Raw genomic sequence first — 115,343 nt, 5'->3', positions numbered from 1 at the left:
ATGTACGCGCTATGCCGTCCTCACCGATCGTCAACGGACCGGAGAAGAAGGCCACCAGTTCCTCGGTCGGCGGCGGGCTTTCCATCCGCATCTCGGAGGCAGCGTCGCCGCCGGACCGGATCTCGCCCCGTGCTCCGGTCTGGCCATCGATCAGCCGACCGTAGATGTCGCGCAACTCCATGCCGAGGCGTCGCTGGCCGAAGAAATGCCGGGAGGCGTCCGGTGGCTCGAAACCGGTCAGGTTCAGGATCCCCTGATCGACTGCGGCGATTGTGGCGAAGGCTGTCTCACCCGGTGCGACGCCTTCGACCCTGAGCACCACATCGAGGGCTGCGCGCGGGGCCGCGGCATCGGGGACGTCAAAATGTGCCAAGAGTTTTGCCGGGCCCGGATCGACCTGCGCATGGACAAGCCCAAGGGAACGGGTCGGGTTGCGTCCCCGGTCCGCGTCCATCGGCTGGATCAACGTGGCCGTGACATAGGCTCCCGCGCCCCAGGCGTCCGTGACAGGCAGGGACACGATAGTTTCCCCTTCCGGCAGTTCCAGTGCCTGCATGTCGATCAACCTGTTGGAGGCAACGGTCACGAGTGCCTTGCCTGCCTCACGCGGGACAATGCGGAGTTGTGCCGTCTCGCCCGGGCGATAGGCCACCTTGTCCAGTGAAACTTCCAGCAAGTCGGGGGAAGCGGAGGCGTCGGCAGGAGCGTACCATCCGGCGTAGAAGTCGGTTGAGCTGGCGGCGTATGGGCCGTCGATCCGCTCTACAACCAGTTCATACTGACCCCAGTCCACCGGAGCGGAGAGCGGGCTCGGGCCCGTGCCGAGGGAAAGCTCGCCGGTCGCAATGCGCTCGCGCCGGGTGACCGGCTCCCAGTCCCAACTGCCGTAGTTGGAATACCACTGGTAGCGCGTCTCCACACGGTTCATCGTCCACTTCACCCGCATCGGGGTGGCGGCGCCCTCGGGGCCTATCCCCGCAATCTGGAAGCTGGCTTCCGTACCTTCCGGAACCACGCCGTCGAACATCGGCCTGATCCCGATGAGCGGGTCCGAGGGGGCCATGGCACGGGTCAGTCGGCGTTCGACCGGACGCCCGGAGCCTTCGGACACGCGGGTTGTCACGCGCAGTTCAAGTGGCCGGGCCGGATCGGGCACCTCCGGCAGGTCGAGGTCGATTTGCGCCAGGCCTTTGTCATCGGTGCGGCTGGTATCAATGGCCGCGAACCGCGGATCGAAGGGCTCGTCGTGACGGCCGAAACGATAGCCGGGCCAATCCGCCAGCCCCTCCGCCGCGCGCAACAGGACCTCTCCCTCGACGGGAAGGTCGCCGCCCGGCGCACCAAAGAGATATCGCGCCGTGATATCGAGCGTCGGCGTGTCGCCGAGGCGGATGGGTGCGTCGGCAAGGGCAAGGTCCACGTCGATCCGTTCGGGCAGGAAATCCTCCACCAGCAGCGAACGGGTCGCCAGCGCCGGGGCGTCCGGATCGGCATGTACAGCCAGTTTCCATGTGCCGCGCGGGACGGACCCGCCGACGGGCATCGCAAAGACGTGGCCACCGGCCCGGTCATCCGCGCTGGTATGGCGGGAATACTCGACGCCGTCAGGCCGGGTCAGGATAGCGGTAAGCGGCAGCCCGGGAATTGCGGTGGCGGTCCCGTCACGCGCCAGGGCCGTGGCGTGGATGACCTCGCCGGCTCGATAGGCGCCACGGTCTGTCGCGAGGAAGACATCGACCGGGCCGGCGGCAGGCCGCCCTTCCACACCCCGGTCGGACAGGTCGAACGCCGGGTCGGTCAGGGCCAGGAAACCCATGTCGTCCTCCCCCATTGTCGCCGTCACCAACGCAGGTGCGGACCCGCCCCGTCCCAGTGTCAGCCCGGGTGCGAAGGCGGCATAGCCCCGCGCATCGGTTGTCGCGGTATCGAGGACGCGGTTGGAGCGGGAGATTAGCGCGACTTCCAGCCCTTCCAACGGCGCGGCAGAACCCAGGCTGCGGGCAAAGACATGCAGGCCATCGGCGCCGCTCATGCTCGCCAGCCCGATGTCGGAGATGACGAACCACTGGGTCGCGGAGGGCACGTCATAAGGGTCGGCACCGTGGATGCGCGCTTGCAGGGCATAGAGCCCGGCCGGCAGTTCGGCGATTGCATCCTGCATCGGCAACAGGGTCGTGACGTCGCGGTTCAGCGTCGGCTCCATGCTTCCGGTGCCGCTCCAGACTTCTTCGGCTGTGCTGTTCTTGAACTGTTGTTCTTCCCAGTGGGAAAGCGGGCGTCCGAACAGGTCCTGCTGGATCATGGAGACCACGCTGCGATCCGAGATCCGGGAAAGTGTCAGGTCCACTTCGGAGAGGTTTACCGTGACGATCGGAAGCGCGGCGTCCGGTGTTCTGGGCAACACGTAGGCGCGACCCGGGAAACGCACGGCGGGCGCGCGGTCCCGCACGTAGAGCGCGAGCGGCACGTCCTTCACCATCCCTTCGCCGGAGGCTGCGGGCAGGCCGGCCCGGAAGGTCACCTGATAGCGGCGCCCATGTTCGACCCCGTCGATGCAGAGATCGGAACCGGAGGCGTCGACCGCAAAGCTCTGTCCGGGCAACTGGACATAGGGCTCGAAGTCGATTCCCTCGGCGAGTTTTTCGGAAAAGGTCACGCAGATCCGGGGCACGGCGGTCTCGCTGTCGACGCGATGCTCGGTGATGCGGAAACCGTATTTGCCGATGGCGTCGGAGAGCATGCCGGCGATCTCCGGCGTCGGTCCGAGTTGATTGGCCAGCCGGAGTGCGGAGAGCATGTCGCGCCCGCGCCGGGCATCCTCCAGCGCGCGGGCCATCAGGGTCAATGCCCGGGCCTGCGCCGGCGGGTCGACCGCACGCAGGTAGGCGTTGATCGCGGCGGGCAGGGCGCGGGCGCGCAAGTTACGGGTCTGGCTGCCGTTCTCGCCTTCGGCAAGGAGCGCCGAATCCGCATAGTCGAGCCAGCTGCCGGATGTGTCGGCAAGGACAATCACGGCACCAATCCATCGCAGGGCCACGGCGTGATCGCCGCGGGAACGTGCCTCGGTGCCACCGCGCGTCAAATCCTCCAGCGACCAACCACCGGCAAGGTGACGGCGCGGCAGGTCCTCGGCCTCCTTGCGGGCCTGTTCGAGGTCGCTCGGCCGCAGGAAATCCAACTCCCCGGCGCGGATCGCCGCACGCTGCATCACTTCTGGCGGTGTACGCAAAACCAACGCGGAAAGGGCACCCTCGTAGGGCTCGCGCCGGGTCATCTCCTGTTTCGGAAAACAACTGTTGGAACGGGTATTGAAGGTGAAGGCACCGCAGGACGGATCTGTCAGGCAGGCGGTTTTGCAGGCCTCGTAGGTGGTGTCGAAGATCGACCTGAGATCGGCGCCGAAGAAATCCGTGTCGCGCTCCACGACGAGCCTGCGTTCGGGGACTGAGCCATCCTGCGGCTGGGCGCTTGCCGAAAGGGAGATGGCAAGGGGCAGACCAAAGGCGAGCAAGCGGAACAATACACGACGCATCAAAATACTCCGTCAATCAATCGACCCCTCCAAGGTGCCATGCCGGCCCCCTTCAGCGCAACGATTCCCCGGTCTTTGGCGGACCTTGGTTAAACGTCTGTTCACCAAGTGGCGGCATGTTGAGCGCGAAGGGACGCCAGCTTGTCCCGCCCCGCGGGGAGTGCCGATAGAGATGAACCTAACCGACAAGCTTGCCGCTGAACGCCGCGCGCGACTCGCTGCCGAACGCCTGCTGGAGCTCAAGAGCAGGGAGCTGTTCGAGGCGAACCGAAAGCTGTCGCAACATGCCTTGAAACTCACCGATCAGATCGTGGAGCAACGCGAGGAGGTTCGCGTGGTCCGCCACGAGGCGGAGACACTGAAGACAACCAACGCCCGCACGCGACAGGAACTGGCAGCCGCGGAACGGCAAGTGGAGATTGTAGAGCGAAGGTTGTGGGATTCAGTCGAAACGATCACCGACGGGTTCGCGGTTTTTGACCGGCAGGAGAAACTGATTGCCGCCAACACCGCCTGGCTGTCGCTGTTCGACTACTCGGACCTGATTCAACCCGGCACCGGCTACCTCGACGTGCTGCGCCTTGCGGCGGAGGAGGGGATTTTCGACCTTGGTAACGCAGCGCCGAGTGCGTGGATTGCCAGCATGCTTGACCGTTGGGATCAGGAGCCGATCCCGGACATGACAGTGCAACTCTGGAACGGTCAATACTACCGGTTTCATGATCGCCGCTCCCGCGATGGCGACATGGTGTGCCTTGCGGTCGATATCTCCGACATGATGGCCCGGGAGGAGGAGTTGCGTCAGGCCAGTTATCGGGCCGAGGCCGCAAATCGCGCAAAATCGGCGTTCCTCGCCAACATGAGCCACGAAGTGCGCACCCCGATGAACGGCGTGGTCGCGATGACCGACCTGTTGCTGGAGGGGACGCAGGAGCCGGAGCAGCGGTTGTACCTGAAGACGATCCGAAGCTCGGGCGAGGCGTTGCTGGCGATCATCAACGACGTGCTCGATTTCTCCAGGCTGGAAGCGGAGCAAATGGCGTTGCGCCCGGAACCTTTCGATTTGGAGCTGATGCTGCACGAGGTGTTGACCCTCGTGGCGCCGATGGTCCGCGACAAGGGGCTGGAGCTGCATGTGGACTACGACCTGTTTCTGCCGACGAAACTGGTCGGTGACCCCGGCCGGTTGCGGCAGGTGCTGACAAACCTGATCGGCAACGCTGTGAAGTTCACGTTCGACGGCTATGTGCTGATCCGCATCACCGGGCTCGAATTGGAGGATAGCGACTGGAAGGTGCACGTGAACGTGGAGGACACGGGCATCGGCATCGCCAACGACGTGCAGGAGCATATCTTCGACAAGTTCGCCCAGGTCGAGCAAGGGAAGAACCGCAGTTTCGAGGGGTCTGGCCTCGGTTTGGCCATCAGCCGCGAAATCGTCGAGCTCATGGGGGGGGAGATCTGGGTTGAGTCGGAAATGGGGCGGGGTGCCTGTTTCGGATTCTCCGTAACGCTTCCCTGTGCGGAGAATGAGCGACCGTCCCTGCGGGAGCTCGTGCCAAAGCAGGTTCGCGCGATGATGGTCGGCGGTGGCGATCTGGACAAGGACATCCTGTCCAAGCAGCTTCGCCAACTCGGGTTGGATGTGCGCTGCGTTCTGAACGGACATGATGCGCTTCGGGAGATCGCAGCAGACCCGTCGCCGCAAATCCTGTTGATCGACGAGAGCTTGCCGGACATCACCGGCACGGAGTTGGCGAATGACCTGCGCAGCCAGGGTCTGGTGTCCGCGACGGTCCTGCTCTGCGCCGATGCAAGGCAGGCGGCCGCCACGGATGCCCGCACCTTTGTGGACGCGACCCTGGCCCGTCCCATACTTCGCAGCGATTTGCTCAGAACCCTGGCCGATCTCGCGCGGGAGCATCCTGCGGCTGCCGTGGCCGGTATGCGGCAGCGGACGTCCCTGCCCGACGCCGGGCCGGATCTCTCTCCGGAGAATGCCCGGTCCCGTCCGGTCGCGACCAACACGTCGCCGGATCAGGCGATCCCCGGGCTCTCTGGGGCGTGCCCACAGAGCACCATCCATCCGGAGCCGGCGGTGATACCGCACACGCCGGAGAGCGCGCCAGCCGCCAAGGTGGGCGACCGCTCTGGAGAACAGAATGCTCCACAGGTGCAAGCCCCCGGCGGGATTCTGTCGTTCGCCTCGCGCCGAGCACACCCTGTTCCTCTATTGGCGTCAGGCCCGGATGATGCTGCGCCCTCGGTACGTGCTTCAGGTGCACTACCGGTCCCACGCCAGATGCGAGTGCTGGCCGCGGAAGACAACCGGACCAACCAGTTCGTGTTCGGCAAAATCGTCAAGGCATTGGATATTGAACTTTTGTTCGTTTCGAACGGGCGCGAGGCAGTGGAAACCTACCGCAGCTTCCAACCGGACCTGATATTCATGGATATTTCCATGCCGGAAATGGATGGCAAGCAGGCGACCGCCGCCATCCGTGCACAGAACGTCCGGGGAGGTCGCGTTCCGATCGTCGCGATGACAGCCCACGCGATGTCGGGGGACAAGGAGGAGATCCTCGCAGCGGGACTTGACCTCTACCTGTCAAAGCCACTCCGCAAGGAGGACATTCTGGATATGATCCTGACCCATTGTCCAAGGGATTGCAGGCCACCCGTAATAGGGATTGCGTCTGCCGTTGAATGACAGCTTCGGAACTGCAGTGATGGCCTGCGAAGAGCCCGGATGGCCGCAAGCGCATCTGGCGAACGAACCCGGAGAGCGGCACAATAGACGTGGTCTGCAGCCCATCGAGTGGCCCGCCCACGACCGGAGAAAAGCCAGCCCGGTCGGCCAGTACGAGGCGCGGCAGCGGGACGGATCAGTTCGAAACGAGCTTGCATCCGTTTCGCGGTGAACACCCCACAGTGCCGCTTGCCCGGCGCTGGTTGCGAATCCGTCACCACTCGATGATTGCAGCAGTCGGTGAGCCCGAAATCGCCTGAACCGCAGCCCGGGCGGTGGCTCAGGCCGCCGCAGCCTCGCTGCGCAGGAACACAGGCCGGTCCGGCTCCGAACGGCTTGCATCCCAGGCATAGCCACCGGCTGTGAAATCCCGCAGGCCGTCCGGGTCGCTCACCCGATTCTGAACCACGAACCGCGCCATGGCACCCCGCGCCTTTTTCGCCCAGAAACTGACGATCTTCGGTCCGCCGGGACGGTCCTCAAGGAAGGTGGGGGTGATCACGCGGAGCTTGAGCGCTCGCTGATCCACGGCCCCGAAATACTCCTGGCTTGCACAGTTGACGAGCGTCCGGGTGCCAACCTCTTCAGCGGTCTCGTTCAAGGACTTCGACAGGCGGTCGCCCCAGAAGTCGTAGAGCGTTGCGCCACGCCGTGTCTTCAGTCGACTCCCCATTTCCAGACGATAGGCCTGAATATCGTCAAGTGGTCGCAGCACGCCGTAGAGACCGGAGAGTATCCGGAGGTGACGCTGCGCATACGCCAGTTCCTCGGCATCGAGCGTTCTTGCCTCCAGGCCGGCATAGGTATCGCCGGCAAAGGCAAATGCGGCGGGGCGGGTCACTGGCGGATCGGGCGTTTCGGCGAAGGCGGCAAACCGCTGACGGTTGAGCTTGGCGAGGTCGGCACTGATCCCCATGAGGGCCTGCAACTTCGGTCCAGAGAGCCGCCGCGCGGTAACCGCGAGCCGGTTCGCTTCCTCCAGCAAATCGGGTTGCGTGGTGGGAAGGTCCCCGGTCTCCGACCAGTCGAGACGCTTGGCGGGCGAAATGACGACGAGCATGTGTTTTCCCTTCCCTTAGGCCGTCAGGACGCTTCCGCGAGCACGTCAAGAAAGGCCGGGCCGAACCGTTCCACCTTTTGCGCCCCCATGCCCGGAATCCGGGCCATGTCCTCAAGCGAGGCCGGGCGACGCTCGGCAATATGGCGCAAGGTGGCGTGTGCGCAACTCAGATATCGCTCGATTCCGTCGGGTCCACGGGCAAGGTCGACCTGGATCGCCTGCAACCGATCAAACAATGCGCCGCCCGCCCTTCCGGCCAGCGCACGGCGCGCCGGGTGCATGGTCGCGGGGCCGGCGCCGGTGATAACCTCAAGGAAAGTCGCGCCGTATCGTTCCAGCTTGGTGGCGCCGACACCGCCGATACGGGCCATCTCGTCGAGATCCTCGGGGCGGGTTTCTGCCATTTCGATCAAGGTGCGATCCGTGAATACGACATAGGCCGGCACGCCGGCGGCTTCGGCCAGTGCACGGCGCTTCGCCTTGAGCGCAGAGAGCAACGGTGCATCTTCTTCATTCACCAACGCCTTGACGGTCGGCCGATCCTTGGCGCGCGCAACACTGTCACGGCGAAGCGTGATGGAGGCTTCTCCACGCAGGATGGGCCGCGCCGCCTCGGTCATTCGCAGTGCGCCATGTCGTTCCGGATCGGGCCTGACAAGGTCGTGACCCATCATCTGGCGAAAGACGGCCTGCCATTGACGCTTGTCGTATTCCTTTCCGACACCATACGTCGGCAAGGTGTCATGATTGCGCTGGCGGATCTTGTCGGTGTCGTTTCCAAGCAGGATGTCGGTCAGGTGCCCGGTGCCGAAATACTCGCCTGTCCGCAGGATTGCGGACAGCGCCTTTCGCACGGCGGTCGTGGCGTCGAAGACATCCGGCGGGTTGTCGCACAGGTCACAATGGCCGCAGGGTTCCGCGTCTTCGCCGAAGTACTTCAGCAAATCCTGCCGCCGGCATGCGAGCGCCTCGGCGAGGCCAAGCAGGGCGTTGAGCCGACCATGATCCGCAGCCTTACGGTCCGGCGGCGCAAGGCCTTCGTCGATCTGGGCTCGGCGCAGGCGGATATCGTCGGCGCCGAACAGGGTCAGCGTTTCGGCCGGCGCACCATCACGCCCGGCGCGGCCAATTTCCTGGTAGTAGGCCTCGATGGATTTGGGCAGGTCCGCATGGGCAACCCAGCGGATATCCGGTTTGTCGACGCCCATTCCAAACGCGACGGTGGCAACGACAATGAGGCCGTCCTCGGTTTGGAAGCGATGCTCCACATCCCGACGTTCTTCGGCCTCCATGCCACCGTGGTAGTGGCACGCGAGGTGCCCGGCCTGGCGCAGCGCCTGGGCCAGCGACTCGGTTTTCGCACGGGTTCCGCAATAGACAATGCCGGAGCGGCCCTTGCGTGCGGCGGCAAAGTTCAGGATCTGGTTTCGCGGCGAGTTCTTGGCCTCGAAGGCGAGGTGCAGGTTTGGCCGATCGAACCCGTGCAGGAAAATCCGCGGCGGCGTTCCGTCAAACAGGCGCGTGACGATCTCCGCCCGCGTTTCTTCGTCGGCAGTGGCGGTGAAGGCGGCAAGCGGCACGTTCAGCGCGTGGCGCAACTCCCCGATGCGCAGGTAGTCGGGGCGGAAATCGTGACCCCATTGCGAGACGCAATGTGCCTCGTCCACGGCGATGAGGGACACGCCCGCCCTGCGCAGCATGTTGACGGCCGCGCCGGAGGCCAGTCGCTCGGGCGCCATGTAGAGCAGTTTCAACCCGCCATTCGACAGCGCGTCGAACACGGCGTCTGTTTCCTCGGTCGTATTTCCCGATGTCAGCGCGCCCGCCGCAACCCCTGCTTCCCGCAATCCCCGGACCTGATCACGCATCAGCGCGATGAGCGGCGAGATCACCACGGTCAAACCTTCCCGGCAAAGCGCCGGAAGCTGGAAACACAGCGACTTCCCGCCACCCGTGGGCATGATAGCGAGGGTGTTTTGCCCTGCCGTGACGGCGTCCACGATCTCCGCCTGTCCGGGGCGAAAGTCGTCAAAGCCAAAGACTTGCGACAGGAGGTCGGAAGGGTTGGGGGCGGCCATTGCCGGACCTGTTGGTGTTGTTTCAGCTGCTCGTTGTTACCTGCAGCATCCCACAGCGGGAATCGGTGAACAAGACCGCATCCGTGGATGCAACTGTCAGTAGAACGAGCGCGCGAGGCTCGGCAGGATGATATCGCGGGCCGCGATCAGGATGACAAACGCCACCAGCGGAGCGAGGTCCAATGGGCGGGTGTCGGGCAGGATGCGCCGGATCGGCTGGTACACCGGTTCCAGCAGCTTGGTCAGGCCGTCCCAGATGCCGCGCACCATCGGTTGGTTGTAGTTCAGAACGTTGAAGTTCAGCAGCCAGCTCATGATGATGTGGGCGATCATGATGAAGAAACAGACGCTGAGAATCAGGTCGACAATTTGAAGGATCGCGAACATCGGTTTTTTGGCTCCGGGCTTTGGTGCGCAAGGATGTAAGGCCGGGCGCCGTGCGGCGCAACCATGTGCCGCAATGTTCTTATTGACGCGAACGTAAACATTCGGTTGAGGGGGCGTGAAAGGACGCCGCCGATGTACCCCATTTTTCGCCTGGTCAAGGAACTTTTCCGCCACCGCAAGGCCGAACCGCTCCCGCTGACGGGGACGCATGTCGCAACACATGTTTGCTGGCCTTGGGACATCGATATCTGGATGGAGTTGAACAACGGCCGGACGCTGACGCTCTACGATCTCGGCCGGGTCGTCCTGTTCCAGCGGATCGGCGCGGTTCCAATCATGAAGGCAAACAGGTGGGGCGGCACGGTTGCCGGGTCCTCCATGCGGTATCGCAAGCGGGTCCGGATGTTCGACCGCTACGAGTTGCGCAGCCGGTTGATCGGCTGGGACGACAAGTTCTTCTACGCCGAGCAGGCGATGTGGCGGCAGGGTGAATGCACGTCGCACGGGCTTCTGCGCATGGCGATCACCGATCGCGACGGGCTCGTGCGGACGGAAAAGGTCGCCGCTGCGATTCGTCATTCTGGTGAAAGCCCGCCCCTTCCCGATTGGGTGCTCACGTGGATCGACGCTGAAGCGCACCGCCCGTGGCCGCCGATGCAGGACAATGCTTTGCCAGCCACGATTGCGGCCTGAAGGCAAAGCGGGTAGGCCGTTTGGGCACTTGCCGACGGAGCCTCCATGTCCCACGCCCCAATCGATCCCGTTGACCTGACAGCCGAACTGATCCGCTGCCCCTCCGTGACGCCGGAAGAAGGCGGCGCGCTCGTGTTGCTCGAAGCATTGCTTTCGGGCGCGGGCTTCGAATGTGCGCGGGTGGATCGGAATGGTACCCCGAACCTCTTTGCGCGCTGGGGGGCGAAAGGGCACGAGAATAGCTTTGGCTTCAACGGGCACACCGACGTCGTGCCAGTGGGGCACGAGGCAAACTGGAGCGTTGCGCCGTTCGGAGCAGAGCGGAAGGACGGGTTTCTTTGGGGCCGGGGCGCCACGGACATGAAATCCGGTGTCGCGGCCTTCGTGGCGGCAGCGGTGGACTTCGTGCGCAGGACTCCGCCGGATGGCGCGATCCTCCTGACCATCACCGGGGACGAGGAGGGCGACGCGACCGACGGCACCGTGGCGCTGCTCGACTGGATGGTGGACGATGGTGAGGCCATGTCCGTTTGCCTCGTCGGCGAGCCGACCTGCCCGGACCGGATGGGCGAGATGATGAAGATCGGGCGACGCGGGTCGATCTCGGCCTGGTTCACCGCGCGAGGCGAACAGGGACACGTTGCCTACCCGCACCGAGCAAGAAATCCGGTTCATGCCATCGCGCAGCTTGGCGCGCGCCTGTCGGCACACAAGCTGGACGCCGGGACGGACCATTTTGACCCGTCGACACTCGCGCTGACCACGATCGACGTGGGCAATGGCGCGACAAATGTCATTCCCGCCGAAGCACGTATGACCGTCAACATCCGGTTCAACGACCTCCACAGCGGTGCATCGCTCACCGAATGGCTGCGCACGGAAGCCAGTGCCGTCGCGGAGGCCACGGGCGTCGACATCGGCATGGAGGTCAAGGTCTCCGGTGAGAGTTTCCTGACCCCGCCGGGGCCATTGTCGGCGCTAGTGGCCGAGGCCGTTGAGGCGGAGACCGGCGTGCGGCCGGGCCTGTCTACGTCGGGTGGGACGTCCGACGCGCGCTTCGTCAAGGATCACTGCCCGGTTGTGGAGTTCGGCCTCGTCGGGAAAACCATGCACCAGGTGGACGAGCGGGTGGAGATCGCACAGATCGGTCAGCTCAAGGCGGTGTATTCCCGGATCCTCGCCGGGTATTTCGCCGGATGAGGCAGCGTCAGCTGATCGTGATGCTGAAGGAGCCACACCCCGGGCGGGTAAAGACACGGCTCGGGCGGGAGATCGGCATGGTCCCGGCGGCCTGGTGGTTCCGGCGCCAGGCAATGTCGCTGATCCGCCGGCTGGAGGACCCACGCTGGCGTCTGGCCCTTGCGGTGTCACCGGATGTTACAGTGATCACGTCGCGGATCTGGCCCGGGCATTTGCCGCGAATCGCACAGGGCAAGGGAGATCTCGGCGCGCGAATGGTTCGGTTGCTGCGGCAGGCGCCGCCCGGGCCGGTAATGATCATCGGTGCGGATATTCCCGGGATCACCCGCTCGCACATCGCGTCCGGGTTTCAGGCGCTTGACGCGGGCGACGGTGTGATCGGACCGGCACCGGACGGGGGCTACTGGATGATCGGGCTGAAGCGCACCCGAAGCGTGCCTTCGGGCGTTCTTGACGGCGTGCGATGGTCTTCGCCCCATGCCATGGCGGATACGATCGCGCGGCTGCGCGGCTTGCGGCTGGCGCGGGCGGCCACCTTGCAGGATGTCGACACTGCCGCGGACCTTGCTGCGCTCAGGTAAAGACGCCCGGAACCGCCCGCAGCTCCCCTGCATGCAATCCTGACCGGCTCAGAATCGGAGGATTCAGGAACTTGGTGGTCGCGGGATGGGCGGGGTCGAGCACGCCAAGCTTGACCAGGATCGCGGCGATGGCGGCATCTGCGGCCCGTGTGCCGCCGTCTTCGATCTTCAGCGCAACACCGAGACCCTGCTCGGGCAGGATCGCAACGAAAAAGGCCTCTGCCCCGGTCTTGATCGCGGCGGCACCGCCCATGGCACGCATGAGCTCGGTGCAGGCGCGACCCTCGCCCGCGACAAGGTCGGGATGGGCCACCATTGCCTGCACAAGCCGGGCCTGTGCCGTTTGCCGGGCGCCCTGACCTTCGCGCGCGGCAGCGAAGCTGGCCATGGCGCGGGCGATGCCAACGAGCGAACAGGCGTGGTTTGGGGCAGAGCAGCCATCGATACCGAATCCCGGCGACGTCTCTGCTGTCACTTCTTCGAACGCGGCAAGAACCGCACGTTGAACCGGGTGATCTGGCGCAATGTAGTCCGGGCCGGTGCGGAGATGCTTGCCAAGTGTCAGGAAGCCGGTGTGCTTTCCGGAGCAGTTGTTGTGCACCTGGCAGGGGCCGTCTCCGGTGCAGAGCGTGTGTTTGTGGGCCTCCGGATCGGCGGGGTCTTGCGAGCCGCAGCGCAGGTCTTCGTCACCGAATCCAAGATCGGCCAGCCAGGCATTGACTCGATCGGTGTGGATCGCTGCGCCGTTGTGGCTGGCACAGGCCAGCGCGAGCTGTTCGGTCGTCAGTCCAAAGGCATCCGCAGCGCCGCTTTCGATCAACGGCAGGGCCTGGATCATCTTGGCAGAGGAGCGTGGCAGGACAATCTTGCCCGCGTCGCCCCAGGCTTCGACGATGCCTCCGGAGGCGTCGCAGACCACGGCATGTCCGCGATGCACCGATTCGCGGATCGGTCCGCGCCAGAGTTCCACCATTTCGCTTGCGGTCATGTTCTCGCTACTCCCCGGCAAATTTCCGCCGGAAGGGGTTCACCCGGCCGGCACAGTTGCGTTACCATGTGCCGCAGCAGGTTGAAATCCGATCCGCTTTTTGGAGAGTCCGACAACGGGCCGCAAGCGGCTAACATGAGGCAGAGGCAGCTGGAGGCTGTGACACGAATGACCCCTTGGATCAAAGCTGGCATTGTGACCGGTTCCATTCTCTTCGCCGGAGCGCCCCTCGTGGCACAAGACGCCGACGAGGCGTCAAGCAACCGGGTGGCCGCAAAGACCGACTGGAGCGTGTTTGTCGAGGATAACCCGACAGAATGCTGGGGCGTGTCATCGCCCAAGGAAACGGTGAACACCCGCGACGGCAAGCCGGTCTCGGTGACGCGTGGGGATATACTCCTGTTCGTGACCTTCCGCCCCGGCGCCGGCGCTGCGGGAGAGGTGTCCTTCACGGGCGGCTATCCCTTCGCTGGCGGGTCGACGGTGACCGTGGAAGTCGGCACCAACAAGTTCGAGCTTTTCACGGAGGGTGAGTGGGCCTGGCCCGCCTCCGCCGATGATGACGCGAAGCTGGTGACGGCCCTGAAGCGCGGCGCGGAAGCCACGTTGATCGCCCGATCGACCCGCGGCACACAGACAGCGGACACGTTCTCGCTCATGGGATTTACCGCCGCCATGGAAGAAGCCGAGAAACGCTGCGCGCGCTAGAGCGGCAGGGCGATCATGCGCCGTATCCTTGCCGACACGGTCGCAATGATCACGTTCACGACCTTCTTCGGCGCTTGTTCCGAGCTGTTTATAGTCGGGATGACACCGTTGCAGGTGCTCGCAACCCGCGCTGGCGCCATCCCCGCCAACCTGGTGACGTCCCGCCCCTATGGCCTCTATCGTGACGCGGTCATGCGCTTCAGCGGCGCGTTGGGCATGCGTGGAATCCCGGGGCGGCTGGCACGATTCTGTGTCGATACCCTGGCATTCGCCTCCTTCAAGATGCCTGTCTATGTTGTCCTGCTGAGGATGGCCGGAGCAAGCTGGTCGGAGGTTGGCGTGGCCGTCGTCAGTGCGATCGTGTTGACGATGGCGTTGGGCCGGGTTTTCGGGATGTACCTCGATCTGGTGCGCACCGTGATGGGAGTGCCGGCCCTTGAGCGTCCGGGGCTTGCGGCGAGGGAGGATCCCTAGGGCCGCCCGTCCGGGTTCGGATCCATGAGGAGGCAAGCGGCCCGAGCGGTGGTTGCGGCTCCGTGGGCTTGGAAAACGGCGCAGGGGTATGTATATCGGGGCCTCAACCCCGAAGGATACGACTATGACCGCCAGCGCGCCCATCACGCAGGACGTTGTGACCATTTCCCGCAAGCTGCCCGAAGCCGACCGGATCAATCTCGTCGGGCTTACCCGTGCGCAATTGCGAGAGACCTTGATCGATGCCGGCACGCCCGAAAAGAAGGCAAAGATGCGCGTCGACCAGATCTGGCAGTGGATCTATCAGAAAGGTGTGCGCAGCTTCGAGGAGATGACGAACCTCGGGAAGGCATACCGGGCGGAGCTTTCGGAACGGTTCGTGATCGAGGTGCCCGAAGTGGTGTCCCGGCAGGTTAGCGTCGACGGAACGCGCAAGTACCTGTTGCGGATCGCCGGAGGGCACGAGGTCGAGATGGTCTACATCCCGGAAGAGGGCCGCGGCACGCTGTGCATTTCCAGCCAGGTTGGCTGCACGCTGACCTGCTCCTTCTGCCACACCGGCACGCAACGGTTGGTACGCAACCTTACAGCGGGCGAGATTGTCGGACAGGTCATGTTGGCCCGTGACGATCTGGGTGAATGGCCCGAACCCGGGCGGCATCCGAAGGACGAGACGCGACTGCTGTCCAACGTCGTGTTGATGGGCATGGGTGAACCGCTCTACAATTTCGATGCGGTGCGGGATGCGATGCAGATCGTGATGGATGGCGAGGGCATCAGCCTGAGCCGCCGCCGGATCACGCTTTCGACCAGCGGGATCGTGTCCGAGATCGCCAAGACCGCCGAAGAGATCGGCTGCCTTCTGGCGATCAGCTTCCACGCGACGACCGATGACGTGCGCGACAAGCTGGTGCCGATCAACAAGAAGTGGAACATCGAGGCGCTGCTGTCCGCGTTGCGGGACTATCCCCGGCTGTCGAATTCCGAGCGGATCACGTTTGAATACGTGATGTTGAAGGACGTGAATGACAGTGACGAGGATGCACGGAGGCTGGTGAAGCTGATCGCGGGCATTCCGGCGAAGATCAACCTGATCCCGTTCAACGAATGGCCCGGGTCGCCCTATGAACGTTCCGACTGGGACCGGATCGAGAGCTTCGCGGATATTATCTACAAGGCTGGATACGCCAGCCCGATCCGCACGCCACGCGGCGAGGATATCATGGCGGCTTGCGGACAGCTCAAATCCGCGACCGAACGCGCCCGCAAGAGCCGTGCCCAGGTCGCGGCCGAGGCCGGGTTGGGCGGCTGACCGTGCCGAGCTCGCGGCGCAAGGCGCTGGGGCTCGTTGCTGGCGGGGCGATCATGGCCGGCACCGTCTCGGGTCTCTTGCGGCGACGCGGCGACGGGATGGATATCGCGCCGCATCCCCGGGTGCCTGGGTTCTACTCGCTCAAGGCCGGCAACGTGACGGGCCGGTTGCCGGACCCTTTCTTCGGCCTTGAGGATGCGACCGAACCGCCCCCGGGGGATCTCGCGCGATTGTTTCAGCCGCTCGACGAGGGCGCAGTGCCGGTTGCTTCTTTCTCCGACTACAATTGCCCCTATTGCCGCGCGGTGTCGCGCCTGCTGCAATCCGAGGCTTCGTCAGGCGGGATCGACATCACCTGGCACGAACTGCCCCTGCTGGGACCGGGCTCCGTGGAGGGAGCCCGCGCGGCGCTTGCTGCCCGTTTGCAGGGGCGCTACCTGGCCATGCACACACGGTTGATGTCCAGCCGCTTCCAACCCAATGCGGCCTACCTTCGTGAAATCTCCAGCGAACTGGGACTCGATGCCGACCGGCTCCTGTCGGACATGTACGGCGCCTCCGTTCAGAACGCGCTCGCCGAAAGTGCGGGCTTGGCTCAGCTCTTTGGGATCCATGGCACGCCAGCGCTGGTCGTGGGGCGGGTTCTCGTGTTGGGCAATCTCCGTCAATCGGATCTTCGCGCGCTGGTGGCGCGCGAAGCTCAGTCCCCGGCGAGGGGCTGACCTCGTGGCCCGAAGGCTGTCCGTGAAGGGAATCTGACCCGACCAAACAGAGAACGCCGCCCAATCGGACGGCGTTCCCGATGGAGGACTTTCCGGCGCAGACGTCTACGCTTCTTCACCATCAGAGGAGAAGGCCAGCGCGAGCGCGGACACCCCGTCAAAGAGCAGTTCCACACCGAGCAGGATGCCGAGCGAGGTCGCAGCAGAGAGCGGGAAATTGGCGAAGATCATCACGCCGAGCACGATGGAGGCGATGCCGGACAACAGCACCATCCAGAAGAAGCGCTTGTCGGCGAGGCTGAACGAGAGGATCGCCTTGAATACACCGCCGGCGAGAAACATCGCGGCAACGACGGTGGTGAGTGCGACCATGCCCTGTAGCGGCTTGCCGAGGATCATGATCCCGAGCACGACCGAGAGCAGCCCGAGCAGGATCGACCAGATCTTGGCGCCGGTGCCCTGGGCGCGGAACCCGGCGAAGACCTGAATGGCGCCCATGATGATGAACATCCAGGCGGCAATGACAGTGGCTGCAATCGAGGCGGCGAAGGGATTTGCAAGAGCGAACACGCCCCCGACGATGGCGACGAGCGCCATGAGAACCCAAAGGATGCGGTTGGTCACGAGATCTATCCTTGATCATTTGCAAAAAATGCGTCTGCCAACCGAACTTAGGGAGTCCGAAGGGTTTTTCTATCCCCTATCAGGAAGTCGGATCGCTTTTTTGCAGTGTCTGTCCGGATCGGGGTGTCCCCGAATGACCGAAGGCGCCCACATTCCGCAATTCCGGACCGTTGAGCCCGGGAGCGCGTGGGTAAGCCTAACGGCGACCTCCCGACTACTCGTGCAAAGGTCGCGCCATCTCTTGCAGTCCCGGGTCCCACGGTCTGTTCTGCGGCCCGAAGGAGCGAACAACATTCTTCCGGCCTGCCTTGCGGGCGGCACAGGATTGGCTCTCCCCGGCATCGTGGCCTCGCTATCGTCCCGGTACGACTCCGCGTTTGACGCCAACGCCTTCCCACGCATCGATGGCCGCCACCGCTTCTTCGGCAGTCTCCACAATCTTGAAGAGGTCGAGATCCTCCGGGCTGATCGTGCCCACCTCTGCCAGCGCCTCGAAGTCGATGACCCGCTCCCAGAACGCGCGTCCAAAGAGCAGAAACGGTACCTGGCGCATCCGCCCGGTCTGGACCAGCGTCAGTGCTTCGAAAAGCTCGTCCATGGTACCAAAGCCGCCGGGGAAGATCGCAATGGCGGCGGCTCGCATCAGGAAGTGCATCTTCCGGATACCGAAGTAGTGGAAGTTGAAGCAGAGCTCAGGCGTGACATAGGCATTGGGCGCCTGCTCGTGCGGCAAAACGATATTGAGACCGATGGACTTGCCGCCGGCATCCGCCGCGCCGCGGTTGCCGGCCTCCATCACGCCGGGTCCGCCGCCGGTGACGATGATGTTCTCCCGTCCGTTGCTCTGCGCGATCGAACGCTCTGTCATGATCCGGGCGAAGCTGCGCGCTTCTTCGTAGTAGGTGCTCATGGCGGCCATCTCCGGCGTGTCGGCCTCGTGGGCCTCCTCCGGTGGCTTGATGCGGGCACCGCCGAACAGGACGATGGTGGACTCAACGCCCTGCTCTGACATCATGATCTCGGGCTTCAGCAATTCCAGTTGCAGCCGGACCGGGCGCAACTGGTCACGTAGCAGGAACTCCTGATCGTCATACGCGAGGCGGTATGCCGGGGAGCTGGTCTGCGGTGTGTCAGGCACCTCGGAGCATGTGCGAATATCTTCGTGGGCATCTCGGAAGGAGCGGTTGGAGGGATCGTCTTTCATCGGGCGTCCACCTGTGGTTTGACGGTCTTCCGACGCTAGACCGCCTCGCGCGGAGAGGGAAGCCAAATGCACACGGACAGTTGGAAAGAGCGGATCGACACGGCCGCAGAGCGCATCGCGGGGCATGTGTTGCGGACGCCGGTGATCCGGACCCGTGCATTCGGGTTGGCACAGCCGTTGGAGGTGAAGCTGGAGCAGATGCAGCACACTGGCAGCTTCAAGGCGCGCGGCGCCTTCAACACATTGCTGTCGCAGCCCGTTCCCACGGCGGGGCTCGTGGCTGCCTCTGGCGGAAATCATGGCGCGGCGGTGGCCTATGCGGCCGGGCGGCTCGGGCATCGGGCGCGGATCTACGTGCCGGAAATGGCCGGGGAGGCCAAGATCGCGCTGATCCAGCGGACGGGGGCCGACCTTGTTGTCGTGCCCGGTGCCTATTCCAACGCGATGGAGGCGGCACGTGCCTGGGAAGCGGAAACAGGTGCGATGCAGGTACACGCCTATGATGCGACGGCGACGGTCGAAGGGCAGGGCACCTTGCTCCGCGAATGGGAAGCGCAGGGGCTGGAGGCCGACACGGTTCTGATTGCCGTCGGCGGTGGTGGCCTAATTGCGGGGGCGATCGCCTGGTTGCAGGGGGCGCGGCGGGTTGTCGCCGTGGAATCGGAGGGCTGTGCGACCCTTGCCACCGCGCTGCGGTCCGGTCCGGAGGCGGAGATCGACGTCAGCGGGATCGCCGCAAACGCCCTCGGGGCCAGAAAGATCGGACGTATCTGCTACGACCTTGCGCGTGAGCATGACATCGCGACCCTGACGGTGCCGGACGATGCCATCAGGGATGCGCGCCGGCTGCTCTGGCAGGACCTGCGCCAACTGGTCGAGCCTGCCGGTGCGACGGCGCTCGCGGCACTGACCAGCGGCGCCTACGTGCCCGAACCGGGGGAGCGCCTTGCCGTGCTGGTCTGCGGTGCGAACCCGGCGCCCGATCCGTTGGGCTGAATGGGCCTGTCACCGGTCTCTCGCCGGTGGCTTTGCAAACGGCATTTCCGGTCGCGCCGGGCACATGCGTTGATACCGCCGACAGGGTTGAGCGGAATCGCATTTCGCAGGCGTATCAAAGGACCTGAACGGCGGTGCTTGGCCTTGGGCGTTCCGCGAATGGCCGCGCTCGGTGCGTTGCAATGTGTCCAATATCTGCTAGACGCGCCCGAGACGTCACGAAAGGGAATGCCACACCATGTCGATCCAACAGCTCGAAGCCGCCATCGAAGCCGCCTGGGAGATCCGCGACACGATCAATCCCCACACCGGTGGAGAGACGCTGGAAGCGATCGAGGACACGCTCAACGCGCTCGACACCGGCGGATTGCGTGTTGCCGAAAAGCGCGAGGACGGCTCCTGGCATGTGAACCAATGGGCCAAGAAGGCTGTGCTGCTGGGCTTCCGGGTCAAGAACATGGAGCAGCAGGACGGTGGCCCGCAGGGTGGCCATTGGTGGGACAAGGTTGACAGCAAGTTCAAGGGCTGGGGCGACAATGAATGGGGCGCCGCGGGCTTCCGTGCCGTGCCGAACTGTATCGTTCGCAAATCCGCCTTCATCGCGCCGAACGTTGTGTTGATGCCGTCCTTCGTGAACCTTGGCGCTTATGTCGACGAAGGCACCATGGTCGATACCTGGGCCACCGTCGGCTCCTGCGCGCAGATCGGCAAGAACGTGCACCTGTCCGGCGGTGTCGGCATTGGCGGTGTCCTGGAGCCCATGCAAGCCGGCCCGACCATCATCGAGGACAATTGCTTCATCGGCGCCCGTTCCGAGGTCGTCGAGGGCTGCATTGTCCGCGAAGGTTCGGTTCTGGGCATGGGGGTCTTTATCGGCAAGTCCACCAAGATCGTCGACCGGGACACCGGCGAAGTCACCTATGGCGAGGTGCCGCCCTACTCGGTTGTCGTTTCCGGCTCGATGCCTTCGAAGAACGGAATCAACCTCTATTGCGCGGTGATCGTGAAGCGTGTGGATGCGCAGACGCGTTCCAAAACCGGAATCAACGAGTTGCTGCGCGACTGATAGCGGGCCCTTAAGGGAAAGAACCTGCAGGCCGGAGGCGCAGGGTCCTGCGCCCCTGAGGCCTGCGCTTCAGGCGCATCCGGCAGGCGCAGAGGTCCACGATACCTGCCCAACGGGCCCCACCGATTCCCACAGGTCTTTGGCGCAGACTGTTTGCGCGCCAGATCGCATTCATCCATGCCGCCTCGCCGCCATCGGATCAAAGCTGCACTTCGGGCTGCGCGGATTTCGTGCGGCCTTGTTCGCGGACATCAATGAATGTGGTGTTGATCCGGCACGGATTGGGCGAAAGGGCGCAATTGTTTCCGAATGGTGGCCAACTGGTGGTCGACCGCAGGAAATGCCCACATTCACCCGCCCCATCGCCCATATTCCGGCGAAATTTACCGGCATTTTCAAGAATATGTTGGTATCCGAAGTCCCCATGCTCGGTTTCAGAGCAATGCAGGCCCTGATGGATCTGCGAGCCGCCGCCGGGCGGCAATCCGGAGAGGCGCTGAAGGGCATCTCGGACCATGTTCCTCCGGCCGATCGCCAGGGTGGCGCCGACCGCCAGGCCATCGCCCGGGTCATCCTGCGGCAGGGTTGTCGGCTGGAACGGCGGGAAGACGCACGGCTTCCGGATGCGCTTCTTCTCGCCGCGTCGCAGCCGGAAACGAACGCGGCAGCATTTACCTGCGCCACTGCGATCCTGCTGGCCGACCGCATTCAGATGGGTCTCGGGCAGGATAACCTGTCACGCCATTGGGAGGCTTTCCGCGACACATATGCCATGCTTCCCCGCCACGACCGAGCCGCGATATTCCAGGGCTACCTGGTTGCGTCGGACCTCGGAAGGGTGCGGATCGAGGCGGATGCGAGCGAACTTCCCCGCCTTTCGGAAGAACTCGAACCGCTACTCAAGGATCTGCGGTCACTTGCGGCAGAGCAGGAACCCGAGCTTTCGGTGGCTGTTGCGGCGCGTCTAGGTGGCGTTGACGCAACTCTCGCGCGCCCACATCTGCGGGCGCTGCTGGCCGGGACCGGGCAGCAGGCATTGACCGGGGACAGCCTGCTCTTTGCGCCGCTGCTATCGCTGGCAGCGGGGTCGGACAACGTCGCTCGCGCTGCCGCGGCGGTCCTGCTGGCGGAGGCCTTGTCCACTTCCGATGGAGAGGGCTGGTTTGCAATCACGCTCTGGCCGGAAAGGATCCGCGACTGGCTTGCGCTTCCGCCACGCGACGGGCGGGCGATCCTCGCCGGGTTGAGGTACCTCTATGAGTCCGATCCGGCGTGGGTTCCGGTGCCTGAACGCCTGGTGAGCCCGCGCCACGCCAGCTCCGAGCCGCTGTTGCCGGTGCTTGACGACAGCTATGGCCAGTCCCGCCCCGGCGACCGATTGGGGTGAGGGCTTGGCAGCGGTGGGCGGAACGCCTATGCCGGCGGCATGAGCAAGAAAACCGAAACATCAAAGAAGAAACGCCCGCAGCAGGTCTATACGCTGCTGGTTGAGGTTGGCCGCCACGATGGCGATGGCCTGCCCGAAGGCTCCACGGGCGCCGGGCTGATGTGCTACGCGTCCGGCGTGGACGAGGCTGAAGCCGTGCGGGAAACCGTTGCGATCCTGAAGCAGGCCGAACTGGCGCCGCTGGATGTGACCGGCTACGGCACGCTGGAGGAACGTCTCGAAGACGGTCACGAGGTCACGGACGAAGAACGCGACCTCATGCGGCGGGCGCTTGAAGAAAACTCCGTCATCGTTGCGCAGATGAATCCATTCTTTGACTAAATCATGGCGATACCATTGATACACAGGTGAAATTTCCCGCGGCTGCCTCCGCGGTGCCTCATTCCTGCCTTGCGTTTACGAAAAGCTAACGATGCGCATCCTATACGAGGCAGACATGACTTCCCTGATCGCTCTAAAGGCATCCGCCGCCAGTGTGACACTTCTTGCCGGCGTGTTTGCATTCGGCATCAAGTACGGCTCCGACGTGATGCCGGAACAGCATGAGGCCTTTGTTCTTGCGTTGGGAGATTCCTTCCTGACGATCATCGGCCAGAACCCCAATGACTATCCGCAGCAGGTCATGACTGCGCAGTCCGAACTGGATGTGCCGCCGCCAACGCAGGCCGCCGCGACGGCGGAGGCTGGACCTCGCGTGGTTCGATTCAAGGGGCAGATCGGCTACGGTGCCAATCCCGAACTGCACAAGGCCACGTTCGGCACGCCGGAAGCCCGTCGCAAGACGGTTCGCATCGCCGACTGATCGCCCCACATGCCGGAGTTGGTGCGCAGCAACGGCTTGCCCGAATGCCGAAAATGATGCCTAAAGACCCAAGCGCGGGGACTTCATGGCATGACATCAGCGGCCCATCGGAAACGCATCTGGGGTTGGTTCTTCTTTGACTGGGCGAGCCAGCCGTACAATACGCTTCTGCTCACCTTTATCTTCGCGCCCTACATCAAGGAACTGTTCAGCGATGGTGCCGCCGCGCAGGCGGCATGGGGGTACACGGTGGGCGCCGCCGGCGTGGTGATCGCGCTGCTGGCGCCGTTTCTCGGCGCCATGGCCGACAAGGGCGGGCACCGAATTGCCTGGATTCGCGTGTTTTCCGTGCTTTACGTGTTGGGCGCGGGCGGCGTCTGGCTGGCCGATCCCGGCGGGTTCGACCTCACTCTCGTGCTGGTCCTCTTCGCGATGGGGATCGTCGGGATGGAATTTGCCACGATCTTCACCAATTCGATGCTGCCGGATCTTGGCGGACCGGACGAAATCGGCGGCATTTCCGGCAGTGGCTGGGCCTTCGGCTACGTGGGCGGTCTGGTCGCGCTGGTGATCATGCTGTTCTTCTTCGCAGAGAGTGCCGAGGGCACGACGCTGCTTGGTCTCACGCCCGCGCTGGGCCTGGATCCCGATGCCCGGGAGGGCACCCGCTTCGTCGGTCCGTTCACCGCGCTCTGGTACATCGTGTTCATGGTGCCCTTCTTTCTCTGGGTTAAGGAACCACGTGGACATGCGGGCGAACCGCTGCTGAACGCCGTCCGCGATGCCTGGCCGGAACTGCGTGGTACGCTGAAGTCGCTGCCCCGGACCCCGTCGCTCTTCGCATTCCTTGCGTCCTCCATGTTCTATCGCGACGCCCTGAACGGGCTCTACGTCTTCGGAGGTCTCTACGCAGCGGGCGTCCTGGGTTGGGGGGTCATCGACACGGGCATTTTTGGCATCATTGCGGTCGTCTCGGCGGCTCTCTTCGCCTGGATCGGCGGCAAGGCGGACAATCGTTTTGGACCCAAGCCGGTGATCCTGTTCTGTGTGCTGGTGCTGACGGCGATCTGTTGCGCGGTGATCTTCGTCTCGCGCAGTTCGGTGCTCGGGATTCCCGTCCAGCCAGACTCGTCTTTGCCGGATCTCACCTTCTACGTGATGGGTGCCGCGATCGGTGCCGCCGGCGGAGCGTTGCAATCGGCGAGCCGGACCATGATGTGCCGACAAAGTGATCCCGAACGCACGACGCAGGCCTTCGGGCTCTATGCCCTTGCGGGCAAAGCAACTTCTTTCCTCGCACCGCTCTCCATCGGTCTCGTGACGGACCTCACCAATAGCCAACAGGCCGGTATCGCCCCGCTGATTCTCCTTTTTTTGTTGGGAATTGTGTTGTTAAACTGGGTGAAACCCGAACGGGAGAGAGCAGTATGTCCATCACCAGAACGATCCTCGCCGCCGGCTTGATCGGCCTCCTGGCCCTGCCGGTGTCTGCCCAGCAGAAAGCCAACAAGCTGTTCGGGGCCAAGAGCAATGCGTCGGCGCACAAGGCGCAACCCATCGGGTTCTACTCCAAGGGCTGCGCGGCCGGGAATGTGCAGTTGCCGGAAACCGGGCCGACCTGGCAGGCGATGCGCCTGTCGCGGAACCGGAACTGGGGCCAGCCGGTGATGATCGACTTCATCAAGGACCTTTCCGCCTATGCCGCGAGTATTGGTTGGAAGGGCCTCTATATCGGCGACATCTCGCAACCGCGCGGTGGGCCGATGACTTCTGGCCACCAATCGCACCAGATCGGGCTCGACGCGGACATCTGGATGCGCCCGGCAACCAACCTGCGGCTCAGCCGGTCGCAACGGGAGTCGATCAGCTCGATCAACGTTCGGGCGGAGAGCCAGAAGAGCGTGAACGGCAACTGGACGGCCGCCCACGCAGCGATCCTGAAGCGTGCCGCCAAGGATCCTCGTGTGGACCGGATCTTTGTCACGCCACCGGTCAAGATCGAGTTCTGCAAGAGCGCGAAGAAGAGCGATCGCAAGTGGTTGCAGAAGATCCGACCGATCTACGGCCACAACTACCATTTCCACGTCCGCCTGAAATGTCCGAAGGGGGCCAGCGGCTGCGTCACCCAGAAACCCAGCGTGAAGGAGCTTTCGAAGGGGGGCACTGGGTGCGATTCCACGCTGCAATGGTGGGTCACGGACTACCTGAACCCTCCCAAGACCACGAAACCGGCCAAGCCTGCGCCCAAGAAACGCAATGCGCGTGATTTCACCATGGCGGATCTTCCGAACCAATGCGGCGCGGTTCTGGCCTCGCGCTGAGCGCGCTGGCCGGGCTGGCTGCCGTTGTTGCAGTCGCCGGTGCAGCCGGCCTGTCGGCGCGGACAATCGCGCCGCCGGGGGTGAGTGCCGTGGCATGGTCCGGGACCGGGTCGTCGTTCGGCGGCTGGTCGGGGATCGACGTTTCGGCCGATGGTCGCCATTTCTGGGCCGTCAGTGACAGGGCGCGGGTGACCCATGGCATCCTCTTTCGCCAGGACGGTGCGCTCCATGCGCTTCGTGTCGGGCGGATTCGGACCCTTGATCATAAGCCGGACCGGCGCCCCGGGGTTTCGATCAATGATGCCGAGGGTGTCTCCCTCGGTGCTGATGGCAGCCTGCATGTCTCCTACGAAGGCTACCAGCGGGTCCGCCGCCACGAAAACTGGCGCGCCGCTCCCGAGAGGCTTCCCGAAGCTCCTGCCTTTCGGAGCATGCACCGTAACAAGGGGTTGGAGGCGCTTGCCGTCGATCCGCAAGGCAGGATCTTGACACTGCCCGAGTATCCGAACCGAAACGGTGTCTTTCCCGTCTGGCGCTTCGAGCACGGTGAATGGCGCCGGCCCTTTGCGCTGCAACAGGATGGCTCCTGGAAGGCCGTGGGCGCCGACTTCGGACCAGACGGGCGTTTCTACCTGCTTGAACGCCAGTTTGTCGGCGTCGGGTTCCGGTCTCAGATCCGCCGCTTTGATCTCGACGGGGCAGAGCCAGTCAAACGCGGCCGGGTTTTGTATCGCAGTCCGCTGGGCCGGCACGGCAACCTTGAGGGGATGGGAATCTGGCAGGACGGGGACGGACATATGCGGGCCGTCATGGTGTCCGACGACAATTTCAGCGCCATGCAGCGCACCGAGGTTGTCGAGGTGATCCTCCCGCACTGACTTGCCAGCCGCATCGGAAGCCTGTATTCGACGAACCTCCCCATTCGGGGCAAGTCGCCGCAACCTTGTCAAAACGGGCACCCTGACATGACACGTAAATACCTTCCCGGCATCCTTGCCATGGCCGCCGTCGTGGTGGCGTCCAATATCCTTGTGCAGCACCTGTTGGGCCAATGGCTCACATGGGGCGCACTGACCTATCCTTTTGCCTTCCTGGTCACCGACCTGATGAACCGCATCTATGGCGCCGGGCCTGCCCGGCGCGTGGTGTTCTTCGGCTTCGTTGTCGGCGTGATCTGCTCGCTCATCGGCAGCCAGATTCATGGCGAGTTCGGTCCGCTGGTGACGCTGCGCGTGGCACTCGGGTCAGGCGCGGCCTTCCTCGCCGCGCAACTCGTGGACGTGGCGATTTTCGACCGCCTGCGGGAAGGGCGCTGGTGGCGGGCGCCGTTGGCCTCCACGCTCGTAGGCTCGACGCTGGATACTGCAATCTTCTTCACCATCGCCTTCTCCGCCACGTTGAACGCGGTGGAACCGGGCAACATGCCGGTCTGGGCGCAGGAGGTTCTGCCGTTGCTGGGAACGGGTCCGGAGGCACCGCTCTGGGTTTCGCTCGCGGTGGCGGACTGGGCCGTGAAGCTGTCGCTTGCGCTGCTTGCACTGCTGCCGTTCCGCATGGTCGTGCGGCGCATTCTGGCCAAACCTGCCGAAATTCATTGACAGACATCGGTTCTGTGTCACTCTGATCGCAACTGAAACAAGCGAAAGGAGGTGATCCAGTGTCGAGAGTCATGCTGGAGAAAGGTGTCGGGATTATCGGGAGAGCGCGCCGTTGAGGCAGCCCTCGAGGTATGCTTCCTGAAGGGCTTATGGGCCCAGGACACCTCACCTCCATGATACTCGGAGAGCCGCCCCGGACAGGGGCGGCTCTTTCCGTTTCGGGATGCGCCTGTGCGACATGCCTGCGCCATCCCGCAATGCCGCTATCGGGTCTGGCCCCCGGCCATCCCTTCGGCCTATTCAGGGGCGAAGGGAGTCTGTCGCATGTTGCGGGTCAATGACGAGATCACCATCGAGGATTGGGAGCTGACGGAACAGTTCAGCCGGTCCTCCGGCCCGGGTGGGCAGAACGTCAACAAGGTCTCCACCGCGGTGGAACTGCGGTTCGAAGCCGAACGCAGCCCAAACCTCCCCGGACATGTGAAGGCACGATTGAAGCGGCTCGCCGGTCGTCGCTGGACGTCGGAGGGCGCGCTGATCCTGCGGGTCGAGGACACGCGGAGCCAGGCCCGAAACCGCGAGATCGCGCGCGAGCGTCTCGTTGAACTGATCGAGAAAGCGTTGCATCGGCCAAAACGTCGGATTGCAACCCGCCCGACGCTCGGTTCGAAGAAACGGCGCATGGACGCAAAGAGCCGGCGTGGCGAGGTGAAGGCCATGCGTGGGCGCGTCAGGGACGAGGATTGAGCGAAATGGAATCTCTGGAGCAGAGGCGCCAGCGCCTCATGGGGCCGAATGTCCCCACGTTTTATCGCACTCCGCTTCACATTGTGCGGGGCGAGGGGGTCTGGCTCTGGGATGTGGACGGCCGGCGATATCTCGATTGCTACAACAACGTTCCGCATGTCGGCCATTGCCATCCGGCCGTGGTGGAGGCGATTGCGCGTCAGGCATCGCAGTTGAACACGCACACGCGCTACCTGCACGAACGCGTTCTCGACTATATCGAGCGGCTCTGCGCCAAATTCGACCACGACCTGAGCCAGGCCATCATGGTCTGCACCGGGTCGGAAGCCAACGACATCGCCCTGCGAATGGCGGAGGCCGTGACCGGCAAGACCGGGCTGATCGCGACGGACAACACCTACCACGGCAATACCAAGTTCGTGAGCCAGCTATCGACACGGCGCCCCCCGATTGGCGGCTACCCGGGAAACGTGCGCCTCGTGCCAGCGCCCGATTCCCTGCGTCCTGTTGGGGGCGATTTAGGGTCGCAGGCTACGGTTTTTGCTGAGAATGTCGCCCGCGCCATCGAGGAACTGGAAGCATCCGGTCATGGTTTTGCCGGCTTCATGCTGTGTCCGGCCTTCGCGAACGAAGGGCTGCCCTGTCTCGAACCCGGCTTCCTGGACCCGACGGTCGAAGTGGTCAGAAAGGCCGGTGGGCTTGTTCTGTGCGACGAGGTGCAGCCCGGGTTCGGGCGACTTGGCGATGCCTGGTGGGGCCACGAGATCCTCGGGTTCCGTCCTGATGTCGTGACGCTCGGCAAGCCGATGGCGAATGGCCACCCCGTCGCCGCTGTCGTCACCCGCCCCGATGTCATGGCCGCGTTCCGCGAGGCGTTCGGCTACTTCAACACGTTTGGAGGCAATCCTGTTTCTGCCGCCGCCTGTCTGGCGACGCTGGATGTGATCGAGACCGAAGGTCTGGTGGAGAACGCGCGGGACGTCGGTGTCTACACATTGGCGCGTTTGCAGGACCTGTCACATCCGCGTATCGGAGAGACCCGGGGGCACGGCTTGTTTTTTGGCATGGAGTTCGTTGCGGAGGACGGCGTAGCACCCGCCACGGATTTCGCCGAAGCCGTCGTGGAAGGCATGCGCGACCGTGGCATTCTGCTCAACCGCATCGGGCGGAAGATGAACATCCTGAAGATGCGCCCGCCGATGCCCTTCAGCCGGTCGGACGGGGACCTCGCGGTGGAGGCCCTCGGCGAGGTTTTGGCGAGGATGCCGCAATGACCGAAGAAGACGCCATAGAGATTGCGCGTGAAGCGGCGGAAGCTTGGGGCGGTTGCGACGACGCGCCCCGCCTTGTCGGGTTTCGCGAGAATGTTGTTCTTGAGGTCCGTCTGCGGTCCGGGTGTCGCGCGGCCCTGCGTCTTCACCGTCCAGGCTACCAGAGCCACGCGGCCATCGAAGGGGAGTTGCGGTGGACCCAGGCCCTGTCGGAGGCTGGTTTTTCGTGCCCGCGCCCGCTGGCGACCTGCAACGGTGCCCTGACGCACCGGGCCGACGATCGTGTGGTGTCGGTCATCGAGTGGCTGGACGCCACCCCAATCCTGGACGTGCCGTCTGTTGGTCGTGAAATGGTGTACCGGCGACTGGGGCGATGCCTCGGAGATTTGCACAACCTGTCGGATCGGCTGGGGGGGGAGCGTTTCGGCCGGCCCAGTTGGGATCGGGACGCGTTTCTTGGCGCCGCGCCGCTTTGGGGACCCTTTGCCGCGAACCCGTCGCTGAGTGGCGCCGAACGCCGGTTTCTGCAAGTGGCCGAGGACACGGCCGGCACCGAGCTGGTGGCGTTGGCAGAGCCGGACATCGGATTGATCCATGCCGATGCCTTGCAGGAAAATGTCCTCGACGACGGCCAGACACTCTGGCTGATCGATTTCGACGATTGTGGCTGGGGTTACCGCGGTTACGATCTCGGGGTTGCGTTGGTCCAACATGCGGCATCGCCTGATTTGCCAACGCTCTCGCGGGCCTTGCTGGAAGGCTATGCGGCTGTCCGCCCCGGGTTCCCCAAAAAGTCGCTTCCCCTGTTCATGATGCTGCGCGGTTTCGCATCCGCCGGCTGGATCGTTCCACGTGCGCCGGCGGGGGATCCGCGGCAGCGCAGCTATGCCGAACGGGCCCTTCGATTGGCGGAGATCTATCTTGGCCGCTCGGCGCCCTGATCAGACGACGACCTCCATCGGTGTCTGCGCGCCAACCCGAAAGACACGTTTGTAGCGCTCGACCTCTTCCGGTGGCCCCATGGACTTGTTGGGATTGTCCGACAGTTTGACGGTCGGTCGCCCGTTCGCCTTGACCGCTTTGCACACGAGCGAAAATGGCGCCAGGCCATCATCGGGGACCAGCCCCCGGAAATCGTTGGTGAGCAGGGTCCCCCAGCCGAAACTGGGGCGAACGCGGCCGGAAAACTGCTTGTGAAGCTCCAGGATCTTGTCCTCGTCAAGGCCGTCGGAAAAGATGACCAGCTTCTTTCGGGGATCTTCACCGCGTGACTTCCACCAGGCGATAGCGGTTTCGGCGCCCGTCGCCGGATCGCCGCTGTCGATGCGGATACCGGTCCAACCGGCCAGCCAGTCCGGCGCACGTTCCAGAAAGCCCTCAGTCCCGTAGGTGTCGGGAAGAATGATCCGGAGGTTGCCGTCGTGTTCCTCCTGCCAATCGGCCAGAACCTGATAGGGCGCCTGCGCCAGGTCTTCGTCCGTGTCGGCCAATGCGGCGTACACCATAGGCAGTTCATGCGCATTCGTACCGATGGCCTCGACCTCCCGCCGCATGGCGATCAGGCAATTCGAAGTGCCGACGAAGCTCTCTCCCAATCCCTCGATCATCGCCTGCACACACCAATCCTGCCACAGAAAGGAATGGCGGCGCCGGGTGCCGAAGTCGGCGATACGCAGGTCGGGCAGCGCCCGCAGGCGTTCCAGTTTCTCCCAGAGCTTTGTCATCGCGCGGGCATAAAGCACCTGAATCTCGAAGCGCTCCATGCGGTCGAGCACCGCCCGTCCACGCAGTTCCATCAGGACAGTCAGGGCCGGGATTTCCCAGAGCATCACCTCTGGCCATGACCCTTCGAAGGTCAGCTCATACTGGCCATCGCGTTTTTCGAGATGGTATGCCGGCAGCCGGACGCCCTCGAACCATTCCATGAAATCGGAGCGGAACATCTGGCGTTTGCCATAGAAGGTGTTGCCACGCAGCCAGGTGCTTTCACCCCGTGTCAGCGAAAGCGACCGGATATGATCGAGATGTTCACGTAGCTCGCCCTCGTCGATCAGATCGGCGAGGCGGATTTCACTGGAGCGGTTGATCAGCGAAAAGGTGACGCGTGCATCCGGCTTGTTGTGAAAGACGGACTGACACATCAGAAGCTTGTAGAAATCCGTATCGATCAGGGACCGGACGATCGGATCGATCTTCCATTTGTGGTTCCAGACACGCGTGGCGATATCGACCATGCTCGGTCTCCGTGAGGTGGACGACCTTCAGGGTATCGGTCCAATGCGCCAATTGAAAGAGCGCTGTCAGCCGATCCCGGCCAGGTTCACGACGGGTTCCTGCATCTCCGACCCGGTGAAACGATCCTTCCTGTACCGTCGCAGGGCGCCAACGATGTCCTTTTTGCGAAACGGTTTCGTGATCACGCCATCCATCCCGGCCGCAAGACACATTTCACGATCTTCGGGAAGCGCATTCGCCGTCAGCGCTGCAATCGGCGTAGGGCCAAGGTGCAACTCGGCCTCGCGCGACCGGATCCGTCGGGTTGCCTCCAGCCCGTCGAGGATCGGCATGTGTACATCCATCAGGACAAGGTCGATCTCGTGCAGATCAAAGAGCGAGACAGCATCCCGACCGTTGACCGCAAAGATCGGATCGACGTTCAGTTGCGACAGCATCCGTTCGAGAATGAGGGTGTTGGTGCGATTGTCTTCGGCGACGAGCACGCGCAGGCCGCGGAACTCATCCTCTTCCTGCACGAGGGGCGGTGGATCCTGCGGCGGATTTTCCTGTTGGCCAATCGGTTGGGACAGATTGACGACGAAGGTCGACCCCTTGCCAGGAAAGGAAGAAACATCGATCTCGCCACCCATCGCCCGGGTCAACAGCCTGGAGATGGCAAGGCCCAGCCCGGTGCCTCCAAAACGCCCGGCCACGGTTGAGTCCGCCTGCTGGAAGCTCACGAATATGTCCTCGAGCCGATCCGCCGGGATTCCGACTCCGGTATCGTTGACTGAGATCATCAGATGGCAGGTTGAGCGCTCCAGTTTGACCGCAACCTCGACGTCGATTGACCCAGTTTCGGTGAATTTGATCGCATTGCCAAGCAGGTTCAGCAGGATCTGGCGTAGCCGGGCAGCATCGCCCGTGAGGCACGGCGGCAGGCTCGCTGGCAGCACAAGGTTCAGCGCAAGATCCTTGGACTTGGCCAGGGCCGCAACCATTTCCACCGCGCTGCGAATGCAATCGGCGGGTGAATAGGGGTCGCTCGTGATCTGGAGCTTGCCGGATTCCAGCTTGGAAAAGTCCAGAATGTCATTGACGATATCCAGCAGCGCCTCTCCGGAGGAGGTGATCGTCCGCAGCAGGCAAAGCTGGTTCTCATCGAGGTCGGTGTCGAGCAGGAGGTCCACTGTCCCGATGACACCATTCATCGGGGTTCGGATCTCGTGGCTCATGGTAGCAAGAAACTGGTGGCGCAGTTGCACCTCCCACTCGGCCTTCTGGCGCGCTTCGGCCAGTGCCCTCTCGCGCTCCTTGGCGACACCGATGTTGCGCTCGACACTGACGAAATTCACGACCTGGCCGCAATTGTCCAGAACGGGCGTCAGGCTGACCTCCATCCAGATCGGGGTCCCCTTCCGGTCGTGGCTGACAATCTCCGTTCTGTAGGAACTGCCTCTTCGGCGGGCGGCCTCAATCTCCCTGATGGTTTGCGGGCATGTCTCGGGGCCGTTCAGGAACGTGACATGCTGGCCGACTGCGGCTTTCGACGTATAGCCCGTTGTCGCCGAAAACGCCCGGTTCACCCAGGTGATCATACCGTCGGGCGTCGTGATGATCACGGCATCGTTTGCTTGCTCCGCGACCATGGCAAGTTGCTTCGTTGTCTGTCGGGATTCCTCAAGCGCCTGGTTGACATGGGCGAGGTCGCGGGCGCGTCGAAGCGTTTCCAATTGCATCGCTTCCCGGCGAAGCCGAGTCTTGTGGACAGGGCGAACAACAAGCCACACGACATAGATCAGCAGCAATGCGGCCACGGCATCGTAGGTGACCTCGTTCAGTTCCCCATTGGCGCTCAGCCAAGCCTGATAGATCATCATCAGAACCGCGAGGCCATAAATCAGCAATCGCACGAGAGCGGCATTTCGATGAACCCCGTACAGGAGTGCGGCATCCATAAGTGCGGCGATACAGATCGCACCGGCAAGGGATCGCGCGTCCTGGCCGCCGCTGGACACAACGACCGCCATGACGACACAGATGGTCAGTGCCTGGATCCCGCCTGTCAGTGTCGTGATACCTTGTGCCAGGGGATAGCTCGGACCGAGGTGTTGTCGTTGCCCGTAGCGCCGCAGCACGAGGCAATCGAGAGTCTCTCCCAGAAATACGACGATGGCCGTCAGGACGGTGGTCCTCAGATCGGACATCGCGAGGACAAGTGGGAACAGGACGGCGACGAGAAGTTGGCGGGTCCAGAAGTGGCGGGAGCGTCCCCGGCAATAGGACAGAAACCGCCCCTCGGCGGTGCGGCTCGCCTGGTACTCCCTGAGTTGGCGATCGGCCTCGACCGTCCTGGACTTCATGCTGCTCCCGACAGGCCGGCATCGGCCCTTTCCTTTCGGGCAGACGACACCAGAAAAAACTTCCTGATTGGTTAACGCCCTATTTCACGGGCTGCCGATCAGCTTCACCCCGGCGTCCTTCATGCCGTCGAGCGAGGTCGTCAGGGATCCGTCAAGGTCGATGGCGCGGCTGGCAGCAAGGTCGACCGTTACATCGAACCCGAGCCTTGCGGCATCGACGGCCGAGTAATTCACGCAGAAATCCGTCGCCAGCCCGACAAGCCGAACCGCGGTGACCCCATGGGTTTTAAGGTATCCTTCGAGCCCGGTCGGTGTCGTATGGTCATTCTCGAAAAAGGCCGAATAGCTGTCGATCCCCCTGCGATAGCCCTTGCGGATCACCATGTGTGCGGCATCGACGTCCAAATCGGGGTGAAAGGCCGCGCCCTCCGATCCTTGAACGCAATGGTCAGGCCAGAGGACCTGTGGGCCGTAGGGCATTTCCGCCATTTCGAAGGGCGCCTTGCCGTCGTGCTGCGACGCGAAAGAGGCATGATCGGCCGGGTGCCAATCCTGTGTCAGAACCCGGACGGGATACCTGTCGAGCATCCCGTTGATGAGCGGCACGATCGTATCGCCATCGGGGACGGCAAGTGCGCCGCCCGGGCAGAAGTCGTTCTGGACATCGATCACGATCAGGGCTTCGGTCATGGCGCACCTCCTGCTGCAATGGCTAGGCAAGAGGAACCGTGGCGTCAATGCGGGGCTTGTGAAGGTCGGGTGAACTGCCCTAGTGACAGCACATGCTGACAGTTGCCGCCCTGTATCACTTCACCCGTTTCGACAACCCCTCCACCATTCGCACACCGCTTCTGGCATTGTGCGAAGAACAGGGCGTGAGGGGGAGCCTTCTGCTGGCCCGCGAGGGGATCAACGGCACCATCGCCGGAACCGCGGAGGGGATTGCCAGGGTGCTGTCCCATATTCGGGCGCTTCCCGGCTGCGCGGACCTGGAGTGGAAGGAGAGCGGTGCAGCGGAGATGCCCTTCGGTCGCATGAAGGTGCGTCTCAAGCAAGAGATTGTCACCATGGGGCAGCCTCAGGTCGATCCAACAGCGTCCGTGGGGCGCTATGTCGATGCGGAGGAGTGGAATGCGCTGATCTCGGCGCCCGATGTTGCGGTGATCGACACCCGAAATGACTATGAGGTCGCCATTGGCACGTTCGAGGGCGCCGTCGATCCGGGCATCCGGAGTTTCCGGGATTTTCCGGACTGGTGGGAAGCCAATCGCGACCGCTTTCACAACAAGAAGATCGCAATGTTCTGCACCGGCGGAATCCGTTGCGAGAAGTCGACGAACTACCTGTTGGGGCTGGGCGAGGCGGAGGTGTTCCATCTGAAGGGTGGCATCCTGAAGTACCTCGAGGAGGTTCCCGAAGCCGAGAGCCTCTGGAATGGCGAGTGCTTCGTCTTTGACCAGCGCGTTGCGCTGAAGCACGGCCTGGAGCCGGGGACACATGCCATGTGCCATGCTTGTCGGCGGCCCGTCTCGCCGGAAGACATGCGGGCGGAAAGCTACGAGGAAGGTGTGAGTTGCCTTGCCTGTATTGGCGAGTTTTCCGATCAGGACCGTCAGAGGTTCCGGGAACGCCAGCGGCAGGTGAAACTGGCGCGCGACCGTGGCGAACGGCACCTCGGCGCGGAGGGGTAAAATCCACACCAAGGGTGCCCGCCAGCCGTGGATGAGCTCGGCGGTCTTCGCTGCGTGGTCGAGCGTCAGCATCGGCATGTGGCCGGTGTTTTAGACGCAGCTTGGGGTGTAGACACGACCGGAATCCATGGGTCGACAGACCCGGCGCTAGCGCCTGTTCCAGGCGCCCGAAAGGTGTCGCGGATCGCCCCCGGCCAGGAGCCAGAACATGCGAAGCGCGCGGTAGAGCCGAATGCGGCACAGCGTGAAAAACGCACGCCAGCGGTTCTCAAGGCTGGAAACCCGTTGCGTGGTCAGGATACGCGGAAGGGCTGCCAAGATGGACACCGGCATTGCCAGCGCCTTCAGCAGGAACCCGAGCCGACCGGTGGCACTCCTGCGGGCTTCTTCGAAATCATGCCCCATCTGGCGGTCCCATTTCGCGCGGAGTTGGGCGAAGGTTACCCGCGCCGGATGGACGACCAGCATCTCCGGAACGAAGGCAAAGTGATACCCCGCGCGGACTGCCCTGCGCCCCCAGTCGCGATCTTCCGCGATCTCCAGCCCGCCAAACGGACCGACGGCGTCGAAGACGTCTGACCGCATCGCGAGGTTGCAGGTCACGGTGAAGCCCATGTCCCGTATGTAGCGTTCAACCTGAAACCCGAAGATGGCTTCGTAGGCCTCGATCGCGGTCATGTTGCGGGGATCGGAAACGCCGACCTGCACCTCCCCCCCGAGCAAATGCCTGTCCGGCGCCCGCAGCCCGGCATCCACCGCCGCAAGCCAGCCCGGTGAAGGAATGCAATCGGCGTCGGTGAAGGCGAGAATGGTTCCACTGGCGGCGCGTGCACCGAGGCTGCGTGCCGGGCCGGGGCCGGGGGTGGGCTCGCGCAAAAGACGGACGGACGGGAAGCGGCGGCAGACCTCTTCCGGATCGGTGATGGATCCATTGTCCACGACGATGATCTCATCGGCGGTTCTATTGCCGCCGACCAGCGCTTCGAGGCAGCGTGCAAGGTCTTCCAGCTGGTTCAAGTGCGCTATGATCACGCTGATCTTGGGCGTCGGGTCAGGAGAATCCATCGCGCCATTCCTCCCGCCTGTCGTGGATCTCCTTCCAGGTGGCAGCCTTCGTTTTCAAGCTGTCCCTGCCGGTCAGCCGGGCCGCGATCCGCAGCCCCGCCTGCCGGGACCAGGGCCAGCCACGCAGCAACACGGCCGCAATCGGCTGCTGCCATTTCGGAAAATGGCGCGTGATCAACTCCTGCTTGGCCTTGAGCAGCCGCACCATCTTGTCCGACCGGACGGCCTCGGATGCGCCGCCGAGGTGCACGATTTCTGCAGCCGGGGTAAACCGTGGTCGGGCGCCCAGTTGCTTTCGGGCACGCAGACACAGATCGGTTTCCTCGCCATACATGAAGAAGGCCGTGTCGAAACCGCCGAGCACCTCCCAATCCTCCCTGCGGATCAGGAAGAATGACCCTTGCGCGATATCGATCTCGCGCTCGCTGTCCCGCTTCCAGCCGCCATAGTGTTCCGAATTGAAGATCGCGCTCCCCCGGAACAGCGAATTCAGGCCAATTGCGCCGCATGCCAGTGTCCAGAGGCTCATCCGGCGAAAACAAGACCCGGGATTGAGCCGGCCATCCGAAAAGGTCGTCCGACCGGTCCAGATGCGCGCATCGGGCGTGCTGTCGGCAAAGGCGACGAGCCGGTCCACCGCATTGTGCCGCGTTACCGTATCGGGGTTCAGCAGCAGCAGATACTCGCCGCGCGCCTCATGCGCCGCGACATTGTTTGCTGCGGCGAAACCGAGGTTGTGGCTTTTGGCAAGGAGCCGGAGCCAAGGGAAAGCCTCCGCAATCGCCTCTGCCGAACCATCGGTCGAGGCATTGTCCACGACGATGATCTCGTGGGGCAGACGGGTTTCCGACTGGACCGATCGCAACGCGGCGAGTGTTTCCTCCCGCGTGTTGTAGCTGATCACCAGTATGGAAACTCTCGGATCCAATGTGCCCCATCCGCTTTTGCGCCGCTTCCGGTGCCCGGTGCGACAGCTTCAATTGGCGCCTACATCATCTGCGCCCGCCGGCGCAAGCGCGGCACCGCCTTGACCGCGTGGCGCTATCCCGCCAGAAAAGTGCGATAATCCTGCGTCGGCAAATGGGCTGGCGCTCCCGCACAGGCCCTCTCATGCTGCGTTCCGCCCTGCTGATCTTCTCCGGAAACGGGGTGAATGCCGCGATGGTGCTGGTCCGCACGATCCTGATCGCGCGGCTGGTCAGTGTCGAGGATTTCGGCATTGCAGCAACTCTCGTGATGGGCATGGCGCTGGTTGAGATGTTGACCACGGTCGGCGTTCATCAACTCCTGATCCAGAACAAGGATGGCGAAGACCCCGAGTTGCAGGCCGGGTTACAGGCGTTCCACGTCATCCGGTCCTTTGTGGCGGCGCTCCTGCTGCTCCTGATTGCGGCGCCTTTTGCACGGTTCATGGGCATTCCGGAAGCGACCGGGTCATTTCGCCTGCTCGCCCTGTGCCAGGTGATCCTCGCGTTCGTGCATTTCGACTACCAGCGCATGAGCCGGAGCATGCGGTACGGTCCCATGGCGATCATTTTCGCGCTGCCGAACATCCTGTCCGTGGTGTCGATCCTGCCCTTCTACTGGCTTTTCGGCGACTACCGGGTGATGGTCTTCTGCATGATGACGGGGTTCACGGTGACGGCCGTCGCCTCACACATCCTCGCTGACCGTCCCTACAGGCTGCGGTTCGATCCGGGCATCTTCCGGCGCTGCATCGACTTCGGTCTGCCAATCATGGCGACGGGCGTGCTCACCTACGCAGTGTTCTATGGCGAGCGCATGATTGTCGGACGGGCGCTGGGCATGGAGACACTGGCCGTCTTCTCGCTCGCCTTTTCGCTGACCCAGGCGCCTGCACTGCTTGTGGAGCGCAGCATGCTGCCGCTCTTCTTGCCGCAACTCGGTGCCGTCCAGTCCGAGAAGGATCGTTTTCAGTCCGTCGCGGATGCCGTCCTGAAGGTTCACCTGCTCGGAGCCGGAGTGCTGGTGGCGGTGTTCGTCGTGTTCGCGCCTCTCGTCACGCTCTTCTTCGGCGAAAAATACGGTGAGATCACGCCGCTTCTGTTGGGGCTCAGTGTCGTGCAGGGATTGCGGCTGGTTCGGTACGGGATCTCGGTCGTGTGCCTTGGAAAGGCGGATTCCGTAAACGGCATGCTGTCCAGCCTCGCACGGATCTCGGTGTTGCCGCTGACTTGGCTCGTCGCGGTCACGAGCGGCGATCTGCGGGCGATCATCTGGCTTGCCGTGTTCGCAGAAGGTTTTGGAATCGCGGTTGGGGCGGTGGCCATGTGGCGTCGGAGCGGCGTCGCTGCGTCTGGGCTCCTGCGTCCCGCGATCTCTGCCTTGCCACTGATTGCACTGGCGCTGGTTGGGGCGGTTGCCGGGATCGCCCTTCCCGGCGTCCCCGACGGGCTTGATGCGGCGCTGCTTGCTGTCCCGGCGTTGCTCCTCGTGGTCGCGGCCACGGGGTCGTCGCTGGCAGTCGTGAGATCCCTACGGGGCCACAACACCGGTTGATGCAAGGCGGGCAGGGGTGATTCCGGCGCAACACCGGCCCCGATGCTGCAGTGCGGCGCCATGTCTCGGTGCTGCGGTGGAGGTTAGCGCTCACACGCGACGAAGTGCCCACGCAACAGACTTGCGCGAAAGGACCTTGCTTGCGTAACTCCTGCAAAGATCTGAGGGAGAGAGACACATGGGCTATTCCGACATCTATGCTGCCTGGCAAGCCGACCCGGAGGCATTCTGGATGGAAGCGGCCGAGGCAGTCGATTGGTTCCAGAAACCGTCCAAGGCGTTGTTCGACGAGAAGGCACCGCTGTACGAGTGGTTCTCCGACGCCCTGGTCAACACCTGCTACAACGCCGTTGACCGGCATGTTGAAGCCGGCCGTGGCGACAATCTCGCCATCATGCATGAAAGCCCGATCACCCACTCGACCAAGGGGATCACCTATCGCGAGCTTCGCGACCGTGTGGCCAGCCTCGCCGGCGCGCTCAAGATGCGCGGCGTGGAAAAGGGCGACCGGGTCATCATCTACATGCCGATGGTGCCGGAGGCCGTGGAAGCCATGTTGGCCTGTGCCCGGATCGGTGCGGTGCATTCCGTTGTCTTTGGCGGATTTGCCGCGAACGAACTGGCGGTCCGGATCGACGACGCCAAGCCCACGGCGATCATCGCGGCGTCCTGTGGTCTCGAACCGGGGCGCGTGGTGCACTACAAACCGCTTCTCGACGAAGCCATCGACATGGCGGATCACAAGCCCGATTTCTGCGTCGTGTTCCAGCGCGAGCAAGAAGTTGCGAAGCTGATCGAGGGGCGGGACTTCGAATGGCATTCCTTCCAATACGGTGTGAAGCCGGTGGATTGCCTTCCGGTCGAGGGCAATCACCCCGCCTACATCCTCTACACATCCGGCACCACGGGGCAGCCGAAGGGTGTCGTGCGGTCTACTGCAGGTCACCTGGTGGCGCTGACCTGGTCGATGGAGAATATCTACAACGTCGGACCAGGTGAGCGTTTTTGGGCAGCGTCGGATGTCGGCTGGGTCGTGGGCCATTCCTACATCTGCTACGGGCCGCTTCTGGCTGGTGCGGAGACACTGGTGTTCGAGGGCAAGCCGATCGGTACGCCGCATGCCGGCGTTTTCTGGAAGATCATCCAGAACCATCGGGTAAAGAGCTTCTTCACCGCGCCCACCGCGCTGCGCGCCATCAAGAGGGAAGATCCGAAAGGCGAGTGGATCAAGCGTTACAAACTTCACGACCTGCAAGCATTGTTCCTTGCCGGCGAACGTGCCGATCCGGACACGGTGAAATGGGCGCAGGAGCATCTGGGCGTGCCGGTCGTGGACCATTGGTGGCAGACCGAGACCGGCTGGGCCATCGCCGCCAACCCGATCGGTGTGGAGGAACTGCCGACCAAGCTGGGATCGCCCTCGGTGCCGATGCCCGGCTACGAGGTTCATATCCTTGACGAAGGCGGCCACGAGGTCGAAGGACCCGGCACCATGGGGGCCATCGCGATCAAGTTGCCCCTGCCCCCGGGGACGCTGCAAACCCTTTGGAATGCCGAGGATCGCTTCAAGAAGTCCTATCTGGAGCATTTTCCAGGCTACTACGAGACCGGCGATGCGGGCTACAAGGACGAGGACGGCTATCTCTATATCATGTCGCGCACCGATGACGTCATCAACGTCGCCGGTCACCGGCTCTCGACCGGCGCCATGGAAGAAGTGCTCGCCGAGCATCCCGATGTCGCGGAATGCGCGGTGATTGGTGTGGCCGACGCGCTCAAGGGGCAGATGCCCTTTGGCTTCCTCTGCTTGAATGCCAGCCATGAACGCTCCCCGGAAGAAGTGATCACCGAATGCGTCGGCATGGTGCGTCGGGAGATCGGCCCGGTTGCCGCCTTCAAGCTGGCCTGCGTCGTCGATCGTTTGCCCAAGACCCGCTCGGGCAAGATCCTGCGTGGAACCATGCAGAAGATCGCCGATGGCGAGGCCTACAAGATGCCCGCGACGATCGACGACCCGGCGATCCTTGACGAGATCACCGGCGCGCTCAAGGCGATGGGCTACGCGAAGGCGGCCGGCTGAACCCTCGGGCCCAAGCTTTCTGACGGGAGCCGCCCGGCCATGTGTCGGGCGGCTTTTTTGTGTCGCAAACTCCCTTGATGTGCTTTTCGGAAGGGCGCATGTCTGGTCAAATTCCACGTCAGGTCCGGGAATGCCAGTGAACCAGGACTCCACAAAGAACCCCAAGCTGCCCGATTCGCGGGCAGCCCTGCGGGAGCGGTTACAGCTACTTCGCGACTACTTGGCCGAATTGGGGACGGCAGATCTCGATCCGGCCTCGGCGCTCCGGCACCGGGAAGCGCGCCGAGTACTGGCAGAAGTCCTTGACGAATTGGGTTCGGATGCCCCCGCTGAAACCATTGCGCCACAGGCCGTGCCGTCCCGGGACATTGCCGTGGCCATCATGCGGGACGTCGGCCGCGTCTGGGCGGACGCCGCACGTCGGCGCGGCATGGAACTGCGCACGGATATCGGCCAGCACCTGCCTGATCGTGTACATGCTGTGCCGGAGGTTCTTTTGCCGATGGTTGGCAGAATGCTGCGCGACGCACTGTCGGTCGCCGATACGGCCGTGCTGTTGCAGATCCGCGGCAATCGGAAGGGAGAACTGGAGATTGTGGTTCGGGGCGGGGCGGCCGGACACCCCGACCTGTCCGAATCCAGTTCGATCGAAAGCGCCGACCCAAAGGTTCCCGCCATCGGGGAGGCAAGCGATCTGGGTCGCGGGGCCCCAGGGAGCGCCTACGGGGTTCGGCTTGTGTTGCGGGCAAATTCGGGTGGGCCGACAGGAGACCCTGGAAAGGCGGGAACCGCGCCGGCGCGCGGCCAGGATGACCAGGCGCAGGTTTCGGGGAAACGGGTCCTGCTCGTCGGTCCGGAAGGACCGCACCGGAAAACCGTCAAGCACATGCTGGGCCACCTCGGACTGGAGGTGTTTTGCTCGATCAGCGGGGCGGCAGCGCCGTCGCGCCTAAGGATCGGGTCGTTTGACGGCGTTGTCATCGACACCGACCTTGACGATATCGAACCGGGCGATTTGCTGGCGCGGCTCCGCTCGCAGGATGGTCCGTCGGAACACTTGCCTCTTCTTGCGATCACGGCGTTGGAAGGCGAGCGTCGGGACGCCCTTCTGCACGCGGGCGCCGATGATGTGATGTCCAAGCCGCTGCCCGGAATAGCGCAATTCGAGGCCCGGCTTAAGCAGTTGCTGATGTCGCCCGCCCATCGGGTGGCCGCCGAGGCGACCGTCCCGACCCGGTCCGATCCTCGCTCGCTCGGGATTGCGCCGTCGGCGCTCGACGATCTGCTGGATATGACCGGCCCCGACCGGCGGCAGGAGCTGCTGGAAGGGCTGCTGGCGGATCTTGGTGATGTTGCCGCCGGGCTCGCCCGGACGGAAACCTCCGGTGACCCGCAGGACGCACGGGAGCACAGCCATGTGCTGATCTCGCTGTCAGGCGCCGTGGGAGCCACGACGGTGCTTGTGCGCGCCCGGCAACTCAACGCCCTGGCCCATGAAGGAAATCGAGCGGCAATGCTCACGCTGACGCGGCAACTGCGGTCCGACGTCGACGGCCTGCTCGGCCATATCCGGCGTGCTGCGGAGCGTTCGGTGCATGGCGTGGGCAACTAGCGGAACCTGCACCGACGCTGGCGCCGGACGGGTTTGCCTTTCTTGGGTCGGCATCTTGCTCGTCTGTCCACGACCGATCTGCGTCACCCTGCCGAACCGCGACCCACAGAGGGGTGCAGTGGTTTCTGAAAAAGGCCGCTCCTCTGTGAGCGGCCTTCTTGTTCGCAGGGTTTGAGATTGTCGCTCAAAGCGTATCGTAGACCGGGAACCGTTCGCACAGCGCCGTCGCTTCGGCCTTGACCTTCGCTTCGACCGCGTCGTTTCCTTCCTCGCCGTTGGCGGCAAGCCCATCGACGACGTCGACGATCATGCGGCCGACGGCCCGGAACTCCTCTTCACCGAAACCGCGGGTGGTGCCTGCCGGTGTGCCGAGCCGTACGCCAGAGGTCACGGTCGGCTTCTCCGGATCGAAGGGGATGCCGTTCTTGTTGCACGTGATATGGGCACGGCCGAGCGCCTTCTCTGTCGCGTTGCCCTTCACGCCCTTGGGACGCAGGTCGACAAGCATCAGGTGCGTGTCCGTGCCGCCGGTCACGATATCCAGCCCGCCCTTCATCAGCTCGTCCGCCAGCGCAACGGCGTTGGCGCGTACCTGTTTCTGGTAGGCCTTGAACTCGGGGCGCAACGCCTCGGCAAAGGCGACGGCCTTGGCGGCGATCACGTGCATCAGCGGGCCACCCTGGATTCCGGGGAAGATCGCGGAGTTCACCTTCTTGGCGATGGCTGCATCGTTTGTCAGGATCATGCCGCCACGCGGGCCACGAAGGGTTTTGTGCGTCGTGGTGGTGGCCACGTTGGCATGGGGGAAGGGCGAGGGGTGCTCGCCCGCGGCCACGAGGCCCGCGAAATGGGCCATGTCCACCATCAGGTAGGCGCCCACGCTGTCGGCGATCTCACGGAATTTCGCAAAGTCGATCTGGCGCGGGATGGCCGAGCCGCCAGCGATGATCAGCTTGGGCTGGTGCTCGGTCGCAAGCTGCTGAACCTGATCGTAGTCGATCAGGTTGTCCTGCTGACGTACGCCGTATTGCACCGCATTGAACCACTTTCCGGATTGGTTCGGGGGCGCGCCGTGGGTCAGGTGTCCGCCGGAGGCGAGGTTCATCCCGAGGATCGTGTCACCCGGCTTGATCAGCGCGGTGAATGCCCCCTGGTTGGCCTGGCTGCCGGAATTGGGCTGCACATTGGCGAAGTCGCACCCGAAAAGCTCCTTTGCGCGGTCGATTGCGAGGTTCTCCGCGATGTCGACGAACTGGCAGCCACCGTAGTAGCGGCGCCCCGGGTAGCCCTCGGCATACTTGTTGGTCATAACCGAGCCCTGGGCTTCCATAACCGCGCGGCTGACGATGTTCTCAGATGCGATCAACTCGATCTCGTCGCGCTGGCGGCCAAGCTCGAGGCCGATCGCCTTGGCAATCTCGGGATCGCGGGAGGCAAGCGCCTCGGTGAAGAAGCCAGAGTCACGAGTCATGTGCGAAATCCTTCCTCTGCGGCAGCGCCGCGTTGTTCCGTTGCTGGGCATGTAACGCATGTGACGGTGGGGAAAAAGGCCGGGAAACGGCTGGAAAGGCGTCATACGCGTCAATATGCGAGACTTGCGTTTCCGATGAAGGCTTGGGATGACGGTTGGGAAACGCTCGACCCCTGAGGGACTCATGAAAAACATCGCCTTTCTGGCCAGCCGGGCAGAGATTGCACAGGCGGCCCGCGATGCATTGGCCGAGCAATACGGCAACCACGATCCCGAAAATGCTGACCTGGTGGTGGCGCTGGGGGGCGATGGGTTCATGTTGCAGACACTGCACGACACCCAGCATCTGAATACCCCAGTCTATGGCATGAACTGCGGCACGGTCGGCTTCCTGATGAACGAGTTTCACGTGGAAGGCCTGCCGGAACGGCTCGACGTCGCGGAGGAAGAGGTTATCAGCCCGCTGTCGATGCGGGCGATTGCCGCCGATGGCTCGGTCCATGATGCGCTCGCGATCAACGAGGTGTCGCTGTTGCGGGCCGGTCCGCAGGTGGCAAAGCTGCGCATCACCGTGGACGGACGGGTGCGGATGGATGAATTGGTGGCCGACGGCGCGCTCGTCAGCACGCCTGCCGGGTCCACCGCCTACAACTACTCGGCCCATGGGCCGATCGTCCCGGTCGGCTCGGAGGTCTTGGCACTGACCGCCATGTCTGCCTTCCGGCCGCGCCGCTGGCGGGGCGCGTTGCTGCCGAGCACGGCGGAGGTTCGTTTTGACGTGCTCCAGCCGGAGAAACGTCCTGTCATGGCCGAAGCCGACAGCCGATCCGCGGTGAAGAACGTGCTTTCCGTGATCGTTCGCAGTGCGCCGGATATCCGGCACAGGATCCTCTTCGATCCGGGGCATGGGCTGGAAGAGCGGTTGATCCAGGAACAGTTCGTCTGATCCCACGCGGCGCGCGCCCTTGCATACCTTTCGCGGCGGGAACACACTGCCGGAAAGGAGAGCCCCATGCCTGATACTTCATTGATCGACGCGGCGCGCGCGGTGCGCGACAACGCTCATGCACCCTATTCCCGGTTCAAGGTCGGTGCGGCCATACGCACGGCCTCCGGCACCGTCTTCACAGGGTGCAACGTGGAGAACGTGGCCTATCCGGAAGGCACTTGTGCCGAGGCAGGGGCGATCGCGGCGATGGCAGCCGCTGGAGAGCGGAAAATCGTCGAAGTGGCGGTGATCGCCGACAGCCCGGCGCCGGTCCCGCCATGCGGTGGCTGCCGGCAGAAGCTGAAAGAGTTCGCTGATGCCTCGGTTGCCGTGACGATGGCCACCACCGAGGGCAAGACGCTGACCATGAGTGTCGGCGAGTTGCTGCCCGGCGCGTTCGGCGCCGAGCACATGGAATAGGCCCGGCTATGGACGCCAAGGCCATTCTCGCCAAGTTCCGCCGCGGTGAAACACCCACCGCACGTGAAGCTGCATGGTTCGGTTCCGCCATCGGGTCGGGCGACGTAACGGACGCCCAGGTCGGCGCCTTCGCAATGGGGGTTTGCCGCGCGCCCTTGTCGGAGGATGCACGCGTGGCCCTGACGCTCGCAATGCGCGACAGTGGCAACGTGATGGCGTGGGACATGCCCGGTCCGGTTGTCGACAAGCACTCGACCGGAGGAGTCGGTGACTGCGTATCCCTGCCGCTGGCCGCAGCGCTGGCGGCGTGCGGGGCCTATGTGCCGATGATCTCGGGACGTGGGCTCGGGCATACGGGCGGGACGCTGGATAAGCTGGAGTCGGTCCCCGGCTACACTGCCATCGTTGCGCAGGACCGCTTGCGCGAGATCGTGAACGATGTGGGCTGTGCTATCGTTGGCGCGAGTGCCGACATCGCGCCGTCGGACAAGCGGCTCTATGCCATTCGGGACGTGACCGGCACCGTCGAGAGTATCGACCTGATCACGGCCTCGATCCTGTCAAAGAAACTCGCTGCCGGGTTGGAGGCTCTGATCCTCGACGTGAAATGTGGCTCCGGCGCCTTCATGAAGGATGCTGCCAGCGCGCGCGCCCTCGGGGATTCGCTGGTGACCACGGCAAACGGTGCCGGTTGCCGGACCGGGGCGCTGATCACCGACATGGATCAGCCGTTGATCGAGACCGCCGGCAATGCGCTGGAGGTCGCGACCTCCATGCAGACGCTGACTTGTGAGGCGATCTCAAACCCATTGTGGCAACTGACGGTGGAGCTTGGTGGGGCGCTGTTGGCGCTCTGTGGGATTGCAGGGTCACCCGGCGACGGGGAGGGCCGGATTGAGACGGCGATGCGGTCGGGGCAAGCCGCCGAACGATTCGAGCGTATGATCGCGGCGTTGGGCGGTCCGGCGGATTTCGTTGGCAGCTGGCGGCGCTACCTGCCGGTCGCCCCGGTGGTGCAGGATGTTTTCCCCGCGCGGCCGGGGGTCGTGGCCAGCGTGAACACGGAAATGGTCGGGACTGCGGTTGTCCACCTTGGAGGCGGGCGGCTGCGCGAGAGCGATGCGCTGGACCTTTCCGTCGGGTTCGACACGCTCGCCGGGATCGGTGAGAGCGTCTCTGACCAGCGGCCACTAGCCCGGGTCCACGCGGCCAGCGAGGATGCCGCAGAGGCCGCCGCGGCGGAAATTCGCGCCGCCTATTCGGTCACGGAAGCCGGCGCGACGCCGGCGAAACTCGTGCAAGAGAGGATTGGCCTATGACCCGTGCTTTTCTCGTCGTCATGGATTCCGTGGGCTGCGGCGGTGCCCCGGATGCAGGCGAGTTCTTCAACGACGGCACACCGGATACAGGGGCCAACACGCTTGTCCATATTGCGCAAGCCTGCGCCGAAGGCCGGGCCGAGGAAGGGCGCAGCGGGCCGCTGAAGCTGCCGACGCTCGACAGTCTCGGGCTCGGCGCCGCGATCCGCATCGCATCCGGCGAGGATGCGCCGGGGTTGGGCGTGGCCCCGCAAGGTGTCTTTGGCGCGGCGACGGAGAGCTCGCAAGGCAAGGATACCCCGTCTGGCCACTGGGAGCTTGCAGGGGTGCCGGTGCCGTGGAACTGGCATTATTTCCCGAAAGCCGTCCCGAGTTTTCCCGACGCGCTGAGCCGTGCCGCGGCAGAGGCTGCCGGGACCGGCGGGATCCTTGGCAATTGCCATGCCTCCGGCACACAGATCATTGCCGACCTCGGCGCGGAGCATATCCGGACCGGCTGGCCGATCTGCTATACATCCGCCGACAGCGTTTTCCAGATTGCCGCCCACGAAGAGCATTTCGGGGAGCAGCGGCTACAGACGCTGTGCAAGGATCTTGCCCCGCGCCTCCATGAGATGAAGGTCGGCAGGGTGATCGCGCGCCCCTTCATCGGATCCCCCGAAACGGGTTTCACACGCACGACCAATCGGCACGACTACGCTATCGCGCCGCCAAGCCCGACGCTCTGCGACTGGGTGCAGGCCGCCGGACGGCGCGTGCAGGCCGTCGGCAAGATCGGGGATATCTTCTCCATGCAGGGCATCGACGAGGTCCGCACAGGGCCGGACGAACGCTTGATGGAGCACCTGTTCGATTTCGTGGACGAGGCGCCGGACGGCAGCCTTACCTTTGCTAATTTCGTGGAGTTCGACAGCCTCTTCGGCCATCGCCGCGATGTCTCGGGATATGCCCGGGCGCTGGAGTGGTTCGACGGTTGCATCGCCCGTCTGCTCGACCTATTGCGCCCCGGCGATCTGCTGCTGCTGACGGCGGATCATGGCAATGACCCGACCTGGGTCGGAACCGACCATACCCGCGAGCGCGTTCCCGTCCTGTGTGCCGGTGTGCCGCCGCGCGACCTTGGCAACGTGGCCTTTGCAGATGTCGCCGCGAGCGTTGCCGCTCACCTGCAAGTTCCCGCGCATGGGCCGGGGCGGAGTTTCCTCTGATGAAGTCACTACCCAAGATCGAGTTGCACACCCACCTTGAGGGCTGTGCCCCACCGGCCTTTGTCCGGGATCTGGCGAAGGAGAAGGGTGTCGACCTGTCGGGCATATTCGATGAGCACGGCGGTTACGCCTACACGGGCTTCGTCGATTTCCTGCGCGTCTACGAAGCGGCGACGTCCGTTCTGAGGTCGCCGGAAGACTATGCCCGCCTGACCCGCACGATCCTGGCGGAGATGGCCGCGCATGGGGTGATCTATGCGGAGACCTTTGTGTCGCCGGACTTCTGTGGCGGCGGTGACCTTGCCGCCTGGCGGGAATACCTGCACGCGATCACCGAGGCTGCCGCACAGGCGGAAGCCCAGGACGGGATCATCCTGAAGGGCATCGTCACACCGATCCGCCATTTCGGACCGGAACGGTCAAAGGCGCCGGCGGTCTGCGCTGCGGAGACGGTGGGCGACTGGGTTGTCGGGCTTGGTATGGGCGGCGACGAAGGAAACGGCCACCCGCGCGATTTCGCCTGGGCCTTCGACTGTGCCCGGGAAGCCGGCCTGCGCCTGACCAACCATGCCGGTGAGTTTCGCGGACCGGACAGTGTACGGGAGAGCATCGAGGACCTTGGCGTAGAACGCATCGGCCATGGCGTGCGATCGATCGAGGATCCCGCGCTCGTCGAGTTGCTGGCAGAGAAGGGGATCGTTCTGGAGGTCTGCCCAGGCTCCAATGTCGCACTCGGCGTGTACCCTTCCTGGGCCGATCACCCCATCGCCCGATTGCGCGATGCCGGGGTAAAGGTCACTGTCTCCACCGATGACCCGCCATTCTTCCACACCACGATGACGCATGAATATGACCGGCTTGCCGACACGTTCGGCTGGTCGGAGGACGACTTTGCCGCGCTCAACCGGGTTGCGGCGGAGGCGGCGTTTTGCGATTCCGACACCCGAGACGCCCTGCTGAAGAGATTGGAGCCTGCCGATGTATGACCACCTGACTGTCGTCGACCACCCGTTGGTGCAGCACAAGCTGACGATCATGCGGGACAAGGGCACCTCGACCCACAAGTTTCGTCAACTCCTGCGGGAAATCTCCCAGCTGATCGCCTACGAGGTGACGCGCGAACTGGATCTGGAGGAGGTCGAGATAGAGACACCCCTTCAGCCCATGCCGGCCCCCAAGCTGGCGGGCAAGAAAATGGCGCTGATATCTATCCTGCGGGCGGGCAATGGTCTGCTTGATGGTATTCTGGAGCTGATCCCCGGTGCACGCGTCGGGTTCGTCGGGCTCTACCGGGACCCGGAAACACTCGAACCCGTCCAGTACTACTTCAAGGTCCCCGAGGAAATGCAGGACCGGCTCGTCATCGTTGTCGACCCGATGCTGGCCACCGGAAACTCGTCGGCAGCGGCCATCGATCTGCTCAAGCAGGCGGGTGCGACCAATATCCGCTTCCTCTGCCTGTTGGCCGCACCGGAGGGCGTTGCCCGGATGAAGGAAGCCCATCCAGACGTTCCGATCGTCACCGCGGCGCTTGACAGTCACCTGAACGACCATGGGTATATCGTGCCCGGGCTCGGGGATGCAGGTGACCGGATGTTCGGGACGAAGTAGCGGCCGCGCGCGAATCGGGACCTGTGGCAGCGCAAAAAACGAATCGCCTTGTCCAGAAATGTCTTTACTCGATTCGGGCGTTCCTGCATCCTCCGGCCCAATATCTTGTAGGGAATGCCATGAAGATCCGGGTCATCTCGGTGGCTCTGCTGGCGACTGTCATCGCCGCAGGGACTGCGCAGGCGAAGTCCATCCGCACGGTCGGGGCGCCGGTGAACACCCCACCTTCCAGCTTTGCCGGGTCTCAGTTTGTCGACAATGCCGGGTGTGTCTATGTGCGCGGCGGCATCGGTGGCAACGTGACCTGGGTGCCGCGCGTGACCCGCGATCGCAAGCCGGTCTGCGGGCAAACGCCGACCTTTCGCGCGGCAACCGCAGTTGAAACTGCCCCCACGCCAGCGCCGGTTGTGATCGTGCCTGCGCCCGCACGATCGACGACCTCTGGCACGTCGCGGCAGAGGACGGCGGCCCAGCCGGCGACGACATCAACCGTGAAGCGGGTCGTGCCACAATCGACCGGTCCGAAGGTTTACGCGATGCCGAAGCCGCCAGCGGGGTTCAAATACGCCTTTGAGGACGGGCGGCTGAATCCCAACCGGGGTGAACGGACTGCCACCGGTCGCGCGGCGATGAACCGGATCTGGACGCAGGAGGTCCCGCGTCGGCTGGTCGATCCGAAATCACCAGTGCATGTTGCGGTCATGCCGAACTCCTATCGTGTCTCCACCAAGTCGCGCAGCGCAGCCAAGGCGCAGAAGCAGGACGCCGCCGGACAGATCTACGTTCAGGTCGGCAGCTACGCGCGGAGCGCTAACGCGAAAACGGCCGCGACGCAGGTGCACCGGCTTGGATTTCCGGTCCGTGCGATGAATGTGAAACGTGGCGGGGAGACCCTGCAAATTGTACTTGCGGGGCCGTTCGAAAGCGAGGCAGAGAGCCACCGGGCTCTCCGCAAGGCGCGCAAGTCGGGGTTCGACGATGCGTTCCTGAGGAAGTAATCAACAAGAAGAAGAGCGAGAACCCGAAGCAGGTCTCATCCAGGCTACCGCCCCGATCGGTCACACCGGTCGGGGCGGCGCCGTTTTGGGGGCGTCACCGCCCGCAGATTCCCTGGAGTGCCACCCAGTTCCCGTCATCGAGCACGGTCTGGGCATCGCCGCCGCGCATCGGGTCGGCCTCGATCAATCCCAGGGTGCTCTCGCCCGTGACATCGCGCGCATAGGCATAGGGTGTCGAGGTGACGCGCGCACTGGCGAAGCGTTCCAGCAGGGCGGATTCAGAGACCGGAGCCGGGGCGGTTGCCGCAAGCGTCTCCGCGTAGGCCTTGATCGTATCGTCGGGCAGGTGTCCCGTGGTCAGCAGCCGGAGCGTATCCAGCGGACCCGCAGCCTCCAGCAGCGACTGAAGCGGATCGCGTTCCGCGGCCCGCTGGGACTCGGCCAGAATATAGCCGGCAACAACGTCGGGGCTTTCATGGTCCTCCACCAGCGAGCGGTCGAGCAGCATGAGGCCGCCGGGCAGAGAGACCGTATCGGCCACTCCGGCGGGGAGGATCAGCAAGCCTCCCTTCCCGGGCGCCAGTAGCCGTGCGTGCAGACGAGCCAGCGCTGTGTCGCCGCGCGGCGAGCGACAGGGACTTCCGGAAACCCGGCCGATGGCCCGGAAAAGCTCTGTACCGATCTCTGTCCGGGTGGGTTCAGGCACAACCGACAGGGTATGCCGAACAAGGGCGCCGGGCAGCCAAAAGACTGCTGCGGAAACCAGTGCGACCAGCGCCCCGGACAGAAGTAGGAGACGCAACCGCCCTCTCCGGGGGCGCGACTTCAGGATGGCATTGCGCACGGTGTCGATGGCGTCGACCATGGTCTCGTCATCGATCTCAAGCGTTTCAGTGCCTTCAGCGGAGGGCGTGTAGATGGCTGGAGTCTCGGTCCGGTTGATCCTCACCGCGGCCGCGAGCGACCAGTGGCTCAGGGCTTTTCCGGTCTTGTCGGAGATCACGAGCGAAGTATCGCCAAAGGATACGATGACGTCGCGGCGCTGCTCGTCCGGAGACGGGCGCCAGACGCCCGGGCATTCCAGCCGGGAAAACTGTTTCAGCGCGGTCATGGGCTGCTCCGCCTCGTTTCAGCAAGGATAGTCCAGCTTCCGCACGGGAACAATTGCGGGAATCGCGTGCAGACCCGGCCCGGTTCTGTCGCAATTCCGAGAGGGAGTTGTCCGAAGGGTGCGAAATCCGCGTCGAAACTGGAAACACAACAGCTCCATGTGTCTTATTGTTCCCAAATTCGGGACATTGCCTCAATTAAGTCTCCTTTTGCCCGAATTCCGGTCCGTTCGTTACGTCTTGGTTAACCATGAAGCCGGGAAAGCCCGGTTGGGACAGGGAACGAACCGATGCTGGACTGGATAGCCGAGGCCGTAGGGATGCGTGACAGCCGTGAAGACACCGGACCGCAGCCTCTGGCGCCGGAATGTGGGCTTGTTGCTGGCACCCTCGTCGCAACCACGACCGGCTGGCGGCCGGTCGAGGCGCTTTGCGTCGGCGACGAGGTCCTGACCTTCGACGACGGTGTGCAGGTTGTGAAGGGTGTGACGCGCCGCCTCTATCCGATGAACCAGAAGGCGCGTGCTTCGGTGCGTCCGCTGCTGTCCGTTCCCGCCGGAATGATCGGAAACCGCCGCCCCCTGCTGACGCTGGCAGGTCAGGCGCTGGTGATCGAAAGCGACCTTGCAGAGGAGTTGCTCGGCGATCCCTTTGCACCCGTGCAGGCGATGCGGCTCGATGGAGCCCAGGGTGTGCGGCGTGTGCTTCCTGAGGAGGCCGTCGTCGTGGTCACACTTGGCTTCGAGCAGGACCAGGTGATCTTCATCGAAGGAAACGCGCTAGCGATTTGTGAAGCCGCCGAGATCGCCATGCCGGCAACCGTGGAAGAGGCGATGTGGGCAGAGCCGAATACGCGCTACCCAGTGCTCTCTGCCGAAGATGCCAATTCGGTGGTCGCGGGGCTGGACTTCGCTGACAGCTCCTTTGCGCAGACCCATACCGGGACTCGACCCGCCCATTTGTCCTGAGCCGGGGCCTGATCCCCAACAAATGAAAGCGCGCCGATCCGGCGCGCCTTGCTTGTTTTGTAATGGCTGAAGATCAGGCCGCGTCAGCCGAAGCCTTTGGGCCGAAACGGCCATAGAAGCTCTGCCCCTTGTCGCCCATCTCCTTTAGCAGCGCAGGTGTCGCGAACCGCTCGCCATAGGTCTCGGCCAGTTTGGCAGTGCGTTCGGCCGCGTAGGGCGTGCCGAGGATATCAAGCCAGCTGAACGGGCCGCCCGACCACGGTGCGAAGCCCCAGCCGAGGATGGCACCGACGTCGCCTTCGCGAATGTCTTCCAGCACACCTTCCTCAAGCGCGCGGACGGCTTCCAGCGTCTGGACGAAGAGCAGGCGGTGCTGCACCTCGATCAGGTCCGGTTGCTCGTCGGCCACCGGGAACTTCTCGGCTAACCCCGTCCAAAGGCCGGTCCGCTTGCCCTTCTCGTCGTACTCGTAGAAGCCGGCGTTGGACTTGCGGCCAAGGCGCCCTTCGTCGAACAGCCAGAACAGCACGTCATCGGCGCCACTCTCCGGATAGGCATCGCCCATCGCCGCCTTCGTTGCCTTCGCGATCTTCACTCCAAGATCCACGGAGGTTTCATCGGTGAGTTGCAACGGCCCGAGCGGCATGCCGACAAGTTTCGCCGCATTTTCGATCAACGCGGGCTCGACGCCTTCGGCCACCATCCGGATCCCCTCGTTGATGTAGGGAATGATGCAGCGGTTGGCGTAGAAGAACCGCTCGTCATTGACCACGATCGGCGTCTTGCGGATCTGGCGCACGTAGTCGAGCGACTTGGCCACCGCGCGGTCGCCTGTTTCGGCCCCTTTGATGATCTCCACCAGCAGCATCTTCTCTACCGGAGAGAAGAAGTGGATGCCGATGAACTGCTCTGGGCGCTGGCTGGCCTTGGCAAGTTCGGTGATCGGCAGGGTCGAGGTGTTGGTGGCGAAGATGCAGTCCGCGCCGACGACTTCTTCGACTTTTCTCGTGACCTCGGCCTTCACGCCAACATCCTCGAAAACCGCCTCGATGATCAGGTCGCATCCCTTGAGTGCACCGTAGTCGCTGGTCGCGGTGATCCGGTCGAGCAACGCCTGCTTCTTCTCCGGCGTGGTCTTGCCGCGCTTGATCCCCTTGTCGGCGAAGGTCTCGGTATAGGCCTTGCCCTTGTCGGCGGCCTCCTGGCTCTGGTCGAGCAAGACGACTTCAATGCCAGCCTGTGCAGACACCAGGGCAATGCCGGCCCCCATCATTCCAGCGCCCAGGACGCCGACTTTCCTGACGGTCTGGTCCTCCACGGCCGGGCGGTTGGCCCCTTTCTCCAGCGCTTCCTTGTTGATGAACAGCGACCGGATCATTGCCGAAGAAGACGGGTTCATCAGCACGTTGACGAACCAGCGGCACTCGATACGGATCGCGGTGTCGAAATCGACCTGCGCACCTTCATAGACGGCGGAGAGCAACGCCTTGGCGGCGGGATAGACCCCCTGTGTCTTTGCATTCACCATCGCGGAGGCGCCGACATAGGTCATGAAGCCTGCCGGATGATACGGGGCGCCGCCGGGGATCTTCTCGCCCTTCTCGTCCCAGGGCTTGACGATCTTTGGATTGCTGAGCACCCATTCGCGCGCCGTGTCGAGCAGCGCCTCTGGGGACACGACCTCGTCGACTACGCCTGCGGCCTTGGCTTTCTTCGGATCGTTCAGCTTGCCTTCCAACAGCAGCGGGGAGGCGCCCATTGCGCCCAGCTTGCGGGACAAACGGGTCGTTCCGCCGGCGCCGGGGAAAATGCCGACCAGGATTTCGGGCAGACCGATCTTGGCCTTGGGGTTGTCGGCCGCAAAAATCCGGTGGCAGGCCAGCGGGATTTCCAGCCCGATGCCAAGCGCGGTGCCGGGCAGGGCGCAGGCAATCGGCTTTCCGCCCTTGTTGGTCTTGGGATCCATGCCGGCGCGCTCGATCTTCCGCAGGATCGCGTGCATGCCCATCACACCGTCAAACAGGCCCTTGGCTGGGTTGTCACCGGCCATTTCCTTCATCTTGGCGATGATGTTCAGATCCATTCCACCGGCAAAGGAGCCTTCCTTGCCCGAAGTGATGACCGCGCCCTTTATCGCGTCATCGGCCAGGACCTGGTCGATCAGCGCGTCGAGATCGGCAAAGCCCTGCATGCTCATCACGTTCATGGACTTGCCCTGGGTGTCCCAGGTAATGATAGCGACGCCGTCGTCGCCGACCTTCATGGAAAAATCGCTCATCTGGCGTATTCCTTGTTCTTGCCCGTCGGGGCGTTGTTCCCGAGGCGGCCGCTGCATATTGCTCGGCCCTGCCTGTGACGTCAGCGGCGCTCAGACCCGCTCGATGATCGTGGCCGCACCCATGCCGGAAGCGACGCAGAGTGTGGCGAGGCCGACCTCCTTGTCCGTACGTTCCAACTCGTCGAGCAGCGTCCCGACTATGATTGCGCCGGTTGCACCCAACGGGTGCCCCATGGCGATGGAGCCGCCGTTCACGTTCACCAGCGCCGGATCGACGTCAAAGGCCTGCTGGAAGCGAAGAACGACCGATGCGAAGGCTTCGTTGACCTCGAACAGGTCGAAATCGGAGATTGCCATTCCGCTGTCGGCGAGGATCTTTTCGGTCACAGGGACGGGGCCGGTCAGCATGATCGTCGGGTCGAGCCCGATCTTCGCTGTGGCCCTGATGCGGGCGCGGGGTGTCAGGCCATTGGCTTCGCCAAAGGCCTTGGAGCCGATCAGCACCGCGGCGGAACCGTCCACGATGCCGGAGGAGTTGCCGGCATGGTGGATGTGGTTGATCTCCGCGAGGTGCGGGTACTTCATCTGTGCGACCTTGTCGAAACCGGGCATCACCTTGCCCATCTGCTCGAAGGAGGCATTGAGTCGGGCCAGGTCTTCCAGGCCGGTGCCCGGACGCATGTACTCGTCATGGTCGAGGATGGTCAGGCCGTTCTGATCGACAACCGGAACGATCGACCTGGCAAAGCGGTTGTCGTCCCAAGCCGCCTTGGCCCGGCGCTGCGATTCCACCGCAAGCGCATCTGCCTGCTCGCGGCTGAAACCGTATTCGGTCGCGATGATATCCGCGGAGATACCTTGCGGCACGAAATAGGTGTTCATGGCGATCGAGGGGTCGACGGCGATGGCGGCCCCATCGGACCCCATGGCCACCCGGCCCATCATCTCGACCCCACCGGCGATGTAGGCATCGCCGGCGCCGCCACGGATCTGGTTGGCCGCGATATTCACGGCTTCCATGCCCGAGGCGCAGAAGCGGTTGATGGAGAGGCCCGGGATGCGCTCGTCCAGGTCGGAGGCCAGCACGGCTGTCCGTGCGAGGCACCCGCCCTGTTCCTTGACCTGGGTGGCATTGCCCCAAATCACGTCCTCGGCGAAATGCCCGTCAAGGCCATTGCGGTCCTTGATGGCGTTCAGCATCTGTGCGGAAAGCCGTGCTGCGGTCACTTCATGAAGGGCGCCGTCCTTGCGCCCCTTGCCGCGCGGCGACCGCACGGCATCAAAGATATAAGCTTCGGTCATGATCTGTCCTTGTCTCAGGCGCGGTCCGCGGGGGAGCCGGGCATCAGGTCGTAGGGGTGTTTCCATCCGGGCTGGTTGGAGATCCGGTCCAGCCAGGCGTCGATATTCGGGTGGGCCGTCCGGTCGAAGCCGAAGGGCTCTGGGTAGTAGAGGTAGCTGCAGCAGGTCAGGTCGGCATTGGTCATGCCGTCCCCGACAATCCAGTCGCGCCCTGCCAGGTGGCCGTCGAGGATCGCGTAGGCATTGCCCAGCCGTGCCTGAGTGAATGCGATGACATCCTGCGGGCGCTTGTCCTCGGGCACGAAGTTCATCAGGAACCGGGTCATACCGGCCTGGCTGGACAGCTTGTGGTTGTCCCAAAGGATCCAGCGCAGGACTTCGCGGGCGTCTTCACGGGTTGCGCCCCCGAACTTGCCGGTCTTCTCCGAGATGTAGTCCATGATGACGCCGGACTGTGTGAGCCTGACCTCTTCGTCCACCATCACCGGGCATTCGCCCATCTCGTTCACATTCTGCCGGAACTCGGGACTGCGGGCCTCCCCGCCGAAAAAATCGACATAGACCGGTTCCCAGTCCAGTCCCGACAGTTGCAGTGCCAATGCCGCCTTGTAGCTATGTCCGGATTCTCCAAAACAATAGAGCTTGATGGTCATGTCCCCTCCCAGGGTGTCGGTCAGCGTTTGCGATCCTCCAGCTCGGCCTTGAACAACCGGAGGCGGTGCGGCAGCGCCTGATCGTCTGTGACGCTGCCGAAGTTCTCGAACAGGAAGCACAGCGCCTCGTCCTGCGAGACCTCCGCCTCCTCACTGAACTTGCGAAGCTTGCGATAGGCATCTTCGCTCAGGGCAATGTTCAGGCGTCGGGTGAGCCGCAGTCGTTTGGGCATGTGCGTCCTTTCGGATCAGAAGGCCTCCGCGTCGAGCGCCATCACCGTGTCGGCACCGCTCTGGATGCGGGCCAGGTGCATGGAGGTCGCGGGCAATTGGCGGGCCATGTAGTAGCGACCCGTGGCGAGTTTCGTTTCATAGAAGCTGGCATCGCCTTCGCCCGAAGCCAAGGCCTCGTTCGCTGCCTTCGCCATCTGCGCCCAAACAAGGCCGAGGCAGACATGCCCGAACAGGTGCATGAAATCGTAGGAGCCCGAAAGCGCGGCATTCGGGTTCTTCATCCCGTTCTGCATGAAGAACATGCCGGCGGCCTGAAGATCCTTGCTGGCCTGCTTGAGCGGTTCGAGGAAGTCGGCCTTCAGCGCCTCGTCCTCGCCGTTCTCCTTGATGAAGGATTTCACCAGTTCGAAGAAGGCCATGACATGCTTGCCCCCGTCGGTGGCCAGCTTGCGACCGACAAGATCAAGGGCCTGCACACCGTTGGCGCCTTCGTAGATCTGGGTGATGCGCGCGTCGCGGACGAATTGCGACATGCCCCATTCCTCGATGTAGCCGTGGCCGCCATAGACCTGCTGCGCCTGGATGGTCATCTCCAGGCCCTTGTCGGTCAGGAACCCCTTCAGAACCGGGGTCAGCAGGGAAATCAGGCCCTCTGCCTTGGCGTCGCCGGAGCGGTGGGACTTGTCGAGCATGTTGGCGCCCCAGAGCATGAAGGCCCGCGCGCCTTCCACGAAGGACTTCTGATCCATCAGGTTGCGGCGGATGTCGGGGTGCACGATCAGCGGATCGGCAGGACCATCGGGGTTTTCCGCGCCGGTGACGGCGCGTCCCTGCAAACGGTCCTTGGCGTAGATCACCGCGTTCTGGTACGCGGCCTCGGCCTGGGCCATGCCCTGCATGGCAACGCCGAGGCGCGCCTCGTTCATCATCGTGAACATCGCGCGCATGCCCTTGTGCTCGGTGCCGAGCAGATAGCCTTCGGCCTCGTCGAAGTTCATGACGCAGGTCGAGTTGCCGTGGATGCCCATTTTCTCTTCGAGCTTGCCGACGGAAACACCGTTGCGCGGACCGATGGTTCCGGCATCGTCAACGCGGAACTTCGGCACGATGAAGAGCGACACGCCCTTGATGCCCTCGGGGCCACCCGGGATCTTCGCCAGGACAAGGTGCACGACGTTTTCCGACATGTCGTGATCACCGGCCGAGATGAAGATCTTCTGGCCGGAGATCCTGTAGGAGCCGTCTTCCTGCGGAACCGCCTTGGTGCGCATGAGCCCGAGATCGGTGCCACAATGTGGCTCCGTCAGGTTCATGGTGCCCGTCCATTCACAGGACACCATCTTCGGCAGCCACTTGGCCTTCTGCTCATCGGTGCCGTGGGCGTGGATCGCCGAATAAGCGCCGTGGGTCAGGCCCTGGTACATCGTGAACGCCTGGTTGGCGCCGGAGAACAGCTCACCCACCGCTGTGCCGAGCAGGACCGGCATGCCTTGCCCGCCATATTCGGGGTCGCAATCGAGGGCCGTCCAGCCGCCCTCCTTCATTTGTTCGAAGGCTTCCTTGAAACCCGTGGGGGTGCGGACGACACCGTTCTCCAGCACGCAGCCTTCCTTGTCGCCGACCGCATTGAGCGGGCCGATCACATTCGCGGCAATCTTCCCGGCCTCTTCCAGAACGGCCGCGGTGAAGTCCGCCTCCAGTTCATCATAGCCGGGAATGTCCTGCTCGCTGGCCTTGAGCAGTGCGTGCAGAACAAATTGAATGTCGTTCACAGGAGCCGTGTAGCTGGGCATCGCGGTGTTTCCTCCCTCGGGAATCAGGTGTTACTCGGCGGCTTCCTTGGACTTCAGCGCCGAGAGTTGCTCTTCTCCCCAGGCAAGCCGGTTTCGAAGCTCTTCGATGGCTTCATCTAGCTCTTCGCGCTGTCGTTCCATGTCCGCCAGACGTTGGCAGGCCAGCTCATAAGTCTTGGCAAGCTGGGTTCCCTGCTCGTCGCTCGGGTTGTAGAGGTCGAGAAGCTGCCGGATCTCCTCTAGGCTGAAGCCGAACCGCTTGCCACGCAGAATCAGCTTGAGCCGGGCCCGGTCGCGGCGTGTGAACAGCCGCTTGGTGCCCTGACGGATCGGGAACAGCAGTTCCTTGGCCTCGTAAAAGCGCAGCGTCCTGGGCGTCACCTCGAAGGTGTCGCACATTTCCCGGATTGTCATCACGTTGTCTTCGGTCATTTTCCTATTCCGCGTCATGCGGATCCTGGTTGTGACCCCGGTTGGCGCTTTCGGGGCCTTCTTACATCAATGCTTGACGCGAACGTAAACGAAACGCTGCGTCATACTTTCCCCCTCCGCGCATGCCGGACGCCGCTCGGCAGGATTCCTGGTCCTCAAGGGGGCTGGCCGCCTTTATGGCGGCATCTGGTTCGGCCGTTCTGGCACGATTCACGACGCAGTTCGCGTCACGTAAGTATGTGGGCCGTCTCGTCACGAGCTTTCTGCAAATCGAGGATCGCTTCCTCGAGTTCGGCCTTTTGCCGGTGGAGTTCGGCGAGCTTGCTGTCGGCCAGTTCCATCCACGCATCAAGCTGTGGGCGCTCGCCCTGTTCTTCGTAGATCAGCAGCCATTGGCGGATTTCCTCGAGGCTGAATCCCCAGCGCCGACCGCGCAGGATCAGGGTCATTCGCGCCACCTCTCGCGGGTGATACCAGCGGGTGCGACCTTCCTTTTCCGGCTGCAGAAGTTCGATGTATTCGTAGTAGCGAAGGGTTCGCGGCGTTACCTCGAATTTCGCACACATTTCCTTGAAACTAAGCCTGCTCTCGACCACGGCGATCACTCCATGTCGTCTCTTGACCTTAGGGTAAGGTTTGCGTGAGCGATGTTCAAGCCCCCCTGCTGCACATGCTTGGGGGCTTGCGCGACTTGCTGCTGCCACCGATAAGACAGGCGTCTGCATCAGGAGACCGGAACCGATGGACAAACTCAAGGCGACCCGGCAGTTCATTTCGGCGCTTCCGTTTTCTTCGGCGCTTGGCATGGAAGTGGTCGACTTCGGCGATGGGCGTGCCACGTTGTCGATGCCCTATGACGAAGCCCTGATTGGCGACCCGCGCACGGGTGTGATCCACGGCGGTGCGGTCAGCGCATTGATGGACACCTGCAGCGGCGCGGCGGTGATGTCGCGGCGCGAGGGGACGGGGGTGACCGCCACCATCGACCTGCGAATCGACTACATGCGCCCGGCGGAGCCGCGACAGACGATCACCTGCACGGCGGAATGCTATCACATCACCCGCAACGTCGCTTTCATTCGCGCAACGGCTACCGATGAGGCCGGCGGAACGCCCGTGGCCTCTGCGGTCGGGGCATTCACCTTCGAACGGCGGGAGGCGATCAAGTGACTGCGAAGCGACCGGAGCCTGTACAGGTTATCAAGGAACGGCGGGACAAGGCGCTGAATGCTCTCGTGAAAGGCGTTCCCTATATCTCCTTTCTCGGGATCGAGTTCGACCGCAAGGGCGATGAACTTACCGCGATCCTGCCCTTTTCGGGCCGCCACATCGGCAACCCGGTGCTGCCCGCCTTCCATGGGGGCGTGACGGCGTCCTTCCTGGAGGTGACGTCGCTAATCGGGCTTGGCTGGTCCATCCTCTGGGAGGAGATCGAGCGTGGCGAAGTGGATCCCGCGACAATCACGGCCGATTCGATCCCGCGCCAGCCCAAGACCATCGACTTCACCGTCGATTACCTGCGGACGGGATTGCCGCGTGACGCCTATGCCCGGGCGCGTGTCAATCGCTCCGGGCGGCGCTATGCTTCCGTTCATGTCGAGGCCTGGCAGGACAATCGCAACCGACCCTTCGCGCAGGCGACCGGCCACTTCCTGATGCCTGCCCGTGACTGACGTTCCGGCGGTCGATCCCATCACGCACCGGCGGATTCTGTCGGTTGCACTTCCCATCGTGCTCTCCAATGCCACGGTGCCCATTCTGGGGATCGTCGATACCGGCGTCATCGGCCAGATGGGACAGGCAGCGCCGATCGGCGCGGTAGGTATAGGTGCGATCATTCTGACGGCCATCTACTGGGTCATGGGCTTCCTGCGGATGGGGATCACCGGTCTGGTCGGGCAGGCGCATGGTGCCGGCGATTCCGACGAGGTTTCGGCGCTGCTCAGCCGTGCCCTGATGCTGGCTTTCGCCGCCGGAGGCGTGTTCATCGCCCTTCAGGGACCCATTTTTGCCGGAGCTTTCCTGATCTCTCCTGCCAGCGCCGAGGTGGAGAGCCTTGCCCGTGACTACATGTCGATCCGGATCTGGTCCGCTCCGGCCGCCATATCCATCTACGGGCTGACCGGTTGGCTGATTGCCCAGGAAAGGACGCGCGGGGTGCTGGTGATCCAGGTCGCCATGAACACCCTGAATATCGTCCTCGACCTGGTCTTTGTGCTCGGCTTCGACTGGGGTGTTGAAGGCGTGGCGCTCGCGACGGTCATCGCGGAGACCTGTGGCGCCGCCCTCGGGTTCTGGCTGTGCCGTGACGCGTTCCGCAACCCTGCGTGGCGGGACAAGGCTCGGGTCTTTGACCGTGGCAGGCTGGTCCACATGGCGAGGGTGAATACGGACATCCTGATCCGCTCGCTGCTGTTGCAGGGGATCTTCGTATCCTTCCTGTTCTTTGGCGCCGGGTTCGGTGACGTGACGCTGGCAGCCAACCAGGTGCTGTTGCAATTTCTGGAGGTTACGGCCTTCGCGCTGGATGGATTTGCCTTCGCGGCCGAGGCCCTTGTGGCGCAGGCGATGGGTGCCCGTCTGCCCGGCCGGCTCCGGCAAGGGGCGGTGATGACCAGCCAGTGGGGTGTGCTCTGCGTTGTGCTGCTGGCGCTGTTGTTCGCGCTTGGCGGCGGTGCGGTGATCGACCTGATGACCACCGCCGGTGATGTGCGCGCGGAGGCGAGGGTCTATCTGCCGTGGATGGTGGCTGCGCCACTTGTCGGTGTGGCGTCCTGGATGCTGGACGGGATCTTCATCGGGGCGACCCGATCGCGCGACATGCGCAACATGATGGTCCTGTCGGCCGGCATCTATGCCGCCGCGCTTGCCGTGCTTCTGCCGGCCTTCGGAAACCATGGGTTGTGGGCCGCGCTGATGATCTCCTTCGCGGCGCGCGGCATAACGCTGGGGTTGCGGTACCCTGCGCTGGAGCGGGCTGCGACCTGAGCGGTCAGAGATCGGCCCCGACAGCATCCTTGACGGAGCCGAACCCGTCGCGTTCGAGCAGCCTGTCCAGATCCCGTACGATGGTCTCCACCAGGCTGATGCCGCCATAGACCAGCGCGGTGTAGATCTGCACCGCAGAGGCACCGGCCCGGATCTTGGCATAGGCCTGTTCGCCTGATGCGACGCCGCCAACGCCGACCAGCGGGATCGCACCGCCGGTCTCACGGGCCAGTCTCGCCAGCACGGCCGTGGACTTCTCGAAGAGCGGTGCGCCGGACAGCCCGCCGGCTTCCCGTGCGTTGGCGCTTCTGAGGCCAACACGGTCTAGCGTCGTGTTCGTGGCGATGATGCCGTCTATCTGAACCTTCGCCGCAACGGCCGCGATGTCGGCAACCTCTCCCTCATCGAGGTCCGGGGCTATCTTCAGGAAGATCGGAATGCGGCGTTCCAATCCGCCACGCACGTCCAGCACGCCGCACAGGAGCGCCTCCAATGCTGCTTTGCCCTGAAGATCGCGAAGGTTCTCGGTATTGGGAGAAGACACGTTGACGGTCGCGAAATCGAGCATCGGCCCGCAACTGCCAAGCACGGTTGCAAAGTCGGCGGACCGGTCGACGCTGTCTTTGTTCGCGCCGAGGTTCAGGCCGATCACGGCATCGGCCGGGCGCGTGGACAGGCGCGTGGCCATGGCCTCCATGCCCTCGTTGTTGAACCCGAAGCGATTGATCGCGGCGCGGTCCTCCCTGAGGCGGAAAAGACGCGGTTTCGGATTGCCCGGCTGCGGGCGCGGGGTCGTGGCCCCGACCTCGAGAAACCCGAAGCCGCTGCGCGACAGGGCATGAAGCGCGACGGCGTTCTTGTCCATTCCGGCCGCCAATCCAACCGGATTGGGAAGCGAAAATCCGGCAAGCGTTGTCCGCAACCGTGGCGACGAGATCTGTCCCGGAAGTCGGGTCAGGCCGGAATTGAGTGCCTTCAGTGCCAGCCCATGTGCGGCCTCGGCGTCCATTTGCCGGAAAGCCGCCATGCCCAGTTGCTCCAGCCAGCTCACACCACGCCCTCCGGGAAGATGTGGCCAGTGGCACCGAGCGGCAGGGACTTGTCCCAGACGACCTCGCTCAGTTGCAGATCCCGGTAAAGGTGGGGAAACAGCGCGCCGCCGCGCGAAGGCTCCCACTTCAGCGCCGCGCCCAGGGCGTCGGGATCAAAGGCGACCAGCACCAGATCGCTTTCACCGGCGAAGTGCTTCGCGGCCGTTTCGGCAACCTGGGCGGCGGTCGAGAAATGGATGAACCCATCGGCAAGGTCGACCGGAGCGCCGGACGTCTGCCCGGCCGCGCGAAACGCCTGCCACTCGGAGCGGCGGAGGATCTTGAAAATAAGCATGCCTGCGATGTGCCCGGAACCGTCCCCGCGGTCAAGCAATGGTCGCGCGGTGGTCACCTGTCCGTCAATCGCCCCTTTCGAGGGGTTTGACCTGAAGCACGTTCGCGGACAATGTGTTCGCAGAAAAAATGAATTCCGGGAGATAAAGATGCTCGCTCGCCTGTTCACCTCTGCTGCAATCGTGGCGATTTCGTCCGGCGCGGCCCTGGCCGACTACAGCCTGACAATCCTTCACACCAATGACTTCCACTCGCGCTTCGAACCGATCTCCAAGTACGATTCCGGGTGCTCGATGGAAGACAACGCCGAAGGCAAGTGTTTCGGCGGCACCGCGCGCCTTGTCACGGCCGTCGAGGAAGCGCGCGCCAGAACGAACAATTCGGTGCTGTTCGACGGCGGCGACCAGTTCCAGGGCACGCTGTTCTACACCTACTACAAGGGCAAGGTCGCGGCCGAGTTCATGAACCAGCTCGGATATGACGCGATGACCGTGGGCAACCACGAGTTCGACGATGGGCCCGAGGTTTTGCGCGGCTTCATGGATGCGGTCGACTTCCCGGTGCTGATGTCGAACGCAGATGTTTCCGCCGAGCCGTTGCTTGCCGATACGCTCATGAAATCCACCGTGATCGAGCGCGGCGGCGAAAAGATCGGACTGATCGGCCTGACGCCGGTGGATACACCCGAACTGGCCAGCCCCGGCCCCAACATTACCTTCACCGATCCGTCCGAGGCGGTGCAGGGGGAGGTCGACAAGCTGACCGAAATGGGCGTGAACAAGATCATCGTCCTGAGCCATTCGGGCTATGTCGTGGACCAGCAGGTGGCCGAGAACACAACCGGCGTGGACGTGATCGTGGGCGGGCATTCGAACACCTACCTGTCGAACGAATCCGAGAAGGCAAAGGGCCCTTACCCTACAATGGTCGGCGACACGGCCATTGTGCAGGCTTATGCCTACGGCAAGTTCCTGGGTGAGTTGAACGTCACCTTCGATGACGACGGTGCAATCAAGGAAGCGGTGGGTGAGCCGTTGATCATGGATGCTTCGGTTTCGGAGAACCCGGAGGTCGTGGCGAGGATTGCCGAGCTGGCCAAACCTCTCGACGAGATTCGCAACAAGGTCGTGGCCGAGGCAGCCGCCTCCATCGAGGGCGACCGGGCAGTTTGCCGGGTTCAGGAATGCGCCATGGGCAACCTGGTGGCCGACGCCATGCTGGACCGTGTGAAGGATCAAGGCGTGACCATTGCCATCGCGAACTCCGGTGGCCTGCGCGCATCCATCGATGCTGGCGAGGTGACGATGGGCGAAGTCCTGACCGTCCTGCCGTTCCAGAACACGCTCTCGACCTTCCAGGTTTCCGGACAGGTGGTGATCGACGCGCTTGAGAACGGCGTGAGCCAGGTCGAAGAGGTCAAGGGCCGCTTCCCGCAGGTCGCAGGCCTGAAGTTCACTTGGGATCCGTCGGTCGCGCCCAACGAAGGACGTATCGTCGAAGTGATGGTTGCCGATGGCGACGGTTGGGTTCCGATTGATCCGGCTGCGACCTACTCGCTCGTGTCCAACAACTTCGTACGTGGCGGCGGTGACGGCTACGGGATGTTCGTCGATGCCGAGAACGCCTACGACTTCGGACCGGATCTCGCGGATGTGACGGCGGAATACCTCGCCGAAGCCGGCCCGTACGAGCCCTATACCGACGGACGTATCGCAACCCGGTAATGCTCTCTGCAGGAAAACGGCCCCGGCGATTCTCGCCGGGGTCTTTCTTTTGGCGGTGGCGACCCGGAAATTCGTGACTTGCGTTTGTGTCCCTCCGGGCGCAATGGCTCGCCCATACGGCATGACCCGCACAGGAGGAATCGCCATGCACTCCCGTTCCCTGATTCTGACCACGACTCTGGTGTTTCTGACCGTGCCCGCGATGGCCGAGGAGATTCACGTCTTCAACTGGTCTGACTACATCGACGACACGCTCTTGGAGAAGTTCGAGACCGAAACAGGGATCAAGGTCATTTACGACGTATTCGACTCCAACGAGGTGCTGGAGGCGAAGTTGCTGGCCGGCAGGTCGGGATACGATGTCGTGGTGCCGTCCGACAGCTTCCTGCGCCGTCAGGTCCAGGCCGGAGCGTTCATGCCGCTCGACCAGTCTCAATTGCCCAACGCCGAAAACCAGTGGGGCGTTATCACGTCCCGCACGGCGCAGTTCGACCCCGAGAACGCCTATTCCATCAATTACCAGTGGGGCACCACCGGCGTTGGAATCAACGTGGAGAAAGTGAAGGCCGCGCTTGGCGAGGATGCTCCTGTGAACTCCCTGGCGCTGATCTTCGATCCAGTCAATATGGAGAAGCTGGCCGCGTGCGGCGTGTATTTTCTCGATGCGCCGGTGGAGATGATCCCGGCAGCACTGAACTATGCCGGCGAAGATCCCAACAGTCGCGACAAGGCGGCGCTGGAGAAGGCCGAGTCCGTCCTGTCGGCGGTTCGACCTCATGTGCGCAAGTTCCATAGCTCCGAGTACATCACGGCGCTCGCCAATGGTGACATCTGTGTCGCTGTCGGCTGGTCGGGGGACGTATTGCAGGCGCGTGACCGTGCAGAGGAGGCCGGAAATGGCGTCGAGATCGCGTACCATGCTTTCAGGGAAGGCTCCGCGATGTGGTTCGACCAGATGGCGATTCCGGCGGATGCACCGAACCCGGAAGGCGCGCACAAATTTCTGAACTTCATGCTGGAGCCGGAGAACATCGCGGCGGTGTCCAACTACGTCTACTATGCCAACGGCAACCTTCCGGCGCAGGAGTTTCTGGAGGAGGATGTCATCGGCGACCCGGCGATCTATCCGCCGGAAGAAACGATGAACACGCTTTGGGTGTTCAACGGCTGGGACAACAAGACCCAGCGGTTGGCGACACGACTTTGGACGCGGGTGAAGTCCGGGACCTGAGTGCACCTGGGAAGCCACGGCAACTGAACAGGCCTTTGGTGAAAGGCGGTGATGCACGCGTCGGAGCGGTTGCCGTTCCGGTCCTGCCTTATGTAAGGTTGCTGGATGTGTGGACGGCTTGTGAACACGATGCCGGTCGATGCGATGGCACGGTTGTTCGATGCAGTGCCGTCGAATGACCTGCCGGCGGGCGCGCGCTACAACGTGTGCCCGACGACCCCCCTTTCGGTTGCGGTGTCGGAGGACGGCACCCGGCGCTTGCGCGCCATGCGGTGGGGGTTCATTCCCCATTGGTACAAGGCACCGAACGACGGCCCTCTCCTGATCAATGCCCGCGCCGAAACCGTGGCGGAAAAGCCCGCGTTCCGTGCCGCGATCCGTCGGCGACGGTGTCTGGTGGCCGCAGATGGCTACTATGAGTGGACCCGCACCACGGACGGCAAGAAGCTCCCGTGGTTCATTCACGGCTCCGAGGGGCTTCCCGTGGTGATGGGGGGGCTGTGGCAGGATTGGGAACGCGATGGCGAAACGGTCACCACCGTGGCGATCGTCACCTGCGAGGCAGGCAATGGCCTGGAGGAAATCCACCACCGCATGCCGGTTATCCTTGCACCCGATGATTGGTCCCTCTGGCTGGGAGAGGCAGGCAAGGGGGCCGCGCGCCTGATGGTGCCAGCGCAGCCCGGTGCGCTGGCCTGGCACCGGGTCGATCCGGCGGTTAATTCGAACCGAGCCGCGGGCCCCGACCTGATCGAGCCGTTGCCGGCATGAAACCGCGCCCCGGAGTGCTGTAGTGCTTTGAGCTTTCCGGGGCCTCCGCTATGCAGGGGACAGGCATAACGAGCGCAGGGATTTCGACATGCAGGTAAACCGGCGGATTTTCGTGGCGGGCTTGGCGGCAACTGGTCTGACGGCCTGTTCCGGTGGCGGCGGCGGTGCGAATGCGCAGGCCACCGCGACCAGGATGAAGGCGGTTCCGAACCCTGCTTTCGATGCCTGGGTGGCCAGTTTCAAGGGCCGCGCGGCGGCCAGCGGTATCTCGCAAGCCACCATCGATCGGGCATTCCGCGATGTGGGTTACCTCCCTGGTGTGATCGAGCGGGACCGCAACCAGACGGAGTTCAAGCGGACCCTGGAGGATTACCTGGCGATCGCGGCCTCCGACGAGCGGGTCAGCATGGGAAAGTCGGCGCTGCGCAAGTACAATTCCACCTTGTCCGCGATCGAGGGCCGCTACGGGGTCGACAAGGAGATCGTGACCGCAATCTGGGGACTTGAGAGCAAGTACGGCACCCGGATGGGGGATATCCCAATCGTCTCGGCGCTGAGCACGCTGGCCTATGACGGCCGTCGCGGCGCATTCATGGAAAAGCAGCTTCTGGCCGCGCTCCGCATCCTGCAGCGCGGGGATATCACACCGGAGCGGATGGTCGGCAGCTGGGCCGGCGCGATGGGACACACCCAGTTCATCCCGACCTCCTTCCAGGCCTTCGCCGTGGACTTCACGGGCGACGGGCGGCGGGATATCTGGTCCTCCGATCCGTCGGACGCGCTGGCTTCCACGGCTGCGTACCTGCAACGCAACGGGTGGGTGCGTGGCCAGCCCTGGGGTATGGAGGTGCGCCTGCCGTCCGGGTTCAGCACCGGGCTCGCCGGCCGCGGCAACTCCCGAAGCGCGGCGAGCTGGGCCGCGATGGGCGTTGCGGACACAAACGGGCGGCCTGTGCCGAACCACGGATCCTCGTCGATCCTGATCCCGCAAGGCACGCGTGGACCGGCCTTCATCGTCTACAAGAATTTCAGCGTGATCCTGCGCTACAACAACGCGGAGAGCTATGCGCTGGGTGTTGGGCATCTGGCCGATCGCATCGCCGGCAAGCCCCCGATTCAGGCCGGCTTCCCGCCGGATGCGCAGGGCATGACCATCGATGATCGCAAGGAGCTTCAGCGCAGGCTCAACGCCAATGGGTTTGACGCGGGCACACCCGATGGCGTGATCGGGTCAGGAACGGAGGCCGCGATCTCCGCCTATCAGAAGAGCGTTGGCCTGCCGGTCACGGGGCAGCCATCGCTGGCGCTTCTGAAGCGGCTCCGCTGACGGTCCGGCCGATATCCCGTATTCTTCGCAATCTCCGGCCGCCTGCGCGAATGCCGTCCGGTTCCGGCGATGGGGCAAGGCGGCGGGACGGATCGCCGACCTCGGATCAAGGAGCGTACACCCTGCTTTGATTGCGGCGGGCAATTGCCCGGAACGACAATCCTGAGACTGCGCGACTCTCCTGGTGCAATGGCGCACAAACCGTGCTAGCGAAGAGCAGACATTTTTAAAAGGTTGGATATGCTGCATAAATCGGGTTCTTCATGGATACTTGCCGCACTGGTTGTGATCGGGGGCTCGATTGGAGCCGCCCCTTCCGGTGCCGCGACCGTGGATACTGACATCGCCGGTCAGTCACAGGCCTTTGGCGTGATGCAACCATGGCTTGCCATGACGCCCTATGTTCAGACCACCGGGGCGTTCGGGCAAATCGGCCGAGTCCGCTGGCATGCCGGAGTTTCTGGCCCTGGCTACGGGCCGCGCGCGGAGGGACAGTTGCTGGATGTATCCAGCAACCAGGCACTTTTTTCGGTGCTCGGAACGACCTATGGCGGCGATGGCCGGGCAACATTCGGACTTCCCGATCTGCGCGGGCGAGCGATGGTCGGAGTGGGAGGTGCAACGCGCCTGGGCCAGACTGCCGGTGCAGTTCAACGAACGCTTCTCGACGCCAACCTTCCCGCCCACACGCATGACTTTTCTTCGGGCAGAACAACCACATCGGTTGGCGGCGGTCAGCCTTTCTCGGTCAAGATGCCGACGTTGGCAATCAATCATGAGATCGCTGTCACCGGGATCTTTCCTTCCAGCAGTTTGGCGGCCCCCGGTTCGAACGTGATCGGAGGTTTCGATCCCGCAATCGCCGAAATTCAGTTCAATGCTGGCGTCTACTCCCCATCCGGTCGGAGCTTTCTGAATGCGCAGGGTCAGACCTTGAGCATCAACTCCAACCAGGCCCTGTTTTCCCTGCTCGGGTGTGCCTATGGCGGCGATTGTCGGACCGATTTCGACCTCCCCGACACCGCAGGGCGCGTGATTGTCGGAACAGGCCGTGGGGCGGGGCTCGCAAACCGGGTGCTCGGCACCGAGCGCGGGCAGTCGCAGGTGTCGCTCAGCACCGCCGAGATGCCGCATCACAGCCATGGGATCCCCGGGGAAACCGGCAGTGGGACGGGCGGCGGCAGGCCAGTGTCACTGGTGCAGGAGGAGTTGTCGCTGAACTGGGTGATCAACATGGTTGGTCTGTACCCCACGGACGGAATCTTCGGGAGCGGTGAGCCCGTCCTTGGGGAAGTGTCACTTTTTGCAGGGAACTTCGCGCCACGGGGAACAGCGTTCGCAAACGGGCAAATCCTGTCCATCGCCAGCAACACCGCGCTGTTTTCCCTGCTTGGCTGCGCCTATGGCGGCGATTGCGAGACCACTTTTGCGCTACCGGATCTGCGCGGGCGGACCCCCATCGGCGCTGGAACCTTCGTCGGCGGGCAGACCTACAGCGTCGGACAGCGTGGCGGTGCCGAGCAAACCGTGTTGACGACGGCAAATCTGCCTGCACACAGCCACCGGGTCGCCGCCGTACCAGTGCCGCAGACCGCTTTTTTCCTGCTCGCGGGGATGGGCCTGTTGGGACTCGCAAGATCGCGCCGCCGTCGGCCGCAACCTCTGCGCTCCACGAACCGTGTGTGATTTCGGCTTGGCAAACGTTCCGTTAGCAACTAATTAGACCACTCGCTTGTCAGCGTGCGATTCGTCGTGCGCTGATTTGCGTTTCGTCCAAGACGGTGGGTGGCTCGTTGGCCATAATTCCTGCCTGAGACGGGATACGACAAGATTGACCGGGGGCATTTCCTCGGGCGGATTGGCGCAGCCCCGTAAAACGGACCTGAACGCCGGCTTCGGCTGGCAAACTTGAGCCGGGGGGCGAAAGCCTCCCATACTTGGAGTAAAACTGTGGATAGAGCCCAGAAAGAGAAATTGGTCGACGAACTCGGCCAGATCTTTGAAAGCTCTGGCGTCGTTGTGGTTGCCCACTACGAAGGTCTCACGGTTGCCGAGATGCAGGATCTTCGTGCTCGCGCCCGCGGCGCCGAAGCGTCCGTGCGCGTCGCCAAGAACAGGCTCGCCAAGATCGCCCTCGACGGAAAGCCCTGCGAAAGCATCGGCGATTACCTGACGGGCATGACCGTTCTGACCTTTTCCGAGGACCCCGTGGCAGCAGCCAAGGTGGCCGAGGACTTCGCCAAGGAAAACGACAAGTTCCAGATCCTTGGTGGTGCAATGGGTGAGAACGCCCTGGACCGTGCTGGTGTCCAGGCTGTGTCGAAAATGCCGTCGCGCGAGGAGCTCATTGCTTCCATCGCCGGCTGCATCGGCGCGCCTGCATCCAACATTGCCGGGGCCATTGGCGCACCTGCTTCGAACGTCGCGAGCATTCTCAGCACCATCGAGGAGCGCGGCGAGGCCGCCTGATCGCGAGACCTTCGTGGAGACAAGAACTTCGCGTTGGAACACATCTGAAAGAACGGAAACAGTACAATGGCTGATCTGAAAGCACTGGCTGAACAAATCGTTGGCCTGACCCTCCTGGAAGCCCAGGAACTGAAAACCATCCTCAAGGACGAATACGGCATCGAGCCCGCTGCTGGCGGCGCTGTCATGATGGCCGGTCCTGCTGGCGACGCCGGTGGCGCCGCTGAAGAAGAGAAGACCGAGTTTGACGTGATCCTCAAAGCCGCTGGCGACAAGAAGATCAACGTCATCAAGGAAGTCCGCGCCATCACCGGCCTGGGCCTGAAAGAAGCCAAAGAGCTCGTTGAAGCTGGTGGCAAGGCCGTCAAGGAGCAGTGCTCCAAGGACGAAGCCGAAGAAATCAAGGGCAAGCTGGAAGCAGCTGGCGCCGAAGTCGAGCTCAAGTAATTCGAGCGACGACACGATTTGTGAGGCTGGAGCCGGTGAAAACCGGCTCCAGCCGAACCTGTCTTGGAGAGACCCCTCTGCGAGGGATCTTACGGGGGTTTCTCCAAGGCGCGGTTCAAAGGTTCGGGAGCTGCCGGTGGGACGGCGGCGGGAATGGAACCTGACCCCCTTCATTCGTGAGCGGCGCACAGCCGATGCCCGACGGCATGTGCAAACGCGACAGACGAAAGGTGACAGACCACATGGCGCAGACCTTCCTTGGCCAGAAGCGACTCCGCAAGTATTACGGTAAGATCCGTGAGGTTCTGGAGATGCCGAACCTCATCGAGGTTCAGAAATCTTCCTATGACCTGTTCCTGAAATCCGGCGACCAGCTGGAGCCGCTCGACGGCGAAGGCATCATGGGTGTCTTCCAGTCGGTGTTCCCGATCAAGGATTTCAACGAGACGGCAGTGCTCGAGTTCGTGAAATACGAGCTGGAGAAGCCGAAGTACGACGTCGAGGAATGTCAGCAGCGTGACATGACCTACAGCGCCCCGCTGAAGGTCACGCTCCGGCTGATCGTCTTTGATGTGGACGAGGATACCGGCGCCAAGTCCGTGAAGGACATCAAGGAGCAGGACGTCTTCATGGGCGACATGCCGCTGATGACGCCCAACGGCACCTTCATCGTGAATGGCACCGAGCGCGTGATCGTCTCCCAGATGCACCGTTCGCCCGGTGTGTTCTTCGACCACGACAAGGGCAAGACCCATTCCTCGGGCAAGCTTCTGTTCGCCTGCCGCATCATCCCGTACCGCGGCTCCTGGCTCGATTTCGAGTTCGACGCCAAGGATATCGTCTACGCCCGCATCGACCGTCGCCGGAAGCTGCCCGTCACGACCCTGCTTTATGCGCTGGGTCTGGATCAGGAGGGCATCTGCGACGCCTATTACGATACCGTCGATTTCCGGTTGGAGAAGAACAAGGGTTGGGTGACCAAGTTCTTCCCGGAGCGCGTGCGTGGCACCCGCCCGACCTTCGACCTGGTTGACGCCGGCACGGGCGAGGTCATCTGCGAAGCGGGCAAGAAAGTCACGCCGCGCGCGGTCAAGAAGATCATCGACGACGGCGAGATCACCGAACTGCTGGTGCCCTTCGACCAGATTGTCGGTCGCTATGTCGCAAAGGACCTCATAAACGAGGAAACCGGCGCGATCTATGCGGAAGCCGGCGACGAGCTGACCTGGGAAATCGACAAGGACGGTGAAGTCACGGGCGGCACGCTCAAGGAGCTGATGGACGCTGGTTTCACCGAGGTCCCCGTGCTCGACATCGACAACGTCAATGTCGGTCCGTACATCCGCAACACCATGGCAATGGACAAGAATATGGGCCGCGACACCGCGCTCATGGACATCTATCGTGTCATGCGCCCGGGCGAGCCGCCCACCGTAGAGGCCGCTTCTGCGCTCTTCGATACCCTGTTCTTCGACAGCGAGCGCTATGACCTCTCTGCTGTTGGCCGGGTGAAGATGAACATGCGTCTTGCGCTTGACGCCGAGGACACTCAGCGGACCCTGCGCAAGGAAGACATCATCGCCTGCATCAAGGCGCTGGTGGAGCTTCGCGACGGCAAGGGCGACGTGGACGACATCGACCACCTCGGCAACCGTCGTGTCCGCTCCGTCGGCGAACTGATGGAGAACCAGTACCGCGTCGGCCTGCTCCGCATGGAGCGCGCGATCAAGGAACGCATGTCCTCGGTCGAGATCGACACGGTGATGCCGCAGGACCTGATCAACGCCAAGCCCGCCGCGGCGGCCGTGCGCGAGTTCTTCGGTTCCTCGCAGCTTTCGCAGTTCATGGACCAGACCAACCCGCTCTCCGAGGTCACGCACAAGCGTCGTCTCTCGGCGCTTGGACCGGGCGGTCTGACTCGCGAACGCGCGGGCTTCGAGGTGCGCGACGTGCACCCGACCCACTATGGCCGGATGTGCCCGATCGAGACGCCGGAAGGTCCGAACATCGGCCTGATCAACTCTCTGGCCACCTTTGCCCGGGTCAACAAGTACGGCTTCATCGAGACGCCCTACCGGGTCGTGAAGGACGCGCAGGTGACCGACGAGGTCCACTACATGTCCGCCACCGAAGAGATGCGGCACACCGTGGCGCAGGCCAATGCCCATCTCGACAATGACGGTCGTTTCGAGAACGACCTGGTGAACACCCGCCAGTCCGGCGAATACACCATGGCTCCACGCGACAGTGTCGATCTGATCGACGTGTCGCCGAAGCAGCTGGTCTCTGTTGCCGCCTCGCTGATCCCGTTCCTTGAAAACGACGACGCAAACCGCGCCCTGATGGGCTCGAACATGCAGCGTCAGGCGGTTCCGCTTCTGCGGGCCGAGGCGCCGCTCGTCGGCACGGGCATCGAGGAAAAGGTCGCCATCGACTCCGGTGCTGCCATCCAGGCGCGCCGTGCCGGTATCATCGACCAGGTCGATGCCCAGCGTATCGTTATCCGTGCAACCGAGGACCTGGAGCCGGGCGACCCCGGCGTGGACATCTATCGTCTGCGCAAGTTCCAGCGCTCGAACCAGAACACCTGCATCAACCAGCGTCCGCTGGTGAAAGTGGGTGACACGGTGTCCAAGGGCGAAGTTGTCGCCGACGGTCCGTCCACCGATATCGGAGAACTGGCGCTCGGCAAGAACGTGGTTGTCGCGTTCATGCCCTGGAACGGCTACAACTACGAGGACTCGATCCTGATCTCCGAGCGCATCGCGCGCGACGATGTCTTCACGAGCGTGCATATCGAGGAATTCGAAGTGGCCGCGCGGGACACGAAGCTCGGCCCTGAAGAGATCACCCGCGACATTCCGAACGTCGGCGAGGAAGCCCTGCGCAACCTCGACGAGGCCGGTATCGTCTACATCGGCGCTGAAGTCGGCCCGGCGGACATCCTCGTGGGCAAGATCACTCCGAAGGGCGAAAGCCCGATGACGCCGGAAGAGAAGCTTCTGCGCGCCATCTTCGGTGAGAAGGCCTCCGATGTCCGTGACACCTCCCTGCGTCTGCCGCCGGGGGATTTCGGCACCGTCGTGGAAGTTCGTGTCTTCAACCGTCATGGCGTGGACAAGGACGAGCGCGCCCTGCAGATCGAGCGCGAAGAGGTCGAGCGTCTGGCCCGTGACCGGGACGACGAACTCGTCATCCTTGAGCGCAACATCTACGCGCGTCTGAAGGGCATGATCCTCGGCAAGGTCGCGGTGAAAGGTCCCAAGGGCGTCGCCGCGAACTCCGAGATCACCGAGGAGCTGCTGGAGACGCTCAGCAAGGGCCAGTGGTGGCAACTGGCGCTGGCCGAAGAGGCCGACGCACAGATCGTCGAGGCCCTGAACGAGCAGTTCGAGGTGCAGAAACGCGCCCTGGATGCCCGCTTCGAGGACAAGGTCGAGAAGGTTCGCCGCGGCGACGACCTGCCGCCGGGTGTGATGAAGATGGTCAAGGTTTTCATCGCCGTGAAGCGCAAGCTTCAGCCGGGCGACAAGATGGCTGGCCGTCACGGCAACAAGGGTGTGATCTCCAAGGTCGTTCCGATGGAAGACATGCCGTTCCTTGCCGATGGCACCCCGGTTGATTTCGTTCTGAACCCGCTTGGCGTTCCGTCACGGATGAACGTCGGGCAGATTCTCGAAACCCACATGGGCTGGGCCGCACGCGGTCTGGGTCTGAAGGTTGACGAGGCCCTGGACGAGTACCGTCGTTCTGGCGACCTGACGCCGGTCCGCGATGCCATGAAGATCGCCTATGGCGACAACGTCTATGACGAGGGTATCGAGGGCATGGACGAGGGCCACCTGGTCGAATCCGCGGGTCACGTGACCGGCGGCGTTCCGATCGCGACCCCGGTCTTCGACGGCGCCAAGGAAGCGGACATCAACGATGCGCTGCTGCGCGCAGGCTTCAGCCAGTCCGGTCAGTCCGATCTCTACGATGGCCGCACCGGTGAGAAGTTCTCGCGTCAGGTCACCGTTGGCGTGAAATACCTGCTCAAGCTGCACCACCTGGTGGACGACAAGATCCACGCCCGCTCGACTGGCCCGTACAGCCTCGTCACCCAGCAGCCGCTGGGCGGCAAGGCCCAGTTCGGCGGTCAGCGTTTCGGGGAGATGGAGGTCTGGGCGCTCGAAGCCTACGGCGCTGCCTACACCCTGCAGGAGATGCTCACGGTCAAGTCGGACGACGTGGCCGGCCGGACCAAGGTCTACGAGAGCATCGTCAAGGGCGAGGACAACTTCGAGGCCGGCGTGCCGGAATCGTTCAACGTTCTCGTCAAGGAAGTGCGTGGCCTCGGCCTGAACATGGAACTCCTGGATGCGGAGGGCGAGGAATAAGGGCCTCGCGTCCCAATCGGGCGGCCTGATCGCCGCCCGGCTCCTCCCTTCCCGCACCATTTCAAGGATTTGAAGATGAACCAGGAACTGACCAACAACCCGTTCAACCCGCTCACCCCGCCGAAGGTCTTTGACGAGATCAAGGTGTCGCTGGCGAGCCCGGAACGGATCCTTTCGTGGTCCTATGGCGAGATCAAGAAGCCAGAGACCATCAACTACCGGACCTTCAAGCCGGAGCGCGACGGCCTGTTCTGCGCCCGGATCTTCGGCCCGATCAAGGACTACGAGTGCCTGTGCGGCAAGTACAAGCGCATGAAGTATCGCGGCGTCGTCTGCGAAAAATGCGGTGTCGAAGTCACACTGCAAAAGGTGCGTCGCGAGCGCATGGGCCATATCGAACTGGCCGCGCCCGTCGCGCATATCTGGTTCCTGAAGTCGCTCCCGTCCCGCATCGGCCTGATGCTGGACATGACGCTTCGGGATCTTGAGCGTGTGCTCTATTTCGAGAACTACGTCGTCATCGAGCCGGGCCTGACCGATCTCACCTACGGGCAATTGATGTCCGAAGAGGAGTTCATGGACGCCCAGGACACCTACGGCATGGACGCCTTCACGGCGAACATCGGCGCCGAGGCAATTCGTGAGATGCTCTCCCAGATCGACCTCGAGTCGACGGCCGAGCAACTGCGCGAGGAGCTGAAGGAAGCAACAGGTGAGCTGAAGCCCAAGAAGATCATCAAGCGGCTGAAGATCGTCGAGAACTTCCTGGAATCCGGCAACCGCCCGGAATGGATGATCCTCACGGTCGTCCCGGTCATCCCGCCGGAACTGCGCCCGCTGGTGCCGCTGGATGGTGGCCGGTTTGCGACCTCGGACCTGAACGACCTCTACCGCCGTGTGATCAACCGGAACAACCGCCTCAAGCGGCTGATCGAGCTGCGCGCGCCGGACATCATCATCCGCAACGAAAAGCGGATGCTGCAGGAATCCGTCGATGCGCTGTTCGACAACGGCCGCCGTGGCCGGGTCATCACCGGTGCCAACAAGCGTCCGCTTAAATCGCTCTCCGACATGCTCAAGGGCAAGCAGGGCCGCTTCCGGCAAAACCTGCTCGGCAAGCGCGTCGATTTCTCCGGTCGCTCGGTCATCGTGACGGGGCCGGAGCTGAAACTGCATCAGTGCGGCCTTCCAAAGAAGATGGCCCTGGAGCTGTTCAAGCCCTTCATCTACTCGCGACTGGAGGCCAAGGGCCTCTCCAGCACCGTGAAACAGGCGAAGAAGCTGGTGGAGAAGGAGCGTCCCGAGGTTTGGGACATCCTTGACGAGGTCATCCGCGAGCACCCGGTTCTGCTGAACCGTGCGCCCACGCTGCACCGTCTTGGTATTCAGGCCTTTGAGCCCACGCTGATCGAAGGCAAGGCCATCCAGCTGCACCCGCTCGTCTGCTCGGCCTTCAACGCCGACTTCGACGGTGACCAGATGGCTGTTCACGTGCCGCTTTCGCTGGAAGCCCAGCTTGAAGCTCGCGTGCTGATGATGTCCACCAACAACGTGCTGTCGCCTGCCAACGGCGCGCCGATTATCGTTCCGTCGCAGGACATGATTCTCGGCCTCTATTATGTCTCGCTGATGCGCGATGGCATGAAGGGCGAAGGCATGGTCTTCGGTGGCATCGAAGAGGTGGAGCACGCGCTCAATGCTGGTGAAGTGCACATGCACGCCAAGATCCAGTGTCGCGTCCCGCAGATCGACGAGCACGGCCAGGAAGTCCTGAAGCGTTTCGAGACCACCCCGGGTCGGGTCCGTCTTGGCGCGCTGCTGCCCAAGAACGCGAAAGCGCCGTTCGAACTGGTGAACAAGCTGCTCAAGAAAGGCGAAGTCCAAAAGGTCATCGACACCGTCTACCGCTATTGCGGTCAGAAGGAATCGGTCATCTTCTGTGACCAGATCATGGGCATGGGCTTCAAAGAGGCCTTCAAGGGCGGCATCTCCTTTGGCAAGGACGACATGGTTATCCCCGACAACAAGTGGGAAATCGTCGACAACGTCCGCGAACAGGTCAAGGATTTCGAACAGCAGTACATGGACGGCCTGATCACCCAGGGTGAGAAGTACAACAAGGTCGTCGATGCCTGGTCGAAGTGTAACGACCGCGTCACGGACGCCATGATGAACACCATCTCCGCCAAGCGGAAGGACGACAACGGTGCCGAACTGGAACCGAACTCGGTCTACATGATGGCCGATTCCAAGGCACGTGGCTCGGTGACCCAGATGAAACAGCTGGGCGCCATGCGTGGCCTTATGGCCAAGCCGTCCGGGGAGATCATCGAGACGCCGATCATCTCGAACTTCAAGGAAGGCCTGACCGTGCTGGAGTACTTCAACTCCACCCACGGTGCGCGGAAGGGTCTGTCTGACACCGCGCTGAAGACCGCGAACTCCGGCTACCTGACCCGTCGTCTCGTCGATGTCGCTCAGGACTGCATCGTGCGCGAGCATGACTGCGGAACCGACAAGGCGATCACTGCCGAGGCGGCGGTCAACGACGGCGAGGTTGTCTCGTCGCTCGGGGAGCGTGTTCTGGGTCGTGTCGCGGCCGAGGATGTCCTGCGCCCGGGGACCGACGAGGTTATCGTTGCCGAGAACGAGTTGATCGATGAGCGCAAGGCTGACGAGATCGAGCAGTCGGGCGTCGCCAGCATGCGCATGCGCTCTCCGCTGACCTGCGAGTCCGAGGAAGGCGTCTGCGCCATGTGCTATGGCCGTGACCTGGCCCGTGGCACGATGGTCAACCAGGGTGAAGCTGTCGGCATCATCGCCGCGCAGTCGATCGGTGAACCCGGCACGCAGCTGACGATGCGGACATTCCACATCGGCGGCGTTGCGCAGGGTGGCCAGCAGTCGTTCCAGGAAGCCAGCCAGGAAGGCATCATCACCTTCCGTAACCCGAACCTTCTGGAGAATGACTCCGGTGAGCAGGTTGTCATGGGCCGCAACATGCAGATCGTCATCGAGGACGAGCATGGTGTGGAGCGTGGTTCCTTCAAGGTCGGCTACGGCTCCAAGGTCTTTGTCAAGGACGGTCAGACGATTGCCCGTGGCGACAAGCTCTTCGAGTGGGACCCGTTCACCTTGCCGATCATCGCCGAAAAGGCCGGTACCGCGAAGTTCGTGGATCTGGTCAGCGGTATCTCCGTGCGCGAGGACACCGACGAAGCCACCGGGATGACCCAGAAGATCGTGTCCGACTGGCGGTCTGCGCCGAAGGGCAACGACCTCAAGCCGGAAATCATCGTGGTCGACCCGGCCACGGGCGAGCCGGTGCGCAACGAGGCAGGTAACCCGGTGACCTATCCGATGTCGGTGGATGCCATCCTGTCGGTTGAAGACAGCACCGAGATCAAGGCCGGCGATGTGGTTGCACGTATCCCGCGTGAAGGCGCGAAGACGAAGGACATCACCGGTGGTCTGCCGCGTGTGGCCGAACTCTTCGAGGCACGTCGTCCGAAGGATCACGCGATCATCGCGGAGCAGGACGGCTACGTGAAGTTCGGGCGCGACTACAAGAACAAGCGCCGGATCTCGATCGTGCCCGCCGACGAGAGCCTTGAGCCGACCGAGTACATGGTGCCCAAGGGCAAGCACATCCCGGTGCAGGAAGGCGACTTCGTGCAGAAGGGTGACTACATCATGGACGGCAACCCGGCGCCGCATGACATCCTGTCCATCCTGGGTGTCGAGGAGCTGGCGAACTACATGATCGACGAGGTCCAGGACGTCTATCGACTGCAGGGCGTGAAGATCAACGACAAGCACATCGAGGTGATCGTTCGCCAGATGCTGCAGAAGTGGGAGATCAAGGATTCTGGTGAGACGACGCTGCTCAAGGGTGAGCACGTCGACAAGTCGGAGTTCGACGCGGCCAATGACAAGGCGATCAAGGACGGGCGCCGTCCGGCCGAGGGCGAGCCGATCCTGCTCGGGATCACCAAGGCCTCGCTGCAGACCCGGTCCTTCATCTCGGCGGCTTCCTTCCAGGAGACCACCCGCGTGCTCACCGAAGCTTCGGTTCAGGGCAAGCGCGACAAACTCGTCGGCCTGAAGGAAAACGTCATCGTTGGCCGTCTGATCCCGGCTGGTACTGGCGGTGCAACCCAGCGTGTGCGCCGCATCGCGCAGGATCGCGACCAGGAGGTTATCGAGGCGCGTCAGGCGGAGGCCGAAGCGGCTGCCGCCCTGGCTGCCCCGGTGGATGACGTCGTTGGCGGTGACATCGACGACACCTTTATCGTCGACACGCCGGAGAGCCGGGACTTCTGATCCGGTTCTGGTTGACCTGAATGACCCCGTCGGTGCTACCGGCGGGGTTTTTCGTTGCGAGGTGCCCCGATTGGTGCGACGGAGGATACTCCGAAGCCGGAGGATGCGAACATGGCCAAGAAGTCGAAGGATCTCCCGTATCGCCCCTGCGTGGGCGTGATGCTGGTCAATGCCGAAAACGAGGTGTTCGTGGGCCAGCGTCTCGACAGCGAGGCGCCTGCATGGCAGATGCCGCAGGGTGGCATCGACAAGGGTGAGGCGCATCGCGATGCGGCGCTGCGAGAACTCGGGGAAGAAACGGGTGTAACCTCCGATCTCGTTGAGTTCGTGGCGGAAACCGACGGATGGGTTCGCTACGACCTGCCGGAGCATCTGGTTGGCAAGCTCTGGAAGGGCAAGTATCGCGGCCAGAAGCAGAAATGGGTCCTGCTGCGGTTCCTGGGCACGGATGATCAGATCCAGATCGCGACCGAGCATCCGGAGTTTTCAGAGTGGCGCTGGCTGCCGGTCGATAGTCTTGTCGAGAACATCGTGCCTTTCAAACGTGCGGTCTACGAAGAGGTTGTCGCTCGACTCGGCACCCACCTCTGAGAACCGGAATCGGGAGGTCCGGACTCTGGAGATCGGGACTCCAAACAAGAACAAAACGGGAATATCATGCAGGGTATGCGCGACTCGTTCCATGCCGCCTGCTCGCTTAACCCCCCTGGAACTCTCCCTCGTCACTCGCGGGAGAAAGGAATACCTGCGCCGTTTCGGGCCGGGGAGGGGCGTGAGATGCGGTCGGTCGAACTCTCTGCAATGTCGAACTTCACGTTCCTCACCGGGGCGTCCCACCCCGAAGAATACATGGAACGTGGCGCCCTTCTTGGCCTTGCGGGCATCGTGATTGCTGATGAGAATTCGGTGGCGGGGATCGTCCGAGCCCATGCGCGCGTGCGGGAGATCGGCCGGATCGTTGCCGAACGGGCAGCGCAGGAGGCCTCGGAAGGCCCGATTGGCCCGCCGGCTCCCGATGATGTTGCCCCGGCGCCATCGCTCGATATCCGCAACGTGCCACGACTGATCCCCGGCACGCGCATTGTTCTGGACGATGGGTTTACGGTGACGGCACTGCCCCGGGATCGTGCTGCATGGGGACGGCTGTGCCGCCTGATTTCCCTTGGACGGCTGCGCGCTGAGAAAGGCGCCTGCATGCTAAGGCTTGAGGACTTGCTGGAATGGGGCGAAGGCATGGAGTTGCTGCTGCACCCGCGCGACGTTGACGAGCAGGAACGCCCCTGGCCGGGCGGCGCGAGATCGTGGGTGCCACAGGCGCAGCGCCTGACGCGCCGCTTTGGCTCCGCCGTCCACCTCTTGATGGCGCCGTGCTATGACGGGTTGGACAGCGCCCGGTTCGGGGCCTGGGACAGCCTTGCCAACCGGCTCGGGATCCTGACGATCGCCTCCGGCTTGCCCCGCATGCACCATGGCCGCCGGCGCCGCCTGGCCGATGTCCTCTCGGCTGTCCGGCAAGGCTGCCGGGTGGAGGACCTGGGGCGGCTGGCACAGGCCAACGGGGAGCAGCGGCTCCGCTCTGCCCGCGAACTGCGGGCAATCTTTGCAGGGCACGCTGCCGCGTTGCGCCGGGCAGAAGAGGTGGCCGCGCGCTGCACCTTCTGTCTGGACGAGTTGCGCTACGAATATCCCAGTGAGATCTCCGGCGGTGAGACCGCGAGCGAGCGCCTTGCCCGCCTTGCCTGGGCGGGCCTGCGTTGGCGGTATCCCTCGGGCGCCCCCGACAAGGTCAAGCGTCTGCTGGAGCATGAACTCGCCCTGATCGGCAAGCTCGGCTACGAACCCTATTTTCTGACTGTGCACGACATTGTCGACTTTGCCCGCTCCCGGAACATCCTGTGTCAGGGGCGGGGGAGTGCCGCGAATTCGGTGGTCTGCTACTGCCTCGGCGTGACCTCCGTCAGTCCGGAAATCGGTACCATGGTCTTCGAGCGGTTCGTCTCGGAGGCGCGGAACGAGCCGCCGGACATCGACGTGGATTTCGAACATGAGCGGCGCGAGGAGGTGATCCAGCACATTTACGAGCGCTACGGCCGCCATCGGGCCGGGCTTTGCGCGACGGTGATCCACTATCGCGGCAAGCGGGCGGTGCGGGAAGTGGGGCGTGCGATGGGGCTGTCGGAGGACACGCTCTCCGCGCTTTCAAGCCAGATCTGGGGGTGGGGTTCACTCAAGGATACCGAAAATGAACGCATGCGGGAAATCGGCCTCGATCCGACCGACCCGCGGCTGGTCCGGACCATGGAACTGATCCGGGAGGTGCAGGGCTTTCCACGGCACTTATCACAACATGTGGGTGGGTTCATCATCACCGAGGGACGGCTCGACGAGTTGTGTCCCGTCGAGAACGCCACGATGGAGGACCGCACGGTCATCCCCTGGGACAAGGATGACATCGACGCGCTCGGTATCCTGAAGGTGGATGTCCTGGCGCTCGGAATGCTGACGGTAATCCGCAAGGCTTTCGCGCTGATCGAGCATCACCACCATGCTCAATATGGCCTCGCCACGTTGCCGCCCGAGGATCCGGCCGTCTATGACATGCTGTGCGACGCCGATTCTCTGGGGGTCTTCCAGGTGGAAAGCCGGGCGCAGATGAACTTCCTGCCCCGGATGAAGCCGCGCAGTTTCTACGACCTGGTGATCGAAGTGGCGATCATCCGCCCCGGCCCGATCCAGGGGGACATGGTGCATCCCTACCTGCGCCGGCGGAACGGGGAAGAGGACGTGACCTTCCCGTCTGACGAACTGGGCCAGGTGCTGGCCAAGACGCTGGGCGTGCCGCTTTTCCAGGAGCAGGCGATGCAGATCGCCATCGTGGGGGCGGGGTTCTCGGCGGAGGAGGCGGACCGGTTGCGGCGGTCGCTCGCGACGTTCAAGAAACACGGCAACGTCAGCGAGTTCCATGACCGGTTCATGTCCGGCATGAAGGCCAATGGCTATGACGAGGAGTTCGCCGCGCGCTGCTTCAGCCAGATCGAGGGGTTCGGCAGCTATGGTTTTCCGGAGAGTCACGCGGCGAGCTTTGCGCTTCTGGTCTATGCCTCTGCCTGGTTGAAACGGCATCATCCCGGGATCTTCGCGTGCGCGCTGTTGAATTCACAGCCGATGGGCTTCTATGCGCCCGCGCAGATCGTCCGCGATGCCCGCCAGCATGGCGTCGAAGTCCACCCGGTCTGCATCAATCGGTCTTTCTGGGACAACGTGATGGAAGTGGATGATCAAGGCGGGTTGGCACTGCGGCTTGGGTTTCGGCAGATCAAGGCGATGAAGGAAGAGGAGGCGACCTGGATCTCCGCGGCGCGCGGCAATGGATATCAGGGCGTCGAGGAGGTCTGGCGCCGCGCCGGGATCGGGCCGGCCTTGCTGGAGGCATTGGCAGAGGCGGATGCCTTTGCCGGGCTTGGGCTCGCACGGCGGGAAGCGCTCTGGGAGGCCAAGGCCTTGCGCGGGGCCGCACCGCTGCCGCTCTTTGCCGGCGATCTGGATGGCGAGGCGATTGACGAACCGGCCGCGCATTTGCCGGCCATGACGCTAGGGGAAGAGGTGGTGGAAGATTACGTCTCCATGCGCCTCACCCTTCGGGCGCACCCGCTGGAGTTGCTGCGGAGCCGATTGTCGCCCGGGTTTCGACGGCAAGCGCGTCCCCGCGAAGGCCAGGCGCTCCCGCCTGTTTCGACCGCATCCGAGATGCAGTCAAAGCAGTTGGGCCGGGCACCTGCGGTGCGCCGGATCCGGTCTGAGGGGACGTGACACGATTTCCAGCGCCGTGGCCGACGGATTTGACCTGAGTCATTCGGCCGGATGCCCCGCCGTGGCAGCATTTGGTATGCCCGACTGGCAGCGCGAAGGCGCGACGGTGTCGCGGCAGTGCCGAGACCGGCCGGGCTGACGGGGCACGCAGCCAGGAGGATGTCCATGACTCAAGACCGGATCGAAACGAAGCCTGCAACGGACACCGAACCCGACTCACCGGAGCAACATCCCGAACCGGTTCCGGAAGGTGCCGAGAACATGGAGCATACCCTGCGCCGACTGACTGCCGAAAAGGAGAAGAAACGGGCCCGAAACCCGGGCCTTTATCTCTAGGTCAACCCGCGACTGGCGAGAGCATCCGGAGGCTGGCGTTCTTCGAAACGGAAAGCCACGGAGGAGATCCTGCAACCGATAGTACATGCGGCCCTCCACCCGCGCCGACGCCAGACTGCGACGTCAGAATTGCAATGACAGATCGGCCTGCACCGCAGCCAGTCCCTGGCCTGCCGCGGTTCTCGGGCGTCATCTGAACGCGGGACGGTGCAAAGAGCCGCCCCCGGCGGGATACAGCGGAAACCGAACCCTGCCATGCCCCCTGCCTTCCCGTCCGACAAGACAGGCCGAACGTGTCACCGGTCGGCGAATAAACACACGTGACACAACACGACGCGGGCGACCTTGGAGCCGCCCGCATCGCCTTTGGGGCCTTTGGAAATTACTCGGCGGGAACGGCGAGGGGTTGATTGCCTTTGCCGAAGTGCTGCCGGTTCAGGCGGAACACAAGCGCAATCATGAGGAATTGTGCGACAACCGCGATGGCTGAAACGACCCAGAACGCGACCGAGAACTTGTCCACGACACCGGCCGCGACGAGACCCTTGTTCAGCCAGAACTGAAGCATGACAGAGAGTGCGACGCCCGGACAGACGAGCGCATAGGACCCCGGCGACGTGCGCGAGCCGAGCACGAAGTCGGCAAAGTACCCCTGGCGGCGCAGCACAAGGCCACCGAGAAGCAGAAAGATCACCTGGATCGTCAGCAACCGCGAGAGAAAGATCATGGTCTCTGCCGGGGTGCCATGCACCTCGAACGTCGCGTGCAGGCCGTGGCTCTGGCGCAGGAAGGTGATGGCCAGGATGGTCATGATCGGGACGATGACCATGAGTGTCGGACCGGATTCCTTGGCGGTGCCATGGTGCAGCATCGAGTTGAATGCGGTGATCGCGGCGACGATCATGTAGACGGCCGCAGCGACGGAGAAAAAGGTCGACAGCACCAGCGCGATACCAACGGTCACCGTGTTGTGGCTCATCGCCGCCGGCGCGGCGAATCCGACGCCGACCATGGACAGTGCGAAGGCGGGCAAAAGCTGGGCGAAGGAATTGTTCGCTGTCATGTCGAAGACACCGCCCTTGGTCAGAACGCGGGCGAGGAAATCACCAATGATGTTGAGCGCCAGCAGCCCGACAAGGCCGAACGCGACCATGGCAAGGGGAAAGAGGTATTCGACGATCGACCAGAGCCCCGGCACGAAGGCGAGGCCTGCCACGAAGAGGCCGTTGATGGACATGGCCATCGCCAGTGGCATAGCGGTTATTGTCGTTTCGGCGTTGGAGTTGCGGAGGGTCTCGAAGGCTTGGGTCTTGCGGAACCTGGCAAAGGAACGAAGATTCCAGATGAGGTACTTCAGGTTCAGGAAGACAAAGGTTGCGATGCCGGCCCAGGCCAGCAGGATCATACCCTGTTGCAGCGGGCCGCCTGTGGTGAGTGCGGCCCAGATATGCTCGAAGGTCGGAACCGGGATGCCCGCATGCGGCACCCACATGAAGAGCCACATGAAAAAAGTGACCGAGAGGCCGCCGGCCCCGAGAGAGGCGAGGAAGTAGAGCGGAGAGTAGCTGTCCGCGGGACGGGAGAGAGTGGTCATGGTTGTCTCCTTTTAAATTCGCATTTGTGAATATGATAGTTGAGCAACGGTGTTTTGCAAGCGAATTTGAACTGGTCGGTTCAGTTTTCGTGGGGTGAGGATGCGAAGTATCTGAAAATGCGAACACTTGCGAAAGGATGGCATCCGAAGGACACCTGCCGGTGAGTTGTGTGGCAGGCATATCTTGTGGATAACTGGCAGTCTCCCGCCAGATGATGGGTGTATTCCTTGACTCTTGGCCGCATCCTGCAAAACTCAGAGACCACTTGAGACTCGGACAGGACAGGCACCTTGCGATTCACCCGGCTGCGGCTCAACGGCTTCAAGTCCTTCGTGGACCCGACCGATCTCGTGATCGCGGACGGATTGACCGGCGTTGTCGGTCCGAATGGCTGCGGGAAATCGAATCTCCTCGAGGCATTGCGCTGGGTCATGGGGGAGAATCGCCCAACCGCGATGCGGGGCGGCGGAATGGAGGACGTCATCTTTGCCGGTGCCTCCACCCGTCCAGCACGAAACTTCGCCGAAGTGACCCTTCAGATCGACAATTCGGAGCGCCTTGCGCCATCGGGGTTCAACGATCAGGACATGCTGGAAATTGTCCGGCGCATCACGCGTGACGTCGGCTCCGCTTACAAGGCCAATACGCGGGACGTTCGGGCGCGGGACGTTCAGATGCTCTTCGCCGACGCCTCTACCGGCAGCCATTCGCCGGCCCTTGTCCGCCAGGGACAGATCAGCGAACTGATCAATGCCAAGCCAAAGAACCGGCGCCGCATTCTCGAAGAGGCCGCCGGAATTTCGGGGCTGTACCAGCGGCGGCATGAGGCCGAACTGAAGCTGAACTCCGCCGAACAGAACCTTTCCCGGGTCGACGACGTGATCGAACAGCTCGCTGGTCAATTGGCGCAACTCGCGCGGCAGGCCAAGCAAGCCGCGCGCTACCGTACCATTGGTGCGGAGCTGCGCCATGCCGAGGGGCTCCTGCTCTATCGCCGCTGGCGGGAGGCCAAGGACAGTCTGCAAGGCGCGCAGGACGAGCTACGGCAGCATGTGACCGCAGCCGCAACGGCGGAACGCGCGGCTCGCGAGGCTGCCAGCCTGCGCGAGAGCGCCGACGAAGCCCTGCCGCCGTTGCGCGAGGAGGAGGCGATTGCTTCTGCGGTCTTGCAGCGTTTGCAGGTCGAGCTTGGCGCTATTGGCGAGGAGGAATCCCGCGCCCGGGACGCCATTGTCACGCTGGAACGACAGATCCTCCAGATGACGCAGGATATGGAGCGCGAAGAAGGGCTGAACCGGGACGCCGGTGAAACCATGGCCCGGCTCGCTGCCGAACGCGAGGAGTTGGACGCGGCCAACGCCGGCCACGATGAAAAGTTCGCCGCAGCGGTGGAAGCGGCGCGGATTGCTGCATCGAACCTGCAAGGGCGGGAAAGCGAGCTGGCCCAGCAAACGGAGGATGTCGCCCGGCTGGCGGCACGGCACCAGTCAGCGGAACGTTTCGAGGCTGACGCGGAAAAGGCACTCACGCGTCACGAAGAGGAGGCCGCGAAAGCCGGTCAGACCAGCGAACACGCGCGCGGGGTTCTGCAATCCTCCGAGGAGGAGGCCGCGCGGGCGGAAGCCTCGCTGGAGGAGGCGACGATCGCCGCCGAAGAGGCCGAGGCCGGACTGGCGGAGGCGGATGCCGCCCGGGCCGATTGCGCCGCCCGCGAGGCCGATGCCCGTGCGGAGCGGTCTGCGGCGGAAGGGGAGGCGCAGGCGTTGCGTGCCGAGGTCGCGGCACTGGCGCGCCTTGTGGAGCGGGATGCCAACGAGGGCGAACAGGTGCTGGATCACCTCCGGGTCGATCCCGGATACGAGAAGGCCCTCGGTGCAGCACTGGCCGATGATCTTCGCGCCCCGCCGGTGGGGCGTGATGCGGCCTCCGGTTGGGCCGCTCTGCCGGACTACGACACGCACCAGTCGCTGCCGGACGGGGTCGATGCACTTGCCGATCGGATGGAGGTTCCCGAGGTTCTCCGTCGCCGCATGGCGCAGGTCGGCGTCGTGGACGCGACCGACGGGCCCGCGCTTCAGGATTTGCTCAAGCCCGGCCAGCGTCTTGTCAGTGTCGAGGGGGACCTCTGGCGTTGGGACGGTTTTCGCGCCGGTGCCGAAGATGCCCCGTCCGCGGCGGCGCTTCGCTTGCAGCAACTCAACCGGCTGGTGGAACTCAAGCGCGATCTTGAGGAGGTCGCGGCGCGGGCTGCGGGTGCCAGCCAAGCTCACGATATGCTGAGCCAGGAGCTGCGGGCCCTGACGGAAGCCGACCGTCAGGCCCGTCAGGCGCGGAAGGATGCGGACACAGCTGTCGCGACGGCGAGCCGGAACCTGAGCCGGGCCGAGAACGAGAGATCCATGGCCGAGGCCCGGCTCGAGGCAGCTGATCTGGCCGTGTCACGGCATCGGGAGGAATCGGAGGCTGCCCGTGAGCGGTTGGAAGAGGCGCGTTCGGTCCGGGCGGAGTTGCCCGACCTGACCGAGGCCCGATCCAGTATTGAAACGGCCAAGGCACTGGTAGAGGGCTCTCGCCGCGACATGATGGCCGCGCGGTCTGCACAGGACGAGCTTCGGCGGATCGGCGAGGCCCGGAGCCGGCGCATTTCCGAGATCACAAAGGACATCGACAGCTGGCGGCGCCGACTTGAAAATGCCGAAGCCCGCACCCGGGATCTGGAACACCGAAAGGCCGAAGCCCAGGACACTCTGGAGGAGGCGCGTATGGCGCCGGAGGACATCCTGGAACGAAAGGAGCGGCTCACGGAAGCGCTGGCGACGGCAGAGGCGCGTCGCAATTCGGCCGCCGATGCCCTGGCGATCGGGGAAACGGCCCTGCGGGATGCGGAGCGCGCCGAACGCGATGCGGAGAAGTTCGCGGGCCACGCCCGGGAGCACAGGGCGGCGTCCGAAGCGCGGGAGCACGCCGCACGGGATGCCCTCGAATCCGCTACGACCTGGATTCAGGAGGAACAGGAGACCACGCCGGAGAAGCTGCTGGAGCAACTCGACGTCGATCCCGAGAACATGCCTGCGGTGGAAGTGATCGAAGGCGATATCGCGCGTCTGCGACGAAGCCGTGATGCCCTTGGCGCGGTCAACCTGAGGGCAGAAGAAGACGCCAAGGACGTATCCGCCGAGCATTCCGCACTCGTGGAGGAGAAAAATGACCTTGAAGAGGCGATCCGCGCCCTTCGCATCGGAATCTCCAGTCTGAACAAGGAAGGCAGGGAACGCCTTCTGACCGCCTATGAGCAGGTCAACAGCAACTTCAAGCTGCTCTTCACGCACCTTTTCGGTGGCGGGCAGGCGCACCTTGAACTGGTAGAATCCGAGGATCCGCTCGATGCCGGTCTGGAGATCATGTGCATGCCTCCGGGCAAGAAGCTGTCCACTCTGTCGCTTCTTTCGGGCGGTGAACAGACGCTTACGGCAATGGCCCTGATTTTTGCAGTGTTCCTGGCCAACCCGGCGCCGATTTGCGTTCTGGACGAGGTCGACGCACCGCTGGACGATGCCAATATCACCCGCTTCTGCGATCTTCTTGACGAGATGGTCCAGCGCGCCGACACGCGTTTCCTGATCATCACTCACCACGCCATCACGATGAGCCGGATGGACCGGCTCTTTGGCGTGACGATGCAGGAACAGGGCGTCAGTCAACTGGTGTCCGTCGACCTCAAGAAAGCCGAGGCCCTGGTCGCCTGATCTCGAAAAGGTGAGTGGACCGGAGGTCGGCACTGGTCCCTCATGGCGAGAGGAGGGGCGGCCAATGCGCGTCTTGATTTCAGCTCTGATTCTGATTCCAGCAATGGCAGCGGCGCAAGGAGTGCGAGAAAGTGACCGCCTGCTTGCGGCCAACGATCTTGTTGATCGGCTGGGGGGGCATGTTGCGACATTCTACGACGGCAGTACGGCGCAATACGCCGCCAGCGGTGACTATTCCTATCGCTACACTCCGGATGATCCTGCCTTTGTCGGGACCTATGAAACAGCGTCCGACAGCAGGATCTGCGTGACCTTCGAGAACGGGTTCGACCGTTGCGACACCTATGTCGAAGCGTCCGGTCGCCTGGTTCTGGTCACGGCAGACGGATTGCGATTTCCCGTGAAGACGCTGGAGCCGATCACACGATGACCGCGCGGCGCTAGAGAGCGTTCAGGAGGTCCGCCGTTGGCCAGGCGTCGGCCGGTTGCCCAAGGCGGCGTTGCTCTGCCTGAACGGCGGCGCGGGTTTTGGCCCCGAGAATACCATCTGCTCCGCCAACGTCATGGCCGAGCGCTTCGAGCCGTTGCTGAAGAAGCTGGATCTGTTCGCCGGACAGCGCAGGCGACGGATTTCCTGCGGCATAGATCTCCGCGCCTTCGAGCCGGGTGCCGAAATAGGCGGCGGTAAGCACGTAGACAAAGCTCTTGTTCCACTCGAAATAGACATGGAAGTTTGGATAGGCGAGAAACGCGGGGCCATTGCGGCCTTGCGGCAGCACCACCGATGCCGGAAGCTCCCCCCCGGCCAACTGACCAGACCGCGCCCGCACACCGAGCGCCTCCCATTCTGCCACGCTCTTCTCATGTGCAAGTCCCGTCTGCGACCAGTCGAGGTCTTGCGGGACAACGACTTCCTGCAGCCAGGGTTCATTGGCGCGCCAGCCCAGGTCCCGCAACATGGCACCGCCCGACAGCAGCGCATCCGGCACGGAGGTCTTGAGACGGACCTTCCCGTCACCATCGCCATCGACGCCACGTTCGAGGATGTCTTTTGGCAGCATCTGCACCATGCCGATCTCGCCCGCCCATGCGCCGGTCGTGTTCGCCGGGTCGAAATCACCTCGTTCAAACAGCGACAAGGCGGCGAATACTTGAGGCTGAAACAGCTCCGGGCGCCGGCAATCGTGGCTGAGCGTCATCAAGGCGTTCAGGGTGTTGAAGTCGCCCTGCACCGCGCCGTAATCCGTCTCCAGCGCCCAGAAGGCAAGGAGCACGCCGGGCGAAACGCCGTATGTCTGTTGCACGGTTTCGAAGGTCGACGCGTGCCGTTCCAGATTTGCAATACCGTTCTGGATCCGGCTCTGGCTGATCAAACGGCGCGAGAAGTCGATAAACGGAAGCTGAAAGATACCCTGCGCCCGGTCCGCGCGGATGACTTTCGGATCGGGCTGCGTTGCGCGGAAGAAGCTCTCGACCGTGTCGGGCTCATGGCCCAGTGTCACGGCCTCTGCCTTCATCGCTTGTACGAAGGTAGGAAAATCCCCCCCACAGGGGACCAGCGCCTGAGCCGGTGCGCTCAAGAGTGCGAGGGCGGCGGCGGCGATTGCGTGGCGACGGATCATGTAATTCTCCCGGGACTTTCCGCGACATATGCGATCGTTCCGTGGGCGGCAAGCAATCCTGCCGCGCCAGGCGTCACAGGATGGTGAGCAGGGCAACCGCCACCAGCATGACACCCCAACTCCGCCACAAGGCGCGGGCACAGCGATCAATATCTTCCGCGCCGGGGGTCATGTTCCCCGAAGCGTGAACATGGGGACAGTCGTGCATTTCGCCGTCGTAGCTGCGCGGTCCGGAGAGGGCGACATCAAGGCATCGCGCCATGGCGGCCTCCGGCCAGCCCGCATTGGGGGAGCGATGCTTGCGCGCGTCCTGCGCCAGAGCGGTCCAACCGCCAAACCGCCCGTGACCTGCCATGATCAGCAGGGCCGTCAGCCGGGCGGGGATCCAGTTCAACAGGTCGTCGAGCCGCGCGGCCGCCCAGCCGAAGTCCTCGTATTCCGGCGTGCGATGCCCGATCATGCTGTCGGCGGTATTCACGGCCTTGTAGACGAATATCCCCGGCAGACCGGCCAGCAGGAACCAGAAAGCCGGTGCAATGACCCCGTCGGAGAGATTCTCCGCCCCACTTTCAATGGCAGCACGAGCAACCCCGGCCTCGTCCAGTTGCGCGACATCGCGGCCCACGATCATGGACACCGCTTGGCGCCCCTCTGGCAGGCCTTGTCGCAAACCCGATGCAACCGCAGCCACATGCTGCACAAGGCTTCTTTGGGCCAGCAGGATCGCGACGATCAGGACATCGATCAGGCCGAATGGGGTCAGGATCTGAAGCAGCAGTCCAAAGAGAGCGGCTCCGATGGCAAGGACGACCACGGCGAAGGTGCCTGACGATCGCCGGTATGTGCCCCGGTTGAGATGCCGGTCCAGCCAGCCGACGATATCCCCCATGGCAACGGCGGGGTGCTTCAGGCGGGACCACAGCCAGCGTGGCTCCCCGAGCGATGCGTCCAGGAACATGGCAAGCATCAGGATCGCGGCCTTCCCGATCATGTCAGCGCAGTTTCAAGCCGCGCCCATCCTTCGGCCGTACCCGGCAGCCCAAGCCGGATCCACTGCCGGGAATAAGGGAAGGTCCTCGACCAGATCCGCGCCCGTGCCAGCCTATTCTGCAGCGCGTTGGCATCGTCGACGGCGTACAATCGGAACAGGGTGGTGCCACCTTCAAGCCGTGCCCCGGCGGTTGCGAGCAGGGCGTCGAGGCGCATGGTGTCGTCGGCCACGCGACGCCGGGTGGCCGACGCCCATGCGATGTCACCAAGTGCACTTTCGCCGATCCTCAGGGCGGGACCGGAAACGGCCCAGGGGCCGATCATCTCTTCCAGCGCGGAAAGCAGGCCGGGTGCGCCAATCACGAAGCCGAGGCGGAGACCTGCAAGACCCCAAAACTTTCCGAAACTCTTCAGGATCAGTGTATTGGGGCGATCCGCCAGCTGCCCCAGCAAGCTCTCGTCCGGGCAGAGGTCGCAGAAGCTCTCGTCCACCACGAGGGGGCCCGCCTCCGGCACGTCCTCGACCGACCAGAGCCGTCCATCGGGATTGTTAGGATGCACCCGCACGGCGGCGGGGGCGTCACCCTCGACGACCTCCCAACCATGGGCGCGGAAACCGGCCGCATGCTCGTTGTAAGTCGGTGTCGGGATCTGGACCTGACGGTCGGGAAACAGCGCCGGGATGCGCGATATCGCGGCCGACGCACCGGGAACCGGCAGAATGGAAAGCGTCTCCGGAACCTGCCAGAACTGCCGGGCTGCCGCGATCAGGCGCTCCCGCGCGCCCCTGTCGGGAAGGTCGGTCCATGCCTCTGCGGAAACCGCCGGGATCGGGAAGGGCACCGGGTTTATGCCGGTCGACAGGTCAAGCCAGTCCTCGCGGTTTCCACCCCAGCGTGCAGCCGCCGCATCAACCCCACCGCCGTGGTCCCGCACCGTAGGTTGGCCTGAGTCGCGTCCCTGTCGCGCCATTGTCGGGCTCCTCGCTTTTCGTCCCGACCTGTCGCCTACCGCGATTGGCACGGCAAGGAAACCTCTACCGATTCGTTAACGCTGCGCCCACGCCGTTAACCTTTGGTTAGGGTTTTGGGCGCAGTTAAGGAATGGGTAACGGTGCCGGTGTGTGGGCGGCACGGAGGCTTCATGCGTGTATTGATCGTTGAAAGCGACCGGAATTTGGGGTGGGTTTGGAAACGGCACCTTGAGCGTCAGGACCATGACGTGACACTCGTCTCAGGCCAGCGGGAAGCAATCGCCGCACTCCGAAACATCGATATCGACATGATTATCCTGGACGTGGTCCTCGGTGAAGGCAGTGCGCTGGCCGTTTCGGATTTCGCGTCCTACCGCCATCCCGGAGCGAAAGTCATTTTCGTGACCAATACGACCTTCTTCTCTGATGGCTCGATCTTCCAGCATGCGCCGAACGCTTGCGCCTATGTACAGACGGCGACGCCGCCGGAAGACCTTACCGTGATGGTCGAGCACTACGGCGCAAGGTAACACGCGCACCGCCTGGCGCTACTCGGCCGCCATGCTCGATGCGTGGCCCCGTCCGTGGGGCGCCTTGAGGTCCATCATCGGAGCCATGGGCACGATTCGGGTCGGGTTGATCGTCTCATGGCTGTGGAAATAGTGTCGGCGGATGTGGTCGAAGTTCACCGTCTGCGCGATCCCAGGCCATTGGTAGAGTTCGCGCAGATAGCCCGACAGGTTCGGCATGTCGGCAATCCGGTTCCGCGAGCATTTGAAATGCGCATGGTAGACCGGGTCGAACCGGATCAGCGTCGTGAAAGCGCGCCAGTCTGCCTCTGTCGCGACATCGCCAGCCAGGTAGCGTTGCGCGCCAAGACGCCGCTCCATCCAGTCGAGGGTGTCGAACACCTCTGCCACGGCTTCGTCATATGCCGATTGGGAGGTCGCGAACCCGGCGCGATAGACACCGTTGTTCAGCCCCGGATAGAGCCGCGCGTTCACGTCGTCGATCTGGTCGCGAAGGCCGGCCGGCCGCAGGCTCGGCGATAGCCCGGTCACCTCGGTGAACGCTTCGTCGAACATGCGGATGATCTCCGAGGATTCATTGGAGACGATCTGCTCGCTTTCCTTGTCCCAAAGAACCGGGACGGTCACGCGGGTGGTGATATCCGGAACCGCCCGCGTGTAGATCGTGTGCAGAAACGGCGCGCCAAATAGGGTGTCGCCGGTGGTGCCGGGGTAGTCGGTGGCAAAACTCCAGCCGTTGTCCAACATATCCGGGTGGACCACCGAGACGGAGATATGCTCGTCGAGCCCCTTCAGGCTGCGATAGATCAAGGTGCGATGCGCCCAGGGACATGCGTAGGCGACATAGAGGTGGTACCTGCCGCTTTCGGCCTTGAAGCCACCTTTGCCGCTTGGTCCGGGCGATCCGTCCCTCGTGATCCAGTTGCGAAACCCGGCGTCAGAACGCACGAACTTCCCACCGGTCGATTTCGTATCGTACCAGGTATCCTGCCATTTACCGTTGACCAGAAGGCCCATGTTGTCTCTCCGATTTCGTGTCGCACTAGAGATAGCTACCGCGAATTCCAAAAGAACCGGCGCCTCCGCAGGGCAACGTCCGGTTTTCTGCACAATCGGCCATATCGTTGATATGTCGCATTTTCCTGTCAATCCGATCATTCGGCGGGATGCGCTTGACAGGACGAACGTGCCGTGGACCTATCCAATTGCGAGGAGTCGGAGGCGGACATGTCGGAATTTCTTCCCGAGGCCGTACGGCAGGAATTGGAGCAGGCGCGGAAAGCGACAAAGCGTCGGCGGACCCGCATGAAGGTCCGGACCGGCGGTCAGGAGTTCACAATCCTGCGCCACTGGCAGGGCGGTTTCGCGCTCGACGCGCAGGAGGCGCCGGGATTGCGTGGACTCGTCGATCTCTATGACCATGGAAAGCACGTGTGCCAGGCGCTCATCGTGGCGACGCGGGAAGAGGACGGCGAACGGGTCTTCGAGGTGAAGTCTTCCACCAGCGCAACCGACAAGGCGCCGGCCGCCGATTTTGTCCACGAACGCCCCGAGCCGGCCGGATATCTCACCCGGCAGTAGTCAGGGCCTGATTTCCACGATCGTGCCGATCGGCGTGAAGCGGAACAATTCCTGGATCTCGGGATTGGTGACCGCCATGCATCCGGCGGTCCAGTCCCCGGGAATCATCATGTGGTCGGGCACCCGGTTGGGCTGTCCATGAATGAAAATGTCGCCACCGGGGCTTACCCCCATCTCTCGCGCCTCGGCCCGGTCTTCCGGCCTCGGATAATCGATTCCGAGGGAGAGGTGGAACTTGCTCTTGTCGTTGCGGCGGTCAATGCGAAAGGTGCCCTCTGGCGTCCGCCCATCGCCTTCCTGCACCTTGTCGCCCTCCGGCGAGAAACCCAGCGCAATCGTGTAGGACTTCAGCGCCTCCCCGTCTCGGTAGACGACCATCTCCCGCTCGCTCTTGTCGATCACGATCTTGTCGATATCCGCACGGAGCACGACGGGGGGCAGAATCGGGAATGCGAACTGGTGCCAGAGCGCGACCCCGGCCACACCGGCGGGGCCTGCCAGCGCCCCGAGGGTCAAAAGATGGCCGAGACCGATCACTGAAGATCGGCGAAGGCCGCGGTCAATCGCTCCATCGCCGTTTCGACTACGCTGCGTGGCGTGGCGAAGTTGAACCGCAGGTAGCTGTCGCCTCCCTTGCCAAAGCTCGGTCCGTGGTTGGCCGCGATCCGGGCCTGTTTCTCGACCCGGGCGGTGAACTCGGCGCGTTGCATACCGGTGCCCGAGAAATCGACCCAGGCCAGGTAGGTTGATTGCATCGGCATGGACGCCAGCCCCGGAATCGCATTCACGGCGCTGTCGAGGAGCTTCCGATTGCCGTCCAGATAGGGAATCAACTCGTCCACCCATGCAGCGCCTTCCGGCGAATAGGCAGCTTCGGTCATGAAAAGCCCGAAGGAGTTCGGCGACTTCCCAAGCCCGGCCATCCTTTTGCCGAACGCGGCCCGAAGCTCGGGATCGGCGATGATCACCTGCCCGGTATGGGCGCCGGCAATGTTGAACGTCTTGGACGGCGCGGTCATCATCACCAGCCGGTCTTCGATGCCGGACAAGGTCGCCATCGGGATATGACGTGCGCCGGGATAAACAACATCATGATGGACCTCGTCGGAGACGATCAGCAGGTCATGGCGTCTGGCGAATTCGGCGATCTGTTCCAGTTCGTCCAGGGTCCAGACGCGACCACCCGGATTGTGCGGCGAGCACAGGATGAGCATCTTCTCGTTGCCGGTCATCTGCGTGTCCCAACGCGCGATGTCGAGGCCGTAGACACCGCCCTCCTTCACCATCTCGCATTCGACAACCTCCCGTTCCGCGGCGCGGATCACGCGGGCGAAGGCGTGGTAGACCGGGGTGAACAGGACGACACCGTCGCCGCGCCGGGTGAAACTCTCCAGGCAGACAGCCGCGCCGTTCACAAGTCCGGAGGTGGTGAAGATCCAGGACGGGTCCACCTCCCATCCATGGCGTTCCCTCATCCACCAGCAGATGGCGGCGCGATAAGACCGGTCGTCGCCGTGATAGCCAAAGATCCCGTGGTCGACAGCCCGCTGCACAGAATCCAGCACACTCTGCGGCGGGCGGAAATCCATATCGGCCACCCACATCGCGATGCCGTCATCCTCGGGCACGCCATAGAGCGTCTCCATCATGTCCCATTTCACACAATGGCTTCCGCGGCGGTCGATGATTTCGTCAAAGGACATGCTGGTACCTCGTTCTCTTGCCCGCGCAAGCTACTATCCCGGCCAGCAGGGGCAAGGGCCGTTGTTGCACGTCGGCGACGCTTGTCCTAAATGCCAACCATGTCCCTTCGTTCGATCCTCATCCATCCCGATCCGCGCCTCAAGAAGGTCTGTGAGCCTGTTTCCGATCTCAGCGACGAGTTGCGCTCGCTCTCTGACGATATGTTGCAGACGATGTACGACGCCCCGGGCATTGGTCTTGCGGCGCCGCAAATCGGAGTGAACACGCGCCTGATCGTGCTCGACTGTGTCCGCGAAGGAGAGGGCGATGCCCGTCCACTCGCGATGTTCAACCCCGAGGTTGTCGCCAGCTCGGACGAAAAGAGCACCTACGAGGAAGGGTGCCTGTCGATCCCCGAGCAATATGCGGAAATCGAACGCCCGGCCGAGGTGAGCGTGCGCTGGCTCGACCGTGATGGCACGGAGCATCAGGAGGATTTTGACGGGCTCTGGGCGACCTGCGTGCAGCACGAGATCGACCACCTGAACGGAATCCTGTTCATCGACTATCTCAAGCCGCTTCGGCGCCAGATGATCACCCGCAAGATGCAGAAGCTGAAGCGCGAGCGGGCACGGGGGTAGCCGAATGGGAGTGCTGAAGATCGTCACATGGCCCGACCCGATCCTGGCGCGTGATTGCGAGCCCGTGGCAGAAATCGATGCCGGTGTGCGGGAACTCGTCGAAGACATGCTGGAGACCATGTATGCCGCCGAAGGCCGTGGTCTGGCAGCCCCCCAGGTCGGTCGGCCATTGCGGATCTTCGTGATGGACGTTGCATGGAAGGAGCGCAGCCCCGATCCCGTGGTTTGCATCAACCCCGAGATCACCTGGACGTCGCCCGAGGTGTCGGCGAGGGGTGAGGCATGTCTTTCCATCCCGGGGATCTCCGCCAGAGTGGAGCGCCCGGCACAGGTGCACATGCGCTGGACCGGGATCGATGGTGCCCTGAGGGACGAGGATCTTTCCGGTTTTGCAGCGATCTGTGCGCAACATGAACTGGATCACCTTGATGGGATCGTCACGCTCGACCGCGTCGATCGACAGACCCGGTTGGCGCTGATCGAGGAATACTCTGCATGAGCCCTCGGCCCTTCGTGCCCTGGCCGGACAAGCGTCTGCGCACGGCGGCACAGCCCGTGGACAAGATCACGGACAGCGTCAGGGGGATCTGGGACGACATGATCGACACGATGGAGGCGATGCCCGGTCTCGGTCTGGCGGCACCCCAGATCGGGGTGATGTTGCGGCTTGCCGTTGTCGATTGCTCGCAGGAGCGCGGTCAAGCCGTGCGGCTGGCCGATCCCGTGATCGTGGATGCCTCGGACGAGATGCGCGCCCATGACGAGGCAAGCCCGAACCTGCCCGGCGTCCACGCCAGGCTGGAGCGTCCGGCAAGGGTCGAGGTTGCGTTCACCGATCAGGATGGCAATCGCGTGCAACGCCTATTCGAAGGTGTCTGGGCCACATCGGTTCAGCACCAGATCGATCACCTCGACGGACGAATGTACTTCGACAACCTCAGTCGCACCAAACGCGAGATGCTGCTGAAGAAGGCTCGGAAAGGGCGCGGATGAAAATCATCTTCATGGGAACGCCGGATTTCTCGGTGCCGGCGCTCGATGCACTTGTCGAGGCCGGCCACGAGATCCTTGCCGTCTACACCCAGCCGCCGCGTCCGGCAGGCCGCGGGAAGAAGCCGCGCCCAAGCCCCGTGCAAGCCCGCGCGGAGGCGCTCGGGCTGCACGTACACCATCCCGTTTCGCTGCGCCCGCAGGAGGAAAAGGATGCCTTCGCGGCGCTTGGTGCGGAGATTGCTGTCGTGGTTGCCTACGGGTTGATCCTGCCGCGGACGATTCTGGATGCGCCGATCCACGGGTGCCTGAACATCCACGCCTCGCTCCTGCCGCGCTGGCGCGGTGCTGCCCCGATCCACCGTGCACTCCTTGCAGGTGACGCAGAGACCGGGATCTGCATCATGCAGATGGAGGCCGGCCTGGACACCGGGCCGGTCTTGCTGCGGGAAGCGACGCCGATCGGCGCGGAGGATACCACGGCGGATCTGCATGATCGCCTCGCGGTGATGGGCGGGCGTCTGATCACCGAGGCGCTCGACCGGATCACGGAGCTTTCGTCCGAGGTTCAGCCCGAAGTGGGTGTTACCTATGCCGAGAAGATCGACAAGGCCGAGGCCAGGATCGATTGGACCCGTCCTGCGGAGGACGTCGACCGCCAGATCCGTGCGCTGTCACCCTTTCCGGGGGCGTGGTGCGAGGTCGAGGGGGAGCGCCTGAAGCTCCTGCGGTCGCGTCTGACGGATGGCCGTGGAACGCCGGGGCAGGTTTTGTCCGGGTTCGTCATTGCCTGCGGCACCGGTGCGGTCGAAGTCCTCAGCGCACAACGGCAGGGCAAGCGCCCGATGTCGGCGGAGGAGATCCTGCGTGGACTGACGCTCCCCGAACGGCTTGGGTGACAGCTATTTCTGATCGACGAGGTCGTGCGGCGTAAGAAATGCCCGCACCGATCCGCTGCCGAGAGCAATCTTGCCGAGCTTCTTCACATCGAACTCGACCACCAGGAGCGAGCCCGTCGGATAGTCGGAAAACCGAGAGTGGGACGGTGCTTCTGCAACCAGTTCATGGGCAAGGGCGGCTATTCCCGGGTTGTGCGCGATCAGCATGACCACGTCGCCTTCGGTTTTTCGAATGACGTCCAGCATGGCGTCGGGGCTTGCATGGTAGAGGTCGTCGCGCAGTTCCGGGGTGCCCTCCAGCGACAGGCCCTCCCAGGTCTCCCGGGTGCGGCGGGACGTGGAGCAAAGGACCTTGTCCGGCGTCCATGGCGACTTTCGAACCCATTTCCCGAGCGCCTTCGCGCTGCGTTTTCCGCGCTTGTTCAGCGGGCGGTCGATATCCTCCAGATCGGGATTGACCCAGTTGGACTTGGCGTGGCGGAGGAGAATGAGCGTTTTCATCGGTTTCCGTGAAAGGCTGCCATGTGGAAGGCGGATTGGGAGGGACGGCGCGGGTACGCGCGGCTGATCGGGCAGGCGCGTCGCGCAAGGCACCCTGCCATCAGGCAGTCGGCCCCGTCCGAAGTGTCGAGATAGCCCCGGCAATCCTCGGCGGCGTAGCCAGAGGGGCCGAAGGCATCGACCGGACAAGAAGTCAAACAGGGCGCTTCGCGGCAGTGCTTGCAGGGAGCAGGCATGGCCGCGTCGGGCTGCAATGACCAGGGAAGGGCCAGGGCCCCGCGTATCGAGACCAGCAGGCCGGCTTCGTCATGCACCAGCAGGTTGATCGGCGACTGCCAGAACCGCCCCGTTCGGAGCGCCCAGTCGTGGAAAGGCAGGTAGGGTGGCCCGTCGAACGGGAACACAGGCGTTGCCCCGAGGTCGGACGCGATCTCCGAAATGGCCCGACGCGACCAGCGATCCAGCGGATCAGGGCGACCGTCGCGAAACTCTTTTTCTTTCTGAAGGAATGGCCAGAACCCCGGTTCGGATGGGCCAAGCAGGACAAGGCTGCGGGTTCCGCACGGCAGGCCGGCTCCTGGCGACGTGATCGCCAGATGACCAAGTGGGCGAAGCTGTCTCCGCGCCGCCATATCCGACAGCGTTTCAAGGCTCCGTAGGGATGCAACGGTGGCCGCCATGGGTCGATCATACGCAGGCGCGGGCGCTTGCGAAGCCCCATTTGCGCAGCGCACGGGCGATATCTCTTCGTTTTGCCGGACCAGAGAGGTCAGCGCGGAACGTCCCGGATGAGCGATCCGGCGCCGTGATCGGTGAACAGTTCCAGCAGGCAGGCGTTCGGCGCGCGCCCATCGAGAATGACCACCGCGCGGACGCCGCCGGAGATCGCGTCCAGCGCAGTTTCCGTCTTGGGGATCATTCCACCGGCGATCACGCCCTTTTCCGTGAGGTCTTTCACCTGCTCCGGCGAGAGTTGGGTCACGACCTCGCCGGACTCGTCCTTGACCCCGGCCACATCGGTCAGCAGCAGCAGGCGATCCGCCTTCAGCGCCGCGGCAATCGCGCCGGCGGCAGTGTCACCATTGACGTTGAACGTCTCGCCATCCCGACCGGCGCCGAGCGGCGCCACGACGGGGATGATGCCGTGGCCATGCATTTGGTGAATCACGTCGGGGGTCACTTCCACGGGGTGGCCCACCAGCCCGAGGGCCGGGTCCACCGGGTCGCAGACCATCATGTTCGCGTCTTTGCCCGAAATGCCGACAGCGCGCCCGCCCTGACCATTGATAGCCTGAACGATGCGCTTGTTCACAAGGCCGGAGAGCACCATCTCCACGACCTCCATGGTCGCTTCGTCGGTCACGCGCTTTCCACCCACGAACTCGCTCTTGATATCGAGCTTGCCGAGCAGTTCGTTGATCATCGGTCCGCCGCCGTGGACGATCACCGGGTGCAGGCCGACCTGGTTCATCAGGACGATATCGCGGGCAAAGCTCTGCATCTGCTCCTGGTCGCCCATCGCGTGACCACCGAACTTGATGACCACGATGGCACCGGTATAGCGCTGCAGGTAGGGGAGGGCCTCGGACAGGGTCCGGGCGGTGGCGATCCAGTCGCGATTGATCATCTGCTTCTTCATCTGTCAGGCTCGGGTTGTATCGGGCATCGGTGTTACGCTCCGAACCCTTCGCTGCCAAGGGCGATTGTGTTCGCGCTGAGAAAGCCTAATTGGAAAGGGGCAGATGGGAGACAGGACATGTCGGAACAAAAACGCCAGCGCACCTTGCTTTTGACCGGAGCAAGCCGGGGTATCGGGCATGCCACCGTGCGCAAGTTCAGCGACGAAGGGTGGCGGGTCATCACCTGTTCGCGGCAGCCGTTTGCGCCACAATGCCCCTGGCCCGGGGGCGCGGAGAACCATGTCCAGCTGGACCTCTCCGACCCGGCCGACACGATCAACGCTGTCGGGGCAATCCAGGAAAAGGTCGACGGCCGGCTGGACGCACTGGTGAACAATGCGGGGATCTCTCCCAAGGGTCCGGATGGATCGCGACTGAACACGATCGACACCGACCTGATGAGCTGGGGCAAGGTGTTCCACGTCAACTTCTTCGCGCCGGTTGTGTTGGCTCGTGGCCTGATCGAGGAGTTGACAGCAGCACGTGGCGCCGTCGTCAACGTGACCTCCATTGCGGGCAATCAGGTGCATCCCTTCGCAGGAGCGGCCTACGCCACCTCCAAGGCGGCACTGAAGGCGCTGACGCGCGAGATGGCGCATGATTTCGGCCCGCACGGCGTGCGTGTGAACGCGATCGCGCCGGGCGAAATCGAGACGTCGATCCTGTCCCCGGGGACAGAGAAAATCGTCGAAACCCTGCCGCTGCGACGGTTGGGTCAGCCCGACGAGGTTGCCGAGGTGATCTATTTCCTCTGCACGCAGCCGTCGAGCTATGTCACCGGAACCGAAATCGAGGTCAACGCCGGGCAGCACGTCTGAGTCAGGCGGCAAAGGTGCCCATCCGCATTGGTGCCGCGGCGCAGGCCCACGCCGCTACTCCAGATTTGCAATGATACTGCGCAGAGTGGGGATGCCGCCGCCTTTTTCCGAAGACGTGACAACCAGTTCGGGGAACGCGGCAGGGTGCCGTTGGAGCTTGCCGCGCACCTGGTCGAGCACTTTCTGCAACTCACCGGCCTTCACCTTGTCCGACTTGGTCAGCACGACCTGAAATGGGACGGCGGATGTGTCGAGGAGCGTCAGGATCTCGTCATCGACCTCCTTGATCCCATGGCGCGCATCGATCAACACGAATGCGCGGCGCAGGGTCGGCCGTCCCGAGAGGTAGGATTTCAGCAGGCGCTGCCACTTCTCCACGACCGCCACCGGGGCCTTGGCAAATCCGTAGCCGGGCAGGTCAACCAGGTAGTGGCTTTCCTGGCCGAGATTGAAGTAGTTGATTTCCTGGGTCCGGCCGGGTGTATTCGATGCCCGTGCCAGCGCCTTGTGACCGGTAAGCGCGTTGATCAGGCTGGACTTTCCCACATTCGAACGACCGGCGAAGCAGACCTCTAGTCGGTCAGCCGGGGGCAGTCCGGCCATGGCGACAACGCCCTTCAGGAACGTGGTCTCGCCAGCAAAGAGCTTGCGCCCGCGTTCCAGAGATTGCGCATCGGGCTCTTCGACGAGCGGGAAGGGCAATGCCGTCATCGGGCCGTCTCCAATGCTTCGATATCTGTGCCACGGATGGCCCCGATATTGGCCTGAATGCGATCGGTCGGCCAATCCCACCATGCGACCTCCAGAAGACGCGCAATCATGGCGTCGTCAAACCGTTGGCGAATCGATGTGGCAGGGTTGCCGCCCACGATGACGTAGGGCGCGACATCGCGGGTCACCACCGCACGACTGGCAACAATAGCACCCGCGCCGATCGTGATACCGGGCATGATCCACGCTTCGGCGCCGATCCATACGTCCGGTCCGATCACGGTATCGCCACGGCTCTGCTTCCGATAGCGGTCGAGATCCGGGGTGCTGCCCCAATCCGGGAACACGTCAAAGGGATAGGTCGAAACGCCGAGCATGTCGTGATTGGCGCCGTTCATAACGATACGAGCCCCGCTGGCGATGGCAGCAAACCGGCCGATCGTCAGGTGGTCGCCGAGGAAGTCATGATGGTGAAGGACATTCCGATCGAAGAAAGCGGTCGCGTCGTCGGGGTCGTCATAATATGCAAACTGGCCCACCGTGACATTCGGGCGATCTTTCGCAAGCGGCCGAAGGTGAACCACACGGGGGTGCGCGGGCATCGGATGCAACGCATCTGGATCTGGCAGTGTCATTCGGGTTCCGCCCTGTCTCCGATACGGATCGGGCCACCGTCCACCACTGTCGCGTAGACGCCGAAATCCCTGTGGCCATACCCGGCTTCAAGGGCGCCCAGGGTGTCGAGGTCCTCGCGCCCTGTCTCCGGATTGTATTTCGTGGCATTGCAGCGGGTGATCCGCTCGTCGATGCGTAGCACGGCGTCACCGATGCGAATGCTGCGGCCGATCCAGTCAAACTCCTCCCAAGGGGCGAATCCGTCCAGCCAGAGGTTGCCCCGGAAGCGATGGATTGAGAGATCCTGGTTCAACCGCTGCCCAAGCGCCCGCAGGGACGAGAGGTTCAGGATAGAAACGAACGGATCCGGCACGTCCGTCATCGCCTGTGCGGTTGTTTTGACAATTCTGGATGCTGCGGGTCGGGTGTCGGGCCACAATGGCGCGAGCCACGCGACCAAAGCATGCGACCCCTGTTCGGTATCCGGCTCGATGTCCAGCACCGGTGCATTCGGATGTGTGAGGGTCACCGTGTCGGAGTTTTCAGACGTGGTTGCCCGGACGGCCATCAGCTGAGGCGCGGCAACTCCGCGGACGAAATTCCGCTTGGCGTGCCAGCCGTCCGGTTGGCCGTCGAAGGCGGCGGCGTCATGGGCGACCGCCCAACGCCGGTCGCCCGGCAAAACGCAACCGGCCGCAAGAGTTGCGGCCGGCAGGGGTTCCCACCCGATCGACTTGATCGGGTGGCGGACGATGTGAGCGAGTCTGCCCGTCACGCTTCATCCTTTTTCTTGCGTTTGAAGCTGGTAGCAATGTTGCCGAAGATATCCGGCTTGTAGCCATGGCTGCGCATGATCAGATACTGCTGCGTGAAGGTGATCACGTTGTTGGTGATCCAGTACAGAACCAGGCCGCTGGCAAAGCTGCCGAGCATGAACATGAAGATCCAGGGCATCCAGGCAAAGATCATTTGCTGGGTGGGGTCCGTCGGCGCTGGATTCAGCTTCTGCTGTATCCACATGGAAATGCCGAGAAGGATCGGCAGGATCCCGAGCGAGATGATCTCGAACATGCCGAGTTCGGGAACGGCAAAGGGCAGGATGCCGAAGAGGTTGAAGATCGACGACGGGTCCGGGGCCGAAAGGTCCTGGATCCAGCCGAACCACGGTGCGTGGCGGAGTTCGATCGTGACGAAGATCACCTTGTAGAGCGAGAAGAAGATCGGGATTTGCAGGAGAATCGGAAGGCAGCCGGATGCCGGATTTACCTTCTCCTTCTTGTACAGCTCCATCATGTCCTTTTGCATCTTCTGACGGTCGTCGCCCGCGTTCTCCTTGAGCTTCTCCATCTGCGGCTGCAGTTCCTTCATCTTCGCCATGGAGGAGTAGGACTTGTACGCCAGTGGGAAGAGGAGGCCCTTGATCAGAATCGTCAGCCCGATGATCGACCACCCCATATTGCCGATCACGCTGTTGAGCCAATGCAGTACGGCAAAAATCGGCTTTGTCAGGAAGAAGAACCAGCCCCAGTCGATCGAGTCCAGAAAGCCCGCAATTCCGTTCTCGTTCTGATAGGCGCGGATCGTTTCCCACTCCTTGGCGCCCGCAAACAGATGGGTCGTCTGCGTGATCGTTTGCCCGGGGGCAATCTCCGCGGTCGGGAAAATGGTTTGCGTCTGATAGATCTCCGCACCGGCTTGGTAGAGCTGGACCTGTTTATGGGTCTGCCCGGGCTGCGGAATCAGTGTCGTCATCCAGTACTTGTCCGTGAAGCCGATCCAGCCGTTCTGAATGTCCTCGGTCGTCTCGGCCTGCACGCCCAGGGCGGGGTCGATGTCAAAGTCTGCGAAGGATTTGTACTCGGTTTCCGTGAGCGAGTCGTCGGCCATGGCCACGACGCCCTCGTGAAGAATGAAGAAACGGGTCAGGTCGGGCAGGCCGTGGCGCGCAATGATGCCGTAAGGGGCGGCGCGACGAACTTCTCCAGTCGGGTTCTCGACGGATTGAGTGACGGTGAACAGGTAGTTTTCGTCGACCGAAATCTCGCGCCGGAACACGAGGCCGGACGGGCTGTCCCAGCGCAAGGTCACCGGCGCCTCTGCTGTCAGTGTCTCGCCTGATTCCACTGTCCACATAGTGTCCGTGCCCGGGACATCGGTGGTTTCCAGGCCTCCGCCCGGTGCCCACCCAAACAGGGCGTAGTAGGAGTTTCCGCTCCCGACCTGCTGGAGGAGGCGAACGTTGTCGGAATCCGGATCCAGTGTTTCGCGGTAGTCACTCAGGAGGAGATTGTCGATGCGCCCGCCGGCAAGAGAGATGGATCCGTTCAGCCGCGACGTCTCGATTGAGATGCGCGGCGCATCTGCAACTTCCGCCGGTTGCGCCGTGGTCACGCTCTGGTCACCCGGCTCTGCGGATTGTGGCACGGTGGCGATCTCGTTGCCATTCGCGTCGCTTTGCGGGACAGACATCTCGTTCGGCGCATTCGCGACGGTGGGTTCTTCGGGCGGGAACAGCACGAACCATACGAGGATCACGAGAAAGCTGAGCGCCGTGGCGAGAATGAGGTTCTTGTTCTGATCGTCCATCAGGGGATCACCGACCTGCTTGTTATCCTAGGTTCGGGCAGGTTCAAACCGGCGCGGGCAGAAACGTCAAGCAGATTCACCCGAAATCGCTGTCAGTTGGCGGTTCACGGTCGCTATCGAGGCGGGAGAAACGCAGATCAGATGATGGGGTGGCGCACACCCGGTACGTTCTCCAGGTTGGATGCATGTTCATCCATCCACGTCAGCGTCTCTTCGAGCGGCATGGGTTCGGAAATGCTGAAGCCCTGGACATGGTGACACCCGAGGCCGGACAGAGTTGCATACTCGCCAGGCGTTTCGACGCCTTCGGCCACCGCATCGAGATCCAGACGTTCGGCCATGGAAAGGATCGCAGATACCATTTTCTGTTGGTCGGGATCGCTATCGACCCGGGTCACGAAACTCCGGTCGATCTTGATACGATTGATCGCAAACCGACGGATATTGGCGATCGATGCGTGCCCGGTGCCAAAATCATCCAGATCGATTTCGCACCCCATGGTCGCCAGCGCTGCAATGTTCGCGGTGATCGTATCGTTGCTTGAATCGGCAACCACAGATTCCAGGATCTCGACGATCAACCGGTCGGACGTGAGGTCGAATCGATCCAGTTCCCAACGGATCTTGTCGACAAGTTGCGGATTGCGCAGTTCTGCCGAGGAAAAGTTCAGCGCGACGCGAGGTACACGGTAGCCTGACTTGTCCCAGAGGCGGAGTGCCGACAGGCCATTGAAGAGCATCACCTCGCCAAGCCGCTCAAGCATCCCTGCCGCATCGACAGCGTCGAGGAAGTCCGCAGGAGGGAGGATGCCGCGTTCGGGGTGGTGCCAGCGGGCCAAGGCCTCGAAGCCGGTCACAAGCCCGGTTTCAGTGGATACCTGGGGTTGGAACCAAGGCTTGATCTGTCCCTCGTCGAAGGCGATCCCGATCTCCTCCGAAAGGCTGTTCCGCGACACGACGGCATCGTTCATCTCGTTTGAGTACGCGCGAACAGATCCGCGCCCGGATCGACGTGCCTCGTCCATCGCGATCTCGGCGGCTTCAAGCATCGCATCGGCCGTGCGTTGGGGCGCGCGGCGCGCCAGGCAGAAGCCGACCGAAGCAGTGACATAGACGGACCCCGCGTTCAGGCTGATTGGCTCGGCTATGGCCGCCTGCATTCGTTCGGCGATTCGAAGACCGACTTCCATGTTGGCCTGACGAACCGGCCCGAGAACTAGTGCAAAGCGGTGCTCGATCAGCCGTCCCGCCAGGTCGCCTGGACGGATCACATCGTGAATCCGATCCGCTGTTCGGCGCAGGATTTCCTCTGTCCCGGCGCTGCCAAGCGCCTCCGACACTTCGCTGAAATCGTCCAGCTGGACGACGAACGCAACGGTGGATTGACCACGACCCTCAAAGTGTTCGAGGTGTTCACCGAGGACCTGCAGCAAATGCTGCCGGTTCGCCAATCCTGTCAACGAATCCAGCAGCTCAAGGTTTCTGTCACCTTCGAGCAGACCTCCGAGCAACAGGACAACGGGGAAGGTCACGCTGGTTATCAACAAGAGACCTTCCCCGCCGAACCAGTATCCACCCAGCATCAGGGCCGGCAGAAAGGCGAGCGTTTGGGGGCGGATGAACGCATTGTTCAGGCGGCGGCGCACATGGCGCATACGGAGCGTACGCCGAGACATCGTGGTGTTCCTTGCAAGGGCAGGATTGCCCGGTGCCGGAACGCTAGGAAATCGATGTCAGCAGGGCCTTAACGGCCAAAGGCAGAATAGGAGCAATTTTACTCGTTTTGTGCAGGGTCCCGCGCAAGCCCGGCGAAATCGAACAGGTTCGGGTCAAGAAGATGTGACGGCCGTGCATTCATCAGTGCCCGGAACATGACCTGCCGCCGGCCCGGGCTGTTGGCTTCCCACCCGTCGAGGATCTGTTTGACTTGCTGCCTTTGGAGGCCGTCTTGCGACCCGCAGAGATCGCAGGGGATGATCGGATAGTTCATCGCCGTGGCAAAGCGTTCGCAGTCGGCTTCAGCGACATGGGCAAGGGGGCGGTAGACGAACAGGTCGCCCTCCTCGTTCACCAGTTTCGGCGGCATCGTCGCAAGCCGCCCGCCGTGAAAGAGGTTCATGAAGAAGGTTTCGAGAATGTCGTCTCTGTGGTGCCCCAGGACCACCGCCGAACACCCTTCTTCCCGTGCGATTCGATACAGGTTGCCACGCCGGAGACGGGAACACAGGGCGCAGAATGTCCGGCCCTGCGGGACCTTGTCCATGACAATCGAGTAGGTGTCCTGGTACTCGATCCGGTGAGGCACGCCCATGCGTTCGAGGAACTCGGGCAGGACCGTGGCCGGAAATCCGGGTTGGCCCTGATCGAGGTTGCAGGCCAGCAGGTCAACCGGCAGCAGTCCCCGCCACTTCAGCTCGTACAGGGCCGCGAGCAGGGTGTAGCTGTCCTTGCCGCCCGACAGGCAGACCAGCCAGCGCGCGTCGCGTTCGATCATTCCGTACTGCTCGATCGCCTCCCGGGCGTATCGCACAATGCGCTTGCGAAGTTTCTTGAACTCCGTGGTCGAGGGGGCGCCGTGGAACAGCGGATGAATGTCGTCGAGGTCGTCCAGCATGGGCGCTCCTGGGTGAGATCACCGTTCGGGACCAACGGGCGTGTCCCACGGTGTCGCGTTTTTTCCAATGTAGCGTCAATGGCCCGGGTCTGTCCTGTCGTGTCCGGGGTCGGTTCCGGGAACCGGGTCGTAGCCGCACCCACCCCAAGGATTGCAGCGCGCAATGCGTCTGGCCGCGATCCACCCGCCGCGCACGGCACCGTGCTTGCGAAGCGCTTCGAGTGCGTAGGCCGAGCAGGTGGGTTGATAGCGACAGTTGAAACCGACCCAGGGGCTGAAGATCAGGCGATACGCCCGGATCGGCAGCGAAAAAACCCAGGCGACCGGGCTCATGGTTTCCGTGGGCGGGGCTTGTGGACCCGATCCACCGCCTCGCGCAGGTCTTGAACCAGATCGTCGTAGGGACGTTCCGCTGTTACATTCGCTCGCCCGACAAGAACATAGTCCCAACCGGGACGACCCTCGGTGGACAGGACGGCACGGGCAATCTCCCGCAACCGACGCTTGGCACGATTGCGGGCAACCGCGTTTCCGACCTTCCTCGAACAGGTAAAGCCGACCCGGACCAAGGTCGGATCGGCTTCGGTGTCCTTGCGCTTGCGCGCTTGCAACAGGAATCCGCTGGTTCCGGCACGCCCCGCTCTGGAGGCCGCCAGAAAGTCGGCGCGTCTGGTCAGGGTGGCCAGCATCGGCCCACCCGGCCTTATGCGCTGAGCGACTTCCGACCGCGGGCGCGGCGGGCGTTCAGGATCTTGCGGCCGGCCTTGGTGGCCATGCGCGCACGGAAGCCGTGGCGGCGCTTGCGAACCAGGTTGGAAGGCTGATAGGTGCGTTTCATCGCTCCGTCTCCGTATTTGTACTTGTTCGGCCCAAACCCGGCGATGGATTCGAAGGCTCTGATATCTCGAAGCACGCCCCTTAAGCCGATCTTCGGGGCAAGTCAATTCACTCGCGGTGGAATCCTGCAACATTCCGCACCGATGGGAGGCTTTGCGCCCCGCCTTGTAACAAGGATCCCCGTCGGAGGCGCGATTCTCACGATATTGGCCCCGCGTGATCAACGCAGCGTGATCCCCCTGTCGCGTTCGGCGAACAAGACGCATGCTCCTTGCATGAACGCACGTCAAGGGCCAGCAATATGACAGACATGACCGACCAGCCATCTTCCGGCGCGTGGCGCTACCTGCCTCTGGCCCTCATCGGGGCGGTTGCGGTCGTGGGAGCGATGACACTGGGCGATGTTCTGAGTTTCGAGTCGCTCGCCGCGAATCGCGAGGCGCTTCTGGCCTTTCGGGATGCCCACTATCTCGGCACGCTCGTGGTCTTCCTCGCCGTCTATGTCGCCATTGTCGGTTTCAGCCTGCCCGGCGCCACTGCCGCCACGTTGACGGGCGGGTTCCTTTTCGGAACGTTCCCGGGCGTGTTCTTCAACATCGTGGGCGCCACCCTCGGCGCGGCGGTGATCTTCCTCGCGGCCCGCTGGGGCCTCGGAGAGCGTCTCGCGGCGCGGATGGACGCCTCGCAGGGGCGCATCCGCCAGATCAAGAACGGGATCGACGCCAACCAGTGGGAGATGCTGTTCCTCATCCGGCTCGTGCCCATCGTTCCGTTCTTTGTTGCAAACCTCCTTCCGGCCCTCGTTGGCGTGTCGCTTCCGCGTTTTCTGGTCTCCACGTTCTTTGGCATCATGCCCGGCGCGCTTGTCTACACCTCTGTTGGTGCCGGCCTGGGGGAGGTCTTTGCAGCCGGAGAGCAACCCGACCTCGGGATCATCTTCGAACCGTTTGTCCTCCTGCCAATCCTCGGTCTATGCGCACTTGCCGCGCTGCCGATGCTGGTAAAGGCCCTTCGTCCATCGCGGGATATCTGAGATGAAGCGGATCAAGACCGACATTTGCGTGATCGGCGCCGGCTCGGGTGGGCTCTCCGTGGCCGCTGGTGCCAGCCAGATGGGGGCGCAGGTCGTGCTTCTGGAAGGTCACAGGATGGGAGGCGACTGCCTGAACTACGGCTGCGTCCCGTCCAAGGCACTGCTGGCGGCCGGCAAGGCTGCGCAGGCAATGCGGGAGGGGCGCCCATTCGGCGTGACGCCCGTCGATCCGGAGATCAGCTATACTGCCGCCAAGGACCATGTTCGCCGGGCGATCGAGACCATTGAGCCGGTGGACAGTCAGGAACGCTTCGAGGGCCTTGGGGTGACGGTTCTTCGCGAATACGGCAGCTTTGTTTCCGAAACCGAGGTGGAGGCCGGCGACACCACCATATCCGCCCGACGGTTTGTCATTGCCACGGGGTCGTCCCCGTTCGTACCGCCTATCGACGGCCTCTCGGAAGTGCCTTTCTGGACAAACGAGACCATCTTCGATCTCCGTGATGCTCCCGAGCACCTCATCGTCATCGGCGGTGGACCGATCGGACTGGAGATGGCGCAGGCACACCGGCGGCTCGGTTGCCGGGTGACTGTCGTCGAGGCGATGGAAGCCCTTGGCGCCGAGGACCCGGAGATCCGAGCGGTCGTCCTGCAACGGCTGCGCGAGGAAGGCGTCGACATTCGCGAGACCTGCGCCGCTGAGGGGGTTCGGCAGCGACCGAACGGCGTTGTTGTGGAGACCTCCGCCGGTCCGATTTCCGGCAGCCATCTGCTGGTCGCAGTCGGGCGCGTCCCCAACGTGGAGCGCCTGAATGCGGAAGCAGCCGGGATCGACGTCGATCGACGTGGTATCAAGGTCGATGCAAACCTGCGCACGAGCAACCGCCGGGTCCACGCCATCGGTGATGTTGTCGGCGGCGCGCAGTTCACGCATGTGGCCGGCTACCATGCCGGTGTGATCATACGGTCCATGCTTTTTGGACTGCCCGCGCGCACCAGAACCGACCACATCCCACACGCAACCTACACCGACCCCGAGCTATCGCAGATCGGGCTGACGGAGGCCGAGGCCCGCGCGACCCATGGCGACCGGCTGGAGGTTGTCCGCTTTCCCTATGCCGAGAACGACCGCGCCATCGCCGAGGGGCGGACAACCGGGCTGATCAAGGTCATGGTCGTGAAAGGGCGACCGGTTGGCGTGTCGATCGTCGGCAGTCAGGCGGGCGAAATGATCGGTCTCTGGGCGCTGGTCATGGCCAACAAGCTGAAAATGTCCGCCGTCGCTGGGACCGTATTGCCCTATCCAACGCTGGGCGAAGTGAACAAGCAGGCCGCTGGGGCCTATTTCTCGCCGCGGCTGTTTGATAGTCCTTGGGTCAAGAAATTCGTTGGCTTCATCCAGAGACGCATCCCGTAAGGCACCGAAAACAGAATGTTCCTCAACTCTCTCTCCGGCCGGTTCCTGATGCTGACGGTTGCTTTCGTCATGCTGGCGGAGGTCCTGATCTTCGTGCCCTCGATCGCGCGCTTCCGAGAAGACTACCTGCTGTCACGCCTTGAGCGGGCACAGATTGCGTCGCTCGCGCTGCTCGCCGCAGAGGACATGATCGACGAGGAACTGGAATCGGAGCTTCTGGAGAATGCCGAGGTCATGAACGTGGTGTTGCGTCGCGACGAGATGCGGCAGCTGGTTCTGTCCTCACCCATCCCCGCACCGATACACGCGACCTTCGATCTGCGCGACCCAAGTCCGTGGGAGTTGATCCGCGACGCGTTGGCCTGCCTGTTCGATCCCGACCCGCAAGTTATTCGTGTCATTGGTGAGCCGGTCCGTGAGGCCGGGCTGTTGATCGAGGTCACAATGACGTCGGAGGACATGCGGACGGCGATGGTCGACTACGGCATTCGCATCCTGCTCCTTTCCGCGGTGATCTCAGCGGTCACGGCGTCGCTCCTGTTCTTGACCGTGCGCGGGTTCCTTGTGGCGCCGATCCGCCATCTGGTGTCTGCGATGCAAAGCTATGCGGCGGCGCCGGAAGATGGACGGCGCATCATCATGCCAGAGGCAAGCGTCACCGAGTTGCGCGAGGCCGAGGAAGCGTTGCAGAGCATGCAAACGGACCTGACCGGGGCGCTGCGCCAAAAGGAACGCCTTGCGCAACTGGGGGGCGCCGTGGCCAAGATCAGCCATGACCTGAGGAACATCCTGACGACAGCACAGCTCTTTGCGGACCGGATGGAGACGAGCCAGGATCCGACCGTCCAGCGGGCAGCTCCGAAGCTGGTCAACTCCATCTCGCGCGCGGTATCCCTTTGCGAATCGACCCTTGCCTTCGGAAAGGCCGAGGAGCCCGCGCCGCGTTTGCAGCACGTCCAGCTGGCCCCGCTGATCAGCGATGTCGTCGAAAGCGAACGCCTTGCAACCGCGAACGACGATATCAGCTTCGGCGAGGACGTCCCTGCCGGCATGTCGCTGCGAGCCGACCCGGAGCAGCTCTATAGAGTGATCTCGAACCTGGTGCGCAATGCAAGGCAGGCGATTGTTGCCAGCGGGCAGGAAGGGGAGATCTGTGTCTCGGCGGAAGAAAACGACGAGGGCTGGACCATCACGGTCGCCGACACAGGGCCGGGGCTGCCGCCAAAAGCGCAGGAATACCTGTTCCAGCCGTTTCAGGGGGGCACCCGAAAGGGCGGCTCGGGTCTCGGACTGGCGATCTCCTCGGATCTGGTCCGTGGCCATGGCGGGCGTCTGGATCTTGCCAGTACCGGTCCGGAGGGAACGGCCTTCACGATTTCGCTGCCAAAGGCCGTGAACCTCGCCGATGCGGAGGAAGTGTGAATTTCCGGAGATTGGCTCTTGCATCCGCCGGCGACCGCCGGTAGATGAACGCTCCACGCGCTGGTAGCTCAGTTGGATAGAGTACTTGACTACGAATCAAGGGGTCGGGGGTTCGAATCCTCCCCAGCGCGCCAATAAAACAAAGGCTTAGCCGGAAACGGCCGAGCCTTTTTGTGTTTTTGACTCGCTTTTGGCTACCTTCCTACTTTTGGGTTTCGCCTTCTTTGGCCTAGCGGAATCGGCAGGTCTCGACGTAAGTTTTTTACAACGAAAGCAAAAGAGTAGATCCATGTTGGCTTAGTTGGACACGTCAGATCGGGAACTGATCAAGAAACACCTTAAGTTTTATCAGGACCTCCATTTTGGGGCGCGGTCGCCCACGACGGATGCGCAGAAGCACTTCCAGAAGGTGTGTGTTGGCATGTCCCTTCCGGTCACAGAACACGAGCGGGCGTATATGCGGTACCTTGAGGTGATCGCTCAAGCCACCGGAGCCGACGAAGTAGTCCATCCGCCACGGCAGTCGGTTTCACCATTAAACCTGGCTATGTCTTTCCAAGATTCCGGCGATGTCTGCCGCAATAGCGGCTTCGATTGGTTCGGCAACGTAGGCGGGAAAGTCAGGGACAGTACGGCCAGCGCAAAAGCTGCGGCCCTGAAAAGCTCGGCATACGCAATGGCCATCCTGGCAGACAGAGATTTGGCTCGGGAGATTGGCAACTGGACAGGAGATGCCTTCAATAACCTGAGCAATGTCTACACGAAGGCTATGGATGCAAAGTTCTTGGAAGAGAACCTTGAGGCGGTCACGCATCGAATAACAGATGAAGGCCATTCGTTCCTCGGCTCACTTGAGAAAGTCCGTGCGGCTCTTCCGGACGATACCTTCACTCAGGAGTTTGTCGGGTGGTTTAGGGCTTATACTTCGGACATGTCTTCCGTTGCCGGGATGCCTCTGTTCTCAATTGGCCAAGATACCCTCGCCAACCTTGTGGACGTGGCAGAAAGAGTGGGGATTTCCCGGGATTGGCTTCTGGATAGCGCAACCTTTAGTCTCGAAGAGTTTGTCACGTCGGCCCTTCCGGGCCTCGCCGTCCTTTTGAACTGGGATGAGGCCGACAAAGCGGCGTTTCTGAAGATGCTGGGTGGCCTCGCGGTCTATTCCGCAGTTGCTGCAAATCCGATCTCTGCAGCGGTCCTACTGGTGGGGTTGGCTCGTGCTCATCAAAACATGAAACTATCGGGGGCCGATCGCCAGCAGCGGTTTGGTCAGTTCTGTGGCGGTGGTGTGCGTGGTGGACTTGTCACTCTGATGAGCATGATCGTTGGTGGACCGGTTTGGATTGGTTTGGTGGCAGGCGTGCTTCTAGCAATGATGGCGCAGAGGGAGTTGGAAGGCACTAAAATCGACTTCGCCCAACTGGCTCGTCTCGCGCGAAACATCCTAGGGGCATCACTTAAAGGTGCTGGTTTGATCGCAGCGGCGAAAGGCTAGGTGAGCACATCGGCAGACGCTCTTTCGTCGGCACGCGCCCTCCTCTCCAACCGTGTGTTTCAGGTTTGCTCAAGCGGCGAGGGGACCTTTGCCCCTTCTTCTCAGCCCACTCGAGAGCACGTTGGTGTAATGCGTATGTCCAACCAATTGGCGGTCGTCTAGTCGCTCGTGGCTCGGCGATGCCGCGGTGGAGTAGCCCCCTGAGAGTGGTCCACCAACTGGGATAGATTGTCCTGCAAATTGGAGGATCAGCGATGGCTGGGAAACGAGAGAAGCCCGAAGA

101 protein-coding genes, 1 tRNA gene and 1 pseudogene (1 of these 103 running past the window's edge) are annotated in these 115,343 nt (G+C 63.2%); 61 read left to right on the top strand and 42 right to left on the bottom strand.

Going from position 1 to position 115,343, the window contains the following annotated elements; all coding sequences use genetic code 11:
* Positions 1–3,532 carry the 5' portion of an alpha-2-macroglobulin family protein gene (locus tag CLV78_RS19180; protein ID WP_106207056.1) on the bottom strand. It extends 1,919 nt beyond the left edge of the window, so 3,532 of the gene's 5,451 nt are visible here — the first part of the coding sequence; its start codon is at positions 3,530–3,532; the stop codon falls past the left edge of the window.
* Positions 3,533–3,704: 172 nt separating this feature from the next.
* Here CLV78_RS19180 and CLV78_RS19175 point away from each other — a divergent pair, with 172 nt between their 5' ends.
* Positions 3,705–6,242 (top strand): response regulator, encoded by a 2,538-nt coding sequence (locus tag CLV78_RS19175; RefSeq protein ID WP_158263607.1) that lies wholly within the window; start codon positions 3,705–3,707, stop codon positions 6,240–6,242.
* Positions 6,243–6,561: 319 nt separating this feature from the next.
* Here CLV78_RS19175 and yaaA read toward each other — a convergent pair whose 3' ends face one another.
* The 3 genes from yaaA to CLV78_RS19160 form a co-directional block, all read right to left on the bottom strand.
* A complete protein-coding gene (gene yaaA / locus CLV78_RS19170; protein ID WP_106207052.1) occupies positions 6,562–7,341 on the bottom strand; it encodes a peroxide stress protein YaaA in 780 nt (259 codons plus the stop codon).
* Positions 7,342–7,364: 23 nt separating this feature from the next.
* Positions 7,365–9,419 carry a DNA helicase RecQ gene (gene recQ / locus CLV78_RS19165; RefSeq protein ID WP_106207050.1) on the bottom strand — a complete coding sequence of 685 codons (2,055 nt, stop codon included), beginning with the start codon at positions 9,417–9,419 and terminating at the stop codon, positions 7,365–7,367.
* Positions 9,420–9,515: 96 nt separating this feature from the next.
* The gene (locus CLV78_RS19160) at positions 9,516–9,806 is read right to left on the bottom strand and encodes a YggT family protein (protein WP_106207048.1); all 291 of its coding nucleotides are present in this window, start codon (positions 9,804–9,806) and stop codon (positions 9,516–9,518) included.
* Positions 9,807–9,938: 132 nt separating this feature from the next.
* On the opposite strand from CLV78_RS19160, the gene CLV78_RS19155 reads away from it, so the two are divergent.
* From CLV78_RS19155 to CLV78_RS19145, 3 genes are read left to right on the top strand one after another with little or no spacing between them, the layout of a single operon-like run.
* Positions 9,939–10,499 (top strand): acyl-CoA thioesterase, encoded by a 561-nt coding sequence (locus tag CLV78_RS19155; RefSeq protein ID WP_106207046.1) that lies wholly within the window; start codon positions 9,939–9,941, stop codon positions 10,497–10,499.
* A 45-nt stretch (positions 10,500–10,544) separates the two neighbouring features.
* Complete coding sequence (gene dapE, locus CLV78_RS19150; protein WP_106207044.1) at positions 10,545–11,699, top strand: succinyl-diaminopimelate desuccinylase; 1,155 nt, start codon at positions 10,545–10,547, stop codon at positions 11,697–11,699.
* The gene (locus CLV78_RS19145; protein WP_245925174.1) at positions 11,696–12,280 is read left to right on the top strand and encodes a TIGR04282 family arsenosugar biosynthesis glycosyltransferase; all 585 of its coding nucleotides are present in this window, start codon (positions 11,696–11,698) and stop codon (positions 12,278–12,280) included. The genes dapE and CLV78_RS19145 overlap by 4 nt, the downstream gene beginning before the upstream one ends.
* On the opposite strand, the gene CLV78_RS19140 is transcribed toward CLV78_RS19145, so the two are convergent.
* Positions 12,273–13,268 (bottom strand): asparaginase, encoded by a 996-nt coding sequence (locus CLV78_RS19140; RefSeq protein WP_106207042.1) that lies wholly within the window; start codon positions 13,266–13,268, stop codon positions 12,273–12,275. The two genes, CLV78_RS19145 and CLV78_RS19140, sit on opposite strands and share 8 nt — an antisense overlap.
* 168 nt (positions 13,269–13,436) lie before the next feature.
* Between CLV78_RS19140 and CLV78_RS19135 the strand changes: the two genes are divergently transcribed.
* From CLV78_RS19135 to CLV78_RS19120, 4 genes are all read left to right on the top strand, one after another.
* Complete coding sequence (locus tag CLV78_RS19135; RefSeq protein ID WP_170111679.1) at positions 13,437–13,976, top strand: invasion associated locus B family protein; 540 nt, start codon at positions 13,437–13,439, stop codon at positions 13,974–13,976.
* Positions 13,977–13,991: 15 nt separating this feature from the next.
* Entirely contained in the window at positions 13,992–14,450 is a 459-nt protein-coding gene (gene alaE, locus CLV78_RS19130) for an L-alanine exporter AlaE (protein WP_106207040.1), read from the top strand.
* Between the two features lie 124 nt (positions 14,451–14,574).
* Positions 14,575–15,762: a dual-specificity RNA methyltransferase RlmN gene (gene rlmN, locus CLV78_RS19125; protein WP_106207038.1), complete on the top strand. Its 1,188-nt coding sequence runs from the start codon at positions 14,575–14,577 to the stop codon at positions 15,760–15,762.
* Positions 15,763–15,764: 2 nt separating this feature from the next.
* A complete protein-coding gene (locus CLV78_RS19120) occupies positions 15,765–16,484 on the top strand; it encodes a DsbA family protein (protein WP_106207036.1) in 720 nt (239 codons plus the stop codon).
* Positions 16,485–16,589: 105 nt separating this feature from the next.
* On the opposite strand, the gene CLV78_RS19115 is transcribed toward CLV78_RS19120, so the two are convergent.
* Both CLV78_RS19115 and CLV78_RS19110 read right to left on the bottom strand, forming a co-directional pair.
* The gene (locus CLV78_RS19115; RefSeq protein ID WP_106207034.1) at positions 16,590–17,108 is read right to left on the bottom strand and encodes an HdeD family acid-resistance protein; all 519 of its coding nucleotides are present in this window, start codon (positions 17,106–17,108) and stop codon (positions 16,590–16,592) included.
* A gap of 352 nt (positions 17,109–17,460) precedes the next feature.
* Positions 17,461–18,312 (bottom strand): LOG family protein, encoded by an 852-nt coding sequence (locus CLV78_RS19110; protein ID WP_106207032.1) that lies wholly within the window; start codon positions 18,310–18,312, stop codon positions 17,461–17,463.
* 66 nt (positions 18,313–18,378) lie between these two features.
* Between CLV78_RS19110 and CLV78_RS19105 the strand changes: the two genes are divergently transcribed.
* The 12 genes from CLV78_RS19105 to CLV78_RS19050 all read left to right on the top strand — a co-directional run bounded on the left by CLV78_RS19105 (position 18,379) and on the right by CLV78_RS19050 (position 29,501).
* On the top strand, positions 18,379–19,308 hold the full coding sequence (locus tag CLV78_RS19105; RefSeq protein ID WP_106207030.1) for a threonine/serine dehydratase: 930 nt from the start codon (positions 18,379–18,381) through the stop codon (positions 19,306–19,308).
* 238 nt (positions 19,309–19,546) lie between these two features.
* Entirely contained in the window at positions 19,547–20,374 is an 828-nt protein-coding gene (dapD, locus tag CLV78_RS19100; RefSeq protein WP_106207028.1) for a 2,3,4,5-tetrahydropyridine-2,6-dicarboxylate N-succinyltransferase, read from the top strand.
* A 424-nt stretch (positions 20,375–20,798) separates the two neighbouring features.
* A complete protein-coding gene (locus tag CLV78_RS19095; protein WP_146136730.1) occupies positions 20,799–21,761 on the top strand; it encodes a hypothetical protein in 963 nt (320 codons plus the stop codon).
* Positions 21,762–21,800: 39 nt separating this feature from the next.
* Entirely contained in the window at positions 21,801–22,142 is a 342-nt protein-coding gene (locus CLV78_RS19090) for a hypothetical protein (RefSeq protein WP_106207024.1), read from the top strand.
* A gap of 115 nt (positions 22,143–22,257) precedes the next feature.
* A complete protein-coding gene (locus tag CLV78_RS19085) occupies positions 22,258–22,623 on the top strand; it encodes a hypothetical protein (RefSeq protein WP_146136729.1) in 366 nt (121 codons plus the stop codon).
* 90 nt (positions 22,624–22,713) lie between these two features.
* A complete protein-coding gene (locus CLV78_RS19080) occupies positions 22,714–24,087 on the top strand; it encodes an MFS transporter (RefSeq protein ID WP_106207020.1) in 1,374 nt (457 codons plus the stop codon).
* The gene (gene mepA, locus CLV78_RS19075) at positions 24,051–24,944 is read left to right on the top strand and encodes a penicillin-insensitive murein endopeptidase (RefSeq protein ID WP_106207018.1); all 894 of its coding nucleotides are present in this window, start codon (positions 24,051–24,053) and stop codon (positions 24,942–24,944) included. Before CLV78_RS19080 ends, mepA begins: the two co-directional genes overlap by 37 nt.
* Positions 24,917–25,822: an esterase-like activity of phytase family protein gene (locus tag CLV78_RS19070; RefSeq protein WP_106207016.1), complete on the top strand. Its 906-nt coding sequence runs from the start codon at positions 24,917–24,919 to the stop codon at positions 25,820–25,822. Before mepA ends, CLV78_RS19070 begins: the two co-directional genes overlap by 28 nt.
* A gap of 87 nt (positions 25,823–25,909) precedes the next feature.
* Complete coding sequence (locus CLV78_RS19065; RefSeq protein WP_106207014.1) at positions 25,910–26,542, top strand: queuosine precursor transporter; 633 nt, start codon at positions 25,910–25,912, stop codon at positions 26,540–26,542.
* A 324-nt stretch (positions 26,543–26,866) separates the two neighbouring features.
* A complete protein-coding gene (gene arfB, locus CLV78_RS19060) occupies positions 26,867–27,289 on the top strand; it encodes an alternative ribosome rescue aminoacyl-tRNA hydrolase ArfB (RefSeq protein WP_106207012.1) in 423 nt (140 codons plus the stop codon).
* 5 nt (positions 27,290–27,294) lie between these two features.
* Positions 27,295–28,563 carry an aspartate aminotransferase family protein gene (locus CLV78_RS19055; RefSeq protein ID WP_106207010.1) on the top strand — a complete coding sequence of 423 codons (1,269 nt, stop codon included), beginning with the start codon at positions 27,295–27,297 and terminating at the stop codon, positions 28,561–28,563.
* Positions 28,560–29,501, top strand: a complete 942-nt coding sequence (locus CLV78_RS19050; RefSeq protein WP_106207008.1) for a phosphotransferase enzyme family protein — start codon at positions 28,560–28,562, stop codon at positions 29,499–29,501. The genes CLV78_RS19055 and CLV78_RS19050 overlap by 4 nt, the downstream gene beginning before the upstream one ends.
* On the opposite strand, the gene pncB is transcribed toward CLV78_RS19050, so the two are convergent.
* From pncB to pncA, 3 genes are all read right to left on the bottom strand, one after another.
* Positions 29,502–30,794, bottom strand: coding sequence for a nicotinate phosphoribosyltransferase (gene pncB, locus CLV78_RS19045; protein ID WP_106207006.1), 1,293 nt, complete (start codon positions 30,792–30,794; stop codon positions 29,502–29,504).
* A gap of 66 nt (positions 30,795–30,860) precedes the next feature.
* Positions 30,861–33,140: a hybrid sensor histidine kinase/response regulator gene (locus tag CLV78_RS19040; protein WP_106207004.1), complete on the bottom strand. Its 2,280-nt coding sequence runs from the start codon at positions 33,138–33,140 to the stop codon at positions 30,861–30,863.
* An 84-nt stretch (positions 33,141–33,224) separates the two neighbouring features.
* Positions 33,225–33,830 (bottom strand): bifunctional nicotinamidase/pyrazinamidase, encoded by a 606-nt coding sequence (gene pncA / locus CLV78_RS19035; RefSeq protein ID WP_106207003.1) that lies wholly within the window; start codon positions 33,828–33,830, stop codon positions 33,225–33,227.
* Between the two features lie 92 nt (positions 33,831–33,922).
* On the opposite strand from pncA, the gene trhO reads away from it, so the two are divergent.
* A complete protein-coding gene (gene trhO, locus CLV78_RS19030) occupies positions 33,923–34,831 on the top strand; it encodes an oxygen-dependent tRNA uridine(34) hydroxylase TrhO (RefSeq protein WP_106207001.1) in 909 nt (302 codons plus the stop codon).
* 147 nt (positions 34,832–34,978) lie between these two features.
* Here trhO and CLV78_RS19025 read toward each other — a convergent pair whose 3' ends face one another.
* Both CLV78_RS19025 and CLV78_RS19020 read right to left on the bottom strand, forming a co-directional pair.
* A complete protein-coding gene (locus tag CLV78_RS19025; RefSeq protein WP_106206999.1) occupies positions 34,979–35,896 on the bottom strand; it encodes a glycosyltransferase family 2 protein in 918 nt (305 codons plus the stop codon).
* Positions 35,883–36,824, bottom strand: coding sequence for a glycosyltransferase family 2 protein (locus tag CLV78_RS19020; protein WP_106206997.1), 942 nt, complete (start codon positions 36,822–36,824; stop codon positions 35,883–35,885). Before CLV78_RS19020 ends, CLV78_RS19025 begins: the two co-directional genes overlap by 14 nt.
* A 182-nt stretch (positions 36,825–37,006) precedes the next feature.
* On the opposite strand from CLV78_RS19020, the gene CLV78_RS19015 reads away from it, so the two are divergent.
* From CLV78_RS19015 to CLV78_RS19005, 3 genes are all read left to right on the top strand, one after another.
* Positions 37,007–38,416, top strand: coding sequence for an oligosaccharide flippase family protein (locus CLV78_RS19015; protein ID WP_158263606.1), 1,410 nt, complete (start codon positions 37,007–37,009; stop codon positions 38,414–38,416).
* A gap of 178 nt (positions 38,417–38,594) precedes the next feature.
* The gene (locus CLV78_RS19010) at positions 38,595–40,496 is read left to right on the top strand and encodes a propionyl-CoA synthetase (protein ID WP_106206992.1); all 1,902 of its coding nucleotides are present in this window, start codon (positions 38,595–38,597) and stop codon (positions 40,494–40,496) included.
* 136 nt (positions 40,497–40,632) lie between these two features.
* Positions 40,633–42,108, top strand: coding sequence for a response regulator (locus CLV78_RS19005; protein WP_158263605.1), 1,476 nt, complete (start codon positions 40,633–40,635; stop codon positions 42,106–42,108).
* Between the two features lie 184 nt (positions 42,109–42,292).
* Here the strand turns inward: CLV78_RS19005 and glyA are convergent, their stop codons facing one another.
* Positions 42,293–43,579 (bottom strand): serine hydroxymethyltransferase, encoded by a 1,287-nt coding sequence (gene glyA, locus CLV78_RS19000; protein ID WP_211301038.1) that lies wholly within the window; start codon positions 43,577–43,579, stop codon positions 42,293–42,295.
* Positions 43,580–43,763: 184 nt separating this feature from the next.
* Here glyA and CLV78_RS18995 point away from each other — a divergent pair, with 184 nt between their 5' ends.
* From CLV78_RS18995 to CLV78_RS18965, 7 genes and pseudogenes are all read left to right on the top strand, one after another.
* Positions 43,764–44,525 (top strand): NAD kinase, encoded by a 762-nt coding sequence (locus CLV78_RS18995; protein ID WP_106206988.1) that lies wholly within the window; start codon positions 43,764–43,766, stop codon positions 44,523–44,525.
* Between the two features lie 27 nt (positions 44,526–44,552).
* Positions 44,553–44,987 (top strand): annotated as a pseudogene (locus CLV78_RS18990) (cytidine deaminase); the annotation flags it as partial.
* Between the two features lie 8 nt (positions 44,988–44,995).
* Complete coding sequence (locus CLV78_RS18985; protein ID WP_106206984.1) at positions 44,996–46,306, top strand: thymidine phosphorylase; 1,311 nt, start codon at positions 44,996–44,998, stop codon at positions 46,304–46,306.
* Positions 46,303–47,514, top strand: a complete 1,212-nt coding sequence (locus CLV78_RS18980; RefSeq protein WP_106206982.1) for a phosphopentomutase — start codon at positions 46,303–46,305, stop codon at positions 47,512–47,514. Before CLV78_RS18985 ends, CLV78_RS18980 begins: the two co-directional genes overlap by 4 nt.
* Entirely contained in the window at positions 47,514–48,500 is a 987-nt protein-coding gene (locus CLV78_RS18975) for an adenosine deaminase (protein WP_106206980.1), read from the top strand. Before CLV78_RS18980 ends, CLV78_RS18975 begins: the two co-directional genes overlap by 1 nt.
* Complete coding sequence (gene upp / locus CLV78_RS18970; protein ID WP_106206979.1) at positions 48,493–49,125, top strand: uracil phosphoribosyltransferase; 633 nt, start codon at positions 48,493–48,495, stop codon at positions 49,123–49,125. The genes CLV78_RS18975 and upp overlap by 8 nt, the downstream gene beginning before the upstream one ends.
* Before the next feature lie 119 nt (positions 49,126–49,244).
* Entirely contained in the window at positions 49,245–50,123 is an 879-nt protein-coding gene (locus CLV78_RS18965) for an SPOR domain-containing protein (RefSeq protein WP_106206977.1), read from the top strand.
* 94 nt (positions 50,124–50,217) lie between these two features.
* Here CLV78_RS18965 and CLV78_RS18960 read toward each other — a convergent pair whose 3' ends face one another.
* Positions 50,218–51,234, bottom strand: coding sequence for a hypothetical protein (locus tag CLV78_RS18960; protein ID WP_106206975.1), 1,017 nt, complete (start codon positions 51,232–51,234; stop codon positions 50,218–50,220).
* Between the two features lie 288 nt (positions 51,235–51,522).
* Between CLV78_RS18960 and CLV78_RS18955 the strand changes: the two genes are divergently transcribed.
* Positions 51,523–52,200, top strand: coding sequence for a Hint domain-containing protein (locus CLV78_RS18955; protein ID WP_106206973.1), 678 nt, complete (start codon positions 51,523–51,525; stop codon positions 52,198–52,200).
* Positions 52,201–52,273: 73 nt separating this feature from the next.
* Here CLV78_RS18955 and CLV78_RS18950 read toward each other — a convergent pair whose 3' ends face one another.
* From CLV78_RS18950 to CLV78_RS18920, 7 genes are all read right to left on the bottom strand, one after another.
* Entirely contained in the window at positions 52,274–54,478 is a 2,205-nt protein-coding gene (locus CLV78_RS18950; RefSeq protein WP_106206971.1) for a 3-hydroxyacyl-CoA dehydrogenase NAD-binding domain-containing protein, read from the bottom strand.
* Positions 54,479–54,568: 90 nt separating this feature from the next.
* Positions 54,569–55,780, bottom strand: a complete 1,212-nt coding sequence (locus CLV78_RS18945; RefSeq protein ID WP_106206969.1) for an acetyl-CoA C-acetyltransferase — start codon at positions 55,778–55,780, stop codon at positions 54,569–54,571.
* A gap of 14 nt (positions 55,781–55,794) precedes the next feature.
* Entirely contained in the window at positions 55,795–56,433 is a 639-nt protein-coding gene (locus CLV78_RS18940; protein WP_106206967.1) for a glutathione S-transferase family protein, read from the bottom strand.
* Between the two features lie 20 nt (positions 56,434–56,453).
* On the bottom strand, positions 56,454–56,666 hold the full coding sequence (locus CLV78_RS18935) for a hypothetical protein (protein WP_106206965.1): 213 nt from the start codon (positions 56,664–56,666) through the stop codon (positions 56,454–56,456).
* A gap of 15 nt (positions 56,667–56,681) precedes the next feature.
* On the bottom strand, positions 56,682–58,460 hold the full coding sequence (locus tag CLV78_RS18930; protein WP_106206963.1) for an acyl-CoA dehydrogenase C-terminal domain-containing protein: 1,779 nt from the start codon (positions 58,458–58,460) through the stop codon (positions 56,682–56,684).
* A gap of 30 nt (positions 58,461–58,490) precedes the next feature.
* Entirely contained in the window at positions 58,491–58,892 is a 402-nt protein-coding gene (locus CLV78_RS18925; RefSeq protein WP_106206961.1) for a MerR family transcriptional regulator, read from the bottom strand.
* A gap of 227 nt (positions 58,893–59,119) precedes the next feature.
* Entirely contained in the window at positions 59,120–59,488 is a 369-nt protein-coding gene (locus tag CLV78_RS18920) for a MerR family transcriptional regulator (RefSeq protein ID WP_106207150.1), read from the bottom strand.
* 145 nt (positions 59,489–59,633) lie between these two features.
* Between CLV78_RS18920 and CLV78_RS18915 the strand changes: the two genes are divergently transcribed.
* The 3 genes from CLV78_RS18915 to CLV78_RS18905 are packed head-to-tail and all read left to right on the top strand — an operon-like array spanning position 59,634 to position 61,880.
* Entirely contained in the window at positions 59,634–60,062 is a 429-nt protein-coding gene (locus tag CLV78_RS18915; protein ID WP_106206959.1) for a PaaI family thioesterase, read from the top strand.
* Complete coding sequence (locus tag CLV78_RS18910; RefSeq protein ID WP_106206957.1) at positions 60,059–60,565, top strand: PaaI family thioesterase; 507 nt, start codon at positions 60,059–60,061, stop codon at positions 60,563–60,565. The genes CLV78_RS18915 and CLV78_RS18910 overlap by 4 nt, the downstream gene beginning before the upstream one ends.
* On the top strand, positions 60,558–61,880 hold the full coding sequence (locus CLV78_RS18905; protein ID WP_211301037.1) for an MATE family efflux transporter: 1,323 nt from the start codon (positions 60,558–60,560) through the stop codon (positions 61,878–61,880). The genes CLV78_RS18910 and CLV78_RS18905 overlap by 8 nt, the downstream gene beginning before the upstream one ends.
* Positions 61,881–61,884: 4 nt before the next feature.
* Here the strand turns inward: CLV78_RS18905 and CLV78_RS18900 are convergent, their stop codons facing one another.
* Both CLV78_RS18900 and CLV78_RS18895 read right to left on the bottom strand, forming a co-directional pair.
* Positions 61,885–62,931 carry a quinone-dependent dihydroorotate dehydrogenase gene (locus CLV78_RS18900; RefSeq protein WP_106206955.1) on the bottom strand — a complete coding sequence of 349 codons (1,047 nt, stop codon included), beginning with the start codon at positions 62,929–62,931 and terminating at the stop codon, positions 61,885–61,887.
* A complete protein-coding gene (locus CLV78_RS18895) occupies positions 62,928–63,266 on the bottom strand; it encodes a DUF952 domain-containing protein (protein WP_106207146.1) in 339 nt (112 codons plus the stop codon). The genes CLV78_RS18900 and CLV78_RS18895 overlap by 4 nt, the downstream gene beginning before the upstream one ends.
* A 148-nt stretch (positions 63,267–63,414) precedes the next feature.
* Here CLV78_RS18895 and CLV78_RS18890 point away from each other — a divergent pair, with 148 nt between their 5' ends.
* From CLV78_RS18890 to CLV78_RS24045, 12 genes are all read left to right on the top strand, one after another.
* Positions 63,415–64,989, top strand: coding sequence for a bifunctional metallophosphatase/5'-nucleotidase (locus tag CLV78_RS18890; protein WP_106206953.1), 1,575 nt, complete (start codon positions 63,415–63,417; stop codon positions 64,987–64,989).
* Between the two features lie 145 nt (positions 64,990–65,134).
* Positions 65,135–66,220 (top strand): polyamine ABC transporter substrate-binding protein, encoded by a 1,086-nt coding sequence (locus CLV78_RS18885; RefSeq protein WP_106206951.1) that lies wholly within the window; start codon positions 65,135–65,137, stop codon positions 66,218–66,220.
* 105 nt (positions 66,221–66,325) lie between these two features.
* Positions 66,326–66,991, top strand: coding sequence for an SOS response-associated peptidase (locus tag CLV78_RS18880; RefSeq protein ID WP_106206949.1), 666 nt, complete (start codon positions 66,326–66,328; stop codon positions 66,989–66,991).
* Positions 66,992–67,079: 88 nt separating this feature from the next.
* Positions 67,080–68,318 carry a lytic murein transglycosylase gene (locus CLV78_RS18875; RefSeq protein WP_106206947.1) on the top strand — a complete coding sequence of 413 codons (1,239 nt, stop codon included), beginning with the start codon at positions 67,080–67,082 and terminating at the stop codon, positions 68,316–68,318.
* Between the two features lie 330 nt (positions 68,319–68,648).
* Positions 68,649–70,004 (top strand): phage tail protein, encoded by a 1,356-nt coding sequence (locus CLV78_RS24310; RefSeq protein ID WP_211301036.1) that lies wholly within the window; start codon positions 68,649–68,651, stop codon positions 70,002–70,004.
* 264 nt (positions 70,005–70,268) lie between these two features.
* Entirely contained in the window at positions 70,269–70,787 is a 519-nt protein-coding gene (gene rplJ / locus CLV78_RS18855) for a 50S ribosomal protein L10 (protein WP_106206945.1), read from the top strand.
* A 66-nt stretch (positions 70,788–70,853) separates the two neighbouring features.
* Positions 70,854–71,234, top strand: coding sequence for a 50S ribosomal protein L7/L12 (rplL, locus tag CLV78_RS18850; RefSeq protein WP_106206943.1), 381 nt, complete (start codon positions 70,854–70,856; stop codon positions 71,232–71,234).
* 242 nt (positions 71,235–71,476) lie between these two features.
* Positions 71,477–75,613 carry a DNA-directed RNA polymerase subunit beta gene (rpoB, locus tag CLV78_RS18845; RefSeq protein WP_106206941.1) on the top strand — a complete coding sequence of 1,379 codons (4,137 nt, stop codon included), beginning with the start codon at positions 71,477–71,479 and terminating at the stop codon, positions 75,611–75,613.
* 75 nt (positions 75,614–75,688) lie between these two features.
* Positions 75,689–79,936 carry a DNA-directed RNA polymerase subunit beta' gene (gene rpoC / locus CLV78_RS18840; protein WP_106206939.1) on the top strand — a complete coding sequence of 1,416 codons (4,248 nt, stop codon included), beginning with the start codon at positions 75,689–75,691 and terminating at the stop codon, positions 79,934–79,936.
* Positions 79,937–80,047: 111 nt separating this feature from the next.
* Positions 80,048–80,527, top strand: a complete 480-nt coding sequence (locus CLV78_RS18835) for an RNA pyrophosphohydrolase (RefSeq protein WP_106206937.1) — start codon at positions 80,048–80,050, stop codon at positions 80,525–80,527.
* 186 nt (positions 80,528–80,713) lie between these two features.
* Positions 80,714–83,746: an error-prone DNA polymerase gene (locus CLV78_RS18830; RefSeq protein WP_106206935.1), complete on the top strand. Its 3,033-nt coding sequence runs from the start codon at positions 80,714–80,716 to the stop codon at positions 83,744–83,746.
* Between the two features lie 165 nt (positions 83,747–83,911).
* Positions 83,912–84,082, top strand: coding sequence for a hypothetical protein (locus CLV78_RS24045; protein WP_158263604.1), 171 nt, complete (start codon positions 83,912–83,914; stop codon positions 84,080–84,082).
* Positions 84,083–84,464: 382 nt separating this feature from the next.
* Here the strand turns inward: CLV78_RS24045 and CLV78_RS18825 are convergent, their stop codons facing one another.
* A complete protein-coding gene (locus tag CLV78_RS18825; RefSeq protein WP_106206933.1) occupies positions 84,465–85,676 on the bottom strand; it encodes a TsoY family (seleno)protein in 1,212 nt (403 codons plus the stop codon).
* Positions 85,677–85,967: 291 nt separating this feature from the next.
* On the opposite strand from CLV78_RS18825, the gene smc reads away from it, so the two are divergent.
* Positions 85,968–89,423 (top strand): chromosome segregation protein SMC, encoded by a 3,456-nt coding sequence (gene smc / locus CLV78_RS18820; protein ID WP_106206931.1) that lies wholly within the window; start codon positions 85,968–85,970, stop codon positions 89,421–89,423.
* Between the two features lie 64 nt (positions 89,424–89,487).
* A complete protein-coding gene (locus CLV78_RS18815) occupies positions 89,488–89,853 on the top strand; it encodes a hypothetical protein (RefSeq protein WP_106206930.1) in 366 nt (121 codons plus the stop codon).
* Between the two features lie 10 nt (positions 89,854–89,863).
* Here the strand turns inward: CLV78_RS18815 and CLV78_RS18810 are convergent, their stop codons facing one another.
* The 3 genes from CLV78_RS18810 to cobD form a co-directional block, all read right to left on the bottom strand.
* Positions 89,864–91,045, bottom strand: coding sequence for a lytic murein transglycosylase (locus CLV78_RS18810; protein WP_106206928.1), 1,182 nt, complete (start codon positions 91,043–91,045; stop codon positions 89,864–89,866).
* A 73-nt stretch (positions 91,046–91,118) separates the two neighbouring features.
* Positions 91,119–92,036: an adenosylcobinamide-phosphate synthase CbiB gene (cbiB, locus tag CLV78_RS18805; RefSeq protein WP_106206926.1), complete on the bottom strand. Its 918-nt coding sequence runs from the start codon at positions 92,034–92,036 to the stop codon at positions 91,119–91,121.
* Positions 92,033–93,007 carry a threonine-phosphate decarboxylase CobD gene (gene cobD / locus CLV78_RS18800; RefSeq protein WP_106206924.1) on the bottom strand — a complete coding sequence of 325 codons (975 nt, stop codon included), beginning with the start codon at positions 93,005–93,007 and terminating at the stop codon, positions 92,033–92,035. The genes cbiB and cobD overlap by 4 nt, the downstream gene beginning before the upstream one ends.
* A gap of 171 nt (positions 93,008–93,178) precedes the next feature.
* Here cobD and CLV78_RS18795 point away from each other — a divergent pair, with 171 nt between their 5' ends.
* Entirely contained in the window at positions 93,179–93,538 is a 360-nt protein-coding gene (locus CLV78_RS18795; protein ID WP_106206922.1) for a response regulator transcription factor, read from the top strand.
* Between the two features lie 18 nt (positions 93,539–93,556).
* On the opposite strand, the gene CLV78_RS18790 is transcribed toward CLV78_RS18795, so the two are convergent.
* Positions 93,557–94,555: a glutathione S-transferase family protein gene (locus tag CLV78_RS18790; RefSeq protein WP_106206920.1), complete on the bottom strand. Its 999-nt coding sequence runs from the start codon at positions 94,553–94,555 to the stop codon at positions 93,557–93,559.
* 210 nt (positions 94,556–94,765) lie between these two features.
* On the opposite strand from CLV78_RS18790, the gene CLV78_RS18785 reads away from it, so the two are divergent.
* A complete protein-coding gene (locus CLV78_RS18785) occupies positions 94,766–95,119 on the top strand; it encodes a hypothetical protein (protein WP_106206918.1) in 354 nt (117 codons plus the stop codon).
* Here the strand turns inward: CLV78_RS18785 and CLV78_RS18780 are convergent, their stop codons facing one another.
* Positions 95,120–95,656, bottom strand: a complete 537-nt coding sequence (locus CLV78_RS18780; RefSeq protein WP_245925171.1) for a L,D-transpeptidase family protein — start codon at positions 95,654–95,656, stop codon at positions 95,120–95,122.
* Positions 95,653–96,822 (bottom strand): MalY/PatB family protein, encoded by a 1,170-nt coding sequence (locus tag CLV78_RS18775; protein WP_106206916.1) that lies wholly within the window; start codon positions 96,820–96,822, stop codon positions 95,653–95,655. The genes CLV78_RS18780 and CLV78_RS18775 overlap by 4 nt, the downstream gene beginning before the upstream one ends.
* 99 nt (positions 96,823–96,921) lie before the next feature.
* Here CLV78_RS18775 and def (CLV78_RS18770) point away from each other — a divergent pair, with 99 nt between their 5' ends.
* From def (CLV78_RS18770) to fmt, 4 genes are read left to right on the top strand one after another with little or no spacing between them, the layout of a single operon-like run.
* On the top strand, positions 96,922–97,443 hold the full coding sequence (gene def, locus CLV78_RS18770; RefSeq protein WP_106206914.1) for a peptide deformylase: 522 nt from the start codon (positions 96,922–96,924) through the stop codon (positions 97,441–97,443).
* Positions 97,444–97,447: 4 nt separating this feature from the next.
* Positions 97,448–97,942, top strand: a complete 495-nt coding sequence (gene def, locus CLV78_RS18765; protein ID WP_106206912.1) for a peptide deformylase — start codon at positions 97,448–97,450, stop codon at positions 97,940–97,942.
* A complete protein-coding gene (gene def, locus CLV78_RS18760; RefSeq protein ID WP_106206910.1) occupies positions 97,939–98,436 on the top strand; it encodes a peptide deformylase in 498 nt (165 codons plus the stop codon). Before def (CLV78_RS18765) ends, def (CLV78_RS18760) begins: the two co-directional genes overlap by 4 nt.
* Positions 98,433–99,332 (top strand): methionyl-tRNA formyltransferase, encoded by a 900-nt coding sequence (fmt, locus tag CLV78_RS18755; RefSeq protein WP_106206908.1) that lies wholly within the window; start codon positions 98,433–98,435, stop codon positions 99,330–99,332. The genes def (CLV78_RS18760) and fmt overlap by 4 nt, the downstream gene beginning before the upstream one ends.
* Before the next feature lie 3 nt (positions 99,333–99,335).
* On the opposite strand, the gene CLV78_RS18750 is transcribed toward fmt, so the two are convergent.
* The 3 genes from CLV78_RS18750 to argB form a co-directional block, all read right to left on the bottom strand.
* Positions 99,336–99,833 (bottom strand): SixA phosphatase family protein, encoded by a 498-nt coding sequence (locus CLV78_RS18750; RefSeq protein ID WP_106206906.1) that lies wholly within the window; start codon positions 99,831–99,833, stop codon positions 99,336–99,338.
* Positions 99,830–100,513 (bottom strand): ferredoxin family protein, encoded by a 684-nt coding sequence (locus tag CLV78_RS18745; protein ID WP_245925169.1) that lies wholly within the window; start codon positions 100,511–100,513, stop codon positions 99,830–99,832. The genes CLV78_RS18750 and CLV78_RS18745 overlap by 4 nt, the downstream gene beginning before the upstream one ends.
* An 89-nt stretch (positions 100,514–100,602) precedes the next feature.
* Positions 100,603–101,472, bottom strand: coding sequence for an acetylglutamate kinase (argB, locus tag CLV78_RS18740; protein WP_106206904.1), 870 nt, complete (start codon positions 101,470–101,472; stop codon positions 100,603–100,605).
* Positions 101,473–101,589: 117 nt separating this feature from the next.
* Here argB and CLV78_RS18735 point away from each other — a divergent pair, with 117 nt between their 5' ends.
* A complete protein-coding gene (locus CLV78_RS18735) occupies positions 101,590–102,330 on the top strand; it encodes an SDR family NAD(P)-dependent oxidoreductase (protein WP_106206902.1) in 741 nt (246 codons plus the stop codon).
* A gap of 54 nt (positions 102,331–102,384) precedes the next feature.
* On the opposite strand, the gene yihA is transcribed toward CLV78_RS18735, so the two are convergent.
* From yihA to rpmH, 9 genes are all read right to left on the bottom strand, one after another.
* Entirely contained in the window at positions 102,385–103,041 is a 657-nt protein-coding gene (gene yihA / locus CLV78_RS18730) for a ribosome biogenesis GTP-binding protein YihA/YsxC (RefSeq protein ID WP_106206900.1), read from the bottom strand.
* The gene (locus CLV78_RS18725) at positions 103,038–103,676 is read right to left on the bottom strand and encodes a CatB-related O-acetyltransferase (RefSeq protein ID WP_106206899.1); all 639 of its coding nucleotides are present in this window, start codon (positions 103,674–103,676) and stop codon (positions 103,038–103,040) included. The genes yihA and CLV78_RS18725 overlap by 4 nt, the downstream gene beginning before the upstream one ends.
* The gene (locus tag CLV78_RS18720; protein ID WP_106206897.1) at positions 103,673–104,431 is read right to left on the bottom strand and encodes an MOSC domain-containing protein; all 759 of its coding nucleotides are present in this window, start codon (positions 104,429–104,431) and stop codon (positions 103,673–103,675) included. Before CLV78_RS18720 ends, CLV78_RS18725 begins: the two co-directional genes overlap by 4 nt.
* The gene (gene yidC, locus CLV78_RS18715) at positions 104,428–106,242 is read right to left on the bottom strand and encodes a membrane protein insertase YidC (RefSeq protein WP_106206895.1); all 1,815 of its coding nucleotides are present in this window, start codon (positions 106,240–106,242) and stop codon (positions 104,428–104,430) included. Before yidC ends, CLV78_RS18720 begins: the two co-directional genes overlap by 4 nt.
* Before the next feature lie 137 nt (positions 106,243–106,379).
* Positions 106,380–107,918 carry a putative bifunctional diguanylate cyclase/phosphodiesterase gene (locus CLV78_RS18710; protein WP_245925167.1) on the bottom strand — a complete coding sequence of 513 codons (1,539 nt, stop codon included), beginning with the start codon at positions 107,916–107,918 and terminating at the stop codon, positions 106,380–106,382.
* A 98-nt stretch (positions 107,919–108,016) separates the two neighbouring features.
* Entirely contained in the window at positions 108,017–108,856 is an 840-nt protein-coding gene (gene ttcA / locus CLV78_RS18705; protein WP_106206892.1) for a tRNA 2-thiocytidine(32) synthetase TtcA, read from the bottom strand.
* Between the two features lie 75 nt (positions 108,857–108,931).
* Complete coding sequence (gene yidD, locus CLV78_RS18700) at positions 108,932–109,189, bottom strand: membrane protein insertion efficiency factor YidD (RefSeq protein WP_106206890.1); 258 nt, start codon at positions 109,187–109,189, stop codon at positions 108,932–108,934.
* Entirely contained in the window at positions 109,186–109,545 is a 360-nt protein-coding gene (gene rnpA / locus CLV78_RS18695; RefSeq protein ID WP_106206888.1) for a ribonuclease P protein component, read from the bottom strand. The genes yidD and rnpA overlap by 4 nt, the downstream gene beginning before the upstream one ends.
* Positions 109,546–109,559: 14 nt before the next feature.
* The gene (gene rpmH, locus CLV78_RS18690) at positions 109,560–109,694 is read right to left on the bottom strand and encodes a 50S ribosomal protein L34 (protein WP_005980833.1); all 135 of its coding nucleotides are present in this window, start codon (positions 109,692–109,694) and stop codon (positions 109,560–109,562) included.
* A 300-nt stretch (positions 109,695–109,994) separates the two neighbouring features.
* On the opposite strand from rpmH, the gene CLV78_RS18685 reads away from it, so the two are divergent.
* The 5 genes from CLV78_RS18685 (at position 109,995) to CLV78_RS18665 (ending at position 115,060) form a co-directional block, all read left to right on the top strand.
* Positions 109,995–110,726 carry a TVP38/TMEM64 family protein gene (locus CLV78_RS18685; protein WP_245925165.1) on the top strand — a complete coding sequence of 244 codons (732 nt, stop codon included), beginning with the start codon at positions 109,995–109,997 and terminating at the stop codon, positions 110,724–110,726.
* Between the two features lies 1 nt (position 110,727).
* Positions 110,728–112,143: a dihydrolipoyl dehydrogenase family protein gene (locus CLV78_RS18680; protein WP_106206886.1), complete on the top strand. Its 1,416-nt coding sequence runs from the start codon at positions 110,728–110,730 to the stop codon at positions 112,141–112,143.
* A 15-nt stretch (positions 112,144–112,158) separates the two neighbouring features.
* Positions 112,159–113,565: a sensor histidine kinase gene (locus CLV78_RS18675; RefSeq protein ID WP_106206884.1), complete on the top strand. Its 1,407-nt coding sequence runs from the start codon at positions 112,159–112,161 to the stop codon at positions 113,563–113,565.
* 57 nt (positions 113,566–113,622) lie between these two features.
* Positions 113,623–113,699, top strand: a tRNA-Arg gene (locus CLV78_RS18670).
* A gap of 287 nt (positions 113,700–113,986) precedes the next feature.
* Positions 113,987–115,060: a hypothetical protein gene (locus CLV78_RS18665; protein WP_245925163.1), complete on the top strand. Its 1,074-nt coding sequence runs from the start codon at positions 113,987–113,989 to the stop codon at positions 115,058–115,060.
* Positions 115,061–115,343: the final 283 nt, after the last annotated feature.

Source organism: Aliiruegeria haliotis, assembly GCF_003003255.1.
Classification (GTDB): Bacteria; Pseudomonadota; Alphaproteobacteria; order Rhodobacterales; family Rhodobacteraceae; genus Tropicimonas; species Tropicimonas haliotis.
Note: the sequence above shows the minus strand (reverse complement) of the source record. Positions and strands in the feature narration are given on the sequence as shown.

Excerpts from the sequence above, each read along its gene's own strand:
- CLV78_RS18965 (WP_106206977.1), top strand. The coding sequence starts at position 49,245 with ATGAAGATCCGGGTCATCTCGGTGGCTCTGCTGGCGACTGTCATCGCC.
- CLV78_RS18750 (WP_106206906.1), bottom strand. The coding sequence starts at position 99,833 with ATGAAAACGCTCATTCTCCTCCGCCACGCCAAGTCCAACTGGGTCAAT.
- upp (WP_106206979.1), top strand. The coding sequence starts at position 48,493 with ATGTATGACCACCTGACTGTCGTCGACCACCCGTTGGTGCAGCACAAG.
- argB (WP_106206904.1), bottom strand. The coding sequence starts at position 101,472 with ATGAAGAAGCAGATGATCAATCGCGACTGGATCGCCACCGCCCGGACC.
- CLV78_RS18825 (WP_106206933.1), bottom strand. The coding sequence starts at position 85,676 with ATGACCACTCTCTCCCGTCCCGCGGACAGCTACTCTCCGCTCTACTTC.
- CLV78_RS19065 (WP_106207014.1), top strand. The coding sequence starts at position 25,910 with ATGACACGTAAATACCTTCCCGGCATCCTTGCCATGGCCGCCGTCGTG.
- CLV78_RS19015 (WP_158263606.1), top strand. The coding sequence starts at position 37,007 with ATGCTGCGTTCCGCCCTGCTGATCTTCTCCGGAAACGGGGTGAATGCC.
- trhO (WP_106207001.1), top strand. The coding sequence starts at position 33,923 with ATGCTGACAGTTGCCGCCCTGTATCACTTCACCCGTTTCGACAACCCC.
- CLV78_RS19055 (WP_106207010.1), top strand. The coding sequence starts at position 27,295 with ATGGAATCTCTGGAGCAGAGGCGCCAGCGCCTCATGGGGCCGAATGTC.
- CLV78_RS18675 (WP_106206884.1), top strand. The coding sequence starts at position 112,159 with ATGTTCCTCAACTCTCTCTCCGGCCGGTTCCTGATGCTGACGGTTGCT.
- CLV78_RS18915 (WP_106206959.1), top strand. The coding sequence starts at position 59,634 with ATGGACAAACTCAAGGCGACCCGGCAGTTCATTTCGGCGCTTCCGTTT.
- CLV78_RS19090 (WP_106207024.1), top strand. The coding sequence starts at position 21,801 with ATGAGCAAGAAAACCGAAACATCAAAGAAGAAACGCCCGCAGCAGGTC.
- CLV78_RS19105 (WP_106207030.1), top strand. The coding sequence starts at position 18,379 with ATGCACACGGACAGTTGGAAAGAGCGGATCGACACGGCCGCAGAGCGC.
- CLV78_RS19050 (WP_106207008.1), top strand. The coding sequence starts at position 28,560 with ATGACCGAAGAAGACGCCATAGAGATTGCGCGTGAAGCGGCGGAAGCT.
- CLV78_RS19160 (WP_106207048.1), bottom strand. The coding sequence starts at position 9,806 with ATGTTCGCGATCCTTCAAATTGTCGACCTGATTCTCAGCGTCTGTTTC.
- CLV78_RS18935 (WP_106206965.1), bottom strand. The coding sequence starts at position 56,666 with ATGCCCAAACGACTGCGGCTCACCCGACGCCTGAACATTGCCCTGAGC.
- CLV78_RS18890 (WP_106206953.1), top strand. The coding sequence starts at position 63,415 with ATGCTCGCTCGCCTGTTCACCTCTGCTGCAATCGTGGCGATTTCGTCC.
- CLV78_RS19085 (WP_146136729.1), top strand. The coding sequence starts at position 22,258 with ATGACTTCCCTGATCGCTCTAAAGGCATCCGCCGCCAGTGTGACACTT.
- rpoB (WP_106206941.1), top strand. The coding sequence starts at position 71,477 with ATGGCGCAGACCTTCCTTGGCCAGAAGCGACTCCGCAAGTATTACGGT.
- CLV78_RS19095 (WP_146136730.1), top strand. The coding sequence starts at position 20,799 with ATGCTCGGTTTCAGAGCAATGCAGGCCCTGATGGATCTGCGAGCCGCC.
- def (WP_106206912.1), top strand. The coding sequence starts at position 97,448 with ATGGGAGTGCTGAAGATCGTCACATGGCCCGACCCGATCCTGGCGCGT.
- cbiB (WP_106206926.1), bottom strand. The coding sequence starts at position 92,036 with ATGATCGGGAAGGCCGCGATCCTGATGCTTGCCATGTTCCTGGACGCA.
- CLV78_RS19140 (WP_106207042.1), bottom strand. The coding sequence starts at position 13,268 with ATGACCGCAAGCGAAATGGTGGAACTCTGGCGCGGACCGATCCGCGAA.
- CLV78_RS18685 (WP_245925165.1), top strand. The coding sequence starts at position 109,995 with ATGACAGACATGACCGACCAGCCATCTTCCGGCGCGTGGCGCTACCTG.
- mepA (WP_106207018.1), top strand. The coding sequence starts at position 24,051 with ATGTCCATCACCAGAACGATCCTCGCCGCCGGCTTGATCGGCCTCCTG.
- CLV78_RS18980 (WP_106206982.1), top strand. The coding sequence starts at position 46,303 with ATGACCCGTGCTTTTCTCGTCGTCATGGATTCCGTGGGCTGCGGCGGT.
- CLV78_RS18725 (WP_106206899.1), bottom strand. The coding sequence starts at position 103,676 with ATGACACTGCCAGATCCAGATGCGTTGCATCCGATGCCCGCGCACCCC.
- CLV78_RS18735 (WP_106206902.1), top strand. The coding sequence starts at position 101,590 with ATGTCGGAACAAAAACGCCAGCGCACCTTGCTTTTGACCGGAGCAAGC.
- pncA (WP_106207003.1), bottom strand. The coding sequence starts at position 33,830 with ATGACCGAAGCCCTGATCGTGATCGATGTCCAGAACGACTTCTGCCCG.
- fmt (WP_106206908.1), top strand. The coding sequence starts at position 98,433 with ATGAAAATCATCTTCATGGGAACGCCGGATTTCTCGGTGCCGGCGCTC.
- yidC (WP_106206895.1), bottom strand. The coding sequence starts at position 106,242 with ATGGACGATCAGAACAAGAACCTCATTCTCGCCACGGCGCTCAGCTTT.
- yidD (WP_106206890.1), bottom strand. The coding sequence starts at position 109,189 with ATGAGCCCGGTCGCCTGGGTTTTTTCGCTGCCGATCCGGGCGTATCGC.
- CLV78_RS18885 (WP_106206951.1), top strand. The coding sequence starts at position 65,135 with ATGCACTCCCGTTCCCTGATTCTGACCACGACTCTGGTGTTTCTGACC.
- CLV78_RS19110 (WP_106207032.1), bottom strand. The coding sequence starts at position 18,312 with ATGAAAGACGATCCCTCCAACCGCTCCTTCCGAGATGCCCACGAAGAT.
- glyA (WP_211301038.1), bottom strand. The coding sequence starts at position 43,579 with ATGACTCGTGACTCTGGCTTCTTCACCGAGGCGCTTGCCTCCCGCGAT.
- CLV78_RS18875 (WP_106206947.1), top strand. The coding sequence starts at position 67,080 with ATGCAGGTAAACCGGCGGATTTTCGTGGCGGGCTTGGCGGCAACTGGT.
- pncB (WP_106207006.1), bottom strand. The coding sequence starts at position 30,794 with ATGGTCGATATCGCCACGCGTGTCTGGAACCACAAATGGAAGATCGAT.
- CLV78_RS24045 (WP_158263604.1), top strand. The coding sequence starts at position 83,912 with ATGACTCAAGACCGGATCGAAACGAAGCCTGCAACGGACACCGAACCC.
- CLV78_RS18710 (WP_245925167.1), bottom strand. The coding sequence starts at position 107,918 with ATGTCTCGGCGTACGCTCCGTATGCGCCATGTGCGCCGCCGCCTGAAC.
- CLV78_RS18975 (WP_106206980.1), top strand. The coding sequence starts at position 47,514 with ATGAAGTCACTACCCAAGATCGAGTTGCACACCCACCTTGAGGGCTGT.
- CLV78_RS18930 (WP_106206963.1), bottom strand. The coding sequence starts at position 58,460 with ATGCCCAGCTACACGGCTCCTGTGAACGACATTCAATTTGTTCTGCAC.
- CLV78_RS18940 (WP_106206967.1), bottom strand. The coding sequence starts at position 56,433 with ATGACCATCAAGCTCTATTGTTTTGGAGAATCCGGACATAGCTACAAG.
- CLV78_RS18790 (WP_106206920.1), bottom strand. The coding sequence starts at position 94,555 with ATGGGCCTTCTGGTCAACGGTAAATGGCAGGATACCTGGTACGATACG.
- dapD (WP_106207028.1), top strand. The coding sequence starts at position 19,547 with ATGTCGATCCAACAGCTCGAAGCCGCCATCGAAGCCGCCTGGGAGATC.
- CLV78_RS19070 (WP_106207016.1), top strand. The coding sequence starts at position 24,917 with ATGCGGCGCGGTTCTGGCCTCGCGCTGAGCGCGCTGGCCGGGCTGGCT.
- def (WP_106206910.1), top strand. The coding sequence starts at position 97,939 with ATGAGCCCTCGGCCCTTCGTGCCCTGGCCGGACAAGCGTCTGCGCACG.
- recQ (WP_106207050.1), bottom strand. The coding sequence starts at position 9,419 with ATGGCCGCCCCCAACCCTTCCGACCTCCTGTCGCAAGTCTTTGGCTTT.
- CLV78_RS18835 (WP_106206937.1), top strand. The coding sequence starts at position 80,048 with ATGGCCAAGAAGTCGAAGGATCTCCCGTATCGCCCCTGCGTGGGCGTG.
- CLV78_RS18950 (WP_106206971.1), bottom strand. The coding sequence starts at position 54,478 with ATGAGCGATTTTTCCATGAAGGTCGGCGACGACGGCGTCGCTATCATT.
- rpmH (WP_005980833.1), bottom strand. The coding sequence starts at position 109,694 with ATGAAACGCACCTATCAGCCTTCCAACCTGGTTCGCAAGCGCCGCCAC.
- CLV78_RS18955 (WP_106206973.1), top strand. The coding sequence starts at position 51,523 with ATGCTGGACTGGATAGCCGAGGCCGTAGGGATGCGTGACAGCCGTGAA.
- def (WP_106206914.1), top strand. The coding sequence starts at position 96,922 with ATGTCCCTTCGTTCGATCCTCATCCATCCCGATCCGCGCCTCAAGAAG.
- CLV78_RS18880 (WP_106206949.1), top strand. The coding sequence starts at position 66,326 with ATGTGTGGACGGCTTGTGAACACGATGCCGGTCGATGCGATGGCACGG.
- CLV78_RS18785 (WP_106206918.1), top strand. The coding sequence starts at position 94,766 with ATGTCGGAATTTCTTCCCGAGGCCGTACGGCAGGAATTGGAGCAGGCG.
- CLV78_RS19155 (WP_106207046.1), top strand. The coding sequence starts at position 9,939 with ATGTACCCCATTTTTCGCCTGGTCAAGGAACTTTTCCGCCACCGCAAG.
- rpoC (WP_106206939.1), top strand. The coding sequence starts at position 75,689 with ATGAACCAGGAACTGACCAACAACCCGTTCAACCCGCTCACCCCGCCG.
- CLV78_RS18830 (WP_106206935.1), top strand. The coding sequence starts at position 80,714 with ATGCGGTCGGTCGAACTCTCTGCAATGTCGAACTTCACGTTCCTCACC.
- CLV78_RS18680 (WP_106206886.1), top strand. The coding sequence starts at position 110,728 with ATGAAGCGGATCAAGACCGACATTTGCGTGATCGGCGCCGGCTCGGGT.
- dapE (WP_106207044.1), top strand. The coding sequence starts at position 10,545 with ATGTCCCACGCCCCAATCGATCCCGTTGACCTGACAGCCGAACTGATC.
- CLV78_RS19080 (WP_106207020.1), top strand. The coding sequence starts at position 22,714 with ATGACATCAGCGGCCCATCGGAAACGCATCTGGGGTTGGTTCTTCTTT.
- CLV78_RS19025 (WP_106206999.1), bottom strand. The coding sequence starts at position 35,896 with ATGGATTCTCCTGACCCGACGCCCAAGATCAGCGTGATCATAGCGCAC.
- CLV78_RS18795 (WP_106206922.1), top strand. The coding sequence starts at position 93,179 with ATGCGTGTATTGATCGTTGAAAGCGACCGGAATTTGGGGTGGGTTTGG.
- CLV78_RS18945 (WP_106206969.1), bottom strand. The coding sequence starts at position 55,780 with ATGACCGAAGCTTATATCTTTGATGCCGTGCGGTCGCCGCGCGGCAAG.
- CLV78_RS19040 (WP_106207004.1), bottom strand. The coding sequence starts at position 33,140 with ATGAAGTCCAGGACGGTCGAGGCCGATCGCCAACTCAGGGAGTACCAG.
- ttcA (WP_106206892.1), bottom strand. The coding sequence starts at position 108,856 with ATGCTGGACGACCTCGACGACATTCATCCGCTGTTCCACGGCGCCCCC.
- cobD (WP_106206924.1), bottom strand. The coding sequence starts at position 93,007 with ATGGCGCGACAGGGACGCGACTCAGGCCAACCTACGGTGCGGGACCAC.
- CLV78_RS18925 (WP_106206961.1), bottom strand. The coding sequence starts at position 58,892 with ATGACCGAAGACAACGTGATGACAATCCGGGAAATGTGCGACACCTTC.
- rplL (WP_106206943.1), top strand. The coding sequence starts at position 70,854 with ATGGCTGATCTGAAAGCACTGGCTGAACAAATCGTTGGCCTGACCCTC.
- CLV78_RS19010 (WP_106206992.1), top strand. The coding sequence starts at position 38,595 with ATGGGCTATTCCGACATCTATGCTGCCTGGCAAGCCGACCCGGAGGCA.
- CLV78_RS18775 (WP_106206916.1), bottom strand. The coding sequence starts at position 96,822 with ATGTCCTTTGACGAAATCATCGACCGCCGCGGAAGCCATTGTGTGAAA.
- CLV78_RS19135 (WP_170111679.1), top strand. The coding sequence starts at position 13,437 with ATGACCCCTTGGATCAAAGCTGGCATTGTGACCGGTTCCATTCTCTTC.
- CLV78_RS18665 (WP_245925163.1), top strand. The coding sequence starts at position 113,987 with ATGTCCCTTCCGGTCACAGAACACGAGCGGGCGTATATGCGGTACCTT.
- rlmN (WP_106207038.1), top strand. The coding sequence starts at position 14,575 with ATGACCGCCAGCGCGCCCATCACGCAGGACGTTGTGACCATTTCCCGC.
- CLV78_RS19175 (WP_158263607.1), top strand. The coding sequence starts at position 3,705 with ATGAACCTAACCGACAAGCTTGCCGCTGAACGCCGCGCGCGACTCGCT.
- CLV78_RS18815 (WP_106206930.1), top strand. The coding sequence starts at position 89,488 with ATGCGCGTCTTGATTTCAGCTCTGATTCTGATTCCAGCAATGGCAGCG.
- CLV78_RS18985 (WP_106206984.1), top strand. The coding sequence starts at position 44,996 with ATGGACGCCAAGGCCATTCTCGCCAAGTTCCGCCGCGGTGAAACACCC.
- CLV78_RS19145 (WP_245925174.1), top strand. The coding sequence starts at position 11,696 with ATGAGGCAGCGTCAGCTGATCGTGATGCTGAAGGAGCCACACCCCGGG.
- CLV78_RS18745 (WP_245925169.1), bottom strand. The coding sequence starts at position 100,513 with ATGGCGGCCACCGTTGCATCCCTACGGAGCCTTGAAACGCTGTCGGAT.
- rnpA (WP_106206888.1), bottom strand. The coding sequence starts at position 109,545 with ATGCTGGCCACCCTGACCAGACGCGCCGACTTTCTGGCGGCCTCCAGA.
- yihA (WP_106206900.1), bottom strand. The coding sequence starts at position 103,041 with ATGACGGCATTGCCCTTCCCGCTCGTCGAAGAGCCCGATGCGCAATCT.
- alaE (WP_106207040.1), top strand. The coding sequence starts at position 13,992 with ATGCGCCGTATCCTTGCCGACACGGTCGCAATGATCACGTTCACGACC.
- arfB (WP_106207012.1), top strand. The coding sequence starts at position 26,867 with ATGTTGCGGGTCAATGACGAGATCACCATCGAGGATTGGGAGCTGACG.
- yaaA (WP_106207052.1), bottom strand. The coding sequence starts at position 7,341 with ATGCTCGTCGTCATTTCGCCCGCCAAGCGTCTCGACTGGTCGGAGACC.
- CLV78_RS18960 (WP_106206975.1), bottom strand. The coding sequence starts at position 51,234 with ATGACCGCGCTGAAACAGTTTTCCCGGCTGGAATGCCCGGGCGTCTGG.
- CLV78_RS18810 (WP_106206928.1), bottom strand. The coding sequence starts at position 91,045 with ATGATCCGTCGCCACGCAATCGCCGCCGCCGCCCTCGCACTCTTGAGC.
- CLV78_RS18995 (WP_106206988.1), top strand. The coding sequence starts at position 43,764 with ATGAAAAACATCGCCTTTCTGGCCAGCCGGGCAGAGATTGCACAGGCG.
- CLV78_RS18895 (WP_106207146.1), bottom strand. The coding sequence starts at position 63,266 with ATGCTTATTTTCAAGATCCTCCGCCGCTCCGAGTGGCAGGCGTTTCGC.